Origin of the sequence: Veillonella ratti (assembly GCF_003992115.1) — a bacterium.
GTDB lineage: Bacteria > Bacillota > Negativicutes > Veillonellales > Veillonellaceae > Veillonella_A > Veillonella_A ratti.
Genome location: NZ_RQUX01000001.1, coordinates 1 through 115,343, shown reverse-complemented (window position 1 = coordinate 115,343; position 115,343 = coordinate 1). Strand labels below are relative to the sequence as shown.

The window sequence follows — 115,343 nt, the reverse complement described above, 5'->3', positions numbered from 1 at the left end:
TTTGATGATGCAAGAAGAAGGCCTTGATGATATTGTTGTTAAGAAATTACAATTACCAGACAAACCGGCTGATATGGTAGCTTGGAAAGAAATGGTAGATAAAATTCTTCATCCTAACAAAGAAATCACCGTGGCCTTGGTTGGTAAATATGTAGCCCTTCACGATGCGTACCTCAGCGTGGCTGAAGCCTTGACTCATGCCGGTATCGCAACGGATACAAAGGTTAATATTAAATGGATTGATGCGGAAGAATTGGAAGAAAACGCATGCAACGTTGCTAAGTTATATGAAGATGTTGACGGTATTGTTGTACCGGGCGGCTTCGGTTATCGCGGTGTAGAAGGTAAGATTCGCACTATCCAATATGCTCGTGAAAATAAAGTCCCTTATCTCGGCTTGTGCCTCGGCATGCAGTCTGCTGTAATGGAATTTGCTCGTAACGTAGCAGGTCTTGAAGCTGCTAACTCTACCGAATTCGACGAAGATTGCATGAACCCTGTAATCGACTTGATGCCGGATCAGGTAGATGTGGATCAAAAAGGCGGCACTATGCGTCTTGGTATCTACCCATGTAAGACTGTAGAAGGCACCAAAGTGCGTGAAGCTTATGGCGAAGACCTCATTTATGAACGTCATCGTCATCGTTATGAATTCAACAATGCATTCCGTCAGGAATTAACGGAAAAAGGCCTCGTAATCAGTGGTACATCCCCTGATAACCGTTTAGTTGAATGTGTGGAACTTAAAGATCATCCTTGGTTCGTAGGTGTTCAGTTCCATCCGGAATTGAAATCCCGTCCTACTAAAGCACATCCGTTATTCAAAGGCTTTGTTGATGCTATTTTGAAAATTAAAGGAATGTAATAGTGAGTAAAACTGTACGTACAGCTCGTTATCAACAAATTGCAGCCGATGTGGCCGGTAAAATTGTATCCGGCGGATATAAGGAAGGGGAGCGTATTTTTGCACGCTCCGCCCTATCGGTTCACTACGGTGTGTCTCCTGAAACTTCGCGCCGAGCCATTGCTTTGCTGGCAGATTTAGGCATTGTCGAAGTGACTAAAGGGAGTGGCTGTACAGTTTTATCTAAGGAGAAAGCCGAACAATTTCGAATGCAATTTAGCGACTTTGATTCGGTGGACTCTTTGCGACGCGAGCTGACTCAGCAAATTGAGAATCAAACAAAATCCCTGCAGGGATTAAAAGAAACGATACAAAAATTAACTGATTCTGTCGGTCATTACCAATATAAAAATCCATTGCAACCTATGAAAATGTCCATTACGGAGGATTGTCGTTATTTAGGGCAGTCCATAGGATCCATTCAATTATGGCAACATACCGGTGTCACCATTGTGGCGATTGAAAATCAAGATAAGACTATGATTATATCGCCGGGACCGTATGCTACTTTTACGGCGGGCGAGGAAATCTATTTTATCGGCCCCACTGACAGTTGGTTGCGATTGGAACGCTTTTTGTATAATACCGATGAAAACGAGGCTTAACAGCCTGTGGCAGATAATCGGTAACACTTTAAGGTTAACTAAAGGTTGACTATATAATTTAATAATTTTATTTACAATATAACGCAATAAGCGCCTGACATGAGTCGGGCGCTTTTTTGTATTATATAGGCCACTATGACATAAAGTAATGCATACTATAATATATTTATAAAAGTCGATATTTGACCAAAGTAACAACCTGATGTTAGAATAGAGTTGTTACTTTAGGGAGGTATTATATGATAGAAATAAAAAACGTTAAGAAACGATATGGAAAAAAAGAAGTATTACATGATATTAGTTTGAATATTCCCGATGGTGAAATTGTTTCACTCATTGGCGGTAGTGGCTGTGGTAAATCCACATTGCTTAAAATGATTAATCGCTTGATACCTATTACAGGTGGCGATATTTATGTAAATGGTGAAAATATTCATGATATGGAACCGGTAGCCTTGCGTCGTAAGATTGGTTACGTTATCCAGCAAACGGGTTTATTCCCTCATATGACAATTCGCAAAAATTTAGAATTGGTTATGGATCTTCATAAGATGCCGCAAGAAGGACGGACTGAGAAGATTAATGAAATGATGGACCTCGTTGATTTATCTCGTGATTTATTGAATCGTTATCCCATTGAATTATCCGGTGGTCAGCAGCAGCGTGTCGGTGTAGCGCGAGCGCTTATTGTCGATCCGGATGTTATTTTGATGGATGAACCTTTCTCCGCGATTGACCCTATTACGCGCGTGTCCTTGCAGGATGAGCTGCGCAGCTTACAAGAAACATTAAAGAAAACGATTGTTTTCGTAACTCATGATATGGATGAAGCCATTAAAATCTCGGACCGTATTTGTTTAATGCGTGAAGGTCATGTAGAACAATACGATACGCCGGAACAAATTTTACGAAATCCTGCTACGGAATATGTAGAATGCTTTATTGGTAAAAACCGTATTTGGAACTCACCGGAGTTCATCAAAGCGGAAGACATCATGATTGATGCCACCAATATTGCCTATCCGAGTGACAGCTTATTCCGTTGTATGAAAAAAATTAAAGATATCCCTCAAGATTTCCTTATTATTGTAGACCGCGGCACGCGTCGTTTTAGAGGCTTAGTTAATGCCCGTATGATTCGTGAGCAAATAAGTTTACAGGGGCCTGTCAGTGAGATTATGGCCCAGCCGAAGAAGTTGGCTCATGTGGGGGATTCCTTATTAGATGTGGTAGAAACAATTCAGACCTTGCACCGTCCGTATATGATCGTACTGGATGATTCTGAACGCCTGGCGGGGGTCATTACACAAAGTAGTTTAATTACCACCTTAGGAAGTCAGTATGTAGATGATGCGGAGGTAATATAATTGGGTATATTTAGTTATATGTTTGAAAATATAGATCAGATTATGCGTCTTTTGTTAGAGCATATCCAGCTAACTGCCATTGCGGTGGGGTTAGCTATTATAGTGGGCTTGCCGTTGGGGATTTTAATCAGCTACGTAAAGCCTTTAAATAAGCCGGTCATGGGGGCTACTAACTTAATTCAAGCGGTTCCCAGCATGGCCTTATTGGGTTTTGCCATTCCGCTTTTAGGGATTGGTACCTTACCATCGGTCATTGTGGTGTTTTTGTATTCCCTCTTACCGATTGTTAAAAATACCTATATCGGCATTAGTCAGATTTCACCGGGCACCATTGAAGCGGCTCGGGGGATTGGCTTAACACGTCAACAAATTTTGTGGAAGGTACAGTTACCGTTAACATTGCCTATGTTAATGGCGGGTGTGCGAATTTCAGCTGTTACGGCCGTAGGCCTTATGACCATCGCCGCCTTTATCGGAGCCGGTGGCTTGGGCTTTTTGGTCTTTAGTGGCATCAGTTCCGTTAATAACGGTATGATTTTGGCCGGGGCGATTCCTGCCTGTATATTGGCTTTGGCTATTGACTGGGTACTGTCTCAAGTGGAGTCATTGGTAACACCGGTCAGTTTGCAGCCTGAGTTGTTGAAAACTCGCTCGACCCTTACGGCTAAACGACGTCGCCAGAAATGGAGTGTCGGCATCGTAGTAGCCTTACTGGTATTTATGTTTGGACAGAATGTATATGCCAATTTAGTCAAAGATCCGAATACGATTCGTATCGGGAGTAAGCAGTTTACCGAACAATTGGTGTTGGGTAATATGCTGGGTGAAATGATTGAAAAAAATACAAATATTAAGGTAGAAAGTCACTTAGGTGCCGGCGGCACCCAGGTGCTGTTTAGTGCCATGGAAAAAGGCGATTTAGATGCGTATATTGATTATACCGGTACGGCCTATGTGGATATTTTAAAACATGATCCCATAAGCGATGAGCAGGAAGTATACGATACAACAAAAGAGGAATTGGCGAAGAAGTATGATGTTGCTTTATTGGCGGCGGCTCCTTTTAGCAATACCTATACGTTGGCGGTAGACCCTGCTGTGGCACAGGCGTATAATTTGCATACCATGAGTGATTTAAGTCAGGTTGCTTCTTCTTTGAAGGCCGGCACTACCCTTGAATTTTTGAATCGTCAGGATGGTTTGCGAGGCGTTCAAAATGAGTATGGTTTTACGTTTAAAGATGCTAAAGGCATTGACGGAGCTACGCGCTATGTGGCATTGTCAAGCGGTGATGTACAGGTAGTTGATGCCTTTTCTACAGATGGGTTATTAAAGAAATATAATCTGACTGTTTTGGCTGATGATAAAGGATTCTTCCCGCCGTATTACGGTGTACCGTTGGTTCGACAAGAGACTATAGAAGAACATCCTGAATTACAAGATGTTATTAATCGTATGATGGCAACCTTAGATACGGATACAATGCGTGAGTTAAATTATCAAGTAGACGTGGAGCATAAGAGCCCGAAAGAGGTGGCCCATAACTACTTAGTTGCTAAAGGTTTAGTAAAATAAATAACTGATATATGAGGCTTTATAAACCGATTTAATGATTGTGGGGATATAAGCTGTATAAAACTAAATAATGTAAGAGGTAAAGCGGTATAGTGGGATTACTATATCGCTTTATTTTTAGATTGCAAAAATGTATCGCCTTTTTTCATAAATTGCATAACTGAAACTCGATTTCATATTGATTTTTTTCGTTGTGTGGTGTATGATAATGATGTAATCAATATAGATTATCCGTTATTAATAACTATCAATTAGCGACATTATATATTCAAAATAGAGAGCACTGTATATTTGTTCTAATAGCAAGTTAGATTGCTTTTACTGTTTGGCAATAATGTAGCTTATGATAGTTTAGCGTATAGTAAAGTATGTATTTAAACACAAGGAGTGACTCACAAATGGCAATTATCGGCAAAGAATTACCTGATTTTTCCTTACAGGGTTTCCGTAATCCCGACGTAGTAACAGTAACTAAAGCAGATGTAGTTGGCAAATGGAGCGTATTCGTATTCTATCCGGCCGATTTCACATTTGTTTGCCCTACAGAATTGGAAGATTTACAGTCCCATTATGCAGAATTACAGGAAATGGGCGTAGAAGTATTCTCCGTATCCGTTGACTCCGAATTCGTACATAAAGCATGGGCTGATGCTTCGCCAAACATCGCTAAAATTCAGTACACCATGTTAGCTGACCAGAAACATGAACTCGCTGATTTCTTCGAAACGTTCTCCGAAGAAGAAGGCCGTGCTTACCGTGGTTCTTTCGTAGTAAATCCGGAAGGCAAAGTAGAAACTGCTGAAATCCACAACATGGGTATCGGTCGTTCTGCCGATGAATTGGTTCGTAAAGTACAGGCTGCTCAATTCGTAGCTAAACATGGCGACCAGGTTTGTCCTGCTAAATGGAAACCGGGTGCTGATACCTTAAAACCGGGTCTTGACCTTGTAGGTAAATTATAAGATTTCCCCAAGCTTTTCCTTAGTTTAACCAGTTAATAAATGAACAGCAAGTCCCTCCCTACAGAAGGCTGTTCATTGACATATTTAGGAGATCCCTTTTCTTAAAATCAGCGGCGCGAGTTTGTCTCGGCCGCTGATTTTTTTGTTTGAATACATTTGATTTTTTGTGAACGTTGAATGAAAAAATAACAATTCGAAATTGATTTGTTTTGAAAAATTTTGGGTATTTATTCACTTTTTTAGTGGCTATATTCAACTTTAGTCAATGAGTTTTACCGAAATTGTGTTCGGAGAAGCAGAAATCAAGATAGTTGCGGGGGATGTATAATGAAAGACTACTTTTGTATATTATTGCAAAGTTGTTTTTGTCAAGGCTAAAAGCAGTAAAGCCTTATAAAAATGAGGTGAAAATGATGGATTTTGGTGTGCTAACTTATTCAAAATAATTAATAATTATGAATTAACAAACCGTGAAAGCCTTTGTCGAATAAGTGTTTGTAAGTTAGTGCTTTTTTTCATATATTTATCGAAAACTTGAAACATTGAAATTATTAGATTTATCTTGCGTTTTAGTATATAATATATTACATAGAATAAGGCGAAAGGGTAATGGCTAAGGTTAAAAAAAGGAGTATTGGGCATGGAAGTATCATACGAAAGATTGGCAACGATTTTTAAAGCATTGAGTGATGAAACTAGATTGCATATCATTGACATGTTGTCATGTAATGAGTTATGTGCTTGTGACATTTTGGCAAGCTTCAATTTGTCGCAGTCTACGTTGAGCTATCACATGAAAATTTTGATTGATGCAGGTGTTGTTAACTCGCAGCGTAACGGGTTATGGACACGCTATTCAATCAATGAAGAAACTTTTGATGAGTTAGTTAAGATCTTACCTGACTTGTACAAAACCAAAGATGAATGTATTTGCGCTCAGATTAAATATTGTCGCTTAGAAGATAAACCTGAATAAGAAACTACAGGAGTTAATATGAGACGCTGGATTATGCACGTGGATATGGATGCCTTTTATGCATCAGTTGAACAACGCGATAATCCCGAGTATAGAGGCCGCCCGGTTATCGTTGGCGGCCTTTCTTCGCGTGGTGTGGTATCTACTGCGTCGTACGAAGCTCGTAAATTAGGAGTGCATTCGGCCATGAGTATGGCCAAGGCTCGTGAACTTTGTCCGGACGGTATTTATTTATGGCCTCGTTTCGAAGTGTACCATGCTATTTCAGAAAAGGTCCATGCTATTATGGAACGCTATTCACCCTATATTGAGCCTTTATCGTTAGATGAAGCCTTTTTGGATATAACGGGTCTCCATAATCGTTTTGACGGTCCTTATGCGGTCGGTAAGGCTATTAAAAAGGATATATTAGATGCGACCGGCCTTATAGCGTCGGTTGGCCTCGCACCGAATAAGTATTTGGCAAAACTGGCTTCGGATATTAGAAAGCCCGATGGCTTAGTGGTGATACCTTATGGCCAGGAAGCCAAATTTATTGCCAATCTGCCGGTTAAACGCTTGTGGGGCGTAGGGAAACAAACAGAAAAACGGCTACATGAAGCGGGTTTTTATAAAATCGGTCAAATTGCGGCGCTTGCGGAAGAGTCGAAATTGCGACCCGTAGCGGGCAATCAGGCCAAACGGCTCTACGATTTGGCTCGCGGCATTGATGATCGACCGGTAGAATATGATCGCATGATTCATTCCATCGGCAATGAATTGACGTATGAAACAGATTTGACCGATGAAGCTGTTATTGACCGCGAATGGCATTATTTTGCCCATAAAGTGGCGAAGCGCTTGCGGCAGCAAGGCTTGAAGGGCCATACTATTTCCATTAAGGTACGTTTTAACGATTTTAAGACTATAAGTCGTCAAAAACGCATAGATATGCCTACTGACAATGAAGAAACACTATACCGTATAGGATTGATGTTGTATAATAAACTAAACATTGATAAACCGATTCGCCTTTTAGGGCTTACGGTCAGCGATTTTGCCGATGAATGGGGGCAGACATCTTTATTTGAGAGTGAAGTGTCACAGGATGAATTGGCAAAGACTGTAGATGACTTGGAAGAAAAATTCGGTGAAGGTATTGTTATGAAAGGGGCCCTTTGGGAGCGCTTGGCCCAGCAAAAGAGAGAGGAAGAGAATAACGATGAAACATTTTAAATTGAAGTATGGCAACGGCGAGGTTGAATTTGATTTACCCACTCAAGAAGTAGTAGATGTTGTGGAAGGGGCGGACTATCCCGCTATTGAAGACATTCCGGCAGCGCTTCTTGAAGCTTTGGATAATCCAATCGGCACGGCGCCGTTAAAAGATATTGTGCAGCATGATGAAACGGTATGTATCGTTGTATCTGACATTACGCGTGCGTGGATTCGCTATGATGCTTACTTACCTACTTTGCTTAATTATTTGAACGAAGCGGGTGTGCCGGATGAAAAGATTTTCCTTTTAATCGCTTATGGCGCTCATCGTCTTCAATCGGAAGCGGAATCTCGTTCGGAGTTTGGCGACGAAGTAGTTAATCGCGTTCGCATTGAACACAGTAGCGGTATCAATCCGGACAGTCATTTCCGTCATATCGGTGAAACATCTCATGGTGTACCGATTGAAGTGAATGAACTCGCTTTAGATGCGGACCGTCTCATTTTGACGGGCGGTATCGTATACCACTTGATTGCCGGTTTTGGCGGCGGTCGTAAGGCGATTTTACCGGGCATTTCGTCCTATCAGACGATTCAAAAAAACCACAATCTTTGCTTGTCGGAAGAGATTGGTGGCGGTACGAAACCTGAAATCGTAAGCGGTAATATTACGAATAATATTATGCATGACGATCAGATGCAACATGGTCGTGCCGTAGAAGCCGATTTCCTCATTAATTCCGTTGCGAATACGGAAGGTAAATTAGCTAAGTTCGTGGCCGGTCATTGGGAAGATGCATGGCTGGAAGGCACGAAATTAGTTAAACAGATTTACGGGGTACCGGTTAATGAATTGGCTGACTGCGTTATCGCTTCGGCAGGCGGTTATCCGAAAGATATTAACTTGTATCAAGGTGTTAAAACCCAGGTTAATGCGGTGCTTGCATGTAAACCGGGCGGCGTGGTTATTCTGCTTATGGAATTGCCGGATATTCACGAACCGGAAGAATTCCTCGGTTGGTTTGATACCCGTGATTTGAAAGAACGGGAAATTAAATTGCGTAACGGCTTTACCGTACCGGGATTTATTGCTTTCCATTTAGGCGAAGATTTTCAGAAATATCGCCATATTTTGGTGACGAAACCGGAAAATAAAGAAATTTGTGATCGCGTGGGCATCGATGTAGTAACATCCATTGACGAAGCCATCGAGCTTGCGAACAAATTAATCGGTCGCGATGATTACACCGTAACTGTTATGCCTCTCGCCAGCAACACGGTGCCTTTATTGAATAAATAATTCCTGCATAGGATTACTTTAATAGAGAATTAGGTTATAGATTAACTGTTTAGATTGGTATTTTTAAGAAATTTGTTTTAAGATAGAGATAGATTCACCGAATCCGGGTGTGTAGGGATGGCTTAAAAAGCCAGCACTCGATGATATAGATTTGCTTTTTACTGTTTTTAGCTTAATATTTATTACCAAAGGTATAGGAAGATGGGAGCTGGAAGTATGCATAATCGTCATGGCATCATTGGTAAGTCTGTTATTGAATCGGTTCGTCGTTCGTTACAGAATAAGTATGCTGAGGATCGTCATATTCAGCAGTTAATAGAAGAGCTGGATAGTACTGAAGACTTGACATATGAAGAACTTCATATTACGCGTCAGGCCTATGAAGAAGTGAAAGCACGCTTATTTTATACGGCGTTATTGGACAGTTTATGGCAGGAAATCGATGAAACACAAGACTTGCTAGAGCAGCTTCATATATATGATTCCTTGGAAGATGAATTTCAGGCCCAAGGGGATGAACTAACCAGTGAAGAATTAAACATAGATCAAGTGGATTTGGCGGATGTAGATGTTTCGGAAAGACCGGTTGCATTACGCCAAGCCGGTACGGTAGCGGCACGTCGTGAAGGCGCTGTAGCTACGCGTCAAGATGGCACAGTAGTGACCCGCCAGGATGGTTCTGTTGTGAATCGCCAAGATGGGGCGCTGGTAAATCGCCGTGACGGCTCGGTAGTACCACGTCAAGATGGTACCCTTGTGGCTGAACCGACGGCAGCTAAAACACAGGCAGTGGCAGCTGATGCCATTACTGATAGAGATATTCCGCAATCGTCTTTAACACATAGTGTAAAAGCTGATGCGGATGACAATTTATTGGCAGGAACGAATGCTGTATTGAATGCGGGGGTGAGAACGGCCGATTCGGCGGCGTTTGCAGCTGAGGTGGATGATGACGAGGATGACGGTCATACCGTATTTCCGACATCGGAAATCTTTTTGCAAGATATTTTGGACATGTTGAGCCAAAACTTGCCGGATGGCAAAGAGGGAACAATGACGCTTGAAGATTTGATGCTCCATACGGAGTGGAAAGAATTTAAAAAACTCGCTAAGCAGGCTAAAAAATCTATTAAAAAAGCCCATAAAGCAGCGAAAAAAGAAGCTAAGAAAGTCGCGAAAGAAGCTGAAAAAGCAGCTAAAGCGGCTGAAAAAGAAACAAAAAAAGCATTGAAAAAAGCGAAACACGCCAAAAAAGGCGTGCAAGAGCGCAGCGAAGAATGGTATCAAAATTTGGAAGAGTTGACTGATGATGTAGCTAACACCGCAGCTGACAAAACAAAAGAGATTTCCAAAACAGCTGGCAGTGTAGCAACAGCAGTGCAGTCAAAAGTGAATGATGTCAAAGGAAAGGTGGTAGACGAAATGTCCACTAAAGAAGAATTAGCCAAGAATTTGAATCAAGCCACTGATGGCAAAGCAGAAGAAGTTGTTGAAAAAGTTTCCGACAAAGCTGAAGAATTGGCCGGTAAAGCTGAAGACTTAAAAGACCAAGCTGTTGATAAAGCTGAAGAATTAAAAGATCAAGCAACTGATAAAGCAGAAGAGTTAAAAGATAAAGCGTCGGACAAAGTTGATGAATTATCCGACAAAGCAGCTGATTTAAAAGATCAAGCAGCCGATAAAGCGGAAGAGCTTAAAGAGCAGGCTTCCGATAAAGTTGACGAATTGGCAGACAAAGCGGATGACTTAAAAGACCAAGCGTCGGAAAAAGTTGATGAACTCGCTGATAAAGCGCAAGACTTAAAGGAACAGGCTTCCGATAAAGTTGACGAATTAGCTGATAAAGCAGCTGATTTGAAAGACCAAGCAATTGATAAAGCGCAAGATTTAAAAGAACAAGCATCTGACAAAGTAGATGAATTAGCCGACAAAGCGGCTGACTTAAAGGGCCAAGCTGCCGATAAAGCCGATGAAGTAGCAGAACGAGCTCAAGAAGTAGCTGACAAAGTAGTCGATCATATTTCCGAAGTAGCGGATAATATGAAAGAAAGCGCTCGTGGTGCGGCTTTGGGCGTATTGGACTTCATCGATGATGCCCTGCAAAAATTACATAGCAATTCGGATGATAAAAATCAAAAAAAATAAAACGCCTTGGTAAGAAATTACCGGACCTACACGAGACGACCAAGGCGGAAAAGAAAGCCTTGCTGACCGACAGTAAAGGTCGTTGTCAAGTGTGCGGTAACCATTGCCGACCGGTGAAAGAAAAATGCAAAAAACGACAACGTGCATTGGAGAAACTATTAAAGTAATTGATTACCTGCATAGTTTCGCATAGTGAATGAAAATAGCCCCTTACAGCGATTGCTGCAAGGGGCTTGTTTTATGTGATTATTTAGAATCGCCGAAAATAGTAGGTGCAGGTCCCGGATCTTCGCCGTGAACCAGGCGTTCCTCCACTACGTGGGAGCGGAAGTAGTTAACCCACAGGCGAATGGCCGGTACAATCATGGATTGTTCGTTCCAAATCATGCCGAGCACCCAATTGATGCGGGGCTCGATAGGAATCGAAACTAACTGCTCCTTATTAAGACGTTCGCAGATTGTCTGCGGTAAAATGGCCGTGCCGAGACCGCTTTTTACAAGCTCCGTAATGAAGTCCCAGTTGTTGCTTTGCGCTACGATTTGCGGTACTACACCGATTTCCTGGAAACGACCGAGAATAATATCGTATAAGGAAAAAGACGGATGGAAGAATACGAGCGGCTCCTTACGAATTTCGTGGAGTGTAATGGACTCGTAATTGGCAAACGGCGAATCGGGCTGCATCACATAATATAATGGTTGATGATTAAAAATATAGGTCTGCGTATCCGGATTGGTAAAGTCTGATACGGGGAGTGTTACGAAACCTACCTGCAACTGATTGTCCTGTACAAGCTGGGCGATTTGCGGTGAACCGTGTTCGCTTACCTTTAAAGAAATTTGCGGATAGGCGGCCATGAAATCGCGAATAATCGGGGATAAGAAGGAAGAACCGATCATCGGAGGGATACCGAGGCTCAATTCGCCCGATTCCGTATCATTCGTGTGGTGCATCTGGTGTTCAAGCACTTCAAATTGCCTCACTAAGGCTTCAATCTGCGGCAATACGGCGCACGCTTCATTGGTGAGCTCGATGCGATGCCCGCGACGGCGGAATAATTGCTTGTTCCATTCTCCTTCCAACAGACGTACCGCTTTACTTAACGACGGCTGGCTTACATGTAAAGTTTGGGCTGCCTTCGTAAAACTCTTCTGGCGAGCTACTTCGACAAAATATTTTAAATGGGTAATGTCCATATAATCCTCCTGCAATATAATCTACATCTATTATAGCTAAAAAGAATACGGCCGTATAGGGAAAAAATATTATTTTTTTAAGAAAAAATGAGATACAATAAGTCATGACAGCGGGGATATCGAAAAATCCCTATGCGAGTACACAATAAATACAACATTCGTTTATTGAATGAAGACATAATATATTGCAAAATAAAAATTAGTCGATATGTAGGAGGCGTTTGAGGATGAAACGTGTGGCGATTGTAGTAGGTCAGATTCTATTGCTCGCCTTTATAGGAGTGTTAGGGGGCTACCTAAAAGAATGGTTGCACCTGCCATTACCGGGGACTTTGGTGGGCATGATTTTGTTATTTTTGTTGCTCTGCTCAGGCATTATCAAGCTTAACTGGGTGGAACAAGGGGCGGCCGTTTTAATCGGGGAACTCTTACTGTTCTTCATTCCGTCCGCTATAGGGGTTATTCAATATACACAATTATTCGGCAGTACGGGGGCTATGCTCTTGGGCGTTATCGTAACGAGTATTGTAACACTCTTGATTTCCGTTACGGTTATTACCTTGAGTGTTATGAAATTACGTAGAAAGGGGTACAAATTATGGTAAATTATTCACCGTTTCAGATGATTAGTATTCATATCATCGAATCGTTAGTGGGCACTGTAGTTTTGTATTTTCTTTTTAAAAAATTGTATGAACGTTCCGGCAAAAAACTCTATTTTACGCCTTTATTGGGCGTGCCGGTAGTTATCGGTTTATTTCTCGTAACTATGAACATTCCGTACGATGTATATCAGGAAGGCAGTCAGTACATCACGATGATGTTGCAACCGGCCACCGTGGCCTTTGCGGTGCCTTTGTATAAATTCCGTGGCGTAGTAAAAGAATATTTTATTCCGCTCTTGGTTGTTATCGGCATGGGTTGTTCGGTGGCGTTCTTGGGTTCTATGGGACTCGCCGAACTTATCGGACTTAGCCCTGAACTCGTTCACAGCATTGCACCGCGTTCCGTAACGACGCCGCTAGCCTTAGCTGCGTCTGATACAATGGGCGGCGATCCTACGATTACGGCCATTCTCGTAATTGCAACCGGCCTTATCGGCATGATTATGACCACCATGATGATTAAACGGGCTCATATTCATAACCGTTTGTTAAAAGGTATGCTTTACGGCATTTCGGCTCATGGTACCGGCACTGCCAAAGCGTATGAAGACGGTCCTAAAACGGGCGCCATTGCCTCTTTGGCTATGATTTTTATGGGAATTATGACGACCGTAATTGCACCTATCGTAACGGCCGTATCCGCCGTTTTATAGGCAAAAACAACTAAATATACCGATTTAAGGTAGTTCCTTGATTGACACGAACAATCAGTTAACTATATACGTATTTACACACACTTACACAAACTTACGTAAACAAAAACGCCATCATTTGCGGGATTGTAGCTGAATCACGAACAGCTATAACCAGGAAGTGATGGCGTTTCTGTTTATTTTGCGATATACTGAATAAAAATATGGATATAATCAAATACGTGGCGAGTTTGCAGTATTAAGAGCAGTTACGCTATTTTAAATCGGTGTTTTGAAAAAGAGAAATGAGGTTGAGTCGGCTATGGATGGGGCAACAGGATTAATATTAGGTATGTCGTGGGGTGTGCTTTTGGGATTTATTGTGCTTGGGATTGGCGTAGGAGCCTTCGGGACGCTCATAGGCGCCGGGGGTGGCTTAATCTTCGTGCCGGTATTCTTATACCTATTTACCGACTGGTCGCCGGCCATGGTAGTCGGTACATCGCTCACCATTGTTATGTTCAATGCTATGTCCGCTTCGACCGCGTTTATTAAGCAGAAAAAAATACTCTACAGTGCGGCAATCTGGTTTACGCTGGCTACGATTCCCGGATCCTACCTTGGCGCCGTCGCGTCGGAAGGCTTCGACATATCCATGCTGAAATTCTGGTTCGGTTTGTTCCTACTCTGCATGTCGACCTTTATCGGCTATAAAAACTGGACTAAAGGGCAACGTAAGGAAGAGTCTTTGCAGCTCCATGAGTTGACCTATAGTAAAACTATCGGTTGTTTAATCAGCGTGGTAGTCGGCTTTATTTCCAGTGTTTTCGGCATCGGCGGCGGCCTTATTCACGTGGCGGCGCTCGTGTATATCTTGGGTTTCCCGACACATGTGGCAACGGCAACGAGCCAGTTTATATTATTCTTATCCACGATTACAGGTGTAATCACCCATTATTCCTTGGGCCATATTCAATGGAATATCGCCATTGCCTGCGGTATCGGGGCTGTCATTGGAGCTCAGCTTGGTGCGGCCATTGCTAAACGTCTTAAAGCTACCAGTATACTTATGGTGTTCTCTATAGGAGTAGGGATTTTGGCACTGCGGTTGATTTGGTCGTCGGGCATGTTGTGGTAAGATGCTCGGCCATTAGTGAATTACAATTGAATATTGATGACATCTAAGATGGGAACCGTTACAAGGCAAGTTTAATTGCTTTGGACGGTTCTTTTTTTGTTGGAAAATAAGATACTTACTAAAATTTTATCAATGGATTATCATAAAAATTTGATGATTGTAGGGAGATAGTTATAGTATGAATTTGTTGAGCGTATAAGGGTTAAATGAACTGGCATAGCTTGTTTTATCAAAGAAAACTATGTTATATTGATTGCATTTTTGGTAAATGTGATAAATGTGAACTGATAGTCACATTGACCCTACATGATAAAAGTGCTAGCATTTAATTATAGTGAACATTTGATGAATTTAAAAGGGGTATAAATTGAGTTCATCACATGGTAAAAGTGTTATATGGTATAGGGTATGAGAGGAGTTTTAGGATGGAAACAAAACATCAAAATCGTCGACGTATGGTTAAGGCTTCTTTGAGCAGTGCCGTATTATTGAGTTTGTTATTAGGCGGGCAAGTTTTGGCGGCAGATAATATCGTTGTAGACAGTGGTATCGCTACGGGGACGACGAATACCGTAACTGATGACAAAACGGCTCGTGTCGTGGGGACGGAAAACAAGGTGACCGGCAGTGAAGATGCCAATGTTATTGGGGATACTAATACGGTTGAAGACACCAATGGCGTTAATATTGTAGGTAATGATAATAAGGTCACCAAGAGCTACCCATGGCAGGGTGGAACAAGATATGAAGCCAGCGTTGATACTCGTATTTTGGGTAATAACAACGAAGTACGAGGCAGTCGTAAACAAAATGTTATCGGTGATAATAATAAAATAATCGGTCGAGATGTTGGTACGGTTACCGACTATGGTCACCCTGAAGGTCGTGAACCTAATATTTCCGATTTAACCATTGGTCGCGGTAATGTCCTTACCGGTAATGATACATATCGTAATGAATGGGATGCTTTAACGGTTATCGGTAATAATAATGCGATTAGAGGTGCGAATGCAGGTATTATTATCGGTGATAATCAAAAAGGTAATAACATTAAAGATTCTGTTATTATCGGTTCTTTATCGCCGGAAGAAAAAAATACTATCGGTGAGGGAAATAGAAATGTAGTTGTCGTCGGTTATCATACCATAGCCGGCGATGGTAGTACGGCAGTAGGTCAAAGAACACAGAACTTGGGAATAACAAGTACAGCCGTGGGAGTTCGTTCAACTGTCAAAGATACAAATATCTATGGTTCTGTTTATGGTATCGATAATAAACTTAGTTATGAAAGCGAAAGTGAAAAGGGGCCCGGCGGCTCTATTGCAACAGGTGCTTATGGGATGCTCAATAAGGTTGATTCCTCACTGACTTCTATGGTTTTCGGTACCGGTAACCGTATAACAAATGCTTTCGGTAATGTAAACGAAGGAATTGAAGGTGGATTCCTTTCCGGTCGTTGGGGCGAAGTCTATTTCCATACGCCTGATGATTTCGGTTATACAGATCATCTATCTGAAATCATGGGTGATTTTGCTGTTCTTAACGGTGGCTCCGTGTTTGCCATGGGGAACGGTAACGTATCGGATTATGCAAGACGTTCAGCCATCTTTGGGACAGGTAACGTTTTGAATGGTACGGAAAGTGCAGTCAGTGACTATAATATGGTTACCGGCTATCTAAATAAGGCAACGAATGTCAATAACGTGTCTGTTATGGGGACCGGCAATAAGCTAAGTGATGCTACAAGAGATGTTGTTATTGGTGATTATCATATCTTGTCCGGAGGTAATAACAATGTTATTCTTGGGGCGATGAGAACTAAAGATGGCTACGAAGAACAGACTTATACTCCTCAGAGCTATGATCATACAACCCCTGATAAATATTGGGTAGGAGATACGTTGCACTATGCGGTAAAGGTGCAAAAACCGATACGTGAACATACGGAAAATATCAGCAACGCCGTTATGCTTGGCTATAATACAGACGTGCAGCATGATGGCGGCGTGGCTATCGGCAGTAATTCAGTAGCTTCAGTCGATAAAGGGGCTTTGGGGTATAGTCCGGTTACTGGCAAAGTTTTTGAAAATGAAGCGGCTATTGTTGCCTATGTTGGCAAGGCGGATAGATTAGCTGAGCTAAATAACAGTATACCTGATTTGGAAACAGCTCTTTCGACAGCAAAAGCTGATTATGAAACTAAGGTTTCCGATTATCTGGCTAAGAATGCTGATTATGTTCAAGCTGTACATGCTTATAACAGCATTGACCATGATTCGGATCAAGGACGAAAAATTAAAGAGCAGATGGATGCGGCTAAGACTGCAAATGATGGGGCGAGAGAGGCTATGAATACGTCCGAAACAGCCATGAATGATGCCAATAAAGCTTACGGCAGCTGTATCGGAAAAAACTCGGATTACGTCCGCTTGGCAGTCCGGTGCGGCGGCTGTTTCCGTCGGTGATAGTGAAACAGGTCTAACTCGTCAGATTACTAACGTAGCGGCTGGGACAGAAGATACAGACGCGGTTAACGTGGCTCAATTAAAGAGTATTGCGACGAAGGTTGATGAAAATTCCATTCACTATTTCTCAACGAAGAGCGCTCAAACTTCTGCCGGCACGAACTACGCAAATGATGGTGCTACCGGTAAAGACAGCATTGTTATCGGTATTTCTTCCAAGTCAGACGGTAATAACAGTGTTGTTTTAGGGAATAACACGACCGTTACGGGCGTTAAAAATGGCAGAAACAATAGCATCGTTGTCGGTCATAGTATCGAAGTGGACGGTACCCATAATGCTGTGTTTGCAACTGACTACAATAACGGTGACAATAAATTGACTAAAGTATACGGTGAGCAGAATACCGTTCTCGGTGTGGGCAACTTAGTCGGTTATACGGCAGTACGAAATGGCAATAGTTGGGATTATACAAAGAATAACTCCGGCAGTGATCAGAATGTGGCGGTCGGGTTAACGAATACCGTGAGTGGCGGCAGCGTTGTCATCGGTACCAATTCTGTGGTACAAGCGTTAGGCACGTCTATTGGTCATGGAAATAATATTTTAGGAGATCGGTATACCGGTGGAGACTGGCGCGTTGCTGTAGGTAACTATATAACGGCTAAAGGTGACAAAGCCGTGGCTATCGGTAATGGCGTCAATGTGAATGCCTGGGGTGGTATTGGTATTGGCGCTAACGATCCAATTGGATGGAACAGAACGATAGTTAGCGGGAAAAATGCGATAGCTATCGGCTCTCTAGCTCAAGCTACAGCTGAAAATGCCCTTGCCCTAGGGTATAAAAGTGTGGTAACAGGGGAGAATGCAACAGCTATCGGTACCAATACGAAGGCTTCCGAAGCAAAAGGCGTTGCCTTGGGAGCTGATTCGGTAGCTGATACTGCAGCCGGTATAGCCGGTTATGATCCAACCACGAAAGGTGGTTCAACGGACACGACAAGTACTTGGAAGGCCACTCGGGCAGCCGTATCCGTCGGTGGCGGTACGAGTAGTTATACTCGTCAAATTACTAACGTAGCTGCCGGTTTTGCTGATACGGATGCGGTCAATGTAGCTCAGTTGAAGAAAGTTCAGACACAGCTTGATGCTAATTCTGTTCATTATTTCTCGACGAAGAGTTCTCAAACAGGGGCCGGCACCAATTACTTAAACGACGGAGCTAGCGGTACAGATAGTATCGTTATCGGAATTTCTTCCAAGTCGAGTGGTAATAACAGTGTTGTTTTAGGCAATGGTGTTAGTGTTGTAGGAGATAAAAATATTTTTAATAGCAGTATTGTTGTAGGTCAGAATATTGATGTTGACGGCACACATAACGCTGTTTTTGCTACAGATTACGAAAATGGCGATTATAAAACGACTAAAGTATTTGGTGAGCAGAATACTGTTCTCGGGGTAGGCAACTTAGTTGGTTATACGGCAGTTCAAAATGGTAATAGTTGGACGTATACCAAGAATGACTATGGATCCGATCAGAACGTTGCGGTAGGTTTATTGAATACGGTAAGTGGTGGCAGTATTGCCGTTGGTACCAGCTCTGAAGTGCAGACACTAGGCACCTCCTTTGGTCATGGGAATAAGATTCAAGGCAGTATGCTGGAAGGCGGTCAGTTGCGCGTGGCTTTAGGCAACTATTTGACGGTAAAAGGTGAAATGGGCTTAGCGGTGGGTAATTCTGCTAAGGTTGATGGCGATTGGGCTATTGCGATTGGCAATAATAATCGTGATGAAGAAAAAACGACTACTGTTAAGGGTGAGAGTTCCATTGCTATGGGCACAGCTACAACTGTTGATGGCGGTTGGGCTACGGCTATAGGTAGTTATAGTGAAGTTACGGGTAAGAGTGCGACGGCAGTGGGCAGTTACAGTATTGCTACCGGCGAGCGTGCCACGGCATTTGGTAATGTTGCCCAAGCTAAGGCAGCCTATTCTTTGGCCGTAGGTGCTTTTGCAACGGCTGAGGCTTCTCAATCTGTGGCTATTGGTGGTTATGGTGCTACGGCAAAAGCTAATCACAGCGTTGCCTTAGGTTCATTTAGCGTAGCTGATAGAGTAGGTAGTGTCTTCGGTTATGATCCATTGACGAAAAAAGACTCTACAAGTAATGCAGCTGCTTGGAAATCTGTTCTTGGGGCTGTATCAATTGGTGGAACCATCGATTATGGTAATGGTATTACCGGACAAGCGACTCGTCAGATTACCAATGTAGCAGCCGGCTCTGCTGATACGGATGCCGTTAACGTGGCTCAACTTAAACAAGTTCAACAGTCTATTTCAGATGCTGTGAAGGAAGGTAAGACGATTATTGAAGCGGGCGACAATATTACTGTTGCAAAAGGATCTACTGAAAATAGTTACAAGATTACCGCTAAAGATACGACACTTAAGGATTCTGACCGCGCCCTCAGCCTTGACGGCAATAAGTTGAAACTAGAAATCGAAGATACAGCTGGTAATAAGGTATCCGGTAGTGTTGAGTTAGATCAAATCGGTTCTGCTATTGATACGAAGAATACCATTGCGAAAGCCGAAGGCGGGCATATTGACTTCACCACTAAAGCCAATGATGTTGGCGGTACAGAATACTCACTCAGCGTTGTAACCGATGGTAAGATTGAATCCGGTAATATGGGTATTGTTACTGGTGATACGGTATATAATGAAACACGGGTTGCTAAAGATGGTGCCTACATCAAACAGGCCAATTCTGCTGCTGAAAACTTATCCGTTTTAGATAGCCAGGTTAAAACAAACACGGATAGTATCGCCAATATTAATAGCAATGTTATTAACTTGAACAGCCAGGTTAACAAGTTGGATTCACGCATTAATCGTGTCGGTGCCGGTGCCGCCGCGTTAGCCGCTTTGCATCCGCAAGATTATGATCCGACTGCTAAATGGGATTTTGCTGCCAGTTACGGTAACTACAAATCGGCTAATGCCGTAGCTATCGGTGCGTTCTATCGTCCAACGAATGACTTGTTATTCTCCATCGGCACCAGTATGGGCGGTGGTGAAAACATGTTTAACGCCGGCGTCAGTGTTAAGTTCGGTAGCAGCAATGAGTATTCGAATTACTCGAAATCTGCCTTAGCTGAAGTTGTATCTGAACAGTCAAAGCAATTAGCAAACCAAAATTCTACGATTGAAGAATTACGAGCTCAGGTTCAACAACAGGCTCAGGAAAATGCGGAATTACGTACACAAGTACAGGAAATTATGCGCCAGTTGGCTAATAAATAGTTAAATCTAAACCGGCGTTATCAGTTTCTAATATGGCAGCTGTGTGAGATAGTTAAATTGGCGCCTCTTTAATTAAGTAAAAACGGGATTGTTCCCAGGTAATAACCTTGGAACAATCCCGTTTTACTTTATAAGTCTATATGTCTTACCGCCGATAAGGCCTTGTCCGTATATAGAATCTTTTATTCAATTGCATTTAGAATGCATGTTTACACCGTCATCCCTTTGGCGTAGTTTTCATACAATTCCGTATAATAACCACCCTTAGCCAGGAGTTCTTGGTGGGTACCCTGTTCAACGATTTGACCGTTATTCACAACGAGCAATAAATCGGCGTCACGGATGGTGGATAATCGATGGGCAATTACAATGCCGGTACGGCCTTTTAAGAGTTGATTCATCGCTTTTTGCACTTCCACTTCCGTACGCGTATCTACATTGGCAGTGGCTTCGTCGAGTACCAAAATACTTGGGTTGACTAAGAAGGCACGGGCAATCGTCAATAATTGGCGTTGCCCTTGCGAGAGGTCATCGGCGCCGTTTTTCAGCATCGTATCATAGCCGTGTGGCAAGGTACGAATGAAGTGGTCAGCCATGGCCAGCTTGGCCACTTTGATAATTTCTTCGCGCGTCGCTTCCGGCTTGCCATAAGCGATGTTTTCAGCAATCGTACCCGTAAAAATCCATGTATCCTGCAATACCATGCCGATTTGGCGATGTAAGGCTTCACGGCTCAGTTTGCGGATATCGGTACCGTGAATCGTAATGATACCGCCGGAGATTTCGTAAAAACGCATGAGCAGATTAATAATCGTGGTTTTGCCGGCGCCTGTAGGACCGACGATAGCTACAACGTGGCCGCTCGGAATTTCGAAACTTACGTCCTGTATGAGCGGTTTATCCGCACTATAGCCGAAGTCTACATGCTTGAATTCGATGGCATTTTCACCGGTAGCCAAGAGGTTTTGGTCGCTATTGGTATTCGTATTCATTATGCCGGCTGAATCAGTTTTCCCGCTTGATGCGGCCACATTAGGCGGAATCGTCAATGTGCCGGAATCATCTTCCATCGGATAGTCCAGAATCTCATAAATGCGGCCTAAAGCGGCGTGTGTTTCCTGGAATTTTGTCAAAATGTAAGAGCTTCGGGAAATCGGGTCGGATACCTGCGTTACATATAGGAAGAAGGCCTGAATATCACCGATGGTGATTTGGCCGCGCAATACGAGGAGACCACCCTGAATAGCGACTAACACATACCCGATTTGATTGATAAAGTTAACGAGCGGCATAATGAGTTGCCCCATGAAGCCCGATTGTCGTTCACGCGTGAAAAGCTGTGTATTCAAATTGGTAAGGTGGTCGGTAGTGACTTTTTCAAGACCGAACGCTTGCACAATTTGCTTGCCGGAGATTAACTCTTCGATGCCGCCGTTGACGGCACCGAGAGCCTGCTGATTACGAAGGTAGATGGTGCGGGCCTTCTTGGCGGTTAACGTTAAGCCGAAAACACCAACCAGGATAACGCCGAGAATAATTGCAGCCAGGAGCGGGCTAATCCAAATCATCATGGCGACGGCACCGACTATGCCGATGAACGATGAAATGAGGCCCGGAATGCCTTCACGGAGCGTTTCGCCGACGGAGTCTAAATCACTGGTGAGGCGACTCAACATATCGCCACGATTGTGTTGGTTGAAGTATGACATCGGCAAGTTGTGAATCTGATGACTTACGCGGCTGCGCAAAGCTAATACCATGTGTTGCGCCGCACCGGCGATGATAAATTCACTGGCGTAGGTAAATAAAGCATGGCAGCTGTAAAAAATAATCAGCCAGAGCACGGTATCGACCGTGCCATCCAAAAGGGCATTGATTTCTCGCTGTTCTTGAAGCCCTTGGACGATGGCGTCCACGATGGAACCTAAGAGTCGCGGTGCGATGATTTCAAAGCTGGCGGCCAGAATTAAAGCTATCGTAAGAAATGCGAGGAGCCACCATTGATCGCGTGAGTCATAGAGGAAGCGTTTGACCAGTTTCATAGTGCCACCTCCTGAGATGTTACGATTTGTTGGTAAATCGGGCAATGAGCCAGTAATTCGTCATGAGTTCCCACACCGACCGATTCGCCTTGATTAATGACGAGAATTTTATCCGCTTTTTGAGCTGCGCTGACTTTCTGCTCAATGGAGATAAAAGCACGACCGGTAGACTTGGAATCCGTATTACTGTTAACATTGGTATTGTCATTGCTGTTGTTGGTGCTATTGCTGTTAACGTTGCTATTGTGAGTGCTAATCTCGTTGGCTACGGCTTTACGAACTTGCTGTTCCGTGATGCCGTCCAAGGCGGAGAAGCTGTCATCAAAAATTAAGAGTCGCGGTTTACGAACTAAGGCGCGCGCCATGGCAAGGCGTTGGCGTTGACCGCCGGATAGGTTGGTACCGCCTTGGGCCAATTCATGTTCATAGCCGTCTTCAAAACGACTGATGAATTCGTGGGCACCCGCTAGTTTGGCGGCTGCTACGAGTTCTTCAAAAGCGACCGACGTTTGAGTTGTTTGGTCTGGATGACTCGTATTAATGGTTTGCGTTTTGCCAAATGCTAAATTCATGGCAATAGTACCGGTGAAAAGATACGCTTTTTGCGGCACATAGCCGATTTGCGAGCGAACGTGCTCAATCGGTTGGGTAAAAATCGACTGACCGTCGAAGAGGATATCGCCGGATTCGATAGGGTAAAGTCCTAAGATGAGTTTGGCTAAGGTACTCTTGCCGGAGCCGATGTCGCCCATGATAGCCAGCGTTTCGCCGGCGTTGAGGGTGAAGGAAATATCTTTTAACGCCGCTTCTTCCGCGTCGTCGTAGCGGAAGGTTACATGACGGAATTCCAATAAAGGAGCTTTCGAAGTATCCTCGGTTTTAACAACAGGATCTTCATCGGTATTAGCAGCGTGAGTTTCATCGGTTTTAGTAAGGCGAGATTCGCCGGTTTTAGCCATGCGAGTTTTATTGGTTTTAATAGCGTGCGTTTCATTAGTTTTTTCAGCATGCACCAATAACTCTTGAATACGGCGATAGCAAATAATCGCTTCCGGCACGTCGAGGAGCACGAATACAGCCATGATGAGATTCATCAAAATGAGGGTGGCGTATTCGATGATAGCCATAATATCACCGATTTGGAGATGGCCCGAATCAATCTGGTAACCGCCGAGCCAGAGGATAACCACGGTACTCATGTTGAAGATGATGAGGATACTTGGTAAACCGATGGCGTAAGTGCGGGCTAACTTTGTTTCCTTAGCCGATAAATCGGAGAACATGTTAATTTCGGCGGCTTTTTCATCATCACTGCGATTAAAAGCACGAATAACGGACATGCCGATAATATGGTCGCGCACCAAATCGGTGAGCTTATCCAGTTGCTGCTGAACCGCCATTACGATGGGAAGCGCTCGTTTTTGAATCATAATCATGAGCACCACCATGATGACCATGAGACTCAAAATGACAAGGCCCATTTCGAAGCTTTTGTAAAACGTGAGGCCCAGGCCGACTATAATCATGAGCGGCATGGGAAGAATCATGTTGATGCCTTCGGCGAGGACGGATTGGATTTTTTCAACGTCGCGGGTGGCCCGCATGAGCAAAGTGCCGGTGCCGTATTTTGAAAAATCCGACAGCGAAAAATCCTGCAGCGCCTGTACCAGTTGTTGACGCATGCTGAGGCTGACGCGCGACGCAATATGAGCGGCCAGATAGACCGCGCTGAGCGAACCGATGACTGTCACTAACGAGGCGGCCAGCATCGCAATGCTGAGGCGGCTGATGGCGTTCAAGTCACCCTGCAAAACACCTTCGTTGATGATGCCGGCCGTTAAGGTCGGCACAGTGAGAGCACTGACTACATGGATTAAGGATAGCAGGCAGGCGCTGAAAAAAGCCCATTTTACAGGGCTTAAATAAGTTGAGCTAAATTTCATATATATCGTTCCTTTTCAATATACTGTATAGCTCTATTGTATCATATTTAGTGATAAGGTGTTTATTTGTTTTGGCGGTTATATCGCTTTTGTGGCATGAAAAATCCCCTTAGCCGTAGACTTAAAATCTAACGGTAAGGGGATTTCCGGTGAGTTAGGCTACTGACCCGGAGTCTATGTTCTTACTTATGCGGTGACACAATGGCTGTGATATTTATTTTAGTATTTTAACGGTATGACCGTTAGTATGGATGTTGCTGTTCGTGGCGTCGTCATTGTTAAGTTCGGTCAGATAGGAATCGGCGGTTACATTCCAAACGGAGTCCTTGCTGAGACTTAACGATGCTTGTTTAGCCGTGTTATTTGGATTGATAGCACCGGTTAAGGTGGAGTTTTGCGAGAGCTTAAGCTCTACCTTGCTGCCGCGGTCCGCCAGGATATCGCCGTTAATAGTTTGCTGAGTAGCCTGCAAGCGTGCTTGGCTGCTGCTGTCGGATGTGCGGGCCATGCTGAAGGAATCGGCACCGGACACGACTTGTAAAAAGGCAGCATTCTTCGGTTGATTGATAGCAGTACCTTGTAATTTAATTTGCGCCTTCGTGCCGGCAATATTGAAAAGCGGGGCCGTGCCTGTTTCGGTGAGGCGGCTTTGGTTGATGTTGAGCTTGGTTGTGCCCTTATTAGCCGTACCTAAATCACTTTGATAGAGGTAAAAACCGTTGGCTCCCTTCAGCTGTGAGTTAGTGAGGGTTACTTCTGTGTCGCCTTCTAATAGACCAAGCGTCCCATTCGTTGCTTCACCGTTAATAGCAGTTAATTTCATCGTACCGGTTGAGCTGATGAGAGGACTGCTTTGGCCATAGGTACGCAAGGTTACGTCATTAGCCGTTAAAGAACTTTCAGTCTTGGTGGCCGTTGCGAGGGCAGGACTTTGGAAGCCGTAAGTGCTGATGTTGCTTTGTTTTACGGTGATGTCTGCGCCATAGGCCGCGCCTATGCCTTGGGACACGCGGTTATTTGTGCGAATCGTCAGATTGTCGGCTGTTATTTTAACTTTTTTGCCGCTCCCTACAACACCGGAAGCGCCATCACCGCTAGTGTTTATAGTGCTGTTTTCAATTTTAGCTTCGCTGTAAGGGGCCACGAGGAGCGCCGCATTTTGACCGCGCCAAAGGCTGAGACCTTCACTGTCGCTATTGCCGGTTTTGATGAGCTCCGCTTTCTTTAACTTTGCATGGCCTGTCTTTTGGACAAGAATTACATTTTGGTTATTCTGATTATTTGTAAGTGACTTTTTAAAAGTTTTTGATCCGTTGACCGTTTGCGTTGCTTTAAATTTGTAGTTTTTATCTACTTTCTTGCCCTTTTTCACGGCGTCATCGGAATCACTGACGAGACCTAAGAGCTTGCCGGCCGCTTTAATGGGGTTGAGTGACGGCAACGAGAACGTAGGAATAATTTTAGCGGCTACATAGGCGCTAATCGGATCGGCGGCATGGGCGGTGGTGAGCGGATACGCCGTGGCTGATACAGCTAAAGTAACTGTCATAATAGCGGTTAGGGCAGTACGCTTACCGCTACGTTTGTTGTTTGGCTTTAATGCTTCTGTTTTTATATTTGCATTTGTATCTGTATTTGCATTTGCATTTGAATAGTTCATGGTGCTCCTTTATATGTATCTTAATTGTACGCGCATTAATATCGCAAGTTAGTTACGGCCGCATTAGTTGCGACTATTATGTTTATTATAGCGTATTGAGTCAGGGGAGACAAAAGAAGCTTTGATGAAGAAGAGCAGGGATTACTAAGGCGTTTTATGGTGCTTTCGTCAAAAAATTAGCGTAAGGTCTTGATTTGTTGGGTGAAACAAGGTAATATATTAAAGTAATAGTTTAATTTGGAGAGGTGTCCGAGTGGTTTAAGGAGCTGGTCTTGAAAACCAGTGACTCCGCAAGGGGCCGTGGGTTCGAATCCCACCCTCTCCGCCATGTTAAAAAGCGACTTTTCGTTATGAAAAGTCGCTTTTTGTTTTGATGTTTTTTGCTTCTGGGGCTTATTTTTGGGGTTTATCTAAGCCGAGAAAAGACTCAAACCGATCTTTTAGGTAATTTTGGGATAAGGTTTCCGTCATTGTTTGTGCTGTAACTGGAAACGCATGAGATCCAAATTGACGAACCGGCATGATGCCCATGAGGGAATTCGTAATAAAACACTCGTCGAAACTGTTAATTTCATCGGGTGTAATGGCTTTTTCAATAACATCATAGCGATGACAGAGGTATGCGCGGACAATACCAGGTAAGAGTCCGGCCTCAACTGGTGGCGTATACAGCTGCCCTTTTTTTATAAAGAACAGATTGCTCACGGCGCCTTCGGCTAGCATACCACGGCTATTGCAGAAAATCGGCTCATCGATACCATCCTTAGCCGCCTGTCGTTTGGCTAAGATGGAATCGCCGTAATTAAAGGTCTTGTGGTAAACAAACGGGGATGATTCGTTACGGCGAATGTCGGCAAGCGCCAACACAAAGCCCGGACGAGACGGTAAAGTATCGTAGGGGTTAGGTCTTGATGTAAAACTTAGATTGTTGGCGGACACTAAGATTTTGACAACGCCCATACCGGTCCCATTTTGTTCCAGATAGGCTTGTAGTTGACTCTTCCAATCGTCAGGAAGCGTGATGCCGAGCCAGTCGAGGGTGTGGCGCAGGCGCGTTTCGTGGGCGTCCAGCCAAATAGGTTTGCCGTTTACGAGGGCTATGGTTTCAAAGGCACCAAGGCCAAACTGATAGCCGTCATCAAAGGTAAGGTTCATAATCAAAAGTTTCTCCTTTCAAAGCAGTGAGCAAGGCTTTTGCTTTTTGCCAAATCTCTTCATATTCAAAGTTCTTCTCCGATTCGGCAGTAATGCCACCACCGACGCCGATATAGTATGTATCGTTTTGATGTACAGCGGTGCGGATGACGATATTGAGGTCGCAGTTGCCGTCGAGGGATAAGTAACCGATAGTGCCGGTATAAAGTTGGCGCCGGCTCGATTCCAACTCGTCGATGATTTCCATGGCCCGTCTTTTTTGCGCGCCTGTAATGGAGCCGCCGGGGAAGAGTGCGGTCAGTGCGTCTATGGAAGTAAGTTCCGGTCTAAGGGTGCCGGTCACGTTGGCAACCAGATGGAAGACTGACGCGTAGTCTTCTACTGAAAAGAGGGTCGGTACGGAAACACTTCCGGGTTCACAGATTTTGTTAAGATCATTGCGTTCGAGGTCGACGATCATAAGTAATTCGCTGCGGTCTTTTTTGGATGCTCCTAATTCGGCGCGAAGGGCAGCATCTTCGGTAGGCGTTTTGCCGCGGCGGCGGGTGCCTTTGATAGGCCGTGTTTCAATATGACGGCCATCGATGCGGAGGAGTCGTTCCATGGACGCACTGATGATCTGATAGGAATCGTATTGCAGGTAAGCTCCGAAAGGCGACGGATTATCTCGGCGCAAACGGCTGAAGAAGGTGTAAGGCGGGCACTGACAATCGACGGTCAACGTACCGGTAAAATTAGTAACACAAACGTCACCAGCTATAAGGTAGTCTATCAATTTATGAAGGGACCGGGCATATTTATCCGGTGTGCTGTCCGGATGAATCGCCAGCGGATAGGATGCGGTCAATGGCAACACTGTAAGGTTGGCCATTTTCCGGGCTATAAGGTCCTCCATCTTTTTCAAAAGAACGGACGCCGGTTCAGTGTGGCCGTTAGCGATGAACCAAAGGGAGTGATCTTTTAAGTCTTCGATGATGAAAAAATCGTAAAAGACCCATTTCATATCGGCCATGGTGATCTTCGTTTTGTGACGTGAGGTAAGGTCCATTTTTTCCATGCCGTAATCATAGGTAACATAGCCGATGGCTCCGTCTGTCAAAGGTAGGTTGGTATTGTTTTTACGGTAATGATTTTGAAAGTAGGTGTTAAGATACTCTTCGGCGCTTCCCGGATGGGCTTTGCCGTCCACATAAAGACGCCCTTTTTCAACACTGACCTCGTGATAAGGTACGAGACCGATGATAGAATATTGGCCGAGGTTGTTTTCCAAAGAGGAGTCGAGAAAGGCTGCATTTTTTTCTTCCGCAAAGAGGGTGAAAATTTCACCGGTTCTATAGGGCAAAGTTGAACGGCGAATACAGGCTTCAGGCTTTGTTTTAATCATGGCGCCACTAATAGATTCCGTCATTGTTTCAGTGACGTTTTTTATCATGGCTTCAGGCATGGACACGACCTCCTTCTTCGGCACGACGGCAAAAGGCTTGAATTAACTCGGAGCCGTACTCGGACAATAAGGCTTCGGGGTGAAACTGAAGTCCGAAGAGTGGTAGTGTTTGGTGAGACATGGCCATAACGGCACCGTCATCGCTGACTGCATCTACGTGATAAACGGGCGGCAAGGTGATTTTTTGGACAACCAGTGAATGATAGCGGGTCACGTCAAATGTTGTTGGCAGACCTTTGAATAAGCCGGTTCCTTCATGATGAATGGCCGTAATCTTGCCGTGCATCGGCTTTTCACCGCGTATCACGGCAGCACCGGCGTTATGGGCCAGGATTTGCATGCCGAGACAGACGCCGAGAATAGGCATTGTATTTTTAAATTCACGCACAATAGCCAGTGATTCTGTGGCATCGGCAGGGCCCTTGGGACCGGGCGAGATGATGATGCTGGTAGGTTTCATAGTAGTAATTTCATCTACCGTAATGGCGTCGCAGGGGCGCACCTCGACTTTGCGTCCCGTTTCGGCCACCAAGTTGGCCAGGTTATAGGTAAATGAATCATGATTATCGACGATGAGATACATAATAGCTCCTTATATGAAAAAAAGGATAACGATGGCAGCAAAAAACTGCACAGTCGTTATTCTTAAAGGCCCGTAAACTGTAAGTGGAAAATTCCTTATATTAGTATATCATATTTAGCTCTTTGGCTAAAGTTTTTACTATGATTGTTTTAAATAAAAAAGCCCTACAAACCTAGGTTTGTAGGGGTGTAATCTAACTGGCGGAGGATTAGGGATTCGAACCCTAGCGACGGTAACCCGCCCTAACGATTTAGCAAACCGTCCTCTTCAGCCTCTTGAGTAATCCTCCATATCTAATTACTAAAATATCATATCATTAGTAGAAGGCACTTGTCAAGATTTTGTAAATAATAGTTGCAAATTTTATTAACTCTTTTAGGATTAAATTGCCTAGCAATTAAGCCATTGCTGTCTAAAATTTTTAGTTTTAAACGCCCTTAGCGTCGGGATCCCAAATGAACTTGTGGATTTGTAACTGTAAGCGAATCTGTTGCAGATTATTTTTTAGTAGGTAATCCACAATTTCTTGCGGATTGATTTTGCCGAAAACGGGGGATACGAAGATATGGCCTTTCGGCTTTTTAGTGAGCACGATTTCTTTCATGCGTTGTAAATCGGCGTAAGAGCTGACTACGAATTTAAGAACATCCTTGTCTGTTAAGGCTTCGCACAACTGCGGATGCATAGATTCTTCGGCACTTGAATCGGGACATTTGTAGTCGTAAGTGTAGAATACATTATCTCGCTGAAACGGAGCAATAATGCTGCCGTTCGTTTCGATGTTGAACTCATAGGGACCAAACGGCGTTGTTTCACGGCTCAATACATCGATGAGTTCTTCCACTTCTTTAGCTTGAAGCAAAGGTTTACCGCCGGTAATGGTAATGTAGCGGTTCCCCATTTGGCACAGAGCATCCGCTACGTCTTCAACGGATTGTACTTCGTAGTCTACTTCGTCGCCGTAACTGTATGTTGTATCGCAATAAACACAACGTAAGTTGCAGTCGTAGAGTCTTAGAAAGGAGCAAAGGGACCCTTGGCGGGTACCTTCACCTTCGATGGAGCTGAAACGCTCAATCACGTTCATAGATGGCTACATTCCCTTCCGATTCCTGAACAACGACTTTGAAGCATTTTTCGCCCAACTGATCGGCAATCCATTTCGCCATATTTTCGGCGGTAGGATTAATGTCGCCCATAACATCGTTCACGTGTTTGTGGTCGAGTTGGCCGTGAATAGCTTCTTTGATATGACCGAAGTCAATGACCATACCGTTCTCATCAAGCTCGGCGGCGCGTGCATGAATATGCACAATCCAGTTATGACCGTGTAGGTTTTGACACTTACTCTTGTAGGTCAATTTTAGCTGATGAGAGGCACTGATTTCTAGTTTTTTTACTACTGTAAACATGTATACCTCGCTTAAAATTGTAATGTTTTAATTCGCTCAATAGCACGCAATGTGTTTTCACGACTGCCGAAGGAGGTGAGACGTAAGTATCCTTCGCCGCAAGGGCCGAAACCGGCACCCGGGGTGCTTACGATATGTACTTTTTCCAATAAAAGGTCGAAAAATTCCCAGCTTGTCATGCCGGCCGGAACTTTAAGCCAAATGTAAGGCGCATCAACACCGCCGAATACGGTGAGTCCGATGGCAGTAAGGCCTTCGCGAATGATGCGGGCGTTTTCTTTGTAGTACGCGATGGCTTCGCGGGTTTGACGATGGCCTTCTTCCGAATAAACGGCTTCGGCGGCACGCTGAATAATATAAGGAACACCGTTGAATTTAGTGCATTGACGACGATTCCACATAGGATTTAAGGCCTGCTTTTGACCGTCTGCCGTATTGACCGTTAATTCCTTCGGAACCACTGTATAGGCACAGCGTGTGCCGGTGAAGCCAGCTGTTTTGGAGAAGGAACGGAATTCAATGGCTACTTCGCGAGCCCCTTCGATTTCGTAAATGCTGTGAACCGTGTCCTCACTGCTGATGAAGGCTTCGTAGGCGGAGTCAAACATGAGCACCGTATCATTGGCTTTACACCAGTCAACCCATTCTTTAAGGCGTTTGCGGCTCAAAACGGTACCGGTCGGATTATTCGGGCAGCAGAGGTAGACGATGTCTACATGGCGGTCCGGGAATTCCGGGGAAAAGTTATTTTCCGCATTGGTCGGCAGGTAAACGATGTTTTCAAAACGATCGCCTTTAAACTTACCGGAGCGGCCACCCATGACATTACTGTCGAGATACACCGGATACACCGGGTCGGTGATAGCCACAACATTGTTGGCACTGAAGAGTTCCTGGATGTTGCCCACATCGGATTTGGCACCGTCGGAGATGAAAACTTCGTCAATATCGAGGTTGATTCCGAGTGGTTTATAATCGTGATCGACAACGGCTTGACGCAAGAATTCGTAACCCTGTTCCGGACCGTAACCGCGGAATGTTTCTTCATGGCCCATTTCATCAACCGCTTTGTGCATAGCTTCGATAACTGCCGGAGCGAGCGGTCTGGTTACATCGCCGATGCCCAGACGAATGATGTCGGCATCAGGATTGTTTTTCTGAAATTCTGCCACCTTGCGAGCAATGTTAGCAAATAAATAGGAACTTTGTAGATTGGCATAATTTTCATTAATAAGGGCCATGGTGAACCTCCTTGAAGCTTGGTACAACTGATTAGAAAATTTATAAATCCTATACTATATAGAAATTTATAAATTTAATAGTAACATTTTACTATATTTACATCGCCTCTGGCAAATAAAGACCTGTAAAGACTTTGTCAATATTTATGCCGGATGCTGTGAACAATCCCCGGATAGGGAATAGAATAAACACTCGAAAATAAATGTCTAAAATCATTTAAATATAAAGAAAAACAGGAATCCGGGGAGGGATTCCTGTTTTTCTTGTAAGGGGAGTGTTAGTGTTAATCAAATGAAATCTTGATCACCTATATTGGCTGAACAGGGAGGGTTCAGTATCAATATAGTTCCCTGTAATCAATGATGGGGGTAATTCGAATGGGGTATCGAAATTACCATTCATTTGATGATATAACTATACGTCATCAATATGAACACAAAATGAACGTTTTTGTGTTTTAATGACTTTTTTTGATAAAATTTTCAGAATAAAATTAATTGTGATAATTAGTAGTAAAACACATGTACTATGTGACTTTAAATTATCCTAGAATCTTAGTGGACAATAGATTTTATAATATGTCCATTAACCCCGTCGATAATTAAATCATAGGTCAAACTAGAGCGTTTGGCTGTAATTTTATACAGCGGATGCTTTAATAATTCTTTAGGTGGGGTTCGCGTGAAATCATTAATTTGTACGCCTTTGGCTAATTCGTCAATTGGGGGATGCTCATGATCGGTATTACTCGCATTCGGTTTGATAAGCGGTCTTTCGCTTTCTAGTGGCGGTTTTGTCCCGGCTGCCGCTATTGGCGGCGGCACACGAAGAGGCGGTAATGAGGCCACGTTACTGTTTTCGGCTGTAGCCGGTAAGTTTAAATTCTCATGGCTATCAGACGAATCGGCGGCTTGCCCGTTCATTGGCTTATTTGTCGAAGAATCTGCATTTTTGTCGTTAGGCATCATTCCGTGTCCGATTGGCGGTCCCGGCGGAAATGGCAGATCATCAAAGGTGATTAAGGCAATTTCCTTAAATGTCAGCTCATTCAAGGGCACCCCGGTATTAATAGCCGTCAACTCTTTGATGGTATCTTTGCTCAAGAGGGTCAATTTATTGGCTTTGGCTTGAGCTTTAATCATTTCGGTGCGGGCTGCACTGATACGCATCGCTTCCTGTTGTGCCATATAATCATGGACTGCATAGATACCACCGCCGATTATAAAAGCGGCAACAAATAGCAGTATTATACGGTGTAAAGCTCGTCGAGGCGGCTCTGCATCGTTGGATTCTACTGTGAACTGTCGCAATAATGGTTTCATGGTGTATCCTCTCTAAAGGCCTCATCGGTCATGATAGGAAATTCTAAAATAAAACTTGTTGATACATGAGGCTCACTAATGGCATAGGCTTTGGCCTGGTGCAAATTAATGACATTTTTTACAAAATAAAGACCTAGTCCCAACCCTTGATTAGCTTTTTTGGTACGGGCCTGATCGACTTGATACATGCGATTCCAAATCTTATCGAGGTCGTCTTGATTAATTCCCTCCCCATTATCTTTAATGGTAATACGAATGGTATTGTTTAGTTTTACGACCTGAATAGATATAGCATCTTTGGTGAATTTTATGGCGTTGTCAATCAAGTTTCCTACCGCGCGTTTTAAAAACGGCAGATTACCTACCATAGATAAATCCGGTTGGATGGTTGCGGTTAAGGTGATATTTCTCTCTTTACAAATTCGTTGATAACTGTCGACTACTTCCTGCATCATTTGACTGATGCTGAGCGGGTCCTTCTTGATGCTGTCCATGTTGTCCAAGCGGGCAATATCCAATAATTGGGTAACCATGGCGGTCATGAAACGACTCTGTTGGAAAATATGTTCAAAGCTTTCTTTAGCTTCGTCGATATTGTCGATATAGGCACGACCGTAATCGCTTTCTGCCTGAATAACGGCAATCGGCGTGCGAAGCTCATGGGATACGTCGGAACTGAACTGCTTTTCACGCTGGGAAGAGCTCTCTAAACTGTCAAGCATTGTATTGAATGTTTTTGACAGTGCGGAAATTTCGTCGTGGCTGTCTACCAGTTGTTCGATACGTTGGGATAAGTCGCGTTTTTGACCAATGTCAGCGGCCGTTTGGGTCATGTTACGAATCGGTCCGAGACCACGCTTGATAATCCAATAACCGCCACTGGTGCCGATGACGAGGAATATAACACCGCCGAGAATCAAAGAAAGCAACATAATGTTGGCCGCACGACTGGCTGTGGTAGCAGGCATTACGCCACGAACCCAACCGTGGAAAGCCGGATCGGCTACAGGTGCGTCATAATAATAGAAGGTAGTGTTTTTGACAGTTACTTCTTGGATGTGATGGGGAGAAATCATGCTTTCCGGTGGGAACCCGTCAGGAATGGCCCCTTTGACAGCTACGCCGTTATCCGTATAGAGAACAGTAAAAACGCCTTCTTGGAACGAACGGAACCGCGTCAGATTGTCGGCTGTATTAATAACCCTTGATTGTAAGGTACTGCGCATTTCCGAGGCTTCCCACAGTTGCGTGAACTGCAGAATGAACACGGACAGCATGAGTAACATTAATAAGAGAAATATAGAATACCAACCGGTAATCTTAAGCGTAAGCGGTAAACGACTGAAAGGGTTAAGTGAACGACCACCGGAGCTTAGCTTATTCTTCCACTTTGAAAACATAGCCCACACCTCGAACTGTGTGAATTAATTTGGCTTCGTTGGCTACATCCAATTTTTTACGTAAATCCTTAATATATACATCTATTAAGTTGGAATAACTTTCGTAGTCGTATTCCCATACGTGGTCGAGAATCTGTTGACGGGATAATACGATGTTTACATTGCTGGCTAAATAATATAATAAGTCAAATTCTTTAGCGGTAAGTACTAATTCCTGACCGTGCAAGGTAGCGGTACGGCTTTGGCTGTTGATTGTCAAAGGACCGGCTTCCAAATCATTGTGCGCATGGTTGTAGCTGCGGCGGGATAAGGCGTAGATACGAGCAATCAACTCTTCAAATTCAAAAGGTTTGACGAGATAATCGTCGCCACCGTGGTTAAGGCCTTTTACTTTATCTTGCAAAGTATCTTTGGCGGTTAAAAACAATACCGGCGTTTTGTTGCCTTCCTGGCGCAAGTGTTGCACAACGGTAAAACCGTCCATTTTAGGAATCATTACGTCCATAACGACTACGTCGTAGCTGGATGTATTAATGTGATCCAAAGCGGTTTCGCCGTCAAAGCAGCAGTCAACCGTCATAGATTCGACACGCAAGCGTTTGGCGATAATATTATTTAGCATTTCTTCATCTTCAACAAGTAAAACTTTCATACAATCACTCCTGTCGTACAGAAATAAGCCTGTTTCACAACCTCCGCCGGTGTAACAGACTATAAAATAAAACTATAAATCAATTTAAAGAACGTCTAAAATTATTATAACACTTCATAGGCATAATAATAATAGCCTTAGGTTGAAGTCAGTATAGCGTAAGGGTATGAACCCATTGTGAAGGGATAACGTTAAGGCATTAAATTTATGATAACTAAATTGTGTACCTTTGTGTTTTATGCATAGATTGGACGTTTTTCGGACGTTTCTGAAAAAATCAAAAAAAATGTGTGAAAATGATTTTCGATTAAATATTCCGTTTTTCTATCCGGTCATATAAATAAACGGAATAATATTAGCGTTTCTCTAGAAAATACAATAGTTTATGATAAACGATGGTTTAAATACACCCTAAAAATAGGGGAATTTGGCAAATGATAAAAATTATCATTTATGAGGGCTGTTTTCAAGTATGCGTATTTGATTTTGGACAAAAGCCTTTGTAAACCGCTATAATTAAAGAACAAGCTATAGGAAAGGCATGCCCAGGTACGGCGTGCCGGATAAGTCTGTAGGAAGTAGGTACAAGTTTAGGAGGTTATTATGGAACAGTATGATGTTCTAGTAGTAGGTAGCGGCGGAGCCGGCCAACGAGCAGCTTTAGAAGCAGCTCATCAAGAAGGTTTGCGCGTAGCACTTATTACCAAGATTTTCCCAAGTCGTTCTGCAACGGCTATGGCTCAAGGCGGTATTAATGGCGTATTAAACAATGTGGCAAAAGAAGACACTATTGAAGACCACATCTTCGATACCGTTAAAGGTAGTGACTATCTTGCCGACCAGGATGCTGTTGAATTCTTTATCAACCGTTGTCCTGAATTAATCAAAGAACTTGATTATTTCGGTACCCCATTCTCCCGTACTAAAGAAAATAAAATTGCACAACGTAACTTCGGTGGCCAGGCATACCCTCGTACATGCTACAGTGCCGATAAAACCGGTCATGTAATTTTGCATACGTTGTATGAACAATGCTTAAAGGAAAACGTACATTTCCTTCAAGATTGGTACTTATTAGACATCGTTAAAGCTGACGACGGTTCCGTAGGCGGCGTTGTTGCTTGGAACATGAAAGAAGGCCGTGTTGAAAAAATCGCAACTACTGCATTAGTAATTGCAACCGGTGGTGCCGGTCGTATGTATTGGACTCGTACTTCCAATCCTTACCTTTCCACAGGTGACGGTATGGCCGCATGTTTCCGTGCAGGTTGTGCTTTGAAAGACCCTGAAATGGTTCAGTTCCATCCAACCGGTCTCGGTAAGAGCGGTATCTTGATGTCCGAAGCTGTTCGTGGTGAAGGTGGTTACCTCTTGAATAACAAAGGGGAACGTTTCATGAAGGATTATGCTCCTAGCAAAATGGAACTTGCACCTCGTGACGTTGTAGCTAAAGCTATCGAAACTGAAATCGCTGAAGGTCGTGGCTGGGGTACCGGTCTTGACGCATATGTAGTAGCTGACGTTCGTCACTTACCAAAAGAAGTTATTCTTGAAAAACTTCATGGTATCCGCGACCTTGCTATCACATTCGAACATGCCGATCCATTAGTTCAACCAATTCCAATTCGTCCAACTTGTCACTATTCCATGGGCGGTATTGATGTAAAAGATTTCAAAACTTGCGGTACTGTAGTCCCTGGCTTATTCGCAGCCGGCGAAGCTGCTTGCGTATCTATCCACGGTGCTAACCGTCTTGGCGGTAACTCCTTGGCTGACGCTGTTGTATTCGGTAAAGTAGCCGGTGAAGGTGCTGTTGCTTATGTTAAAGAAAACAGTGCTAAAGACGCTGCAAAAGCTCTTAACGAAGCAGCTAACGGTTGGGAACAACGCTTCCGTGAAGTAACCGGCCGTACAACCGGTCGTCCTATTTCTGAAATTCGTGACGAAATGGCTCTTACTATGTGGAACAACGTAGGTATTTTCCGCGAAGAAAAGAAAATGGAAGAAGAATTGGCAATCTTGAATCGTTTGCTTGAAGAATATAAAACTTGCTACGTTGGCGATACTAACCGTACGTTCAATATGGCTTTCGTAAACTACGTTGAAGTAGGCAGCCTCTTAACGATTGCTAAAGCTGTTACTTTGGGCGCTATGCGTCGTAAAGAAAGCCGCGGTAGTCACCTTCGCGAAGACTATGCAAAACGTGATGATGCTAACTTCTTGAATCACACAGTTATTACACTTAAAGAAGATGGCGAATACGAAGTAGGTCAGAGTGAAGTTGTAATTACTCGCTTCGAACCAAAAGAAAGGACGTACTAAGATGAGACAGATTACTTATAAGATTCATCGTTATAATGAAGGTCGCTCCTATGTACAGACCTATTCCTTTGATTATGAACCGGACCGTACAATTCTCTGGGGCCTTCAAAAAATTAAAGATACTATCGATCCAACCTTAACATTCATCGCTGCTTGCCGTAGTGCTGTTTGTGGCGCTTGCTCCATTAAAGTTAATGGTCAGGCTATGCTTGGTTGTGAAAGCAAAATCGACGATATTACCGAACGTTTCGGCAGCGACACTATCGAAATCGCACCAATCGGTAACTTCGACGTAATCCGCGACTTGGCAGTTGACTGGGAAGCTAAAGTTAACCGTCTTAAAACAGTTGCTCCATGGATTTTCATGAAACCTGAATTCAACCGCGACATGGGCTCTCGCCAAACTCCGGAAGATTTCAAAAAATTTGTTACTAACACAGAATGTATCCTTTGCGGTTGCTGTGCTTCCGAATGTAATAAATTGTCCGCTAATCGCGAAGACTTCTTGGATCCATATGTTTACACTAAAGCTAATCGCTTTGTTCAGGATTCCCGTGATGCAGCACCTATGGCTCACGTAAACCCTGCTTTTGAACATGGTCTTTGGAAATGCGTTCATTGCATGAACTGTATCTCCCGTTGTCCAAAACACTTAAAACCTGCAAAAGATATTTCCGAACTTCGTGCAGTAGCTACGAAAGCCGGCTTATCCAATAAAGGTACTCGCCATGCTATCGCCTTCAAACAAGACCTCATGCAGACCGGTCGCTTGAACGAAGTAACGATGAGTCTTAAAACTGACGGTCTTGTAGATTCCGCTAAACAAGGTCTCTACGCATTGCGTCTCTGGGCACATGGTAAGATTAATCCTCTTGAACTCGTAGTTCCACACAAACCTGTTCAAGGTATTAAGGATGTGCGCACCATTATTAAGGCAGCAGAGGAGGCAGAAAGATAATGAAATACGCATTTTTCCCTGGTTGTGTACTTGAAGGTGCAGCCAAAGAAGATTTTATCGCTACTGTTGCGGTTGCTAAAAAATTAGGCATTCAAATCGAAGAATTGGAAGGTTGGACTTGTTGCGGTGCGTCCCACGTTCAGGACGTTGATCCATTGGCAATTCTTTCTACCAATGCTCGTAACATTGCCTTAGCTGAAGCACAAGGCGTTCAGTTAATGACAGTTTGTAACACTTGTACTTTAATGCTTCGCGAAGCTAAAAATGAACTCGACCGCGATGAAACTCAACGCGCTCGCGTAAACAACATTTTGGGTCAAGCCGGCTTACGTTATAAAGGTACCAGCGATGTAACTCATTTCTTATGGGTATTGATTCGCGACTACGGTTTGAACAACCTTAAAGCTAAAGTTGTTAAACCTTTAAGCGGTCTTCGTGTTGCTGAATACTATGGTTGCCATCTTCTTCGTCCGCAAGAAGAAACAGGCTTTGAAGACTTCCAGATTCCAACCAGCTTGGCTGATGTAATCAAAGCTATCGGCGCTACGCCAATCGATTTCTCCCGTAAACTCGATTGCTGTGGTTTCCATGCTGTATACCCTGCACATGATTCCGTTATGCAGATGACTGGTTCCATCAATGCTGATGCTGCTAAAGAAGGCGCTGATTGTGTTGTTACACCTTGCCCACTTTGCCAGATGCAGCTTGATATGTTCCAAAAAGAAGCTAAACAATATGTTCCTAGCGACAAAGATATGCCTATTATCCATATGAGCCAGTTAATCGGCTTAGCATTGGGTATCAGCCCTGCTGAACTTGGCATGACTAAACGTCATATGACAAGCACAGCTGCTTTGAACCGTTTTGTAGGTGCATAATAAGCAAAATAAACTAATACAGGCATTTGATTGATAGCTTGTGCCTATGAAGAAAACCCCACCCGGCAACGGGTGGGGTTTTCGTTTGGTTATTGGAGGCCAAGTCAGGCTTATAGGACAAAACGGGCTTATAGGACAAAACGTGTTGGTTTTAAAAGCCAAGTTATTAGAATCCTAATTCTTCGTTTACAATAATGACTTCCATAATATCCATATTGCGCATTTTCTTGTAGTAAATGGTAAGGGCATTGCAGATGCGGTCCGGGGAGGCGCAATCATAACAATGATCCTGTTTGATGGCACATGGAGTCTTGGAGAGTTTTTTGTTTTTCACAACATTACGAGGGGCCGCAACGTTGCGGGCACGATAGATAGCCGATGCCAAATCAGGTGTAATTTTGTTAATGCCCAGGACGAAGAAGACTTCTTCCGAGCCGAACAAGGAGCAGGCTACGCGATTACCGGTACCGTCGATGTTAACGAGTTCGCCTGTTTGAGCCAAGGCATTTACGGACGTAAGGAAAACATCGCGTTGCATAGTACGAAGAGCTGTCTGACGGAAAGTTTCCCCTTCTAAGGGGCGGTGAATATCCGTTATTTCTTTATTGTTAGGCTCTAAGGCTTCATAAACTTTAAGGGCTTGTAAGGTGCGCGAATCCCCCAAGGCAACCCGTTTATTTCGAATACGCTCTTTTAAGTAAGCCGTGGCTTCGGCGCCAGTTTCAAAATAATGCACAACAAAGTTATTGTGTGTCAGATTTTTAATGGTTGCTTCTATGTTAATAGCTGTGTCATTCGGTTCAGGATTGGTAACGGCATTAATTGTGGTGTCGGTGTTGGCCATGGGACTTCCCTCCAAAATAAACTGCGAAATATAAGGATCCTAAAATAAATACACTATATGTATATTATACCACCAAGATTAATTGTGATGCGAGAATTCAAAAAAATATATGACGTTTTAAATTCTAATTGATGCTTGTTATTAGGGTATTGGTAAAGCTTAGTTTTAAATTTTATGAAAACCTTACAAAAAAATTCTTGACATTTGACGTCATTGTGTATATTATAAATACAACCTAAGTGGACAGAGTTTCTTGTTAAAAGAACAAATTGATGAAAATTGTACATCACGAAGTAACACGAAGGTAGCTTGAGGGAGCAGAGAGAAGGATTTGTTCGGCATAGGGATTGCCGGGCAATATGGAGTGAGAGACATTTGATTTTAACGGCCGCCGGGGTGGCGGCTCGTATATAACTTTATAGCGAACCTATAAACCGTTGAGACGGAGATAAAAATAAGACGTGCACTTACAGAGAGTGGAGTTAGCTGAGATTTTCACAGAACGCAGCTTATTAAATGGACCGTTGAGGGCGCTGGGAAAGAGTTATGTTAATAGCTTTAGTATACAGCGACGCGACATTGGCGTTAGCAATGAGGGGTATGTTAGTACCCTGCGAATGAGGGGGCGTTTTATTGCACATAGAACGTCAAACAAGGTGGTACCGCGAGTATAATTACCCGTCCTTGGCATATATTTGCCAAGGACTTTTTTGTTACCAAAAAAAGTTAGCGTAAAAAGCTTGGCATGGAAAGTATTATAGTTAACATAATGAAAAACATCAGAGTTAACCATAATTAAAAGTACCGGAGCTGACTATGATTACATGTTACAAAAGTTGGCCCAAATAATTGAGAAAAAGGAGCTGCCATTATGAATCAGTTACCATTGGAAACATTAAAAAAATACGCTGCAGATTATCCGATTGTGCCTGTATACAAGGAAATCTTTTCGGATACGCGAACCGTAGTCAGTGTGCTTAAAGCGTTAAAGCGAGTAAGCAAAACCGCCTTTTTATTGGAAAGTGCGGATAACAAAGAGAACTGGGGTCGTTATTCATTCCTGGGCTATAATCCTCTCCTGGAAATCACCTGCAAGGCCGGCACGATGACGATTAAGGGTGCTACGACGCAAACCTATCGGACAACCAAGCCGAATGAAGAAATTCGCCGGGTAATGAAAGAATATCGTAGTCCGCAATTCGATTTTTTACCCACATTTACAGGTGGTCTTGTAGGTTACTTCGGCTATGAATACATGACCTATCAAGAACCGCATTTGGATCACGGTTTTCAAGCACAACGGATGAAGTTGATGTCCACCGGGCCTTACGATATACCAATCTTCAATGATGTGGACCTTTTGTTGTTTGATAAAGTTATTGTGTTTGATCATTATAAGAAAAAGATTATTTTAATTACCAATATTCGCACCGATGAGTTGGAAACAAATTATAACAAGGCGCAATTGGAACTGGAAAGTTTAGCCAAATTGGTAGCAACAGGGGAAGAAGTGAATGAACCGGCCGGTAATCTCTTAACGGAATTTGAAGACGAGTTTACAAAAGAAGAATTCATGGCAAAGATTGAAACCTTACAGGATCATATTAGAAAAGGGGATATCTTCCAAGGCGTGTTATCCATCGGACGTCGCGCACGATTTAAAGGCAGTTTACTCAATGCTTATCGTATTTTGCGTACTACGAATCCATCGCCATATATGTTCTATCTCAGCAGCCCACATATGGAATTGACCGGAGCTTCACCGGAAACTTTGGTGAAGGTTCGTGATGGTCAGGTGGAAACCTTCCCAATCGCCGGGACGATGCCGCGAGGTAAGAATAAAGCGGAAGATATGGCGTATGAAGAGCGATTGAGAAATGACGAAAAGGAATTGGCTGAACATAATATGTTGGTCGATTTAGGCCGTAATGATTTAGGGCGTGTTTGTGAATTCGGTAGTGTGAAGGTAACGGCGCTTAGAGAAATTCAACGATTCTCTCATGTGATGCATATTTGCTCCGCCGTATCGGGAACACTTCAAAAAGATAAGGATGCATTGGATGCGTTAAGCGCTACGTTACCGGCCGGCACCTTATCGGGGGCACCGAAGATTCGGGCCGTAGAGATTTTGCAAACGCTTGAGAAAGCGCCGCGCGGCGTGTATGCCGGGGCTATCGGATATTTAGATTTTGCCGGCAATATGGATACTTGTATCGGCATTCGCATGGCGGTGGCCAGAGGCGGTTATGTAGCGGTTCGTTCCGGCGCCGGTATCGTACGGGACAGTGTACCGGCCAATGAATATGAAGAAACGCGCAATAAGGCGCAGGCTATAATCGAAGCGATTAAGAAAGGGGTAGAGGTGACCGGTTATGATATTGTTGATTGATCATTATGACAGTTTTTCCTTTAATTTATATCAATTTATCGGAACCTTGAATTCGGATATTAAAGTGGTTCGCAGCGATGAATTAACGGTGCTGGAAGTGCTTGAACTGAACCCGAGTCACATTGTATTATCGCCTGGGCCGGGTCGGCCGAATGAAGCGGGTATTTACGAAACATTGATTCCGGCCGTGGCCGGTAAAATTCCACTCTTAGGAGTTTGCCTCGGTCATCAGGCCTTGGCGGAAAGCTTCGGTGGCACCGTAGGTTTTGCCAAAACGGTAATGCATGGCAAGTCCAGTGAGGTCAATATAATTAAAGACTCCAAGTTGTTTGAAGGGCTGCCAAAGCACTTCGAAGCGGCTCGCTATCATTCTTTGGCGGTAGATAGAGCAAGCTTACCGGCAGAGTTGGTGGTAACGGCGGAAACAGCGGATGGCGAAATTATGGCTATGGAACATAAATCAGAACCGCTATACGGCGTTCAATTCCATCCGGAATCGATTTTAACACCCCGTGGCATTGAGATTTTAAAGAACTTTTTGAACATTAGTGTATAAGTAGATAACGATAAAATATTGAGAACTGAGAGTATTGAAAAATAAGAGAGGGCAAGGCCCGAGAGGAGCTAATCATGATAATTAAAACGGCGATTGAAACAGTGGTAGACGGTAAGGATTTGACCTACGATATGGCTTTGGGAGCCATGCGTGAGATTATGAACGGTGAAGCTAATGAGGCTCAAATCGGTGCTTTGTTGGGGGCTCTTCGCCTTAAGGGGGAAACCATCGATGAGATTACCGGTTTTGCCCAAGGCATGCGTGAAAAAGCCATGCCCGTAAAGCACGCGAAAGATGTATTTGAAATCGTCGGTACCGGTGGTGATAAGGCGAATACATTTAATATTTCCACTACCGCAGGCTTTGTAATCGCTGCCGGCGGTATTCCGGTCGCTAAACACGGCAATCGCAGTGTATCCAGTAAATGTGGCGCCGCTGATTGCTTGGAAGCCTTAGGGGTTAATTTAAATGTACCGGGACCGGCTAATCAGGATGTGCTTAATAAGGTGGGCATGTGTTTTATGTTTGCCCCACTCTATCATAGCTCCATGAAATATGCCATGCCGGTGCGCAAGGCTTTAGGAATTCGCACCGTGTTTAATGTGTTGGGACCGTTGACGAACCCTGCCGGTGCTACCATGCAGCTCATGGGTGTATACGCTAAGGAATTAGTGGAACCGATGGCTCAGGTATTAGCAAATCTGGGGGTTAAACGAGGCGCCGTAGTTCACGGTTTTGACGGCCTCGATGAAATTACCGCTTGTGATAAGACCTATGTTTGTGAAATTAATGATGGTAAGTTAACCAGCTATGTGCTGGATCCCGCTGAATTCGGTCTTGCTTACGCCCAGCCGGCTGAACTCGTAGGCGGTGACGGCCCGGTTAATGCGGAAATTACCCGCTCCGTGCTGAACGGTGAAAACGGCTCCCGTCGTAATGCGGTAATTTTAAATGCCGGCATGAGTTTCCATTTAGCGGAAGAAGATACTACTTTAGCTGAAGGTATCGCTAAGGCGGCGCGTCTTATCGATGAAGGCAAGGCTCTAGCGGTGTTGGAAGATTTAATCGCCGCTACCAATGAGGTGGTTTAATGATTCTTGATACGATTGTAGCAGCCACTAAAGCGCGGGTGGCCAAGTTAAAAGAAAGTGTGCCTTTGGAGCTGATTAAGGCCAAAGCAGAGGTTATGGCACGAGCCGAACTGGCAAAACAGGGTGGACAATTCCCTTTTGCTTTTGAAAAAGCGCTTCGAGCGGGCTCGATGAATTTTATCTGCGAGGTAAAAAAGGCATCGCCGTCGAAAGGCGTTATTGCGCAAGATTTCCCTTATTTGGCGATTGCCCAGGATTATGAAAAGGCCGGTGCCGCCGCTATATCGGTATTGACGGAACCGGATTTTTTCCAAGGGGCCGATACATACCTCACAGAGATTGCCAAGGCAGTACAGATTCCGGTGCTGCGCAAAGATTTTACCATCGACAGCTATCAGATATATGAGGCCAAAGTAATCGGTGCCTCCGCCATTTTATTGATTTGTGCGATTCTATCGGAAGAAGAATTAAAGAATTTTCATGGGTTAGCAAACAGTTTAGGCTTGGCCTGTTTGGTTGAGGCTCATTCGGAAGAAGAGATAGCTAAAGCTCTTAATATAGGGGCACGGGTTATCGGCGTAAATAATCGCGATTTGCGTGATTTTACGGTAGATATTAATCACAGTTTGAAGCTTAGAAAGCTAGTGCCTGATTCGGTTATATTTGTATCGGAAAGCGGTCTTAATACGGCCGATGATATAGAAGCTCTTCGTGAAAACGGCATCGGCGCCGCCCTTATCGGGGAGCGTTTTATGAGAGTGGCCGATAAGGGGACAGCGATTGCCGAACTCTACGGCAAAGTACCACCGGTGAAAGCAAAAATATGCGGCTTGAAACGACCGGAAGATATAGCCTTAATCAATGGGTTGCCCCATGAATTAAGACCGGAGTATATAGGTTTCGTATTTGCTCCCAGCAAACGGCAGGTGACTTGTATTGAAGCTAAAACCTTGGCGGCTCATTTGGTGCCGACAGTAAAAAAAGCAGGTATCTTTGTTAACGAATCATTAGAAGTTATGGCGAAGTTGGCCATAGCCGTGCCCCTTGATGTAATTCAGCTTTCCGGTGATGAAACGGAAGAGGACATTGAGGCATTACGTCAATTGACGAAGGCGGCCATTTGGAAAGCTGTTCCGGTGAAATCAGCCACCGATGTAGCGCGATGGCGTGACAGTTCAGCCGATTTGATTCTATTTGATACGTTTGTAAAGGGCGAACGGGGCGGATCCGGTCAAAGCTTTGACTGGTCGCTTTTAAGAGATTTTACGAAACCCTTTATGTTGGCCGGCGGTTTAAATATTACAAACGTAGCTCGCGCGATGCGCATTGCCAAGCCTTATAGTGTTGATGTGAGCAGTGGTGTAGAGACTGACGGCGTTAAAGATGAACAAAAAATAGAAGACTTTTTGAAAATAGTAAAACAATAAAAAGAGAAAGATTGGAGAGGTGAGTTTTGTGAGTGAAGTACAACGCAAAGGCCGCTATGGTGAGCATGGCGGGCAATATATTCCGGAGATTTTGATGAACGCCGTTCTTGAAGTAGAAGCTGCGTATGATAAATATAAAAATGACCCCGATTTCGTGGCCGAATTGGAAGAACTACAGGTGAATTACACGGGCCGGCCGTCGATTTTGTACTATGCCAAGCATATGTCGGAAGATTTGGGCGGTGCCAAAATTTATTTGAAACGTGAAGATTTAAATCATACCGGCTCCCATAAGATTAACAATGTATTGGGACAGGTTTTATTGGCCAAACGAATGGGTAAAAAACGTATCATCGCTGAGACCGGCGCCGGTCAACATGGTGTTGCGGCCGCTACGGCAGCGGCACTTCTCGGCATGGAATGCGAAATTTTCATGGGTAAAGAAGACACGGAACGTCAGGCCCTTAATGTGTATCGCATGGAATTATTAGGCGCGAAGGTACATCCCGTAACGTCAGGGACTATGACCTTAAAAGACGCAGTCAGTGAAACGCTTCGTGAATGGACTCGTCGGGTGGATGATACCTATTATGCCATGGGTTCAGCCGTAGGTCCGCATCCGTTCCCAATGATTGTCCGCGATTTCCAAAGCATTATCAGTAAGGAAGCGCGGGAACAAATTTTGGATGCTGAAGGTAAGTTGCCAAGTATGGTGCTCGCCTGTGTCGGTGGTGGCAGCAATGCTATCGGCATGTTCTATCATTTCATTCCTGACGAAGGAGTTAAGTTGGTCGGTTGTGAAGCGGCGGGCCTCGGCATCGAAACGAAAGAACATGCGGCTACGTTGGCAAAAGGAACACCGGGGATTTTCCACGGCATGCGTTCCTATTTCGTGCAAAACGAATACGGCCAAATTGCACCGGTATACTCCATCTCTGCCGGACTTGATTATCCGGGTATCGGACCGGAACATTCGTACTTACACGATACGGGTCGAGCTACTTATGTTCCGATTACCGATGAAGAAGCGGTAACGGCCTTTGAATATTTATCGCGCACCGAAGGCATTATTCCGGCTATTGAAAGTGCTCATGCCGTAGCCCATGCTATGAAGGTGGCGCCGACAATGGGCCGTGATGAATCGATTATTATTTGTATTTCCGGTCGCGGTGATAAGGATGTAGCGGCTATGGCGCGATACAGGGGGTATGACATCAATGAATAAGGTACAACAAGACAGTTATGCAATAGAACAAGCTTTTGCCAAGGGCAAAGCATTTATCGGATTTTTGACTGCCGGCGACCCTAATTTGGAAGCCACGGCGCGTTATATTAAGGTTATGGCTGATGCGGGGGCCGATTTAGTGGAAATCGGCATTCCCTTCTCCGATCCGGTGGCTGAAGGGGAAGTAATTCAGCGCGCCTCACAAAGAGCGCTAAAAAGCGGTGCTCTTACGGATGCCATTTTTGCCATGGTTGCAAAAGTCCGTGAAACCGTTACGATTCCGTTGGTGTTCATGACCTATTTGAACCCTGTTTATGTATATGGTGCGGAAAAATTCTTTGCCCGTTGTCAAGCGCTTAACATTCGTGGCATCATCGTACCGGACATGCCTTACGAAGAAAAAGGTGAAATTGAAGATGTGGCTGCTGCTGCGGGGGTTACCGTGATTTCCTTAATAGCCCCGACTTCAGAACAACGTATCGAACGCATTGCATCTGATGCGAAAGGTTTTGTTTACTGCGTATCTTCCTTAGGGGTAACGGGCGTGCGCAAGGAAATTACTACCGATATCGCAGGCTTAGTGCAAACGATAAAAAAATATACCGATGTGCCGGTGGCCATCGGCTTCGGTATTGCTGAACCGGAACAGGCGAAAGCTATGGCGGCCGTTTCGGATGGGGCTATCGTTGGCTCGGCTATTGTAAAAATCATTGAAGCTCATGGTGATGCGGCTGATGAAGCGTTAGGGGAGTACGTAAAAACTATGAAAGCGGCTGTTGTGAGTGCCGTGTAAGTTAAAAATTGTAAGGGCTAACAGTTGAATAGATAAAAAAGGCTTTTTACTTAAACATTAGTATGTTGGGTAAAAGCCTTTTTTCATGAAATTCCGAAATGAATTTTGTATAGTGCTGTTAGGACCATATTTGCTTGAAATGGGAGGATTTTTTTGAAAAAGATAGAGCTATGTTTGCCTGAAACAGGAGAATTTTTTGGAAAAGGCGAATAACTTTAACTAATTTTGATAATGACTTTCAATGATAGCAAAGTTCGTAAAAACATGGTATAATATTGATGAATTTAAGAAAATAAGGAGATTGACCATGAATTGGAAAAAAGCTTTATTAGTAGCCGGTTTATGTACCGTTTGTACTGTAGGTATCAGTCAGGCCGATAATCGCCTGGCCGATGTGAAGCCGTCGGATTGGGCGTATCAGGCGTTAATGACGCTCGAAAAGCATGGGGCACTTACTGATACTAAAGGTTTAAATTTGGGAACGCAAGTATATACGCGTTATGAATTGACACCACTGGTGGCTGATATTGTGGAACGTCGTGAGACAATGAATGATACGGATAAAAATATTGCTATTCGTTTGTACAGTGAATTCCGTGAGGATTTGATGCAATATAATCGGGATCAAGAAATTCGCGAAGGTAAACGCGGCGAAGATGCTATTTCGCAAGGACAACAGCCGGCATTAACCCGTGAAGAAATTGCGGAAAAAATGAAGCATTTTGAAGTGGACAGTAGCAAGGTGCAAACCGGTGGCGACGTGCGCCTTCGTTTTGACAATCGAGGCCGCAGTGATGCCAGGGCTCGTGTAGGTGTGGTCATTTCGAGCAGTGGTGTGGCAGCACCGGATGCTTTGTATGATAAAGTAGGCAAACAGGCGATTGCTCAGGCTGATGAAGAGGCGGCTAAATCGCGTGAAAAATTTCAGGAAAATCGTGCACGCATAGAAGCGGAAGAAAAAGCAGAACAGGCTAAACAGGATAAAGCGGCCGCTAAGGCTCAGGCTAAAGCCGATAAAGAAGCGGCTAAGGTCCAGGCTAAAGCTGATAAAGCAGCCGCGAAAGCACAGGCTAAAGCCGACAAAGAAGCTGCCCGGGAGCAAGGCAAATCCGGTAATAAAGAGACCGGCGCGCAGGCTCAGTCCGGTCCGGTAGTTCAGGGAGCAACTCAAGCTGATGCGGCTAATAATGGCGAGGCCAATGCTGATGCTAAACCGGTAAATCCAAATAGTGCTGCTGAAAGTGCATCTGCTGCACAATAGTGTTTGGACTGTGACAGGAAGGGGACCCTTGCTGAAATCCAAGCCGTAATTATGAGTGTATGTGAATCGGTGTCGTTGGATTATAAAAGATAGGAAATGGTGAAGGGTATGTTGTCACGTATTAAAGAAAAATTAAATACGGTCCACAAACAGGGAGTTTCGGAAGTTTTCCGCTACATTGGACCGGGGATTATCGTAACGGTCGGTTTTATCGACCCGGGGAACTGGGCGGCCAACTTAGCGGCCGGGGCCCAATTCGGTTACAGTTTGTTATGGGTTGTTACGCTTTCAACGATTATGCTCATCTTGTTGCAACATAATGTGGCCCATTTGGGTATTGTAACCGGTCGTTGTTTGTCGGAATGTGCCTATGAAACATTGCCCCGTTGGTTGTCGCGCACTTTATTGAGTACGGCAGGGCTGGCGGCTGCGGCCACAGCGTTGGCAGAGTTTATCGGGGCGGCCATAGCTTTAAAAATGCTGTTCGGCATTCCGCTTTTTATCGGATCTATTTTGACGGCCATTGTGTGTACCGTCATGCTGTTGACAAATTCGTACAGTAAGCTCGAAAAAGTTATTGCCGGCTTTGTATCGCTCATTGCTTTAGCCTATTTGGCAGAACTTTCCATGGTTAATGTAGATTGGGCGGCATCCGGACTCGGTTGGGTAAATCCGACGTTGCCGAATGAATCGATGCTCGTTATCTTAAGTATTTTAGGGGCCGTTATTATGCCTCATAATTTATTTCTTCATTCAGAAATTATTCAGAGCCGCGAGTTCAATAAAAAAGATCCGGAAATTATGAAGAAACGCTTGCGTTATGAGTTCTTGGATACTATTTTGTCCATGGGGATTGGCTGGGCGATTAATTCCGCTATGATTATTCTGGCAGCCGCTACGTTCTTTGCTCAAGGCGTAATGGTAGAAGAGTTAGAACAGGCTCAGGAGCTGTTGGTACCGTTAATCGGACCTTCGGCGGGAGTTATTTTTGCCATCGCCTTACTCTTTGCGGGGCTTGCTTCATCGGCTACGGCCGGTATGGCAGGGGCCAGTATTTTTGCGGGGATGTTTGGTGAATCCTATGATATGAAGGATTTACACAGTCGCATCGGGCTCGCACTTACTTATATTCCGGCGCTCGTACTCATTTTATTCATTCAAGACTCGTTTAAAGCACTCCTCGTTTCACAAATGTTCCTCAGTTTGCAACTGCCGTTTACCATTTTCTTGCAGCTCTACTTGACCGGTTCGGCCAAGGTTATGGGGGAATACAAAAACAAACCGTCTACGGCGGTTATGTTGTGGCTTATCGGCCTCGTGGTGACGGGGATGAATATTTATCTTTTGTTTGAAGCGTAATCGTTTACTACGGATTGACCGCGTGTATGCATGATGCGTCAATGTAACTGTCAATATTGGTTATACTAAGGACTTTCGCAAATTCAGCGGAAGTCCTTTTGATTTTTGGCAAAATATAATGAAAAACATATTATGTGGCATTGTCCATGGAGGATATAGAATATTTTAGGTAAAAATGCTATAATTATATGGTTAGAATTAGAAAGAAGCTTGACTGTTTCGATTTAGTGTATTGATGTAGGAGGATCGCGTAATGGCAGAAGTTAAACATTCCGATTATGAAGAAGTGGTAGAAGACGTAGCGGTTCAGTTGTCAGCACAGTTGAAAACGGCCGAATCAGGCTCCGTTATAGATATGTTTTTGAGTGATACGTTAGATCCGGCAGAACAATTCTTGTTCTACGGCGCTTTGGAACAGGCTCTTTTGGAGTACCGCAAAGGTCATAACCAAAAGACTGTATTTATTCGTTTGCAGCCGGAAGGCCTTGCTACTACGGAACCTGTTTCGACGCCGGCTAATGCTTTGTTAGATCGTATTATATTGCACCGTATGGACGAGTTTATGCACGATAAATTATTCGTTGAAGAGATTTTCTTCAATGGTGAGCATATGGTATATTCCGGCATGGATTTAAAGAATCGTCATGTTGTTATTTTGACTGACGGTATTGATGAAGGTTCGCCGTATATGAACGAAGCCATTCATATGTGTAAGGAAATGAAAGCCAAGTATGTTGTCGGCTTGCCGATGATGATTTGGAGCAAAGACTTGCAGGCGCAGTTAGTAGCCGAAGACGAAGCTATGCATGAAGATGCAGGTATGAGTAAACATGAAAATACTCCTGTCTCCTAGTAAAACGAAAACCTTACAGGGTAAGGCTACCGCACCGGTTTTTGATAAAGCCATGACTGAAGCCATCGTGGCGCATATGAAAACATTGAGCTCCGAAGCCATCGTTAAGGCTCTAAAGGTAAAGCCGGATATGGCAGAGGCGCTGGCCGCTTTTTATCAAAACTACGAAGCAGCTCCGGAAGGGGCAGCGGCGTTCAGTTATTCCGGCTTAGCTTTTAAAAATTTGGCTTGGCAGGATTTATCTGAAAAGGCACAGGCCTTCGGGAATGACCATGTGTGTATTTTATCCGGTTTGTATGGTATAGTAACGCCACAGAGTCCGATTACGGATTATCGGTTGGACTTGGTAGATCGGATTTTTGCCAAAAACGTGGTAACTGAGCCGGTAGCTGAAGAGCTCCTTAAAGAAGCCAAATCACTTTATGATTGCTGGACCGATAAGGTAACGACCTATTTTCAGCAGGAAGATTGGCTTTTGAACTTGGCATCCAAGGAATATTCAAAATTAGTGACTCATCCTCATATGGTGACGGTTGAGTTTTTAGAATTAAAACAGGGCGTGTGGAAACAGCTCAGCACATCGTCAAAACAGATGCGCGGCCGCCTCGCCCATTATATGATTGCTCATGAATTAACCGAATGGACTGATTTGCCCGCTGAATTGGATGGTTTTGTAAAAGATACTAATCTTCCGGCGGAGCTTACGGAGCCGCTTACCGTGGCGTATCGTCGTTCGGAATAAATGGAGGAATATGACAGTTCAAAAAATGACAGTACAAGATATACTTAAGAAAGATTTGGTCGGCAATGACACGTTGACCGTCGATGAATTACGCTTTTTAATGAGTGTCACCGACGAAGACGATTTGCAGGCTATTTATAAAAAGGCCTATGAAGTTAAGGCGAAATATGTTGATAAAATGGCGTATTACCGCGGCTTGATTGAGTTCTCTAATCGCTGTGTGAAAAACTGCGAATATTGCGGGATTCGTCGTGAGAACGATAAGACCGAACGTTTTGATATGAAGCGCGAAGATATTATCAAAATGGCGCAGTGGGCCTATGACCATGAGTACGGCTCCATTACCTTGCAGTCCGGTGAGCGTAGTGATGCGGCCTTTATAGACTATGTAGTAGACTTAATTCGTGAAATTAAATCTATCGGCGACGGCTCCTTGGGGATTACCATGTGCGTGGGTGAGCAGACGGAAGAAAGTTATCGCCGCATGGTGGAAGCGGGTGCCAGTCGCTACTTGCTCCGCATTGAAACAAGTAATCCGGAATTATATAAGAAAATCCATCCGAATGATGAATTGCATTCCTTTGAAACGCGTGTAAACTGCTTAAAGAGCCTCCGTAAAGTGGGCTTCCAGGTAGGCACCGGGGTTATGATCGGTCTGCCTCATCAGACGGAAGAAGATTTGGTAAACGATATTCTCTTCTACCGCGATATGGATATTGACATGATCGGTATGGGACCATATGTGGTACATCATGACACGCCGCTCGGTCAAGAAGCATTGGCCATGGGGATTGATGATGAAGCGGGCAAAAAACGCCGTATTCAGCTGGGGCTCAAGATGATTGCGTTGACCCGTTTATTCTTAAAAGACGTTAACATCGCGGCTACCACAGCCTTACAGGCCCTCGATAAACTGGGGCGTGAAAAAGGTCTTGCGGCCGGCGCCAATATTTTGATGCCGATTATTACGATTCCGGAACACCGTGCCAAGTACTTACTCTACGATAACAAACCTTGCGTAGACGATAATGCCGATAAATGTAAGGATTGTTTGACTCGCCGTGTTATGTCCATCGGTGATATGGTTGGCTGGAAACAAAACGGCGACTCCAAGCATTACGGTAAACGTACAGGCTTATTTTAAATTATTAATAAAAATTTTATAAAATCCCGATTGTCACAGAAAACATAAGGGAGAATTGTAAAATTGATAATTATATATTTAAAAAATAAATAAATAGTTAAAACAGGTAATAATGCGTGCATTATTACCTGTTTTTGTTTTTAGACTTATCAAGAACTATTACAAATTTATCAAGTACCATTACAAAATAATATAAGCCAAAATATGATTTATAGCGTATAATTGGAATGTGTAGTTTTTATGTGTATTTTTGTTTTCTTCTGGAGGACAAGGTTATGGGATTATTAAAAAACTGGAAGATTCATCTGCTGTGTTTGCTGATTACGTTGGTGGCGGAGGGGATAGGCATCCAAAAATTCGGCATTGTTGTATTTTTGCCACTGTTATATTCTTTGGTAATTGGTCTTGTTATTTCAATTCCTAAGCTTAAGATTGTTACGGAAGAGCAAATGGTAGCCGCTACTGACTACCTGAATATTTCAATTATGATTTTGATGACCAAAATTGGTCTTGGCATCGGGCCTAATTTGCATATTATAATGAATTCCGGTTGGGCTTTGATTTTACAAGAGTTGGGTCACTTCTTCGGAACCATTGTTCTCGGTCTGCCAATCGCCCTCTTAGTGGGTATGCGTCGTGAAGCGGTAGGGGCTTGTTACTCTATTGACCGTGAAGCTAATGTGGCGATTATTATTGACCGCTACGGATTCCATTCACCGGAAGGTCGCGGCGTTATGGGCATGTACATTTGCGGTACTTTATTTGGTGCTATGTGGATTTCCGTATTGGCCGGCATGATTGCTCAACTAGGCTGGTTTCATCCGATAGCACTCGCTATGGGTGCCGGTATCGGTAGTGCCAGTATGATGGCGGCTGCCACCGGATCCATCGTGGCAGTACATCCTGAATTTGAACGTGAAATTATGGCTATGGCAGGCGCTGCCAATTTATTAACCAGTGTTGTGGGCGTATACTTCAGTTTATTCGTTTCGTTGCCGATTATGGAACGCTTATACGGCTTCTGTGCCCGTGTATTACGTCATGATTCTGAGGAGGTGCGCTAATGAGTACGGAAAAAACTATGACCTTACAGGAAAAAATAATCCAATTCTTGGTAGTTGTTATTATAGCGGCTGTGATTACAGCGGCCGGTAATATTTTAGACGGCAAGCATGCCTTCGGGCCGAGTTTGGTAGGTTGCTTTGTATTGGCCGGTATCGCTTTTGCCGGTGCCGTGCTTTCGTATTTGCCGGGATTTAAAAAATTACCGATGGTATTCTGGGTTTCTATTTTAGGCGTTATTTTATCGATTCCGGGCGTACCGGGTAGTGACTGGATTACCAAACAAGCGGCTGAGGTTACCTTCTTAGCCACCACAACACCGGTATTGGCGTATGCCGGTTTGTCCTTGGGCAAGGATTTAGGCGCTTTTAAACAATTGTCATGGCGTATTGTTCCGGTTGCCTTAGCCGTTGCGGCAGGGACCTTCGTTTGTGCCGCTTTAGTAGCACAAGTAGTTTTACATTGGGAGGGCGTAATTTAACATGAGCGGATTAACTAAAATAGAAGTAAAAGAACGAGTCTGTGCAGCCATTGAGAAGGCGATGCCAAGATTAATGGAAATTGCCGAAACTATTATGGCCGCCCCTGAATTGGGCTATAAAGAAAATAAAACAACGGCCTTGGTACAGCAGTTGTTTACAGAGTTGAATATTCCATTTACGACCGGCCATGCTTTGACCGGGGTGAAGGGGCGTTTAAAAGGTAAAAGCGATGCGTATCGCGTTGCCATGATTGGTGAATTGGATGCCATCATTTGCCCTAAACATCCGCGTGCCGATGAAGTGACCGGTGCGGCTCATTGTTGCGGTCATAATGTGCAGATTGCCAATATGTTGGCTGTGGCCATCGGTTTACAGGCAGAAGGGGTTTTATCGGAATTAAACGGTGAAGTTGTTATTTTTGCCGTACCGGCTGAAGAATATGTAGAAATTGACTATCGCAATAAATTGCGTGAAGAAGGCAAAATTAAGTATTTAGGCGGCAAGCAGCAGCTTATCTATGAAGGCGCTTTTGACGATATTGATATGGCTATGCAAATGCATGTGGAAACAGCGCACACCGAAGGCGGTGAAATGGGCTTGGGCTCTACATCGAATGGCTTTATCGGTAAGTTGATCAATTATCACGGTAAAGCGGCTCATGCGGCCGGCGCCCCTCACGAAGGTGTCAATGCATTGCAAGCCGCTATGATGGGGGTTATGGGAGTCAATGCCATTCGTGATACTTTCAAAGAAAGCGACTATGTACGCTTCCATCCGATTATTAACAGTGGCGGCAGCTTAGTAAATGTAGTGCCTGATTATGTAGCTATGGAAAGCTATGTGCGGGCTGCCAATGTAGAGGCCATGATAGCGGCTAATAAACGCGTTAACCGCGCTCTTAAGGCCGGTGCCGATGCAGTTGGTGCAACTTGTGAAATCAATGATTTACCGGGCTATTTGCCGATGCGTAATGATGCCACTATGAATGAGTTTTTAAAAGAAAACTCAATTCCGTTATTTGGCGAGGCTAATGTAATTCAAGGGGAACACATGGCCGGTAGTACGGATATGGGCGATGTAGCGCATATTATACCGGTTATTCATCCGTGGGTCGGCTGTATTGAAGGTGTTCTTCACGGTGCCAATTACAAGATTTCCATTCCGGAAGTAGCCTATACCAAAACTGCACAAGCTTTGGCCATGACCATTGTTGACTTGCTATATGGCGACGGTGAAGGGGCTAAGAAAGTGCAGGATAATTACAAACCTGTATTCACTAAGGATGAGTACATTAAATTAATGGACAGCATTAGTGAAGGTGAAAAATAATTATTAATATTTAGAACGAGCGAGAGCGACGAACTGTTAAGTCCGTCGCTCTCTTTGTCCATTACGAGGCAAGCTCTTCGATAATGTGGGATTTTTTAGGATGGCCAATTAGCTGGCTTTAACTTCCGGTGCCAACTCAGAAGTACAATGCGGACAACGCGTTGCTTCTTCGTCTACGTCCTGTTTACAGAATGGGCAAGTACGCATTGGTTTAACCGGTGCTTCTTTTTTAGGATATAAATTGTTGATTTGTTTGATTACTAAGTAAATCGCAAATGCTACGATGAGGAATTGAACTACCGCATTCAAGAAGCTACCGTAAGCGATAACCGGAATACCGGCTGCTTTAGCTTCAGCCAAAGTAGCTGCTTGTTGGCCGTTTAAGCTGATGAAGAAATCGGAGAAATCGATACCGCCTAAAAGTAAGCCGATTGGCGGCATGATGATGTCACTAACTAAGGAAGATACAATCTTGCCGAAAGCAGCGCCGATAACAACACCGACTGCCAAGTCAATTACATTGCCGCGCAATGCAAAATCTTTAAAACCTCTTAAAAAATCGTTCATGGATATACGCCCCTGTCTAAAAACATATACACAGCCACTTTGGCTGTTTACTTATAGTTGTCGGTCATTATGATTTATGATAGTTTAATACCGACTTATTATTGCAAATTCAGTATAGCATAGAACGAGAGCAGTGTATATATAAAATATCGATTTTTTTAAAACTAATTATAGAAATTCGATATTTGGGTGAAATGTACCATTATTTAAGCAAGTGTAAAGTAAATTTGTGCCAAGAAAAATATAAATTTAGGCTAATATAAATAAGGTCTGCCGGAAATAAGGACTAAAAAAGAGCTCTGAATCAGTAATGACTCAAAGCTCTTTTTTATTAATCTTGAATTTTACCGGTAAAACGGCCGACGATGTATGTCAGAACTGCAATGACAATCATAACCGGGAATGTGGTTCCCAAAGGTGTTTCATAGGTCATCACATTTCTGTATAAGACAAACCCGACTAACCAAAGAATCAGGTTGGGAAGGTAAAATTTACGCCCAGATGCATCCTGCTTAAGGAGAAAGTATTGGGTAAAGAGAATCGCGATCATGGGCGTGAAAACCGAACCGATGAGGAACAAGAAGTTCTCATATTCTGTCATAGGTACTAAAATGGCTAATACAATGCCGAGTACCGTGAGGCTGATAGCCGTTGTTTTTTCAGACAATTTCGGGAAAATGCTGACAAAGCTGACACCGGCGGAAAACGCATCGAGGTACGTCGTCGTTACGGTGGCAAAGATAATAACTAATAAAGGCCAGAGGCCGAGCCCCGTTTTTAACATAACGGCGGCAATGTCTGTTTCACCGGCATAAATAGCGGAACCAAGACCGATAACATACATCCAAATGCTGACAATGGTATATGTTAAGGTACTCACTACAGTGGCCGCTACGGGGCGTTTGGCTGTACGTGTATAGTCAGATACGAGCGGTAACCACGATAACGGCATGGCAGCGGCCAATTCAACGGCGGCACCGAAGGAAAGGCCTTGGTCTTCCGTTAACTGTAAAGCACCGGCCACGGCTGAGGACGGATCAAAAATAATGAAACTGAGCCAAATGGTAAGGCAGAATAAGAGTGCTACGGCTACGAGGTTTAAACGGGTAAGATTACTGTAACCGAGGACGAGCCAAAGAATGATGAGACCGCCGATTACGAGAGACCAAACGGCAGTACCCCAAGGTAAAATCGCATTGGTAGCGGCGGCGCCGGTAATAATCATGACGGTAGTCCAACCGATTAATTGCAGTACGTTGGCCAAGGCAAAGCCTGACGCCCCTTGACGGCCAAAGCCGATACGAACGGTTTCCATCGCGTTGCGGCGCGTATTGGCACCGATGAGACCGGCTAAGAAAAATAGAAAACCGCCGATAATATGACCTAGCAAAATGGCGATAACACCTTGTTCAAACCCGAGGGGCGCGAACAGTGTGCCTGTAAAAATTTCGGCAATGGATAAGGCGGCGCCAAACCACAAAAGACCGTGAGATAATAATTTCGTTTCAGAAGTAGTTGTACTCATAGAATACCCTTTCTCCGGCATCAGGGTATCATAGGCGGCCAACCGACAATCGGCGCTCTCAGCAATGCTGAGGCGTCAACAGGGGCTTAGGCGTGGACTATAGATTAGACCTACTGATGCTGTTTTAATTGCGCTAAGGCTCCGGTGCTGCGTAATGTATAGAGCAAAATCCCTGCCAATAGGGAGCCACCTATGGTAGAAATCAAAAAAGGAACCACATAGGTATAAAACGCAATTTGACCGGCCGATTTACCCAAAACGATGATGGCCAGCGGGTAGGCAGAAAGACCGCCAAGAATGCCGGTACCAAATACTTCGGCTAAGAGCGTTAAGAATAGATTGCCGGTACGATTATAGACAATTCCGGCCAAGAGGGCACCCCACATACTGCCCGGAAAGGCGAGTACACTGCCGAGGCCCGTAACGAGACGCAAAGTGCTGGCGCAAAAGGCTACGCCCACCCCGTAATAGCGACCCAATAATACGGCGCAAAGAATGTTAATCATATGTTGTACGGGGGCACATTTACTGATGCCAACGGGAAACGAAAAGGTGCTGCCTACTACGGCTACGGCCACTAAAATACTGGCCATGGTTACTTTTTTTACATTACTGGTAGATTCGTTCATTACAAACTCCTGTAGCGGTCGAGACTTATTGGTCTCCTCTCACGCCGGAACACGGCTTTCCTTCGCTGTAATGACAACTGTCGGGCGCTCCCCCGCCAGTCGGTCTGTTTTGACAGACAGCATAAAAAAAACAGAGGCACCAATACGGTGCCTCCGTGAGAAAGTCGCTATAACATCTTCCTACGACGGCATTATCCGTACAGGTATAAGGGTCGAAGTTTGATGACTTCCTCTCAGCCTACGTTCATAAGCTCCCCTGAATTTTCTAACGTGATTATAGCACAGGCGGCGCATGCTTGCAATGTTTTATTGTTCGGTCGTTTGAAAATAGGGTGAGAATGTTTTATAATAAAGCGGATATATTATACATGAAAAAGGAGCGGGAGATGCTATGAATATTGAAGTTTTGCCGATTGGGACGGACGATGTGAAAATACTGCGTGACTTATCGATGAGAACATTTTCAGAAACATTTAGGGATGAGTACACTGACGAAGAATTCGACACCTATTTTAATACCTCATTGGCGGAAGCAACGTTACAAGCAGAGCTAAATGATTCCGAATCACAACACTTTTTTGCCGTAGTAGACGGCCAGCCGGTCGGTTTTTTGAAAGTGAATGTAGGCCGTGCGCAAACTGAGCAGGAATTGCCACATGGTTTTGAAGTACAGCGTATTTACGTTTTGGCTGATTGCCAAGGACTCGGCCTTGGCAAACTTCTTTTTGAAAAGGCGCTGCAATTAGCGACCCAAACGGACTGTGATTATGTTTGGCTCGGCGTGTGGGAACATAACTACAAAGCTCAGAAATTTTACGCTAAATTCGGTTTTGAAAAATTTGGTGAGCATACCTTTGTGGTAGGTGATTCGAACGATACTGATTGGCTCTTGCGTCGTTCAGTGGCAAGTATCCGTGAAGAATTGAACAAATAGAGTTTTCATAAAGCTTAAAATAGTTAAGTTTGACTAATGATCAAGTGAGATTGAAACTTAATACGCAATATGGCAATACCCCTGAATCCATAGGACTCAGGGGTATTTTTATAAGGGTTAGGCTTTGTGTGTAAAAATTTTATGCATAAAGTTATTGTCTATTGGCCGGATATTAGGCTTTCAACGGTTTTTTCAAAATAGCCAATAATAAAGCGGTTACAACAGAGCCCACTAAGATAGCCAATAAGTACATGAGCGGGTTGCCGATGGTAGGTACTACGAAAATACCGCCATGTGGGGCACGCAAGGTACATTCAAAGGCCATGGATAAAGCGCCGGCTACAGCGGCCCCAATGATACAGGATGGAATTACGCGAACCGGATCGGCTGCGGCGAATGGAATAGCCCCTTCGGTGATGAAGGAGAAGCCCATAACATAGTTGGTAATACCGGATTTACGTTCAGCCGGAGTGAAGCGATTAGGGAAGAACGTAGTGCAAAGGGCGATAGCCAATGGAGGCACCATACCGCCGGCCATAACGGCCGCCATAACACCGTATTCGCCGGTAGCGAGAAGACCGGTGCCGATTACATAAGCCGCTTTATTTACCGGACCACCCATATCAACGGCCATCATGCCGGCAAAGATGATGCCGATAACAATACGGCTGCTGGTATCCATGCTCTTCAAGGCATTCATCAAGCCTTCGTTGAGAGCACCAACAGGTGGGTTAATAACAAAGGTAATGATGATACCCATGAAGAGTACCCCCAATACCGGATAGAGTAAAACAGGTTTGATACCTTCCAAAGATTGTGGTAAACCGGAGAAAACTCGTTTTAATAAGAGCATGAGATAACCGGCCACAAAACCTGCCAAAAGGGCGCCAAGGAAACCGGAACCGCCTGCATTGGCGAGATAACCGCCGACAAAACCGACGGCCAGGCCCGGACGGTCGGCAATACTCATGCCGATGAAACCGGCTAAGACCGGTAACATGAAGCTGAAGGAGGCACCGCCGATTTTCATGAAGAAGGCAGCCAGTTCCGTACCGGAACCGAATTTACTTGGGTCAGCCGGATTGAAGTCGTCGAATAAGAAGGCGAGGGCAATAAGGATACCACCGCCGATAACGAACGGTAACATATGGGATACGCCGTTCATCAAATGTTTGTAAATCTGACGCCCAAAACTATCTTGGGCGGTAATGGCATTTTTGTCGGCTTTTTCTTCGCCTGCTTCAAAGATGGCGGCTTTGCCGGACGTGGCTTCTTCCAACAATTCTTTGGCTTTATTGATGCCGTCGGCTACTTTTACCTGAATGAGTGGTTTGCCGTTAAAACGCGCCATAGGAACACTCTTGTCGGCTGCCACAATGATACATTCCGCATTTTTGATGTCTTCGGCGGTGATGGCATCTTTTACGCCGGCCGCACCGTTTTGTTCTACTTTAATGGTGATGCCCATGTCAGCGGCTGTGCGGGTTAAGGCTTCAGCGGCCATGGCGGTATGAGCGATGCCGGTAGGACAAGCGGTTACTGCCAGTACGCGATAAGAGCCGTCGGCAGCTTTAGGCGGCATTGCTTTTGGTGCTTTTGTCGGTTCTTGAGCGGCTTGTTTAGCGTTAGGCGCAGCAGTAGCGGCTGTGGTTACGTTTTGTTCAACAATAGCTAATGCTTCCGTTTCTGTCATTTTCGGTTTGAATTGGTCCGCTTCTTTTACATCAATTAAAGCGAGGAATCCTTCAACGGTTTGCGCTTTGATGAGCGCTTCTTTGAATTCGGGATCCATGATGAGGGTTGCTAAGTTGGCAAGAACCTGCACATGGGTATCGGCTTGCCCTTCCGGGGCGGCAATCATGAAAAATAGGCGGGTTGGTTCGCCGTCCAGGCTTTCGAAGTCCATGCCTTTAGGCACCGTCATAGCGGACAGACCCGGTGCTTTTACGCCGATACTTTTAGCATGTGGGGTAGCAAGCCCCATGCCGAGACCGGTGGAGCCGGATTCTTCACGAATTAATACATCTTTGATGTACTGTTCTTTGTTTTTTAAATTACCGCTTGCATCCATCAATTCGGCCAGTTGGCGAATGGCGATATCTTTGTTGGTCGGATGGGCGTTCAATTGAATTGATTGCTTCTGTAGTAAATCCGTAATTTTCATGATATTACTCCTTCTCCAATAATGCTTCTACTTGTTCACGATTTGCGAGCCACTCTTCAAAGGCGGACGCTGAACCGGCGGCGACGCCCATAGCCAGGGCTTTGTCATATTGACCATCCGATTCGATATAGCCGGCCAAGAAACCGGCCACCATGGAATCACCGGAACCTACGGAATTGACGAGTTTGCCTTTCGGTACGGGGCTGGTTCGTACCTCGCCGTTAGCATCAACTAATACGGCTCCGTCAGCGGCTCTTGATACAAGGACGTTCTGGGCACCTTTGGCCTGTAATTGGCGGGCGGCTTCGATGATGTCTTTTTCCGTTGTAAATTTTGTATGGAATACACTTTCTAATTCGTGATGATTCGGCTTAATTAAAAACGGTTTTAAATCGAGTACATTCATGAGTAAATCCTGGGTGGCATCGACGATGATGCGAATATTGCGAGCGCTGAGGCGCTCCATGATATCACGATAGGTTGTTTCCGGAAGTCCCTTGGGAATGCTGCCGGAGAGAACTAAGGTATCACCGCTTTGCAAAGTATCAAGCTGTTGGTAGAGCTTAGCCATGGCTTCTTCGGTGATAACCGGACCTTGAGCATTGATTTCTGTTTCACCATTGCTCTTTAATTTTACATTGATTCGAGAATACCCTTTTTCAAGTCGAATAAAGGCTTCGTCACAACCTTCTTCACGCAGTTGACGAACGATTTCATCGCCCGTAAAACCGGCAATGAAGCCTAAGGCTGTGTTCTCGTGGCCTAAATGACGCAACATAATGGATACATTAATCCCTTTACCGCCGGCTACGATGAAGTCTTCATAGGTGCGATTAACGCCGTTTGCTTCAAAGCCGTTAACGCGCATGACATAGTCGAGGGACGGATTAAAAGTAACCGTGTAAATCATGGCTCTACCTCCTTAATTTCAGTATAGTTATGATAAGCACCTTTTACTTTAGTTGTAATAATCGTTGCACTTTCCAGTGGGGCAAACGTAACAGACGATATTTTATCAAATTTTGACGAATCACAAAGTACGTAAGCGCGATGACATTTATGAATAGCTTTGGTTTTGATAGCTGCTTCGGCCGGATCCGGTGTGCTGAAACCGCCTTTAATGCTGACGCCGTTGGTACCGAAGAAGCCTTTGGTAAAATTAAAAACATCCAATTGTTGTAAAGCTGTGTCGCCAATGATGGCACCGGTAACCGCTTTTACCTGCCCCCCAAGGAGAATGACACGACGATAACGGGCTGCCAGAGCCGCCGCATGAGATGTGCCGTTTGTGACAAAGGTTACATTTTTAGCATTTACAAAAGGTAACATCATTTCCGTTGTGGTGCCTGCATCGATAAAGACGAAGTCGTACTCTTCAATGAGAGCGGCTGCTGCTTGGGCAATCGCCGTTTTTTTATCAGTAAACAAATTGGCTTTCGTCGACATATCGGGTTCGGTGGTGAAATAGTCCACATCGCAACTCACAGCGCCACCGTGCACCTTTTGTAGTAAGCCCTTCTGATGGAGTTCGGTTAAATCGCGGCGAATCGTGGCCGCTGAGGAATCAAGGTCTTGCACCAACTCCTGTACGGTAACGGCCCGTTTAGTCCGTAACCGTTCGAGAATTAAGGATTGCCGTTCTTCTGATAGCATGGGAATCTCCTCTGTGTAACATCACATATATTTTATTAATTATATTAGTATTTTGCTTAATTATGGTTTATCTTAACTATAATATAATCATAATCGCTCATTTAGTCAATGACAAATGACGCTTTTTGAACAAATGTAATCAATAGTGCTAAAACTGATGATTGAATGCCTTTTTGGTATATTAAAAATGCAGTTTTTAAAATTAATCCGGCTGAATTATAAACCATACTAAAATAGTTCGAGTTGACAATAAACCCTTGGCGTGATTAAATTAAATCAAAATCAATTTGTTAACCACGTGTTAATGAATAGGGTAATAATAGAGGAAGGGATGTTATTATGGCACAACTCGGATCAAAGAGTAAGGGCTTATTTGTATTGGGAACGGGAACGGATATCGGCAAGACATTCATTACCGGTCTTTTGGTGAAAACATTGCGAGACGGTCAATATAAGGCCGGTTATTATAAAGCGGCGGTCAGTGGTGCGCCGTCAATTGCAGCCAGTGATGCGGGTTATGTGAAAAAAGTGGCCGGGATTGATGTACCGGACGAAGATTTATTATCTTATTTATATGATCATGCCGTATCACCTCATTTGGCAGCTCAATGGGAAGGTCATCCTCTTGAAAAAAACGTAGTAGAAGCGGCTTTTGCGAAAGCAAAAGAAAACTTCGAATACGTCACCATGGAAGGGAGCGGTGGAATTATGTGTCCATTGCGGTATGACGAAACGGCCCATATTTTTCTGGAAGATGTTATCCAATGGTTCAATTTGCCGACCTTGTTGGTAGCTCATGCCGGATTGGGTACGATTAATGCTACTGTCTTGACCATCGAATACTTACGGGCTCGTAATATTCCGGTTAAAGGGGTTATTTTAAACTTTTATACGGATAGCCCGATGGAACGGGATAATAAGCTGATGATTGAAGAAATAACGGGCGTACCGGTAATTGCTTGCGTACCGGAAGGGGCTAAGGACTTAGGTGTTTCCGCGGATACGCTAGCCGCCTTATATGAAGAAGTATAAGCAATGGTTTTTTCAAACAGCAGCATGTAAGGGTTATATATAAGTTTTTACATATTAAACTATGCTACGTATTAGTTAAGTTATGCACGTATTAGGTTGCGAATAAAGTTAATATACGTAATGATTAGGTATAGGTATTTAGAGGTAAAAGGAGTTCAACATGAGTTCACAGGTGTGGGTTGAAAGAGATTTAGCGCATATTTGGCATCCTTGTTCACAAATGAAGGATTATGAAACATTGCCGCCCATTGTCATTGACCATGGCAAAGGTTCGTATTTATATGATGTAGACGGCAACGAATATATCGATATCATCAGCTCTTGGTGGTGTAATTTATTGGGTCACTGCAATCCGAAAATTAATGCGTCTATCAAAAAACAGCTGGATACATTGGAACATGTTATTTTTGCTAATTTGAGCCATAAACCGGCCATTACCTTGGCGGAAGAGTTGACTAAATTATTGCCAAAAGGACTGAATAAATTACATTTTAACGATAATGGCTCCGGTGCCGTTGAATGCGCTCTTAAAGTGGCCTTCCAGTATCAATATCAAACGGGTCATCCGGAACGTCAGAAATTCATGTGCCTCACTGAAAGTTATCACGGGGAAACCATGGGCGCTTTGGCTGTTGGCAGTATGGATTTATTTGCTAAAATGTATCAGTCGATGCTGATGGAAACAATTCATACGGAAGCGCCGGATTGTTATCGTTGCCCATATAATAAGACGCGTGAAACCTGTGGCTGCGAATGTTTCGAGCATATGGAAGCAAACTTCGCCAAACATAATCATGAATTGGCGGCTGTTATTGTGGAACCAATCGTACAGGGCTGTGCGGGTATGCGTATGTATCCGCCAATGTATTTGAAAAAATTACGTGCTCTTTGCGATGAATACGGCGTTCTTCTCATTGCTGATGAAATTGCCACCGGTTTTGGTCGTACGGGCAAAATGTTTGCGTGTGATCATGCCGGCATTACACCGGATATTATGACCATTTCCAAAGCCTTGACCGCCGGTTATATGCCGATGTCCATCATGGCTGTTACCGATAAGATTTATGATGCCTTCTATGCCGATTATTTCGAGTACAAAGCATTCATGCACAGTCATACCTATGCGGGCAATCCATTGGGGTGTTCGGCTGCGCTGGCCACTTTGGATATTTTACAAAACGACGGTGTCTTAGCGGCGGCGCAAGATAAAGCAGTCTTCTTGCACAATGCCTTGGAAGATGCGTTGGGTAAACATCCGAATGTTGGTGAAATTCGTCATATCGGGCTCATTAATGCCATTGAATTGGTTAAAGATCCGGCAACGAAAGAACCGTTGCCAAGCAAAGCACGTACAGGCTATCAGATATATAAAAAAGCTTTGGACCACGGTTTATTGCTTCGTCCGTTGGGGGATGTGCTCTACTTTAATCCGCCCCTTAATACAGACAACAAGACATTGACTGATGCCATCGATCGTACGGTGGAATCCTTTGCCGATGTATTAGGAAAATGAGATGCCCACATACTAGGAAAATGAGATGAGCATATACTGGGCAAATGAGATTATATCTCAAGACAATATGCGTCTTAAAATAGGCTATTATTCGTAATTGGTATTTGTCACAGGAGCAAAATAAGAGTACTCTATATATAGAAAATATTAGAATTGATATAAATTATCAATAGGAGGACTTTTATGAGCAATGTGCGAGTAACGAATATTCACGAAAATGAAGTGGAATGGCGCTCAGAACAAGAGGCGTGGAATAACCGTTCCGAATTTTTTGTGGAATTACATGACAAACAAGAACGTGCTGCGCAGGTTACGAATTTTATAGATTTTTTGAAAAAACATGACTTATTACCGGCGCTGGGCGGTCGAACCCTCGATGTAGGCTGCGGTGTCGGTGACTACTCCTTGGGCCTTGCCAAATTGGGGTATCAGGCTACGGGTATCGATTTATCGAATGGTATGATTGCGGGTGCTCGTAAAATAGCGGAAAAAGAAGATCTTGATTTGGATCTTTACGTAGGTCCGTGGAGTGAAACCACTCGTGAAGAACTCGGCTGGGAGCGTCAATTTGATTTGAGTTACAGCTTTTTCTGTCCGGTTATGTTTGACATGAACAATATTGAAGCATTGACCAAGACAAGCCGCAATGCCTGCCTATTCGTGGGTTTTGCCGGTCGTCAGGATACTATCGTTGACGCTTTATATGAACACTTTTACGGTCAAAAAGACGACTTCAAATGGCAGGCTAATGTAGATGATGTTATTGCTACGGTTAAAAAAGTTGGCCAAGACGTGGCAGTGGAATATGTAAACGTGCCGGAAGTGGAATTTTTCACGGAAGAAGAAGCCCTTCGCTATTTTACTATGCGCCTTCATTCGGAAGAATGGGGTACGGAAGACGCTATGCGTGCTGAAATTTTGCCTTTATTGGCGCCGTATCGCACGGAAGACGGCCGCATTCGTAATACATCGGAAGATAAGGTTGCGTGGGTTTCCTGGCGCGTTAAATAGCCTTAATTTACAAATAAAATAAATAAAGCCACGGTGGCCGAAGATGATTACGGCTTACTGTGGCTTTTTGTAGTGGTCTGAATGATAGCGGTTCAGACCATTTTCACTTTTTTAGACTTGAAAACTCAGTCTAAGTGGGTATAATGTTGTGTATGCTAAACGAATCGATATAGTTTAGTATGGACATCTAAGCGTGTAATTTTTGATTCATTTAGATTTTAATTCATATAGAAAGAGGCTAATTATGAGACTACTGAATAGAACATTGGCCATGTTAGGCCTGGTAGGTACATTGAGCCTATCATTGTTAGCGCCTGTACAGGCAGCGGATTATTGGTATTATGTAGGTGCCGACATTCATGATAACACAACCTCCATCGATAACAGCAGCGTCGACAAAGAAGACGATGTAGCCCAACTTTGGATTCGTGTAATTCAACCGGGTGGAGACTATTATTTTGAAAAAATGGAAATCAAGAAGAATGAACGCACTATCCAAACCTTGGATATGCAGTATTTCCATCAAACTGGCATCGCTTACGATAAAAGTGAATACACTTATGATTCCAAACCGGCCGCCATTCAGGCAGGCACTATCGGCGAATCGCTGTATAATTTAGTGTGGGGTGCCAAGTAATAAATGATTTTGCATATTTTCCTGACGACGGTTCTGCCTATTTTATTATTGGTCCTCATCGGCTATTTTATGGATAAAAAATTCCACATGGACCTTGATACACTCAGTAAAATGAACTTCTATGTGGTGGCGCCGGCATTTTTGTTTACTAATACATACAGTTACAATGTGACCGCTGAAAGTGCCCAAGTAGTGTGGCTTACGGTGATTGGTTTTGCGGCCACCTGGTTGGCCAGTTTGATTTTTGAAAAAACGCTGGGCTTATCTCGTGAAAAAAGCGGTATCTTCCGCAATGCGGTGCTCTTTAATAACTGCGGTAACATCGGGGTACCACTTATTGTATTTATCTACTCCAATGAACCGTTTTTACAAGACGGTGCGCCTATATGGTTGCAGGCGGCCATAGCCATTCAAATCGTTGTCTTTGTTTGGCAAAATATCGTGACCAACAGCTTGGGTTTTTATTTTGCGGGACAGGGCAAAATGAGTAGCACTGATGCGGTAAAATTAGTTTTTAAAATGCCGATTATTTACGCCGTAGCCTTGGCTTTAATCTGTAATTTCGGTAAAATTCCCGTGGATCAAACATTCTTTTGGCCCGTCCTTACCAATGTGAGTAACGCGCTCGTCATGGTTGCCCTCTTTACTTTGGGCGTGCAGCTGGCCAGAACTCCGTTCAACTTCTTTAATCGGGACGTTTTGTGGGGCAGCGCGGTCCGTTTGATTGTGGGGCCATTAATGGCTTGGCTCGTTATTTGGCCGTATGAATTCATAGCCGGCCCCGTTTCGGAACTCGTTATGCAAGTACTCGTTATCTCCGCGGCCGTGCCGGCCGGCGTAACCACGGCACTCATTGCGGGCGTACTTCGAACCGAAACCGAATACGCCACCCAACTCGTCGTCGCCACCACCGTGCTGTCGGCCGTTACATTGCCAATCGTAATAATGCTGGTGAAGTAAAATCGTTTCGAAGTGTATTCGGCTTGAACCGTTTATATAAGAAGGAATGCCTTCTCTACAAGAAGAATTCGGATGCAAAGTGTACACGGCTTAAAGTGTATATATAAGAAGGAATACCTCCTCTACAAGGCTTAGTTTTTGCAAGCAAAAAAGACCCTTTTCGAGGAGGTATTCCTTCTTTTTTATATCATCTCAATAAAAGCAATCGTACACTTTTCTTCCAAATCAAAAAGCATGAGAGGAGGTATTCCTTCTTTTTATATAATCTCGGACTAAGCCGTCGTACACTTCGAATCCGATTTTTCAGGAGAGCGGGAGAAGAGGCATAAGGTTCTTTGCGCAAAGTCCCTGATGGGGTGCTCTGCGTCGCTAAGAACAGCGTAATGTTCTCTGAGAGAAAGAAACCCGATAGGTCCGTACCTAAGGGTCTTTTTACGTAGTAAAACCAAGCCTTAGGTGCGGAGCCTATCGGGTTCTTATAATAGAACTTTATGCTGTTTTTAGCTCTGATGTAGAGCCCCTCAGGGGCTTAAGAACGAACCTTATGCCGTTCTTACCAAGTCCCCATCCACGTAATAATAATAGCGTTGACGAAGTCGATCAAGAAGGCACCAACGAGTGATACGATGAGCCATGCTTTAGGGGACGGACCGTATTTTTCAGCCAAGGACTGCATGTTGGCAAGACCGTTAGCGGTAGCACCCATGGCAAAACCGATACCGCCTACGCCGAGCATAACGCCGTCGTAGTTTTTACCAAAGAGCAAGAAGTAACCGAGCCATGCAAAGACAATCATGAGAAGTGTCTGAGCAATCAAGATTACTACGAGCGGTAAAGCCAAGTGAATCAATTCGTAGAGTTTCAAGCTGTTGATAGCCATGGTAACATATACGGTTAAGGCCACTTCAGATACTACATTGAGGCCGCCGCCTTGTACACGATACATACCGGAGAAATCGCCGATGTTACGAATAACAGCTGCTACGAGCATGGCACCGATGTAAGCCGGTAAAGTAATGATAGTGTTGAGGTACGCACTGAGTACGGCCCCGAGACCTACGGCTACGAATACGAAGCCGGCTGCTTTTAATACACCGTTTACGTCGGTTGTTTCTTCTTCTTCAAGAATAGACATATCGAATACATGCGGTTCTAATTGAGCTGCTGCCGGATTATTAGCTTCTGATTCCGGAATATTTTTTGTTGCGTTTGGTGTAGTGGCCGGATCGATATGTTGCGTACCCGGTGTTTTAATTTTGTAGTGTTTGATTAAGAATTCGCCGAAAGGTCCACCGAGTACGAGGGCTACTACCATGCCGAAGGTTGCTGCTGTGATGGCAACGGTTGTGGCACCCGGAATACCGTAGGTGGTTTCAAAATATGGACCGAAGGCTGCCGAGGTACCGAGACCACCCATGAGGGAAACGGCGCCGGCCAAAATGCCATAGTGGAAGTCAATGCCCATGGCACCGGCAATGGACATACCCAAGAGGTTCTGAACAAAACCGAGAATGGAAGATACGATTAAGTATAAGATGAGAGCTAAGCCACCGTATTTGATGAGTTTTAGGCTGGCCATCATACCGATGGTGGTAAAGAATACTAAGAGGGCTACGGTGGATAAGGTGTTGTCAAAATCCACTTGTAGAATTCCGTATACACGCAAACCGGAAAGGATAAAAGCGAACGGTAGACCACCGATTACCGCAGCTGGTAAGCTGAGTTTTTGAAATACGGGAACTCGGTTTTTAATCCATAAACCGATGAAATACGTCACAAATGCGAGTGCGACCGCTTGTACGCTACTGATTTTGACTGTCAAGACTTCTGCGCCCATAAACAACGCCTCCTTTAAGCAAGCTGACTCCCTTATTAAAAGGGGCTTCATAATACAGGTGGGTAACCGTAGTAGTTGAATTAATTGGAATAATGATGGCATCCGGTATTATGAAACTGGAAAATGATGAGTACGGAAGGAGAGTTTTACGAGTGAAAAAGCCCTTCCTTTTAATAAATATTTCAACTTGATAATATTATACTATGTGATTGCGTAAAAATACAATAAAATTTCAGTAAATTTCTATGTATACAAAAATCATGAGAATGCATTTAGGCTGATGTATGGTAGAGTTTGTGCCTTCGTTCTTATAAAATATATTATCTTATAAATTCTATATGTTGTTTATTTGTGCATAAAATACAACTAATTATACACATAAAAACAAATGTAGTTACCTTAAAAACACAATGAAATAAACAAAAGTAGAGTATATAAGGACATTTTTATATACTCTACAAAATGTATAAATGTATAGAAAATTTTGTATATTACTGTTGGTCTAAATAGAGGATAAGGTCTTTCAAATATTTTGTACCGGTTACTAAATCCTGAATGTCGATGGCTTCGGCCGGGTTGTGGCTTACGCCGGCGCGACAAGGAATGAAAATCATGCCTACATCGGTGTAATCGCCCCAGTTCATGGCATCGTGGCCGGCACCGCTGGGGAGAGTCATATAATTGTACTGTTTAGCTTGAGCTACAGTTTCCATGGCTTTAATCATAGAGTCTTTGACCATGAGCGGCATTTCGTCGGCGATTAGCGTGGTGTCGATAGGAATCTCGCGTTGGTGACCGACTTCCGAAATGGCTTGCAGAATGTCTTGGGTAGCGCGCGTTTTGGCTTCGGCGGAAATGCTGCGAATGTCGAGACCTAAGGTGACTTCACCGGGAATTACGTTCATAGCGCCCGGTGCAGCTTCGATAACGCCGACGGTAGCTACGACCGGAATAGGTTTGCTGTTTTGAGCAATTCGTTCCGCAGCGAGGATGATTTCGGCGGCTGCACACAGACCATCGTGGCGATGATTCATCGGTGTGGCACCGCTATGGCCGGCGGTGCCGTGAATATGCACCTTATAGCGTGTGGGCGCAGCAATACCGGTTACGATACCTATGGTATGATTTGTTTTTTCGAGAACAATGCCTTGCTCGATATGGAGTTCTAAAAAGGCTTTTAGGGGCGTAGTAAATTTTGCATGAGGAATGGTATCCGGATTAAAGCCGCGTTCTTTTAGTACTTCATAGAGACTGAGTCCCTTTTTATCGCGCAATGTTTGCAAACGCTCGCGACTCAATTGACCGCGCATAGCCTGGCTTCCCAAGGTCGCACTGCCAAAGCGGCTTGATTCTTCGCACATGAAGAGGACAATATCAAGCGGATGCTCCGGCGTTTCTTTTGATTCTTTTAAATCGGAGATAACTTCCAGGGCTGCCACGATACCGGCAAGACCGTCGTAGTTACCGCCTTGGGGCACGCTGTCGGTATGCGACCCCATCATGATGGCCGGGGCGTTGGGATTATAACCTTCGTAACGGCCGATGACATTGCCGAAGTCATCGATGCGTAAGCTTAGACCAAGCTCTTTCAGCTGTTTTATGAGATAGTTCCGTCCCTGCCAATCTTCATCAGTAAAGGCAATACGATTGATCCCCGGTACACCTTCGATGGTGCTTATAGTTTGCATGGCGTTGAGATTTGCTAATAGGCGTTCTTTATTAATCATGGGTGCCTCCAGAAATTATAAATTGAATAATGGTTTATAGTTAGCAAAAAAGCAGTATTTAATTCAATTGTGAGTTAAATACTGCTTTCATATTTGCGGATATATTTTGCTGAGAATGTTTAGAAATTCTTGCAAAATCTTTTGGCTATAAAGCTATTTTTAAAATCTGTATTTACGACGATAGGAATGCGGTGTTTCCGCAGTAGCTTCTTTGAAAACCTTGCAGAAGTAGCTGGTTCGATTATAGCCCAGATTACGCGCAATGGATTCGATAGATGAGTCGGAACCGCGAAGCATCAATTTGGCCTGTTCCAATTTGCGTTCATTAATATATTGCACGAGGGACATGCCCGTTTCTTGTTTAAAGATTTTGGACAAATAAGATTCACTTAAGTAAACGTGAGAGGCAATATCCCGTAATGAAGGGTTGTTGTTTAAATGTTTGTCGATATAAACAAGAGCCCTTTTAATTTCAGGACGATACGACGTTTTCATATGATGCTGCACATCGGATTTACTGCTTTGTAATTCCGGTATGTCCAGGCTGGTGTTTAAAATATCCGGGAAGTAATGGCCGGCCATAAGGTTTAATACCTTAGAGGCACTATTTATTTCTTCCGTAGAATAAATAGGCAATTGACGGTAATACATTTTGGCCGTTGTGTCGTTTTGCCAATCACTGCGAGCTGCAATTTGCGGTAATTGCGGATCCGTTACGGCTGTTTGGCCGGCACAAATAAAGCCCAGTAAATGACCTTCATGAATTACGGGCACAGAAAAGTCTACAATACCTGCGTGACAGCGATAAGCAGACGGGCAATGTCCTTTGGATGCTTCGAGGCCGCCATAGGCGTCGCAATAGGCGCAAAGACGCGACAATGTAGGATGACTGCGAATATACTTGCAAAAATTACTAAAGTTGTATTTGCACGAAAGCACACGACCGCGCAAATCTACATATACGGCTGCTAGTTCCGTAATGTTTGTAAAATCACGCATGATCTCATTAATCATGGTTGTTTCTGTCTTAAAATTACCGGTTGGCATCGTTGCCACCCCTCTCTCTTTTCTGTTTGTATGGGCGTACAAAACAAAAGGATTAAAAAATAGTAATACAACAAATAACTAAAACTCATGATAAACACAGAACTTACTGAGGTTTTATGATTAATCGTTATACCAATTATAACAAAAAATTGTTAAAAGTAGAACAAAAAATTCAAATTTAGCAAAAATGTGTTAAAAAATGGAATACTGTTATTTTGTATAATAATCGTATACACAATACTGCAAAATGTGGTGAATATTTGAATTTTTATTTTTTTATTTTATGTGCGCCCAAGATAGGAGATGAATTGTATGTCGCAAGAAGCACTAGGTATGGTTGAAACTAAAGGCTTGGTCGGCGCTATTGAAGCTGCCGATGCCATGGTAAAGGCCGCCAATGTAGCCCTCGTGGGAACTGAAAAAATCGGTTCCGGTCTCGTAACCGTTATGGTACGAGGTGATGTAGGTGCCGTTAAAGCATCCGTTGATGCCGGTGCAGCAGCTGCCGAACGAGTAGGGCAAGTTGTCTCGACGCATGTAATTCCACGGCCTCACAAAGATGTGGAAAGCGTTATCTTAAAGGAAAAAGGTGAAGCTTAATGAGTAATACGGATCAAATGGTTGATGAGATTTTGAAACGCGTTTTACAAAAAGCCGATAATTTATCGGCAGCCACCCCGAATCAAAGTGAAAGCAAAGGAGCGGAACAAATTATGGCGAACAGTTGCAGTTTAACAGAATTCATTGGCACAGCAAAATTTGGTGATACTATCGGTTTAGTAATCGCTAACGTGGATCAACAAGTATTGGATGCCATGAAATTAACAAAAAAATATCGTTCAATCGGTGTTGTAGGTGCTCGTACCGGGGCAGGCCCTCACATTATGGCCGCTGATGAAGCAGTAAAAGCTACCAACACTGAAATCGTAAGCATCGAACTGGCGCGCGACACTAAAGGTGGCGCCGGTCACGGTTCCTTAATCGTATTCGGTGGTGACGACGTTTCCGACGTAAAACGTGCTGTTGAAGTAACGCTTAAAGAAGTTGAACGTACTTTCGGCGACGTATACGCTAATGAAGCAGGCCACATCGAATTACAATATACAGCTCGCGCAAGCCATGCTATTAACACAGCATTCGGCGCTCCTGAAGGCAAAGCATTCGGCCTTATCGTAGGTGCTCCGGCAGCTATCGGCGTGGTAATGGCTGATGTGGCTGTAAAAGCAGCTAATGTAGACGTTATCGGCTATGCATCTCCTGCAAACGGCACAAGCTTCTCCAACGAAGTAATTTTACAGATCTCCGGTGATTCCGGTGCAGTTCGTCAGGCTGTTATTACAGCTCGCGAAATCGGTAAAGAATTATTAGGCACTTTAGGTAGCGAACCTAAAAATGATGCTCCTTCTTACATTTAACTTCGATAGAAAGGAAGCTTGACATATGAGATCAAAACGTTTTGAAGTATTAAGCAAACGCCCTGTTAACCAGGATGGTTATGTAAAAGAATGGGTGGAAGAAGGCTTTATAGCCATGGAATCGCCACAGGATCCTAAACCTAGTATCCGCATTGAAAACGGTCGAATTGTAGAACTTGACGGCAAACGTCGTGAAGATTTCGACTTGATTGATACATTTATTGCTAATTATGCAATCCGCTTGGAACGTGCTGAAGAAGTTATGGCTATGGATTCCCGCAAAATCGCCAACATGATTTTGACACCAACCGTACCTCGCAGCGAAATTGCCAGCCTTGCAAAATCCATGACTCCGGCCAAAATGGTTGAAGTTGTAAGTAATTTCAACGTTGTTGAAATGATGCAATGTATGCAGAAAATGCGTGCTCGTCGCACCATGGCTAACCAGGCTCACGTAACAAACGTTAACGATAACCCGGTTCAAATCGCTGCTGATGCGGCTGAAGGCGCACTTCGCGGTTTTGCTGAAGAAGAAACAACCGTAGCGGTTGCTCGTTATGCGCCGCTTAACGCTATCAGTATTTTGGTAGGGTCCCAAGCCGGTCGTCCGGGCGTATTGACTCAATGCTCCTTGGAAGAAGCTACTGAATTGGAACTCGGTATGCGCGGTTTCACAGCTTATGCTGAAACAATTTCCGTATACGGTACTGAAGATGTATTCACCGATGGTGATGACACTCCATGGTCGAAAGCATTCTTAGCATCCGCTTATGCTTCCCGTGGTTTGAAAATGCGTTTTACTTCCGGTACAGGCTCTGAAGTTCAGATGGGTCAAGCGGAAGGTAAATCCATGTTATACCTCGAAACTCGCTGCCTCTATATCACTAAAGGCGCCGGCGTACAGGGTATCCAAAACGGTTCCGTAAGCTGTATCGGTATTCCGGCAGCTGTACCTTCCGGTATTCGTGCCGTTTTAGCTGAAAACTTGATCGCAGCTATGCTCGACCTCGAATGTGCATCCAGTAATGACCAGACATTCAGTCATTCCGACTTACGTCGTACGGCTCGTACACTCATGCAGTTCTGCCCTGGTACTGACTTCATCTGCTCCGGTTACAGCTCCACACCAAACTATGACAACATGTTTGCCGGCTCCAACTGGGATGCTGAAGACTATGATGACTGGACAATTATTCAGCGTGACCTCAAAGTTAACGGCGGTTTGAAACCGGCTACGGAAGACGCTGTTGTAGCTGTTCGTAATAAAGCAGCTCGTGCGCTTCAAGGCTTATTTGCTGAACTCGGCTTACCGGCTATTACTGATGAAGAAGTAGAAGCTGCTACTTATGCCAACGGTTCCAAAGATATGCCGCCACGCGATAAAGTAGCCGACATCAAAGCAGCTGCCGATCTTATGAATCGCGGCGTTACCGGTATTGACTTTGTAAAAGGTCTTGCTAAACGCGGCTTCAATGATTTAGCCCAAAGCGTTCTTAATTTGTTGAAACAGAAAATTGCCGGTGACTATTTGCAGACATCCGCTATTTTTGACGATAAATTCAATGTAATTTCAGCAATTAACAATCCTAACGACTATGCCGGCGTAGGCACAGGTTATCGTTTGGAAGGCGAAGATTGGGAAGTAATTAAAAATATTCCTAACGCAATCGATCCGCGTGATATTTAAGGAGGCATCAATATGGCTGAAGTTAATGAGCAAGTTTTACGCGCACTGATTATGGAAGTGCTTAAAGAAATGGGTAGCGCCAGCAAGCCTGTTACTTTTGCCGGTTCCTCCGAAACGGCGGCTCCGGCTCGTCCTAAAGAAGAGGACGTAGATGATACTTGGATTCAGACCGGTGGCCCGGCTGAAGCCCATACATCGCCTGATGAAGTGGTTATCGCTGTAGGTCCTGCATTTGGTCGCAGCCAACGCACTACTATCGTAGGCGTACCACATCGCAATGTAATCCGTCAACTCGTTGCCGGTATTGAAGAAGAAGGCTTAAAAGCTCGTGTAGTTCGTGTATATCGTTCATCCGACGTAGCAGCTGTAGCTGTTGAAGGCGACCGTTTATCCGGTTCCGGCGTTTGCATCGGTATTCAATCCAAGGGTACTACGGTAATTCACCAACGTGATTTACAACCATTATCCAACTTGGAATTATTCCCACAAGCACCATTGCTTACGGAAGAAGTATACCGCGCCATCGGCAAAAACGCAGCTAAATACGCTAAGGGAGAATCCCCTAATCCGGTAGCTACGCTTAACGATCAAATGGCACGCCCTAAATATCAAGCGTTGTCAGCCCTTTTACACATTAAGGAAACAAAACGAGTGGTTAAAGGTAAACCGGCTGATGAATGCCGCGTAAGCCTATAAGGAGGCCTTTATGAGTCAAGATATGGAAGCGATGATTCGCAAAATTTTAGAAGATATGCAAAAGGGAACCCCTTCTCCGGTAAGTGCAGTAGCTCAGTCAAGCACAACTGAACGCGTTGCTACGGTAGCGGATTACCCAATTGCTAAAAAACATCCTGAATGGATCAAAGTAGGCAATCGTTCCTTAGATGATATTACCTTGGATGCCGTTATGAGCGGTCAGGTTTCTATGGATGATATGCGTATCAGCCCTGAAATCTTAAAAGCACAAGGTCAAATCGCTAAAGCCGGCGGTCGCGATCAGATTGAATACAACTTCTCCCGCGCTGCTGAAATGACTAAAGTAGGCGATAAACGCTTATTGGAAATGTACAATGCCCTTCGTCCATACCGTTCCTCCAAACAGGAATTATTGGCTATGGCTGATGAACTTGAAAAAGAATACGGTGCTGTAATTTGCGCTGAATTCGTTCGTGAAGCGGCTGAAAACTATGAAAAACGTAAGAAATTGAAAGGTGATAACTAAGAGTTAGGAGTTTTGTGTATGAAGCGAGTCGTTGGTATTGATATAGGTAATTCCACAACAGAATCAGCGTTAGCGGAAATCCACGAGTCCGGTGAAGTTCGTTTTCTCGGATCGGCGATTGCCAATACGACCGGGATCAAAGGAACTAAGGATAATATTCAAGGACTCTTTGAATCGCTTCGTCAACTGGTTGCCAAAACGGGCCTGTCCCTTAAGGACATCGATTTAATTCGTATCAATGAAGCTACCCCGGTTATTGGCGATGTGGCGATGGAGACGATTACAGAAACGATTATTACCGAATCAACCATGATTGGGCATAATCCGAAAACTCCGGGCGGTCTTGGTATCGGTGTGGGCTATACGGCTCATATCCTACAATTGCTGGATAAGCCTATGTCGGATGACTATATCGTAGTCGTACCGAAAGAAATAGATTTTCAGCTTGTAGCCGAATTGATTAATGCGTATGTAACAAAAGGCTATCGCATCAAAGGAGCTATCTTGCAGGCCGATGACGGCGTGCTCGTAGCCAACCGTTTGCAACAGCCGATTCCGATTATTGATGAAGTAGCCTATGTCGATAAAGTACCGCTTGGTATGTTGGCTGCAGTGGAAGTAGTAGAACCGGGTAAAGTAATTTCCCAATTGTCTAATCCTTACGGTATTGCTACAGTTTTCAACTTGACAGCGGATGAGACCAAGAACATAGTACCTATCGCCAGAGCGCTTATCGGCAATCGTTCGGCGGTGGTTATTAAAACCCCTGCCGGGGATGTCAAAGAACGTGTAATCCCTGCCGGTTCCATTGTGGCATCCGGTGACGGACGTACCGTATCCATCGATATTTCAGCAGGTGCCGAACAGATTATGGCTACCCTTGGACAAGTGTCCCACATCGACAATGTATGCGGTGAAGCGGGCACGAATGTGGGCGGTATGCTGGAACGAGTTCGTCAGACTATGGCGGACTTAACCAATAAATCACCAAATGATGTTTTTATTGAAGATTTACTGGCAGTAGATACATCAGTACCGATTAATGTGAAAGGCGGCCTTGCCGGTGAGTTCTCTATGGAACAGGCCGTGGGCATTGCCTCTATGGTTAAATCGGACCATTTACAGATGGAAATTATTGCCAAAGAAGTAGAACGGGAGCTTAAAATCCCTGTAGAAATCGGCGGTCAGGAAGCTGAATCGGCTATTCTCGGGGCTTTGACTACACCGGGTACGGAAACGCCGTTGGCAATTCTGGACCTCGGGGCAGGCTCTACCGATGCTTCGATTATGTCACCTGACGGACGGGTTACGGCTATTCACTTAGCCGGAGCCGGCAATATGGTAACAATGTTGATTAACTCTGAATTGGGACTGGAAGATATCCATTTAGCTGAAAGCATTAAGAAATTCCCATTAGCCAAAGTAATCAGTGTGTATCATATCCGCCATGAAGACGGCAATGTGCAGTTTTTTAAAGATCCGTTACCGGCCGATTTATTCGCCAAGACGGTAATTGTAACCGACGAAGGACTCGTACCTATCGAAGGGGATCAATCAATGGAAAAAATCAAGATTGTTCGTCAAACTGCGAAGGAACGTGTTTTTGTAACCAATTCCCTGCGAGCCTTACGGGCTGTAAGCCCAACGCACAATGTGCGTGATATTCCTTTCGTAGTTATTGTAGGCGGTTCGGCTTTGGACTTTGAAGTGCCGCAGCTCGTAACGGATGCGTTGTCTCATTATAATTTGGTAGCCGGGCGCGGCAATGTGCGCGGCACCGAAGGGGCACGTAATGCGGTGGCCACCGGCTTGATTCTATCATATGCCAAAGAGCGGAGGGGATAAATTATGGAGGTTATCATTGCACCTAAACCGACCATTATGATTTATCACCACCCCAATGTATCAGTGGAAACTATTCAGGATCTCTTGTTCGGTATTGAAGAAGAAGGCATTCCGTATAGCTTAGAGGCACGTGCTGCAAGCGATGATATATTGCTTATGGCTGATGAAGCCTCTCATGCATCGGCCTTATCCGTAGGAGTAGGCTGCAGTGCTGATACTTTGGTGTTAAGTTATAAAAACTTACCGCCTCATCAATTTATATATCGTTTGCGTAATTATAAACAAGCAAAACAAACTATGCGAGCGTTAGGGGCCAATGCAGCTCGCCTGGTAAAAGGCAATCCTTTTAAAACCGACCCCGGATTGGAGGTGGCATTTTGAAAGAAGCATTAGGACTCTTGGAAGTAGCTGGCCTCGCAGCAGCCATCAAAGCGGCTGACGTGATGGTGAAAGCAGCTAATGTAACGATTTTGAACGTAGAAAAAGCACGTGGCGGCGGTTGGATGACCGTTAAAGTAACCGGTGATGTAGGCGCGGTTCAGGCAGCTGTACAAGCCGGGGTAGCCCAAGCTAAACAAGAACGTCATTACATTGCTCATAAAGTAATTCCAAGACCGGCTGAAGGCATTGACGCAATGCTATTAAGCGGTGGCGGTAAACCGGTATTGAACCCTCAGGCAACGGAAGTTGTGAAGGAAGACATACCGACTCCCGCTGAAAAAAACGAAGCAAAACCGGTAGCAGCTACTAAAGTAGCGGCACCTGCTAAGGCACCGGCCAAAACTGAGGCTAATACAACAGCTTCTACGGCTAAACCGGTGAAGCGTACACCGGCTAAAGCAACCGAAGCGGCTAAACCGGCTGAAACTGCTAAAGCAGAACCGGTAAAAGCAGCAACTTCGACGGCGACAAAAGCGTCGGCTAAAGCGGCCGAACCGGTTAAACCGGTTGAAACTGCCAAAACTGAGGCGTCTGACACAAAACCAACCGCAACAACCAAGGCGGCACCTTCCGTTGATACAACGAAAGAAGCCTTGCTGAAGGTTGTAAAACCAACGCCAAAGAAACGGCCGAGTCGAGCTAAAACAACTACAAAACCAAAAGAATAACCCAAAAGGTAAGCACTTTGGTTGAAACACAAGATTTACAGATAAGCAGGATCCATTAAAGGAGGATTTATAATGAATAATGCATTAGGCATGGTAGAAACAAAAGGTTTAGTAGGCGCTATTGAAGCAGCTGATGCTATGGTAAAAGCAGCTAACGTAACATTGACCGGTTATGAAAAAATCGGTTCCGGTTTGGTAACTGTAATGGTTCGTGGTGATGTAGGCGCTGTTAAAGCCGCTGTAGATGCAGGCTGTGCAGCAGCTGCTAAAGTGGGCGAAGTTGTATCCACTCATGTAATTCCACGCCCTCATAGCGATGTAGAAAGCATCTTGGTTAAATAATAAGATCATTGCTTTTTATAAAATACTTGAATTAGTAACACTGATTACAGATTAACTAATTAGCAAAGGATAACCTATGATGGATAAAGATGCTTTAAAAGAGCTGATTCGCCAGATTATCCAAGATGTGCAGACGCCGGAAATCCCAATTGGGATTTCCAATCGTCACATTCATCTCAGTCAAGCCGATTATGACCGTTTATTCCCTCATGTGACCTTACAGTCCAAGAAACAATTGAAACAACCCGGTGAATTTGCGGCTGAACAAGTGGTAACTATTGTGGGGCCAAAGAATGAAATTGGTAAAGTTCGTTTATTAGGACCGCTTCGCAAAGCATCGCAAGTGGAAATTTCACAAACTGATGCTCGTATGCTGGGCGTAAAACCACTGATTGTGTTATCCGGTCAGCTTGATAAAGCGGTGCCGATTACCTTAAAAACGGAATTCGCTCAAATTACGATTCCTTGCTGTATCATCGCCAAGCGTCACATCCATGTGAATGCCGATGATGCGCCAAAATTGGGTGTAAATAATGGCGATACCGTAAAGGTACGAGTTGCGACACCGGAACGAACGACTGTTTTCGAAGATGTTATCATTCGCGTTTCCCCTGATTATGTGACGGAAATGCATTTAGATACGGACGAGGCGAATGCGGCACAAGTGGATGCTCATACGATGGCGAAAATAGTACGGTAGGAGGCAAGTATGCGCAGTATTGAAGAAGTAAATCAACTATTGGCCGCTTTTAATCAATGCGTTGAGGAAGGAGCGACACGCACAATTTCAGAAAAGGAAGCTGATACCTTACGGGTCGGCGTCGATCTTGGCACATCGTCCATCGTCCTTGCCGTAGTTGATGCAGGCGGTCAACCGGTATACGGTGCTTTTGAATACGCGCAGGCCGTTAGAGACGGCTTAGTGGTAGATTATGTGGGGGCAGTTACCATAACTCGGCGTTTAAAAGCAAAAGCCGAAGCGGAACTGGGTTGCTCCTTAACGAAGGCCGCAGCGGCCGTACCGCCCGGTACTTTAGGCAAAAACAAAGACGTAGTAAGTCATGTCCTTGAAGGCGCTGATTTTGAAGTAACCGCCATATATGATGAACCGACGGCAGCCGCCTTGGTTCTTGATATGGTAAATGGTGCTGTAGTCGATGTGGGCGGCGGCACGACGGGAATTACCGTGATTAAACGGCGCAAAGTGAGTTACACCGCCGATGAACCGACCGGTGGCTCGCATATGACGCTTGTGCTGAGCGGTAACTATGGAATTTCCCAAGCGGATGCGGAACTTCTCAAGCGAGATCATTCAAGAGAACGGGAAGTGTATCCGGTAATTCGTCCGGTAGTCGAAAAAATGGCCACCATAACCAATAAAGCCTTGACGGACGGGGCCTATCGTAAGAACGGTCCGGTATATGTCGTAGGCGGTGCCACTAATTTTACCGATTTTGCTGATACCTTTGAGAAAGTCATCGGACGGGAGGTTATAAAGCCTCTATATCCGGAATTTGTAACCCCTTTAGGAATTGCTCTTGGCAGTGTATAACTCAAATGTGGATTTCATGGCTAAGGTGAAGTGCTGATAGAGTTAAAAAAACATTGCTACAGGCAATTTTACAGGGAATGAGGTAGTTATGGACGAAATTATTGCAGCAGTACTCAAACGCTTGCAGGCGCGAATGGAAAGCCGAGGACAGGTGGATTTGGCTCACGACGGCAAGCTTGAGGAACGTACCTTGCTGCATCATCAACGGGTAACGGTTACGGGCGTAACCCAAACGCAACTGAATGAACTGACGGAGCGAGCCGAAGGACCTTTGGTAAACTGGTTTGATCAGGCAGTCGCCTACGGTTGTGACATGACAGTGGTTACCGCCATGTGCGCCAACCAACAGTGGGATCCGGCGATGATACTAAAATGGCCCTTTACCTTTACGGATAAACAGGGCCGCAGGGTATACAGTTTCAAAGAGCGCATCATTAGTGCGTCGGCGATTCGTACCTGCAACAAAGAGTCCGTTATACTAATATTTCGTGGTCAGCGATTTACCACTCTCGGGCTTGATGAATTGCGCGACCGCCACCTTGTATGTGTAGAAGGGACGAAACGATATGCAGACTGGTAGAGTAATAGGCAGTATTGTATCGACACAAAAACACGAGTCCTTAGTGGGCTTGAAGTTGATGATTATACAATACGTTGACGGCAATCAGGAACCGTTACCTTCGTATGAAGTGGCGGCGGACACTGTGAGTGCCGGGATTGGTGAATACGTATTATTGACCCGCGGTTCTTCTGCTCGCCATGTATTCGGCGACGGACAGGACATCAATAGCGCTGTTGATTGCGCTATCGTAGGTATTATAGACAGTTTTGATAAATAGGAGGCCCACCATGGCTATTTACACAAAAACGGGCGATAAGGGCACGACGGGACTGTTTGACGGTACTCGCGTTGCTAAAAACTCGGAACGGGTCAACACCTATGGCACCCTTGATGAGTTGAATGCGCACTTAAGTGTGTGTGAAAAATTGGTGCGGTATCCGGAAACAAAACAAATTTTACATAATTTACAAGGCCTGTTATTTAGACTTTGCGCGGAAGTAGCGACGATGGACCAAGCTAAACTAACACAGTACAGCACCCTCATTAGTGAGGCGGATATAAAAGAGCTGGAATCAATCATCGACCGCTATACGCAATTGTTGCCACCGCTCACAAGTTTTATATATCAAGGCAATAACTTAGCAGCTGCTGAGCTTCACGTGGCCCGTACCGTTTGCAGACGGGCAGAACGAAAACTCAACGGTTTGCGGCAGGGCGAACCGGTTAGACCGACAGCGTTGGCGTTTGTAAACCGGTTGTCTGACTGCATCTATACGCTGGCGCGTATGGAAGATTTCATGTTCTATGTGGACGAAGTATCATCAAAGGTTATGGCAAAATTGGGAGAAGCCGCAGAAGCGTCTTCGCCGGCTAAGAGCCATACCGAGAATGCCGCTAAGTCCATGAATGAAGAAGAACGACTGCGTCGTATGGCCATGTGTTTGCTCGAAGGGGCGACAGCTAAAAGCGAAGCTATGGGCGTACCGGTTGTCATTACCGTAGTGGATGTACACGGTAACCCGGTCCTCACGTATCGTATGGCGGACGCTTTGCTCGTAAGTACTGACATTTCGGCCGGCAAAGCCTATACGGCAGTGGCTCTTAAATGTAAGACCGAAGCTTTGAAAGAAATCACTCAGCCCGGGGCTGATTTATATCAAATTGAATCCATGGTATCCAGGCCTTTAGTTACATTTGGCGGCGGCTTTCCGCTGACGCAAAACGGTAAGCTCATAGGTGGCTTAGGTATTAGTGGGGGGACAGTCGCTGAAGATGTGACTATCGGAGAATATGCAATGGATTATATGGAGGCAAAGTATGGAAAATAAACAAGAGTTAGAACGCATGATTCGCTCTATGGTTATGAATATTATGAACGGTACCGATACCGGCGCTGCGGCTACGGAAGGTGCCTTACCTGATGAACCGGGCGTATTCAGCACTGTAAATGCAGCCGTAGCAGCCGCTAAACAGGCACAAATTCAATTCGAAGAATGCACCTTGGCTACACGCGGTAAGGCTATTGAAGCGATTCGTCAGAGCATGCGTCCGTTGGTTAATAAATTAGCGCAGATGACCTATGACGAAACCGGTATGGGTCGCGTAGCGGATAAGATCATTAAATTGAATCTTACTCTCGACAAAACACCGGGGGTAGAAGACTTGGTAACGGAATGTGAAACCGGTGATAACGGGATGACTTTATACGAATTATCCCCTTACGGCGTTATCGGGGCAGTTACACCAAGTACTAACCCAAGTGAAACTTTGATTTGTAATGCTATCGGCATGTTAGCGGCAGGCAACGCGATTTTCTTCAGCGTTCATCCGGGTGCTAAAAAATTATCCCGTTGGCTCGTAAGCGAACTTAATAAAATTGTAGCTGATGCTATCGGTATTAATAACTTAATCGTTACCATCGCAGAACCGTCCATTGAAGCGGCTCAGGAAATGATGGTACATCCGGATATTCCTTTATTGGTTGTAACCGGTGGCCCGGGCGTTGTACATCAGGCATTGTGCAGCGGTAAAAAAGTAATCGGCGCCGGTGCCGGCAATCCGCCTGCATTCGTTGATGAAACAGCCAATATTCGTCAGGCTGCTCAGGATATCGTAATGGGGGCCAGCTTTGATAATAATATCCTCTGCATTGCAGAAAAAAGCGTGGTAGCCGTTCGTTCTATCGCCGACGAATTGATTGAAGAAATGAAAAAGGCCGGTGCGGTTCTTATCGAAAGAGAAGATCAAATCCAAAAATTATTGGATATTACCTTGCAGAAAAACTGCACACCAAGCCGGAAATATGTAGGCCGCAATGCTGCCGTAATCTTGCGTGATGCAGGTATTGAAGTAGACGGCGATCCTCGCCTCATCATCATGAAAACCGACAAACATCATCCGTTTGCTACGATTGAAATGTTGATGCCGATTTTACCGATTGTAACAGTAGAAAACTTCGAAGACGGTTTGGCAACTTGCTTATTCTTAGAAGCCGGTTTACATCATACGGCAACTATGCATTCGCTTAACTTGGAACGCCTTAACAAAATGGCACGCGCTATGAAAACGTCCATTTTTGTTAAAAACGGTCCGTCCTATGCCGGTCTCGGTTACAACGGTGAAGGGACTACAACTTTTACGATTGCTACACCAACCGGCGAAGCAACTACATCGGCCCGTCACTTCGCACGTCGCCGTCGTTGTTGCTTAACTACAGGCTTCCAAATTCGTTAGGAGGCAGCTATGAATCAATGGACATTTCCTACTAAAATCTTTGCCGGCCATGATTCCCTCTTACGATTGAAGCAATTTCGGCAAGAGCGGATCTTGGTCGTGTGTGATCCGTTTTTAGAAGGAACAGAAAACTTAAACTATATTTTGAATGAGCTCCGCCCACAGAACGAGGTGAGCATTTATACGGACGTTGTGCCGGATCCGCCTATCAGCCATGTGGTTAAAGGGGTGGAATTCATTCAGAAAATACAACCTACAGTAGTAATTGCCATTGGTGGCGGATCGGCCATCGATTTAACCAAAGCCGTATTGTACTTTGCACGTCATATGGGGTATGGCGGGGTGCGTTATTTTACGGTAATTCCGACCACCAGCGGCACCGGTTCCGAAGTAACGTCATTTGCCGTTATTACGGATCCTACTTCGCAGACGAAATATCCTATATTAGATGAAAGCTTATTGCCGCAAGAAGCGATTTTAACGCCGCTTTTTGTCAAAACGGCACCACCTAAAGTAACGGCCTACAGCGGTATGGACGTATTGGTTCATGCTATTGAAGCCATCGTTTCAACGGGGGCTAATCATTTTACGGATGCGCTCGCCGAAAAAGCCTTGGAGTTGGTATTTGAATACCTGCCTAAGTGTTTTGCGCCGGGAGCGACGGAAGAAGACCGCATGGGGATGCATGAAGCATCCTGTATGGCGGGGCTCGCTTTTAACCGAGCCGGACTCGGTATTACCCACGCCTTAGCTCATCAGCTAGGCGGTCAGTTCCACATCCCTCATGGTTTGGCCAATGCGATGCTTATCGCCAGAGTCGTTATGTTTAACGCCTTCCATTCTGAAAAGGCGTATGAGAAATATGTACAACTTGCAAAGAAGCTCGGCTTTGCAGATAGAGGTACAGATAAGAGAGATGCTTTAGTCGCGTTAGTTAAAGCTATCTTACAACTTGCCCGAACCGTTGAATGTCCGCTCAATATCAGTGCGGCAGCCAACGTTTCGGCACAGGAGGCAAGACAGAAAGTTTCTATTATGGCGGATAAAGCATTGCAAGATATGACCTATCAGACAAATCCATATGCCGCCTCGAAGGACGATCTGGAAAATCTATTATTAATGATCATGTAAGGAGTCGCGTATGGATACACAGATCCTGATTAGTGAGTTTGTTGGCACGGCTGTTTTAATGGCTTTTGGTAGTGGGGTTAACTCTTCGGTTTTATTAAAAAATACGTTGGCGAAAGCGTTTGCGCCGAATTGGATGAGTTTGATTTTTGGGTGGGCCATGGCCGTAACCTTTGCCGTATATATCGGCATAGCGCTCGGTGGCCCGGCTCATTTGAATCCGGCTATTACGATTTCCCTCGCTGCCGGCGGCATTTTCCCGTGGGACCAGGTCTTACCTGTTGTGGCAGCCCAAATGGTGGGCGGCTTCGTTGGTTCCGCGATTACTATGATTCACTATTTCCCTCACTTCAAACAAACCGGCCCGGATGAAGGCAATGTAGTTGGTATTTTTGCCACCGGCCCGATGAGTGATAACCGTTTTATGAACTTATTATCCGAAGTTATTGCTACGTTTATGTTTATGTTGGCAATCCTTTGCCTCGGCAAAATGAGTGACGGTTTATTCCCATTCATCGTTGGTATGTTAGTTGCGTCCATTGGTTTTTCCTTCGGTTCTACCACCGGTTTTGCGCTCAATCCTGCGCGCGATTTTGGCCCTCGCTTGGCTTATGCAATCTTACCGGTACCTAACCGCGGGACTGCCAACTGGGGTTACGCTTGGGTTCCTGTTCTGGGACCTATCATCGGGGCAACCATAGCCGTATTATTTTTCTTGGCTGTTGCGCCTAAATAAGGGTGAGTAATGTTAGGTAATTGCCGCTCGTAAACGAGCAGAGGAGGCTCAGGGTGGTAATTACCTAATGAATCATGAATCATAGCCATTAAATCAAATCAGGAGTCTGAATTATACAGTCGTTTTGAAATGTATTAAGAGACCACGGGAAAACCGTAGTGTCTAAATGAAGCAAGGGACTGAAACTATACGCAGAAAGGACAATATCATGGATTTTTTAGATGCTGTAGAAAATAAACAACGTATTATTCAGGAATTCGTTCCCGGCAAACAGGTTACAATTGCTCATATTATTGCCAATCCAAAACCTGAGTTGTTCCGTAAAATGGGACTCGATGAAAAACAACGCGGTGCTATCGGTATTTTGACGATTACACCGGGTGAAGGTACGATTATTGCCGCTGATATTGCTTCGAAAGCAGCCGGCATTGAACTCGGTTTTGTGGATCGTTTTTCCGGCGCTTTACTGATTACCGGGGATATATCCGGTGTAGAATCAGCTTTAAAAGCGGTAATGGAAGGGTTAGAAAAGATTTTAGGGTTCTTCCCGACTAAAGTTACGCGCACCTGATGAAGAAATTCGTCAGTCATTCATACTAGTGTCAGTTATTTTTAATAGGTATTTGCAGGGAATCTGTAGTATAATAGATGAGGATTCAATGGTATTATAAAGCCTGCAGATTGTGAGGTGAGCAGATGGAACAGGCAGAAAAAGCGTTAAAAACGGTAATTATGGTAGGCCGCACGGAAGTGGGGAAAACCACTCTTGCAAATACGCTGATGTATGGCAGTCCGGAAGCTCGTAAGACACAATCTATAGGTCGTATTGGGTCGATTATCGATACACCCGGTGAATTTGTTGAAAATTCCATATACTATCGGGCTATTTTATTGAATGCCTATGATGCGGACATCGTATTGTTTTTAAATGAAGCTAATGAGAAGGAAAGTATTTTTCCGCCGAATTTTGCCGCTTCGTTTAACAGGGAAGTTATTGGGGTTATTACTAAGACGGATTTAGGGGGCGACGCAGCGAGAGCTCGCAAAAATCTCAAGGAGGCCGGAGTCAGCCGAATTTTTGAAATATCGGTACATGATGCCGAATCCGTAAAGGAATTGCGTGATTATATTTCTCAGGAGCCGTAGCCGTATATTACGGAAACCGGTATAAGACATTAGTAGTGAATATGATGGTGGTAAATTATGAATTTTAAGCAGAATTTAGCAAGTGTATTAGCTGGTGCCTATAAGCTGGATTATCGTTGGCTCCAGATCAAAGACAATGAAATTTTTATCTATAAAGATGTAAAGGACGCAGCCGAAACGCCGTTGGCTTTACATTTTGATCCTGCCTTTAACGAGCAGGTTATCGCCTTGTGCGAGCAAACAGTAGGTTCGATTACCGAACCTATCTTGATTGATACGATTTTACAAGCTCATTGTGCGGCAGAAGCCCATGAAATTTATTACGATGAGAAACTCTATGCCGAAAAAGCGGTGGCTATTCGCCATAAACCGAATGAGTTGACGGCTATTTTAGAAACAGGCGAACGCTATTTATTGACATTAAACGGCGTTGTTAAAACGAATCCGGGCGACTGGGTAATTCGTGGCGTTAACGGGGAAGAATATCCTTGTGATCCGGAAATTTTTAAAATGTTATATGATGTAATGGACGAATCCAAAAAATAATATATTGAATAGGATTCTTAATTATCGAATGCTCAGGCATCGGTCTATTGACCGATGCCTTTTTGTTACATAGATTTATGTATAGGCTTATTTAGTTGTATTTTTTAAGTGCATATATAGCAATGGATATGGATTGCCTTGCTCATCAAGTTCGGTGCGTTTATACACGCTAAACCCCATGTGTTCATAGAACCCTTTAGCTTCCGGATTTTGCTCATTAACGGCGACATGATTGAGTCCGAAGGTATCTATGCAGTATTGAATCAATTGTTTGCCAATGCCTTGGCCACGCATGGTCGGTGCGATAAACAGCATCTCCAAGGTTTGGTCGGCGATACCCATAAAGGCGATAGGCTGTTGATCATCTTCGGCTACAATTAAGTGGGGAATGCCGGTCAAGGCTTCAGGTACATATTAATATTGGATGTATTAATATTTAAACAGAGATACAAAAAAGCCCATAATACAAATGCTTTTGAGCAACGTATTATGGGCTTTGAACTACTTGTTGGTTTATTTTTCCGGATGATGCACGAGTACTTTATCCGTATCGATTTCGTGGATTTTGTGGAAGTATTCTTGGGCGTATTCCAAATCTTCCGGTGTATTGATGTCGATGAAAATATCCGCTTCTAAGGTGTTTTCCTTCAATGGTAATTGTAATAGCGGTACTTCTTTGTAGAAGGAATGAAGTAATTTTTCACCGGCTGCGATTTTTTCTTTCATAATCGGTAAGAGTTTGCGATTATAAATGGCGTGCAAGCAAATATCTTTGCCGTTTAGGATAGGTACTACGACCTGAGCAACGCCTTGGGCTTCTACCATGCGGTCCAATACTACGAGGGAGAGGAACGGCATGTCAACGCCGATGACGAAGAGGTTTTCCGCATCGGTAGCTTCAAAAGCTGTGGCTACGCCGCCTAAGGTATGATGCCCCGGATATTTGTCTTCCACAACAGTGGCGTCTTTTAACGGTTCAAATTTATCGAAAAGGGTCTTATTATCGGTTACAATAATAGGGTCTTTTTCGAAGGAAAAAGCTAACATAGTATAAATAGTTTCAATTAATGTTTGGTCGCCGAATTTGGCAAAAACTTTGTTATAACCCATGCGGGAACTGTTGTGACCCGCTAAGATAACCGGTTGTAAAGTTGCTAAATTTTCATACATAATAATGACCCCCTTTAAAATGTTCCTCTGTATAATAATGATACCATATACGCATAAATGAAATAAAGAAAAATCATGTGAAATTGAAATTCTATAGTATTAATTTTGCATAATACATCTTGATTTAGAGGAGTATATGAGCATAACGTATACTCGAAAAATGAAGTTGAAAATCACTTCCAATTAAGCCTAATAAAACCACAAGGCGTTGACTTTAAATTGCTTTAATTTAAAGTTAACGCCTTAATTGGTTACATAATATTTAGTTGTCGTTGTTTTTGAACCGAAGAATGAAGGTTGTTCCTTCACCCGGTTCACTCTTAACAGCTACGGAACCACTGTGGATTTCCATAATATGTTTTACAAGGGCAAGACCAAGGCCGCTGCCTTCGCGTTTGCTGTTGCGGCTCGGATCGGCCTGATAGAAACGTTCAAAGATACGGGCTTGTTTATCTTTAGGAATGCCGATACCTTCGTCGGTGACGCTGACAACGGTAAAGCTTTCTTTGGAGCAAATATTAACAATAATATGATTATCCAGATTTTTGCTGAATTTAATCGCATTGTCAAAGAGATTGATAAATACTTCTTCAATCAACTTAGGGGAGAGAAGTAAGGATGGGCTTTCACCGGTCATGGCCAAGGTGATATTTTTGCCTTGTCGCTTAGTGGCTAATTGCTGCCAAGCCGAATTAATGACAGAGCGTATTGAGGTTTGTTCAAATAGTACCTCAGATCCTTCGTCTTCAATGCGGGAGAGTTTTAAAATAGTGTCGATTAGTTCCTGCATGTGAAGGGCAGCGGTATGAATATGACCGCCCAGTAGGGTTGCTTCTTCTTTGTTGGGATACATACCCTTAGCAAGAATTTCCGCATAGCCGCTGATGGTAGTAAGCGGTGTTTTTAGTTCGTGTGATACATTTGAGGTAAACTCATGACGGCGCTGTTGCTCTAAATAGCTCTGCGTAATATCAGAGATGATAACGAGCAAGCGACCTTTGTAGCGATCGTCTTCCGTAATGTGGAAGATAATATGAAAATGTTGATTATCTTTGTGAAGCAGGTATTCGCCACCTTGATGCTTACGCATGGCATTAATAACCTGTTTACGCCACTCCACATCATCGGAGAGCAATAATAAGGATTCGCCGTGCAATTCGCTCTTGGCGTTTAAAAACTCTTTTAAGTGTTCATTATATGTAATGATTGTGCCGTCTAATTCAGCCAATAAGAGCCCTTCGTCCATTTCTTCCATAATAGACCGGAGGGTATTTTTTTCGGCTTGTAAACGCAAAATCATAGCTTCCAGTTCGTTTTTTTGAAAAGACAGACGCGATAAGAGCGGTGTAATTTCATTGTACGCCTCGTCAATAACCGGTTTTGTATCGCCGTGCGAGGTCCAGGCTTTTACAATTTCTTCAATCGGATAGATGGCATCAGCCGTCCAACGCCGAGCTAAGAGATAACAACCGCCCGACATGGCCGCAAAGAGCAGGAAGAGCCCCGGTGCGGCGTCTAAGATAACTTTGTAAACGGTAGAACCGTTACGGGATACGCGCAGAATCGAGTTATCCGGTAGACGAATGGCCTCGTAGTAACTGATGGCATGGATGGTGGAGGAGTCACGAATATCACTGCCTTCGCCGTGGAGGATGGCCTGTGATATTTCGGGCCGCTGCAGATGATTATCCATTGAATCCGCATCGTGGACGGAATCGAATAATACTTTTCCTTCGTAGGAAATCCAGGTAATACGTAAGGTATTATTGGTGGATTGGGCAATGGCTTGTAATCGGTCCGGTGTTAATGTGCCTGTAGACGCAATAATTCGACCTTCCGTATAGAGTACGGTGCGAAAATCATGTTTCCAGTTATTGTAGAATAAATAACTGAGAATTACGGTGCTGACTACGAGACTCAACATGCCTAAACCGAACAGGGCACGGAAAAACTTCTGTCTCATATGGTGGCCTCCCAACGATATCCGATGCCGCGGACAGTCTTAAGATGACGGCCGGCATGGCCTAAATGCTGTCTTAAGGTAACAACATGCATGTCAACGGTACGGGATTCGCCTTCATAGGAGAAGCCCCAAACAACTTCCATAATGCGTTCACGGGAAAGGGCAATGCCCGTGTTTTCCATGAAGTAGAGTAAGAGTTCGTATTCTTTGAGGGTTAACGCAATAGGTTGGCCGTCAAGGGTGACGATGCGACTGTCTTTGTCGAGTACTAAATCATCACATGTGAGCACGGATTTCTTAGGTGGCGTTGTCGGACGGGTACGACGCAATAATGCCTTTATACGGGAAACAAGTTCAACGACGCCGAAAGGCTTGGTAATGTAATCATCGGCACCGCCGTCGAGACCTTGCACGACATCAATTTCGGAAGTTTTGGCGGTAATCATAATATCGGCAAATCCTGGGTAGCAGGTTTTTCACGAAGTTTATTTAAGATGGATAAACCGTCTTCACCTTCCAGCATAATGTCGAGCAAGACAAGTTGAGGCCGGCGTTCTTCCAGGGCGTCCCAAAAGGGTCCGCTTGACTCGAAGGTGCCGACCTCAAAGCCCTGCCCGTTTAACACATAGGAGATAAGTCCGCGAATGCTGTCTTCATCTTCTACACAATAAATTAAAGGGTGGGTCTGTTTCATAGCTATCTCCTTATTCTGATAGAAAAAAAGGAACGAACTGCATTGAGTTCGTTCCGGGGAGTTTCCTGTTATCAACCGAAGCGACCGTTAATGTAGTCAGCCGTTTTTGGCTGTGTTGGTTCGGTAAATATAGTCTTTGTTTTATTATATTCTACCAAATCTCCCATTAAGAAGAAAGCGGTTTTATCAGAAATACGAGCAGCTTGTTGCATATTGTGTGTAACAATAACAATTGTGTAGTCTTCTTTTAATTCTAACGCTAATTCTTCGATTTTAGCAGTGGAAATAGGATCGAGCGCACTGGTAGGTTCGTCCATGAGGATTACGTCAGGGCGAGTTGCCAAGGTACGAGCGATGCAAAGACGCTGTTGTTGACCACCGGATAAGCTGATGGCACTTTTGTGTAAGCGGTCTTTTACTTCATTCCACAAGGAAGCTTGGGTCAAGCTTTTTTCAACGATTTCGTCGAGTTCGCTTGCTTTTTTGATGCCTTGTAAACGCGGGCCGAAGGCTACGTTGTCATAAAGGCTTTGTGGGAATGGGTTAGGTTGTTGGAAAACCATGCCTACGCGGTGACGAAGAACGATTGGTTCCATGTCGGCGTAAATATCTTCGCCTTCTAAAAGGATTTTACCTTTAACGGTAACATCACCTTCAAGGTCATTCATGCGGTTTAAGATACGTAAGAAGGTGGATTTACCGCAACCGGAAGGCCCGATTAATGCAGTAATTTCGTTCTTCTTAATGTTCATGTTGATATTTTTTAAGGCATGGAAGGTGCCGTAGTAGAAATCGAGGTTTTCTACTGTAAACGCGTTGCCTACCGCTTGATCGGCTACAGCTTTAGCACCGGCATTTACCAACACTTGCTGATTGGGCATTGCTACTTCAGAAATTTCCATTATTTATTGTCTCCTAGGTTTTTACGATTAAGGTGACGGCTCAAGGCACGAGCACCGATACTGAATGTGAAAACGAGCGCTAAAAGTACGAGAGCACTTAAGTTGGCCATGGCACTTGCATTTGGATCTAAAGATTCACTGCGGGACGCCCAAATTTGAAGGGATAATGTTTCACCGGAACGGAATGGGTTGAACGCATTGGTAGGGGACGTAATGTCCGTGCTGGCCCAATTGATGTCGGTACTCATACCGGCGGTAAACATAAGAGCAGCGGCTTCACCGAATACACGGCCGGCTGCCAAGATAATGCCTGTAATAATAGCCGGGAATGCGGCCGGAATTAATACGCGGCTGATAGTTTGCCATTTGGTAGCACCTAATCCGTAACTACCTTTGGCATAGGATGCCGGTAAGGCGCGTAAGGCGTCTTCTGTAATGGTTGCGATAAGCGGTAAGGTTAAGATGGATACCGTTAATGCACCGGCAAATAAGTTCCATTGGGAGTTGGTCATGATGATGAACACCAAGTAACCGAACAAACCGAGAACGATGGAAGGTAAAGAAGATAAGGTTTCAATAGAGATACGCATAATCTTTTGTGCTTTACCTTTAGTTGCGTATTCCGCCATGTAGATACCGGCACCGATGCCGAGAGGAATACTGATGAGTAAGGCTAAGAACACGAGATAAATCGTATTGAAGAATTGGTTACCGATACCGGTTGGTGAGAATGCTAAGAGCTCAGGTTTGAACTCACTCAAGGCACTCCAGGCAATATGGCCGACAAAACCAACTAACAGTAATAAGGTAGCGCCTGCAAGGATATGCAAACCCAGTGTAACCAAGCGGTCGGTAGATAAAGCCCGTCGACGAGGGCCCGGAATGGCTTTACTTGCTTTCACTTAGGTTGCCTCCTTTAGATGTAATGTAGCGAATGAGTAAAATGAACAATAAGGAAATTACGAATAGGAATAATGCCATGGTCCATAATGCCATATTGTATTCACTGCCTTCCATAGTACCGCCCATATCCGCTGCAATCGCACTGGTTAAGTTAACGGTAGGATCCAATAAGGATTTAGGGAAGGCTTTCATTTTACCGATTACCATGGCTACCGCCAAGGCTTCACCGAAGGCACGAGCTAAGCCGAGTACAACACCGGCCAAGATACCGTGTTTAGCTACCGGTAAAACGATTTTGTAAATTACTTCCCAGCGGGTAGCACCTAAGCCGTAAGCGCCTTGACGGTATGTTTTAGGCACACTGTTAATGGCGTTCATGGTTACAGATGTAATCGTTGGGAAAATCATGATTGCGAGTACAATGGATGCTGCCAATACGGAGAAACCGCTGTCAGCTGTAGTGTACTTCTGAAGGAAAGGTACCAAGATGGTAAGACCTAGCCAACCGTAGATGATTGAAGGAATTCCTACAAAAATTTCAATCACCGGTTGCCAGAAACGACGTCCGACGCTAGGTGTAATTTCCGCCATGTAGATGGCTAACGCAATACTTACAGGCGTTGCCATTAACAAGGCGAGAGCACAGGTAATAAGAGAGCCGACAATATAAATGCCGGCTCCAACGTGGCCGCCGCCGGCAAGCGTGTCGGCGGGCTGCCACTGGGTTGAGAATAGGAATTCTGAAAGACTGTGCCCGTAGATAGTGAAGGTACCGGTACCACGATAGAGGAGGAAGATCCCAATCGCTGCTGTAATAATCAGTAGGAAGAGACCTGCGCCTCTGATAACGTTACGCCATATTCTATCGGCGCGTAAAGTGCTTTCAATGTTCATCTATTATTACCCCTATTTTTACTGTTTAACTTTAGAGGCTACACCGTAACCTTGAGCTTCCAATTTTTTACCATATTCATCAGACATGATGAAGTCTAAGTATGCTTTTTGAAGAGCATCAGGTTGGCCTTTAGTGTACATGTGTTCGAAGCCCCATACTTTGTAAGAACCATTGTAGCTGTTTTCGAGGGTAGGAGCCACGCCGTCGATGGAGATAGCAGTTACGCTGGAGTTATTTAACAAGTAAGGAAGAGCTACATAACCGATAGCGCCAGGAGTGTTGGCGATACTCTGAATTAAAGCACCGGAGTCGTCAGTTTCTAACGATTTGTTGGAAGCTTCTTGGTTTTTGTCAAGAGCAAATTCAGAGAAGAGAGCACGAGTACCGGAAGTAGTAGGACGAGTTACCAATACTACGTTCTGGTCAGGACCGCCAACATCTTTCCAGTTAGTTACTTTACCGGTGAAGATGTCGATCAATTGTTGTTTAGTCAAGTTTGGAACTGCTTTAGCAACGTCTTTGTTCGCTACAGTTGCTACAGTTACGATTGCTACTTTGTGGTCAACGAGTTCAGCTGCTTTTTCTTTGGATAATTTTGTTTCAGCAGGAACGTCGGAGTTACCGATGTTTACAGTGCCGTCGGAAACTTGTTTCAAGCCGGTACCGGAACCGCCACCGTTCAATACGATGGATACATCAGGATGTTTCTTTTTGAATTCAGCCGCAGCATCTTTTGCTAATGGAAGTAAAGCGGAAGAACCGGAAGAAGTGATGGTTCCTTTTAATGCTTGAGAGTTTGCAGGGGCAGAGCTGTCATTGCCACAACCAAGTAAACCGAGTGTTAACACGCTTGCTACTGCCATTGCTGTAAATGCCTTACGTTTGAAGTTCATGATTCAATTGCCTCCTAATTAGAAATGGACGTATTTACCAATTTAGTTTGTACACACAGTATAACTAAGCTGTGTAAAGTTTTTCATGTCCCTCTGTAAAAGTTTTGTAAAATTAATAATAAATGAGAATAAGTTCGATATAGTTTGTCGCAAGGTGGTTCTTATAGGCTTATATAAATAGTTTTTTATTAGATAGGAAATTTGAATGGATTTTGTATGTTTTATTTATGAAGCAAATGTCTTTTATGGACGGAACTCATAAATCCTTTGATTTAAAATGACGATTTTGGGACGTTGAAAGTAGATAATTTCGGTAGATTTGAATTGCACATTCATGATTTAGTGCTATAATTTATTTAAACTATATTCTATAGAAGATTAAAACGACATCTGATGGGGTTATAGAAGCTATGGTTGCAGAAAAAAGAGAAAGGTGTTTAGAAAGGAGCGATTATGATGCGCGTGGATATGAACAGTGATTTAGGTGAAAGTTTCGGTGCGTATACGTTGGGGATGGATGAAGCGGTGCTTACGCATGTAACCAGTGCTAATGTGGCTTGTGGTTGGCATGCCGGGGATCCGTTGATTATGGCGAAGACGGTAGAACTCTGTAAAGCCAAAGGCGTGGCTGTCGGTGCTCATCCGGGTTATCCCGATTTAATGGGATTCGGACGGCGCAACATGACCATTACACCGGCGGAAGCTAGAGCATATATGCTCTATCAGGTAGGGGCTTTGCAGGCTTTTTGTAAAACCGCAGGCGTGCCGCTGCAGCATGTAAAACTTCATGGTGCTTTTTACAATACGGCTTGCGTGGATTCGAAATTAGCGTCCGCTGTATTGGACGGTATAGAAGCGCTGGGTGATGGCATTGCCATTATGGCACTCAGTGGCAGTGTTATGGTTGAGTTGGCCAAAGAACGCAACATTCCGGTTATTCAGGAAGTGTTTGCCGATCGCGGCTATACAGCTAAAGGGACTTTAGTACCGCGCAGTGAACCGGGCGCATTTGTCAAAGATCCGCAAGAAGCGTTGGCCCGTATTTTGCAAATGGTAAAAGAAGGCACCGTAGTGGCTAATACGGGTGAAACCATTCCGATTGTAGCCGATTCCATTTGTGTTCACGGTGATAATCCGGAGGCGGTAGCCTTTACGAAGGAACTTCGGGAAGGGCTCGAAAAAGCGGGTTTAACGGTGGCTAATTTTGTCGGCTAGTGATAAAGAGGTATTAAGGGAGGTTTTCTATGAAGCGAGTTGATGACAATAAAAAAAGTTTGTCCGTTTTAATCGGGGCGGCCTTTTTGATGGCTACATCGGCCATTGGCCCGGGGTTTATGACGCAGACGGCGGCTTTTACGGATCAGTTTAGAGCGGACTTTGCCTTTGTTATTGTGGCATCCGTTGTTTTATCGTATATAGCGCAGCTCAATGTGTGGACCATTATTGCCGTTTCCAAGTTGCGCGGTCAGGATATTGCGAATCGCGTATTGCCGGGACTCGGTTATTTTGTAGCCTTTCTGGTTGCTTTGGGCGGTTTAGCTTTTAACATCGGTAATATCGGTGGGGCCGCTCTTGGGATTAATGTAATGATTGGGCTTGATACAAACATCGCGGCTGTTTTGTCGGCCGTTTTAGGCGTCATTGTCTTTATTTCTCACAAGGCGACCAAAGCTATGGATGCGGTGACCAAATACTTAGGGATTTTAATGCTCTTATTAATTGCCTATGTTACCGTGGTAGCAGCACCGCCGGTTGGGACAGCCATAAAGCATAGTGTGCTGCCGCTAAAATATGAATGGCTTGCTACCATCACTTTACTTGGTGGTACGGTTGGCGGCTACATTACTTTCTCCGGCGGTCATCGTTTGATTGATGCCGGCATAGTAGGTGAGGAAAATTTATCGCAAGTACGTCGTTCCGCCACCCTTGGCATGGGCGTAACAACCTTGGTGCGAGTGCTTTTCTTCTTGGCCGTATTGGGCGTGGTAATGCAGGGCTATACTTTGGATGCAGGCAATCCGGCTGCTGATGCGTTCCGTTTTGCCGCCGGTGAAATCGGCTATCGTATTTTCGGCTTAGTATTCTTCTGTGCCGCCATCACTTCCGTAGTAGGCGCGGCTTACACATCGGTGTCATTTTTAAAAACTTTGTTTAAAACGGTGGGACGCCATGAAAATCTTTGGATTATCGGTTTCATCATTGCGTCGGCGGTTATCTTGGTACTCATCGGCAAGCCGGCTATGCTCCTTATCGTAGCAGGCTCGTTGAACGGCCTTATTTTGCCGGTTACTTTAGCCGTTATGTTGATTGCGGCCAAACGTAAAGACATTATGGGAGAATATAAGCATTCCCCAATATTACTGTGGAGCGGTTGGGCCGTAGTCGCTATTTCCGCGTACATCGGTTATATTTCGTTACAAGGTATTTTGAAATTAATTCAGTAGCTTAAAAATAAACTGGCTACTCATTGATTAGGAGGTGGCGGCATTGATACCTATACAGGAAACATTGCGCTTTGCACCGGTGGGAGATAAAGCGGTGACGGCCGTATTCGGAGATACAATCGATCCGGCCATTAATCGCAGAATTCGTCATACGGTGCAGGCTTTGCAAGTTGAAGTAGGCCATACCATTGAAGAAATGGTACCTACGTATAGTTCGATTTTAGTGATTTATGATCCCCTGAAAAAAGATTATGACGCCATTTGCGATATGATAAGCGCAGCGTCGCAAACAGAGAATGAAACAGCTGCAGCCGACAAGGTAAGGGTCGTAGAGATTCCCACCGTGTATGGCGGCGAGTATGGCATGGATATGGACTTTGTAGCCGAACATGCAGGGCTTACGACGGCAGAAGTCATCAATATTCACAGCGGTACCGATTATTTGGTGTACATGTTGGGATTCATTCCGGGCTTTACCTATCTTGGCGGTATGGATGAACGCATTGCCACACCGCGTCTTACTACGCCGCGCACCCTGATTCCGGCCGGCTCTGTAGGTATTGCGGGGGCACAAACGGGTATGTACCCATCCGATTCGCCGGGCGGCTGGCAAATTATCGGACGCACACCGGTTCGTCTATATGATGGGAACAGTGAAAAACCTACCCTTTTGGAAGCCGGTGATTATGTGCGCTATGTGCCGGTTTCGGAAGAAGAGTTTTTAGATATTAAGGCCCATTTGGCGACCTATGAAGTGAAGACATTTTATTGTAAGGAGAGTGAGCTCCATGGGCGATAATACTTTTACAAAAAACGGGGCCGCTCATGCCTTTCATTTGATTGGCAATCCTCATAGCGGCGTGTCGCCTATGGCGTATTGGCAAATAGAACAGCCGGGCTTTTTTACAACCGTTCAAGACGGCGGTCGGGCGGGCTATCAGCAGTATGGTATGCCGGTAGCCGGGGCCATGGATCAAGAGAGTTATGAGCTGGGGCAACGTTTGGTGGGTAATCCCTTTAATCTGGGCGCTTTGGAATGTACCGTTATGGGGCCTACCTTTACGGTTGTTGAACCCTGTGTAGTAGCCTTTACAGGTGCTTTGATGGGACCTATGGTTAACGATGTGCCGGTGGCGATGAATGAGGCGATTCGCTTACAAACGGGTGATGTAGTATCATCCACATTCAGTACGAATGGCGTACGTATGTATATTGCGGTGCGCGGCGGTTTTAATGTACCTGTAATAAACGACAGTGTGGCTACGCATGTAAAATCAAAGTTGGGCGGCTATGGTGGCAGTCGTTTGCAAAAAGGGCATGTGCTCATACTCGGCGATGAACGAATCGCCACGATCGGGCTTAATCGAGCAGTTTTACCTGATTATACCGTGCCTGTTCAGTATGAAACACCTATGGCACGACGACCTAAGCAGGCAATTCGTATCGTGTTAGGACCTCAGGCGGATAGATTTACGGAAGAAAGCTATGTCATTATGACGAGCGAGCCTTATGAGATTACCGCGGCTTCCGACCGGATGGGTTATCGCTTGGCCGGGGCTAAATTGAATCACATAGACGGTGCGGATATTATTTCCGACGGTGCCGTATTTGGATCGATTCAAGTGCCTGCCGATGGTCAGCCGATTATTTTAATGGCCGACCGCCAGACTACCGGCGGTTATACTAAAATTGCTACGGTTATCACCCCTGATTTGCCGATTTTGGCACAAATGGGACCGGGTGAAACTGTAAAATTTGAAATTGTAACGGTTGCAGAGGCTCAGGCTATTTATAAGAAGTATTGTACCATGTGGCGTTAAACAAGAGACAATATTACGGTCAGCACAGCTGTATTTAACCGTTATATAACGGACCGGAATTCTGCTACAGCTACCCGAAGCCAGATAATTCAGCTAAGCTGTTTTATCTGATTTCGGGTATTTTTGCTATGGTAATCGGTGCGTTGTATAATAAAGGTAGATTTTATAGAATTTTAGCGTATAATAAAAACGTGACTAAAATATATTTTTTTACCTTACTACTTAACATACATGTTATAGACCTGTAATATGTATTGTCTTATGCAACAGCTGACATACAGGCTGTCGCTTAGGAGGAATTTAACTTATGAGACCGACCCACATAGAAATCGATACGGCCATTATTCGTGAGAATTTGCGTCGCATCAAAGATAGTTTACCGGAATGGAGTACCAGCACGGCGGTAATTAAAGCTAACGGCTATGGCCATGGCAGTGTCATGGTAGGCCGTATTGCTGTAGAAGAAGGCTATGAATCGCTGGCCGTAGCTTTTCCGGAAGAAGCCTTACCACTTCGTGCGGCCGGGATTATGGTGCCGATTTATTTATTGGGCATTACCTTGCCCCAATCGTTTGATTTAATTGTGGAAGGTAATTCTCGACCGGCTATCTGTGAGTCCACTGAATTGGCGGCTTTGGAAGCTTGTGCCGCCCGTCATGATACGATTATTGAATGTTGTATTGCCGTTGATACGGGGATGCATCGTATCGGTATTCATCCGGATCACGCCTTGGATTTTATGCAAAAAGTGGAAGCGTATCCGCATTTACATGTGGATGGGTTCTTTTCTCATATGGCCAGTGCTGATGCGGCCGATAAAACCAGTGCGCACCAACAAACGGCCTTGTTCCGCAATATGGTGGAAATGATTCGCGCCCATCGCTCCGAACCGTTCCGTTTTTCCTTGGCTAACAGTGCCGGTTTGTTGTCGGTTAAAGATAGCTTATTTACCGATGCGCGTCCCGGTATTATTCAGTATGGCATCATGCCATCCTTAGACGTGCCGAATCGCTTAGGCTTGCGCCCGGCGTTAAGTATGTACAGCAAAGTTGTACATGTGCAACATTTAAAAGCCGGTGAACGCATCGGTTATGGTGGTACCTATACGACGGACCGTTTGACCACGGTCGCTACCGTGCCGGTAGGGTATGCCGATGGCTATCCGCGCAGCCTGTCGAATCGCGGCAGTGTGCTCATTCATGGTCGTCGCTGTCCTATTGTAGGCCGTGTATGCATGGACCAGTTAATGGTGGCTATGCCGGAGGGCGTACCGGTTCATCCCGGCGATGAGGTCGTCTTAATCGGCACACAAGGTGATGAAAGCATAACTGTACTTGAAATTGCCACCTTGGTTGGCACCATCCCGTATGAAATCTTCTGTGATTTCTCGGAACGGGTACCGCGTATTTATATATAGGTATATTTTGGGCAGGTGCTTGCCGCGTTTTAATTAAACGTAAAAAGGTCCTTTAACTCGTAAAAATATTATAGTTTTAATAGCAGGGCATATAAAAAAAGTTCCCTATTACGACTGAACTCATGATTGAGTACGGTTGTGATAGGGAACTTTTTGTGTATTGATACCTATATTGAATTAGTATTGGAAGTTTTTAGTTTCCATAAGTTTGGCAATGACGGTACCGAAACGTCTTAAAATATATTTTATGTTCGTAATGTGTTCCGGTGTAGCGTCAAAGACAATGAAACTAATGCTGAGGGCGGCCACGATTTGGTTGTTTACGCGCAGCGGCATGGCAATACAGCGGGCGTATTTTGTGATTTCCTCCTCTTCGTAAGTAAATTCATCATTAGAGTCTTTATGGATATCCTGATAGAGTGCATCTACCGTAGGAATGGTATTCTCGGTTAACTGCGGTAATGAATTCGGGAACAGTTGGCGTAAGTCCTCCAAGGAGTGGTCGTATAATAAGGCTTTGCCTAAGGCGGTGGCATAAGCCGGTAAGCGTTTGCCGATGGAGGAAATCAGCTGCAATGGTTTCGGACTGTTTACCTTTTGCAGGTACATAATTTCATTGCCTTCCAAGACACCCAGGTGGATGGTTTCTTTACACAAGGAAGACATAGTCTCCATTTGGTCCTTAATGAGTGTCAAAATATCTCCGTTATGCTGGTACGTATTGCCGATGATGAAGGCCTGTTTACCAATAGTATATATTAGAGATTCGTCTTCGCAGAGTAAGAAGTTATTATCTACTAATGTTTTTAAAATAGGGGTGAGCGTACTTTTTGGACAATCGAGCTGTGTAGCAATTTGCGACAAGGTTAATCCGTTACTGCCGGCCACTGTTTCAAGAATCTTAATAACTCGCAAAGTCGGTTTATGTTGTGTGGGCGAAGGTGTGCAATCGGATGGCAAGGCATCATGTTTAATTAATTTTTTGGAAGGCATATTAAAAACCTCCTTTCTCAAGATTGTTTTATTTAAAGGTAGTTTATTATGCCAAAATCTTTAACGTATATAATTTGCATATATATTGTATCACGTTTGTTCGTATATGCATACCATAATATGATTTTCGCAATTTAGTGCTTTTGATTATTGCTATTATGACAAATAGTTATTGCGTATATACGAATGTTATTGACTTTTACGTATGATAAGTATATGATAAGAACATAAATAGTACGTAAATGATATTTGTGTTTGTATATGCGAAACACAAAAACAATTCTTATATGCGAACAGGTTGAATTTAGACTGTAATTAAAAGTATGTATATCAGTACAAGTTTGTGAAAATATACAAAATGCGTGTGAAGAAGTTACTCTTTTTAGAAGCTTGGCAATGACCGGCTTAAACCTGTAAACAAGTGCATTGTGGAGGTGTAACAGATGAAAGGTATTCATGTAGGCTCAATTGATAATGTAGCAACAGCTATTGAGCCCTTACAAGTTGGCGAAGAGGTTCTTGGCGTAGTGATTAAAGAACCGATTCCAAAAGGTCACAAATTTGCGACGGAACGAATCGCCAAAGGCAGTCCCGTTATTAAATATGATTCCCATATCGGTGTAGCTGAAGTAGATATTGAACCGGGCCAATGGGTTCATGTTCACAATATCGAAGGCGAACGCGGTCGCGGCGACTTGGATTCGGAAGTTCGCGATATTGATCAAGATGTAGAACGTAAGACAAATATTGAAAAAGGTAAAGACAGCTATAAATTGACCGGGTATCGCCGCAGTGATGGCAGCTTCGGTTTCCGCAATCATATCTTGGTAATCCCAAGCGTTCACTGCGCCAACAAAGTAGTAGAACGTATTGCCAACGGTGTTATGTACAGTGATGTGGAACGTCGTGATGACACCAAAGTTGTATATGTAAATCATCAACACGGTTGTAGCGAACTTTCCTATGATGCGGATCAGACGAAAGATGTTATTGTAGGCACCGCAGCTAATCCAAACGTATATGGCGTTTTGGTAGTCGGCCTCGGTTGTGAAGTAGTGCAGGCTCACACCGTAGCTGAAGAAATTAAAGCTCGCGCACCGTATAAGAAAGTAGAATTTTTCACAATTCAGGCCACCGGCGGTACGGAAAAGAGTATTCGTCGTGGCACAGAAATTGTTAAAAATATGTTGGCCGAAGCTTTAAAAGAAGAACGCAGTGAAGGTACCTTGGCGGATGTAGTACTCGGTACTGAATGCGGCGGCAGCGACAGCTTCTCCGGTTTAAGTGCCAATCCGGCGCTCGGCGTAGCTTCCGATATCGTAGTCAGTCACGGCGGGGCCGTAATCTTAGCGGAAACAACCGAACTTATCGGGGCGGAACATATCTTGGCAAAACGCGGTATCAATGGTGTTGTCAGTGAACAAATCATGAGTACCATCAAAGGGTTTGAACAAGAAGTTATCGACTCCAATGCGGATATTCGCGGTGCTAACCCGAGTCCGGGCAATATTGAAGGCGGCCTCAGCAGTATTGAAGAAAAATCTTTAGGTTGTATTTATAAAGCCGGTAACAGTCCGGTAGTAGCCGTAAAAGATTATGCAAAACCGATTGTGGATAAAGGCTTAACCTTTATGAATACACCGGGCAATGATATTGAACAATTGAGCGGCATGGTAGCCGGCGGATGTAATATTGCAGTATTCACAACCGGTCGCGGCACACCGACAGGCAGCCCGATTGCACCGACAATCAAAGTATCGTCCAACACCTTTACATATAACAATATGAATGATGCTATCGACTTAAATGCGGGCACCGTAGTGGACGGTACACAGACAATTAAAGAAGTAGGCTATGAAATTGTAGATGCTATCGTTGAAGTAGCTGACGGCAAACTAACGAAAGCAGAACATAATGAACAGAATGACTTTTCAATTTGGCGCTTGGCCACAACCGTATAGTACGGCAGGCCTGACGCATGGCAGATGAGATTGTGTGTGAATCGAGTCGGCCGTGTTTCCAAGGAATATAAACAGTAAGTCCGGTAAGAGGTACGCGACTTAGTTGGTTTATAGGTGTATAGAGTGTTAATTTAAATTGGAGGTATGTATCATGGATTTGCAATTAAAAGACAAGGTTGTATTTGTAACCGGTGGCGGTAAAGGCATCGGCAGTGGTATTTCCCTTTCGTTGGCCCGTGAAGGTGCGATTCCTATTATTCTTTCCCGTTCGCCAATTACTGACGAATTCAAAAAAGATATGGAAGCTATCACGACTAACTATGAATTCATTCAAATTGACTTAAACGACACTGACAAAATCAAAGGCATCGTTGATGATGTAGCAGCTCGTCGCGGTGGCATCTACGGTATTGTAAATAATGCCGGTGCCAATGACAACAAAGACCTCGACACTACATCTTGGCAGGAATTTGAAAAGAGCATTCATGGCAACTTGACTCACTACTATGAATTGGTACACGCATCGGTAGACTACTTGCGTAAATCCAAAGGTTCTATCTTGAACATCACATCCAAAACGGCGTTAACCGGTCAAGGTAAAACCAGTGCTTATGCAGCTGCTAAAGGTGCTATCTTGGGTCTTACCCGTGAATGGGCAGCCGCTTTATTGGATGACGGCGTACGCAGCAACTGCGTAGTAGTCAGCGAATGCTGGACACCTTTATACGCTAATTGGATTAAAACATTTGACGATCCGGAAGCTCGTAAAAAAGTTATTACCGACAAAATTCCGTTGGAACGTCGTTTCACAACAATTGAAGAAATCGCTGACACAGCAGTTTTCGTATTATCGCCTAAATCCTCGCATACTACCGGTCAATGGGTATTCGTAGATGGCGGCTATGTTCATCTCGATCGTGCGTTGAGCTAATAGGAGGTACTGTACATGAATCAACAAGGTGCCGCAGGTAAACTCGTTACCAGCAGAAACATTAAAATCGCGTTTTGGTTAGTAACTTCTTTATTCTTCCTCTGGGGTTTCAGTTATGGCCTCTTGGATGTTATGAATAAAAACTTCCAAAATCACTTAGGTATTACTAAAGCCGTATCCGGCTTATTGCAAGCAGCTTACTTCGGCGGTTACTTCGTAATCGCAATTCCGGCCTCCATGGTAGCTACTAAATTCGGCTACAAAGGCGGTATCATTATGGGTCTGGCCTTATATGCATTAGGCGCTTTACTTATTATCCCGGCCAGTAACGAACAAAGCTTTAACTTATTCTTATTAGCCTTCTTTATTATCGCCTGCGGTCTCGGCAGCTTGGAAACAAATGCCAACCCGTACATTACCAAATTAGGTAGTGATGAAGATGCGGCGTTCCGTATCAACATGGCACAGAGCTTCAACGGTGTTGGTCAGTTCTTAGGACCAATCGTTGGCGGCGTATTGTTCTTGTCCTTATCCCACGGCAACATTGACCAAAACATGGCCAACGTTCAGATGGTATATGTAGGGATTGCCGTAGTAGTACTTGCTGTATTGGCACTCTTCGTGTTTACACGCATGCCGGAAGGTGCTGAAGTTAGCGAAGCAGCCGGTGATGTTGTAGAAGAAGATACTGACAGCTCTTATGGTAAATTATTCTCCTTCCGTCATTTCCGTTTAGGCGTTATTGCTCAGTTCTTGTATATTGCTGCACAAGTAGGTGCCGGCGCATTCTTCATTAACTACTCCGTAGAACACTGGCATGGTTTGGCTGACCATGAAGCGGCTTACTTCTTCAGTATCGCCTTGGTAGCCTTCTTACTTGGTCGTATCGTAACAACGCCTATCATGAAAAAGGTTAAAAGTAACGTAATCTTGGCTACATACTCTTTGATCAATGCAGGGATTATGGTTGTGTTACAGTTCGTACATGACTTACCGGCCGTTATCGTGCTTTGGTTATCCTTCTTCTTCATGTCCATCAGTTTCCCAACAATCTTCGCTTTGTCTGTTGTGAAAATTCCTAACAGCTTAGTTAAAAAAGCAGCCAGCTTGTTAATTATGAGTATCGTAGGTGGTGCGTTCATGCCGTTCTTCATGGGTTATGTAGCCGACCACTGGGGTACCGGTGCCAGCTTCTTACTCTTATTACCTTGCTTCTTATATGTAGCTTGGTACGGTTTGAATGGTGTATCTAAAGACTAATACGTACTGACAAGGATTGCCGGCTGAAATGTCGGCAATCCACTTATATGGCTAAAATTCAACGATAGCCTGTTATAAGAATGTCTTACATTAAAGGAGACGGTAACATGTTGGAAATTGTAGACTCCCATTTACATATATGGGACTTGGATGTATTACATTTACCTTGGTTGAATTCCTGCAAAGGGGTAATTCAGCAGAGCTTTTCCATGGATGACCTGGTTAGAGAATACGCCAAAGCCGGCGTAGACTTTAAAGGGGGCATTTATATCGAAGTGGACTGCGACGACGCGATTAAAGAAGATGAATTTATCTTCAAGTTGAACAGCCCTAAGATTTTGGCAAAAATTATGCGCGCTCGTAATTTGAGCGGTCATGTTCGTTTGCCGGCCGGCATCGTAGGTGTACGTGAACCGCTTCACATCGACAGCTCCCCACGGGGCCGTTGTTTGGAACGCAGCTTCATTGAAGGCCTTGAAGTATTGGCTGACACAGGCTTAATTTTTGAAAGCTGTAACCGTGTAGACGAATTGATTGATATTTATCAGGCAGCAGCACAAGTTCCGGACTTAAAATTAGTTATTAACCATTGCGGTAACGTAACGGAATTGACGCCGGACTACAAAGAAGCGATGACCAAATTGGCATCCTTGCCGAATGTATATTGTAAAGTATCCGGTTATGCTACGGAAGATAAGGTATTTGTTAAGAACTTATTAGACTTTATTTCCGGTACTTTTGACCATAGTCGCTTAATTTATGCATCAAACTTCCCGGTTGTGGAATTGTATTCTAACTTTAAGGATCATTTGAACTCCGTACGTGAATACTTCCATGATGATCCTGATATTTTCTCTAAAAATGCCAAAAAATTATATAAATTAAATAAACCTCAAGTATTTGCCAGCGTAATTAAACTTCGCCCTGAAAAAGCGGAATATTACAAGGCATTACATGCCGACCCATTCGCCAGTGTAAATAAAATGATTCGTGAATGCGGTATTACACACTATCAGATTTTCAATCGTGACGATTTGCTGTTTTCAATTATGGTCTATGAAGGCGATGATTTTGAATACGATATGGCAAAAATGGCCAATGATCCGGAAACACAGCGTTGGTGGCGTGAAACCGATCCGTGTCAAACTCGTATCGAAGGCGCTCAGAAAAATGAATGGTGGGCCGACATGGAAATGGTATACGATTTGAATAAGAAGTAGGGGGTAAGGCTTGTGAAAGCAAAATATATATGTCCGATTTTGACATCGATGAATGCGGACGAAACAGTTAACTACGATCAGATGCATGCATTTTACGATCAGTTGATTGAAGCCGGTATTGACGGCGTATTGGCCGGGGGCAGCGCCGGTGAATTCTATGCATTTTCATATGATGAAATCAAGGAATTTATCTTGGATGCCATTGAATACGGTAAAGGCCGTTGGGAAGTTATCGCCGGTACCGGTCGTATGGTAAAAGCGGAAACTATTCAGCTTTCCAATGAAGTACTTAAAGCCGGTGCCGATGCGGTTATTATTGTAGGTCCATATTACAGCGCTTGTAACGGCGATGATGTATTTGCTTACTTTGATGAAGTATTGAGTGCCATTGATGGTCCGGTATATATCTATAATTATGGTGATCGTACCGGTTTTGATATTCCGGCTGAAACATTGCTTCGCCTTCGTGAAAAACACGATAACTTGGTAGGTGTTAAAGATACACATCCGGTATTGCGTCATACGCAACGCTATATTCAGTTCTTAAAACCTAAATATCCTGAATTCAAAGTGTACACGGGCTATGATAACAACTGTATCCCATCGGTAATCTCCGGTGGTGACGGCTGTATCGGCGCTCAATCCAATGTGGATCCGAAAATGTGTGCTGATGTAATCAAAGCATTAGATGCTGAAGATTTAGGTGCTTTAAAAGAATTACAACGCAAGATTGATGCTTACTTTGCATTCTATGAAGTGCATGTACCATTCAATCCGGTTATGAAATGGGCTCTTAAAGAATTAGGTGCACCTATGCAGGAAAACTGCCGTGTACCTATCAAACCGCTGACAGATGCTCAGAAAGAAGCATTAGCACCGGTAGCCGATGTTTTATGGCGTAATAAAAAATAAAATCAGTTATGTAACCTTTGTAAGGGTTTCATATAGGTGCCATGACGTTGCATCGGCACGTTGTGGCACCAAATAAAAATGACTCCGGCAGGAATTCCGGGTTCATATACAGAAATGTATAAGCAAGGAAATTTTTTCAAAAAGTAAATTCTAATTTCTCTCGATTAGGAGGCAACACAAATGGTTAATCGCATGATTCTTAACGAAACATCCTACTTTGGCTTTGGTGCAATCAATAACATTGTAGGCGAATTAAAAGCCAACAATTTGAAAAAAGTATTGGTTACCACCGGTAAAGACTTGATTAAATTCGGCGTAGCTACTAAAGTTACTGCTTTATTGGATGAAGCCGGCGTAGACTATGAAATTTTTGACGATTTAAAACCAAACCCTACGATTAAGAACGTGCAAGACGGCGTAGAAGCTTGTAAAAAAGCAAATGCTGATTGTATCGTAGCTATCGGCGGCGGCAGCACTATCGACACCAGTAAAGCTATTGCTATTATCATGACAAACCCTGAGTTTGCTGATGTTCGCAGCCTTGAAGGTGTTGCTGATACTAAGAACAAATGCTTACCTATTATCGCGGTAACAACTACTTCCGGTACAGCCGCTGAAGTTACTATTAACTACGTAATTACTGACGAAGAAAAACGTCGTAAATTCGTATGTGCCGACCCTCATGATATTCCAATCGTAGCTATCGTTGACCCTGATTTATCCATGGGTATGCCTAAAGGCTTATGTGCTTCCACCGGTATGGATGCTTTAGTTCATGCCGTTGAAGGTTTCATCACTAAAGGTGCTTGGGAAATGACTGATATGCTTCACTTGAAAGCTATCGAAATCATCGGCCGCTCCCTTCGTGACGCAGTAGCCGGCGACCCTAAAGGCCGTGAAGCTATGGCTCTTGGTCAGTACATTGCCGGTATGGGCTTCTCCAACGTAGGCCTCGGTATCGTTCACTCCATGGCACATCCTTTGAGCGCTTTGTATGACATTCCACATGGCAAAGCTTGTGCTATGATGCTTACAGCTGTATTGAAATTCAACGCACCTGCAACCGGTGAAAAATACCGTGATCTTGCTAAAGCTATGGGCGTTCAGAACGTTGACGGCATGAGCAAAGAAGAATACCAGAAAGCTGCAATCGACGCTATCCAGAAATTAGCTGACGATGTAGAAATTCCTAAGAGCTTGCTCGAAGCCGGTGTTAAAGAAGAAGACATTCCGTTCTTGGCTGAATCCGCTAAAAACGATGCTTGTACACCAGGTAACCCTCGCGACGTATCTCAAGCTGAAATCGAAGAAATCTATCGTTCTATTTTATAAGAGAAACGTAGTTTCTTAAGATTATATAATTTTTGCTCGGTAATTAGATAATCTAAAATAAAAAGTAGTATCTGTGGTTAACCACGGATACTGCTTTTTTGCGTAAAAAAATCTAATATAGATAATTGAAGATACCGCAATCCTTAATTGTCCAAAAGTAATGATTGCGGTATCTTTGCGTTTTTTGATGAGTTATTAATAAAATTTATTTCTGAGTTTTTCTTTTATAATTTTACATAAATTGTTTAAACGAATATAATTAGCCTCTGTAGTACGTACAATTTCATGTCAATGTTTTTTCAAGGAGATGCTTTAGGTATGGAGGCTCACAAAGAGAGACTGTGGACATTGCCGTTTGTGCTGGACACAGTGATTAATTTATTGGTATTTTTGATTTATTATTTATTAATCGTAATTATTGCGGTAGTGGCAAAAGATACATTACATGCTACTTCAAGTCAAGCTGGTTTGGCTGTAGGGATTTATATTATCGGTACCGTCGTGGCCCGCGTTTTTGCCGGTCGCTTTGTAAGTACTTTGGGAAGTCGCAAAGTACTTTATGCCGGTTTAGGAATTTATTTGATTTCGACGGCGTTGTACTTTTACATTCCAAACTTAATTGTGCTTGACACAATCAGATTCATCAATGGCTTTGCTTACGGTATTACTTCAACCGCCACCAGCACTATCGTGGCCAGCGTTATTCCGAAAGCTCGCCGTGGCGAAGGCATCAACTATTATGGTTTGAGTACCAGTTTGGCTGCCGCTATCGGCCCGTTCTTGGGGATTTTTCTTTTGTCACTCACCGGCTTCCGCACTATCGTGGCAATCTGTGTTGGTCTTGTAATCCTTTGCGTGATTGCTGCGTTAAGTATGAAATACGAAGAACCTCAGTTCAGTGAAGCTATTAAAAAAGAAGAATCGGGGCGCCGTATTTCCGATTATTTGGAACCGCGGGTTAATTCCATCACGTTGATTTCGGTTCTTGTTGGTTTTGCATATTCCGGGATTTTAGGCTTTATGGCGTCCTATACCCGTGATATTAATATGGTACAGGCCGGTACCTGGTTCTTCGTTGTCTATGCGGTAGTCATTACCTTGACGCGTCCGTCTTTGGGTTTGATTTTTGACCGTAAAGGTGAAAACTATGTATTGTATCCCTGCTTTATTTCGTTGGCCATCGGGATTTTGTTGTTAGCTTTTGCCGATGCATCGTGGATGATTTTATTATCCGCTGTTTTTGTAGGTCTCGGATATGGCACGTACATGTCCAACGGACAGGCCGTAGTAGTCAAAATGGTACCGTTCCATCGCATCGGGATTGCTACATCCACTTACTTTATTGCCCTTGATATCGGCCTCGGTTTTGGTCCTTATGTGTTGGGTGGCGTTAAAGAAATCGTAGGTTTTACCAACATGTTCTTACTAACCGTTGTTGTGGCACTCGTTGCATTCGTATGCTATCACTTCTTATATGGTCGTTTATTGGGAACGCCTAATGACCCAGCTTTGAAAGCACAAAAAGAAGAGTTGGAAATTCGCAATCAGGATGGTAGTTTTACTCTGGAAACGGGTAAAGTCTCATTAAATTAATAGGTTTTAAGCATAAGAATTTAGCTTGTTTTTATTTTTCAGATGATATACACTAGGATAAAAGAGTAGCTAATGTGTATTGAGCGTGAACAAATTCTGTTAGGTTTGTAGCGCTAATATTGTGCTTTGTAATTACGATTTGTTGCACTGTTGTGTGGGCAAATCGTTTTTGCAATATGTAGTTATAATTTGAGTGTGTGTTATATGATGAATTGAGGAGATTGGAAATGTCCGTAAAGCAAGCTGAGCTAATGATGCTGTTTGTTACGTTTTCATGGAGTTCATCCTATTTATTGATGAAAATTGCGCTGACCGGGGTGGATCCGTTTACGCTCATGTGTTTACGATTCACAATCGCTTTTGTATGTGTATTACCGTTACTTTTAAAAACAATAAAAATTTGTTCCAAACGAACGGTCGCTAAAGGATTATTTCTCGGATTTATGGTGTATGCTTCGTTAATCGGCACGATTGTGGGCTTAAAACATACCACCGCGTCAACAGCGGCTTTTTTAGGTACCACCGCGGTTGTATTAGTGCCGATTATAGAAGGTGTCTGGCAGCGTAAGATGCCGCCCATGCTAACTATCTTAAGTATTGCCTTGGCCTTTGTGGGCTTAGTGCTCTTTACTGTCAAAGACGGTTTATCCCTCGATATAGGGGCTCTTTATTGTTTGTGGGGCGCCTTCGGTTACGCTGTTTACATTGTAGTCGTCGGTCGGATAGCCAATGAGAAGGATATGTTTCCGGCCACGTTGATGCAGTTTGGTGCTATTGCTATCTTTAGCGGGCTTAGTGCGTATATTTTTGAAACGCCTCATTTACCACAAACGGGTATGCAGTGGGGGGCTATTTTAGGCTTAGCCGTTATATGCAGTGCTTTTTGCTTCGTTATGCAAAGCATCGTACAGCGTTACTTATCACCGTCCCGCACGGGTTTAATCTTCTCCATGGAACCGGTCTTTGCGGCCATTTTGGCATACTTCTTCCTTAATGAGGTTATGGATGGTCAAGGCCTAATCGGGGCATTGCTTATTATGATTGCCAATGTTTTGAAAAATATCGTGTATCGGATTAGATATGTAAATGCACAACGGAAACGTAAAGTATGGAACCGTAAGCGGATGGTATAGGGGAAGGATAAACAATGAAAGCTATTGAAGAAGTTATGACAACTAAAGAGGCAGCTCAAATTTGGGGCAAAGTACAAGCCGTTATTCAGCAAAATTGCTTGGGTCAGAAGGGCAAGCCGCCACGTTTTACTGAAGATGAATGCCGTAAAAGTGGTGGAACATGGTTAGTAACCAGAACAGGTATGGTAAGATTGTATGGTGAACCGGAAATAGAAGAATAAAAAAGGACTTCGTATGAAGTCCTTTTTTATTCTCTGATGGTCACGGTTGCTTACGGTTCGACTTTCGTGTAAGTTCGAATGTTGCCGAATCGTTTATCATCGTTGAGTTTTTATTGATTGGAGCGGACAATGAGTACAGGGGCAACGGTGCAAGTAAAATCAATGGCCGGCTATTGCCTATGTACTCATGGGGGCACTCATGGGGGCACACTTTTTATATTATTTACTGGATATTTTTTTGCCTATATCATTGATAGCAAGTTTTACTTCTTCAGCCATTGCATTTGTTACGTGAGTATATACGGCTAAAGTAGTTCGTGGTTCATTGTGGCCTACACGTTCCATTATAGCTTTCAAAGGAACGTTAGCTTCAGCCAATAGAGAAATATGGGTATGTCTAAAAGTATGCGTGCTAACAGGCTTATGAAAGTTGGTTTTCTTTAGAACCTTATTGATATAACGTAAATCAAAAGGTAAGCCACCATCAGTTACAAAAATGTAGTTATAATCTTTGAACTTATAATTGGCAAATTTACGCTGCTTATTCAAAGAGATGAAAAACTTAATAATTTGATTGGCTCTTTCATCAAGTGAGACGGTACGAATAGAATAAACATTTTTAGGCGAAAGCCTATTTTCTACATTCTTCAAACTACCGACAGAACAAAGCGTACCGTTTACATCAATAGTCATTGTCTTTTTATCGTAATCCTGTGGCCGTAGTGCTAAGAGTTCGCCAATACGTAATCCGGTTAATGACTGAAATTCACATATAAGAGATACATGTGGATTGATAGCTTTAATTTTTTGCAGCAAATCTACAAGCTCTTCTTTGGTTAAAAATTTAGTACGCTCTTTCTTTACTTCATCTACTGTTTTAGGTGGCTTTTGAAGTTCTATGTTATCTAAAAATTTAAGAGAACGGATATATTCCATACGCCTTGCATATTTTAATGATTGACGTATAAGGCTGAAAAAATCTTTAATGTAAGAATAGGAATAGTCTTCTAATAATTTATTGATTGTCTTTTGAATGAGTGCAGATGATAGCTTACATAGTAATATATCATCCGGAAAACTTTCTGTTACTAATTTTTGTAGACGTTCATATTCATGATATGTTGTAGGTTTAATGAAAGACTTTTTATATTGTAAGTATTCTTTAATTAACTCATCCAATGTTTTATCATCGGTTAAAACAACACTGATAGCCTTTTGGATTTTAGCTTGGAGTTCAGTAAATGCTGCTTTTTCTGCTGCTCTTGTATTCTTTGAATAGGTTACACAGACTTTTTTTAGTTTGTTACTGAATGGGCATCTATAGCGTTCACTATACCTATAAGATATTTTGGCCTATAGGACATTTTGAGTTGGTTTTTAGACCGATGAGACTAGTATTTATCTAGTCTTATCGGTCTTTTAAAA

Annotated in this window: 105 protein-coding genes, 2 tRNA genes and 1 riboswitch (1 of these 108 running past the window's edge); of the genes, 72 read left to right on the top strand and 35 right to left on the bottom strand. The window is 44.0% G+C overall.

Features of this window, described 5'->3' with window-relative positions; genetic code table 11:
• The 9 genes from pyrG to EO124_RS00490 all read left to right on the top strand — a co-directional run.
• Window positions 1-865, top strand: the 3' portion of a protein-coding gene (pyrG, locus tag EO124_RS00530; protein WP_127057858.1) for a CTP synthase. The gene continues 749 nt to the left of window position 1, outside the view; only the last 865 of its 1,614 coding nucleotides appear in the window; its start codon lies off the left edge, out of view; it ends in the stop codon at window positions 863-865.
• 2 nt (window positions 866-867) lie between these two features.
• Window positions 868-1,509, top strand: coding sequence for a GntR family transcriptional regulator (locus EO124_RS00525; RefSeq protein WP_127057857.1), 642 nt, complete (start codon window positions 868-870; stop codon window positions 1,507-1,509).
• A 239-nt stretch (window positions 1,510-1,748) separates the two neighbouring features.
• Window positions 1,749-2,876, top strand: coding sequence for an ABC transporter ATP-binding protein (locus tag EO124_RS00520; protein ID WP_127057856.1), 1,128 nt, complete (start codon window positions 1,749-1,751; stop codon window positions 2,874-2,876).
• An 18-nt stretch (window positions 2,877-2,894) separates the two neighbouring features.
• Window positions 2,895-4,451 (top strand): ABC transporter permease/substrate-binding protein, encoded by a 1,557-nt coding sequence (locus EO124_RS00515; protein WP_127057855.1) that lies wholly within the window; start codon window positions 2,895-2,897, stop codon window positions 4,449-4,451.
• Window positions 4,452-4,849: 398 nt separating this feature from the next.
• Window positions 4,850-5,413, top strand: coding sequence for an alkyl hydroperoxide reductase subunit C (ahpC, locus tag EO124_RS00510; protein WP_021842257.1), 564 nt, complete (start codon window positions 4,850-4,852; stop codon window positions 5,411-5,413).
• Between the two features lie 640 nt (window positions 5,414-6,053).
• Window positions 6,054-6,389: an ArsR/SmtB family transcription factor gene (locus EO124_RS00505; protein ID WP_021842258.1), complete on the top strand. Its 336-nt coding sequence runs from the start codon at window positions 6,054-6,056 to the stop codon at window positions 6,387-6,389.
• An 18-nt stretch (window positions 6,390-6,407) separates the two neighbouring features.
• Entirely contained in the window at window positions 6,408-7,604 is a 1,197-nt protein-coding gene (locus EO124_RS00500; RefSeq protein WP_127057854.1) for a DNA polymerase IV, read from the top strand.
• Complete coding sequence (larAH10, locus tag EO124_RS00495) at window positions 7,591-8,886, top strand: NPN-dependent 2-hydroxyacid racemase, LarAH10 family (RefSeq protein WP_127057853.1); 1,296 nt, start codon at window positions 7,591-7,593, stop codon at window positions 8,884-8,886. Before EO124_RS00500 ends, larAH10 begins: the two co-directional genes overlap by 14 nt.
• Window positions 8,887-9,102: 216 nt before the next feature.
• The gene (locus EO124_RS00490) at window positions 9,103-11,031 is read left to right on the top strand and encodes a hypothetical protein (RefSeq protein ID WP_127057852.1); all 1,929 of its coding nucleotides are present in this window, start codon (window positions 9,103-9,105) and stop codon (window positions 11,029-11,031) included.
• Between the two features lie 246 nt (window positions 11,032-11,277).
• On the opposite strand, the gene EO124_RS00485 is transcribed toward EO124_RS00490, so the two are convergent.
• Window positions 11,278-12,228 carry a LysR family transcriptional regulator gene (locus EO124_RS00485; RefSeq protein ID WP_127057851.1) on the bottom strand — a complete coding sequence of 317 codons (951 nt, stop codon included), beginning with the start codon at window positions 12,226-12,228 and terminating at the stop codon, window positions 11,278-11,280.
• A 227-nt stretch (window positions 12,229-12,455) separates the two neighbouring features.
• On the opposite strand from EO124_RS00485, the gene EO124_RS00480 reads away from it, so the two are divergent.
• From EO124_RS00480 to EO124_RS00460, 5 genes are all read left to right on the top strand, one after another.
• A complete protein-coding gene (locus tag EO124_RS00480) occupies window positions 12,456-12,833 on the top strand; it encodes a CidA/LrgA family protein (protein ID WP_206512511.1) in 378 nt (125 codons plus the stop codon).
• Window positions 12,827-13,546: an LrgB family protein gene (locus EO124_RS00475; protein WP_021842264.1), complete on the top strand. Its 720-nt coding sequence runs from the start codon at window positions 12,827-12,829 to the stop codon at window positions 13,544-13,546. The genes EO124_RS00480 and EO124_RS00475 overlap by 7 nt, the downstream gene beginning before the upstream one ends.
• Before the next feature lie 301 nt (window positions 13,547-13,847).
• Window positions 13,848-14,663 (top strand): sulfite exporter TauE/SafE family protein, encoded by an 816-nt coding sequence (locus tag EO124_RS00470; protein WP_127057849.1) that lies wholly within the window; start codon window positions 13,848-13,850, stop codon window positions 14,661-14,663.
• Between the two features lie 425 nt (window positions 14,664-15,088).
• The gene (locus EO124_RS00465) at window positions 15,089-17,128 is read left to right on the top strand and encodes a hypothetical protein (RefSeq protein WP_127057848.1); all 2,040 of its coding nucleotides are present in this window, start codon (window positions 15,089-15,091) and stop codon (window positions 17,126-17,128) included.
• Window positions 17,037-20,432 (top strand): YadA-like family protein, encoded by a 3,396-nt coding sequence (locus tag EO124_RS00460; protein WP_127057847.1) that lies wholly within the window; start codon window positions 17,037-17,039, stop codon window positions 20,430-20,432. The genes EO124_RS00465 and EO124_RS00460 overlap by 92 nt, the downstream gene beginning before the upstream one ends.
• A gap of 209 nt (window positions 20,433-20,641) precedes the next feature.
• Here EO124_RS00460 and EO124_RS00455 read toward each other — a convergent pair whose 3' ends face one another.
• The 3 genes from EO124_RS00455 to EO124_RS00445 form a co-directional block, all read right to left on the bottom strand.
• The gene (locus EO124_RS00455) at window positions 20,642-22,474 is read right to left on the bottom strand and encodes an ABC transporter ATP-binding protein (RefSeq protein WP_127057846.1); all 1,833 of its coding nucleotides are present in this window, start codon (window positions 22,472-22,474) and stop codon (window positions 20,642-20,644) included.
• On the bottom strand, window positions 22,471-24,417 hold the full coding sequence (locus tag EO124_RS00450) for an ABC transporter ATP-binding protein (RefSeq protein ID WP_127057845.1): 1,947 nt from the start codon (window positions 24,415-24,417) through the stop codon (window positions 22,471-22,473). Before EO124_RS00450 ends, EO124_RS00455 begins: the two co-directional genes overlap by 4 nt.
• A gap of 214 nt (window positions 24,418-24,631) precedes the next feature.
• Window positions 24,632-26,077 (bottom strand): hypothetical protein, encoded by a 1,446-nt coding sequence (locus EO124_RS00445; protein WP_127057844.1) that lies wholly within the window; start codon window positions 26,075-26,077, stop codon window positions 24,632-24,634.
• Window positions 26,078-26,316: 239 nt separating this feature from the next.
• Here EO124_RS00445 and EO124_RS00440 point away from each other — a divergent pair.
• Window positions 26,317-26,405 (top strand) — tRNA-Ser (locus EO124_RS00440).
• Window positions 26,406-26,470: 65 nt separating this feature from the next.
• Here the strand turns inward: EO124_RS00440 and EO124_RS00435 are convergent.
• The 10 genes from EO124_RS00435 to EO124_RS00390 form a co-directional block, all read right to left on the bottom strand.
• Complete coding sequence (locus tag EO124_RS00435; protein ID WP_206512510.1) at window positions 26,471-27,232, bottom strand: aminotransferase class IV; 762 nt, start codon at window positions 27,230-27,232, stop codon at window positions 26,471-26,473.
• Window positions 27,216-28,664 (bottom strand): anthranilate synthase component I family protein, encoded by a 1,449-nt coding sequence (locus tag EO124_RS00430; protein ID WP_127057843.1) that lies wholly within the window; start codon window positions 28,662-28,664, stop codon window positions 27,216-27,218. The genes EO124_RS00435 and EO124_RS00430 overlap by 17 nt, the downstream gene beginning before the upstream one ends.
• Window positions 28,665-28,668: 4 nt before the next feature.
• On the bottom strand, window positions 28,669-29,259 hold the full coding sequence (locus tag EO124_RS00425) for an anthranilate synthase component II (RefSeq protein ID WP_127057842.1): 591 nt from the start codon (window positions 29,257-29,259) through the stop codon (window positions 28,669-28,671).
• A 198-nt stretch (window positions 29,260-29,457) separates the two neighbouring features.
• A tRNA-Ser gene (locus EO124_RS00420) sits at window positions 29,458-29,548 on the bottom strand.
• 138 nt (window positions 29,549-29,686) lie between these two features.
• Complete coding sequence (locus tag EO124_RS00415; protein WP_127057841.1) at window positions 29,687-30,346, bottom strand: radical SAM protein; 660 nt, start codon at window positions 30,344-30,346, stop codon at window positions 29,687-29,689.
• Window positions 30,333-30,671, bottom strand: coding sequence for a 6-carboxytetrahydropterin synthase QueD (gene queD / locus EO124_RS00410; protein WP_127057840.1), 339 nt, complete (start codon window positions 30,669-30,671; stop codon window positions 30,333-30,335). The genes EO124_RS00415 and queD overlap by 14 nt, the downstream gene beginning before the upstream one ends.
• An 11-nt stretch (window positions 30,672-30,682) precedes the next feature.
• Entirely contained in the window at window positions 30,683-31,912 is a 1,230-nt protein-coding gene (locus EO124_RS00405; protein ID WP_127057839.1) for an LL-diaminopimelate aminotransferase, read from the bottom strand.
• Between the two features lie 555 nt (window positions 31,913-32,467).
• The gene (locus EO124_RS00400) at window positions 32,468-33,235 is read right to left on the bottom strand and encodes a hypothetical protein (RefSeq protein ID WP_127057838.1); all 768 of its coding nucleotides are present in this window, start codon (window positions 33,233-33,235) and stop codon (window positions 32,468-32,470) included.
• A complete protein-coding gene (locus EO124_RS00395) occupies window positions 33,232-34,635 on the bottom strand; it encodes a sensor histidine kinase (RefSeq protein ID WP_127057837.1) in 1,404 nt (467 codons plus the stop codon). Before EO124_RS00395 ends, EO124_RS00400 begins: the two co-directional genes overlap by 4 nt.
• Entirely contained in the window at window positions 34,613-35,287 is a 675-nt protein-coding gene (locus EO124_RS00390; protein WP_006555394.1) for a response regulator transcription factor, read from the bottom strand. Before EO124_RS00390 ends, EO124_RS00395 begins: the two co-directional genes overlap by 23 nt.
• 603 nt (window positions 35,288-35,890) lie before the next feature.
• Here EO124_RS00390 and EO124_RS00385 point away from each other — a divergent pair.
• From EO124_RS00385 to EO124_RS00375, 3 genes are read left to right on the top strand one after another with little or no spacing between them, the layout of a single operon-like run.
• Window positions 35,891-37,609, top strand: a complete 1,719-nt coding sequence (locus tag EO124_RS00385; protein ID WP_127057836.1) for an FAD-binding protein — start codon at window positions 35,891-35,893, stop codon at window positions 37,607-37,609.
• A gap of 1 nt (window position 37,610) precedes the next feature.
• Window positions 37,611-38,567, top strand: coding sequence for a succinate dehydrogenase/fumarate reductase iron-sulfur subunit (locus tag EO124_RS00380; RefSeq protein WP_021842280.1), 957 nt, complete (start codon window positions 37,611-37,613; stop codon window positions 38,565-38,567).
• Window positions 38,567-39,445 carry a CoB--CoM heterodisulfide reductase iron-sulfur subunit B family protein gene (locus tag EO124_RS00375; RefSeq protein ID WP_021842281.1) on the top strand — a complete coding sequence of 293 codons (879 nt, stop codon included), beginning with the start codon at window positions 38,567-38,569 and terminating at the stop codon, window positions 39,443-39,445. Before EO124_RS00380 ends, EO124_RS00375 begins: the two co-directional genes overlap by 1 nt.
• 166 nt (window positions 39,446-39,611) lie before the next feature.
• Here the strand turns inward: EO124_RS00375 and EO124_RS00370 are convergent, their stop codons facing one another.
• Complete coding sequence (locus EO124_RS00370) at window positions 39,612-40,289, bottom strand: lactate utilization protein (RefSeq protein WP_127057835.1); 678 nt, start codon at window positions 40,287-40,289, stop codon at window positions 39,612-39,614.
• 871 nt (window positions 40,290-41,160) lie between these two features.
• Between EO124_RS00370 and EO124_RS00365 the strand changes: the two genes are divergently transcribed.
• The 14 genes from EO124_RS00365 (at window position 41,161) to EO124_RS00300 (ending at window position 56,002) form a co-directional block, all read left to right on the top strand.
• Window positions 41,161-42,678 (top strand): anthranilate synthase component I family protein, encoded by a 1,518-nt coding sequence (locus EO124_RS00365; protein ID WP_127057834.1) that lies wholly within the window; start codon window positions 41,161-41,163, stop codon window positions 42,676-42,678.
• Window positions 42,662-43,234: an anthranilate synthase component II gene (locus tag EO124_RS00360; RefSeq protein WP_127057833.1), complete on the top strand. Its 573-nt coding sequence runs from the start codon at window positions 42,662-42,664 to the stop codon at window positions 43,232-43,234. The genes EO124_RS00365 and EO124_RS00360 overlap by 17 nt, the downstream gene beginning before the upstream one ends.
• Window positions 43,235-43,311: 77 nt before the next feature.
• Window positions 43,312-44,325 carry an anthranilate phosphoribosyltransferase gene (gene trpD / locus EO124_RS00355; protein ID WP_127057930.1) on the top strand — a complete coding sequence of 338 codons (1,014 nt, stop codon included), beginning with the start codon at window positions 43,312-43,314 and terminating at the stop codon, window positions 44,323-44,325.
• Window positions 44,325-45,752: a bifunctional indole-3-glycerol-phosphate synthase TrpC/phosphoribosylanthranilate isomerase TrpF gene (gene trpCF, locus EO124_RS00350; protein ID WP_127057832.1), complete on the top strand. Its 1,428-nt coding sequence runs from the start codon at window positions 44,325-44,327 to the stop codon at window positions 45,750-45,752. Before trpD ends, trpCF begins: the two co-directional genes overlap by 1 nt.
• 28 nt (window positions 45,753-45,780) lie before the next feature.
• Window positions 45,781-46,977, top strand: a complete 1,197-nt coding sequence (gene trpB, locus EO124_RS00345) for a tryptophan synthase subunit beta (protein ID WP_127057831.1) — start codon at window positions 45,781-45,783, stop codon at window positions 46,975-46,977.
• Window positions 46,970-47,770, top strand: coding sequence for a tryptophan synthase subunit alpha (gene trpA / locus EO124_RS00340; protein ID WP_127057830.1), 801 nt, complete (start codon window positions 46,970-46,972; stop codon window positions 47,768-47,770). The genes trpB and trpA overlap by 8 nt, the downstream gene beginning before the upstream one ends.
• Before the next feature lie 307 nt (window positions 47,771-48,077).
• A complete protein-coding gene (locus EO124_RS00335) occupies window positions 48,078-49,031 on the top strand; it encodes a hypothetical protein (RefSeq protein WP_127057829.1) in 954 nt (317 codons plus the stop codon).
• Window positions 49,032-49,139: 108 nt separating this feature from the next.
• The gene (locus tag EO124_RS00330) at window positions 49,140-50,390 is read left to right on the top strand and encodes an Nramp family divalent metal transporter (protein ID WP_127057828.1); all 1,251 of its coding nucleotides are present in this window, start codon (window positions 49,140-49,142) and stop codon (window positions 50,388-50,390) included.
• Between the two features lie 253 nt (window positions 50,391-50,643).
• Complete coding sequence (locus tag EO124_RS00325; RefSeq protein WP_127057827.1) at window positions 50,644-51,243, top strand: hypothetical protein; 600 nt, start codon at window positions 50,644-50,646, stop codon at window positions 51,241-51,243.
• The gene (locus EO124_RS00320) at window positions 51,221-51,985 is read left to right on the top strand and encodes a YaaA family protein (RefSeq protein ID WP_127057826.1); all 765 of its coding nucleotides are present in this window, start codon (window positions 51,221-51,223) and stop codon (window positions 51,983-51,985) included. Before EO124_RS00325 ends, EO124_RS00320 begins: the two co-directional genes overlap by 23 nt.
• 25 nt (window positions 51,986-52,010) lie before the next feature.
• Window positions 52,011-53,129, top strand: a complete 1,119-nt coding sequence (hydE, locus tag EO124_RS00315; RefSeq protein ID WP_127057929.1) for a [FeFe] hydrogenase H-cluster radical SAM maturase HydE — start codon at window positions 52,011-52,013, stop codon at window positions 53,127-53,129.
• A gap of 275 nt (window positions 53,130-53,404) precedes the next feature.
• Window positions 53,405-54,193, top strand: a complete 789-nt coding sequence (locus EO124_RS00310; protein WP_021842322.1) for a DUF3100 domain-containing protein — start codon at window positions 53,405-53,407, stop codon at window positions 54,191-54,193.
• Entirely contained in the window at window positions 54,193-54,672 is a 480-nt protein-coding gene (locus EO124_RS00305) for a hypothetical protein (RefSeq protein WP_241230629.1), read from the top strand. The genes EO124_RS00310 and EO124_RS00305 overlap by 1 nt, the downstream gene beginning before the upstream one ends.
• Before the next feature lies 1 nt (window position 54,673).
• Window positions 54,674-56,002 (top strand): amidohydrolase, encoded by a 1,329-nt coding sequence (locus EO124_RS00300; RefSeq protein ID WP_127057825.1) that lies wholly within the window; start codon window positions 54,674-54,676, stop codon window positions 56,000-56,002.
• 108 nt (window positions 56,003-56,110) lie between these two features.
• Here the strand turns inward: EO124_RS00300 and mscL are convergent, their stop codons facing one another.
• The 3 genes from mscL to thiW all read right to left on the bottom strand — a co-directional run bounded on the left by mscL (window position 56,111) and on the right by thiW (window position 58,723).
• The gene (mscL, locus tag EO124_RS00295; protein ID WP_127057824.1) at window positions 56,111-56,569 is read right to left on the bottom strand and encodes a large-conductance mechanosensitive channel protein MscL; all 459 of its coding nucleotides are present in this window, start codon (window positions 56,567-56,569) and stop codon (window positions 56,111-56,113) included.
• Between the two features lie 331 nt (window positions 56,570-56,900).
• The gene (gene cytX, locus EO124_RS00290; protein ID WP_127057823.1) at window positions 56,901-58,094 is read right to left on the bottom strand and encodes a putative hydroxymethylpyrimidine transporter CytX; all 1,194 of its coding nucleotides are present in this window, start codon (window positions 58,092-58,094) and stop codon (window positions 56,901-56,903) included.
• Between the two features lie 110 nt (window positions 58,095-58,204).
• Window positions 58,205-58,723, bottom strand: a complete 519-nt coding sequence (gene thiW, locus EO124_RS00285) for an energy coupling factor transporter S component ThiW (RefSeq protein WP_127057822.1) — start codon at window positions 58,721-58,723, stop codon at window positions 58,205-58,207.
• A 160-nt stretch (window positions 58,724-58,883) separates the two neighbouring features.
• Window positions 58,884-58,991: riboswitch (TPP riboswitch) on the bottom strand.
• Window positions 58,992-59,114: 123 nt separating this feature from the next.
• Between thiW and EO124_RS00280 the strand changes: the two genes are divergently transcribed.
• Window positions 59,115-59,657: a GNAT family N-acetyltransferase gene (locus EO124_RS00280; protein ID WP_127057821.1), complete on the top strand. Its 543-nt coding sequence runs from the start codon at window positions 59,115-59,117 to the stop codon at window positions 59,655-59,657.
• A 172-nt stretch (window positions 59,658-59,829) separates the two neighbouring features.
• Here the strand turns inward: EO124_RS00280 and EO124_RS00275 are convergent, their stop codons facing one another.
• From EO124_RS00275 to EO124_RS00265, 3 genes are read right to left on the bottom strand one after another with little or no spacing between them, the layout of a single operon-like run.
• A complete protein-coding gene (locus EO124_RS00275) occupies window positions 59,830-61,821 on the bottom strand; it encodes a PTS fructose transporter subunit IIABC (RefSeq protein ID WP_127057820.1) in 1,992 nt (663 codons plus the stop codon).
• A 4-nt stretch (window positions 61,822-61,825) separates the two neighbouring features.
• Window positions 61,826-62,731, bottom strand: coding sequence for a 1-phosphofructokinase (pfkB, locus tag EO124_RS00270; protein ID WP_127057819.1), 906 nt, complete (start codon window positions 62,729-62,731; stop codon window positions 61,826-61,828).
• A complete protein-coding gene (locus EO124_RS00265) occupies window positions 62,728-63,474 on the bottom strand; it encodes a DeoR/GlpR family DNA-binding transcription regulator (RefSeq protein WP_127057818.1) in 747 nt (248 codons plus the stop codon). The genes pfkB and EO124_RS00265 overlap by 4 nt, the downstream gene beginning before the upstream one ends.
• 339 nt (window positions 63,475-63,813) lie before the next feature.
• Between EO124_RS00265 and bioD the strand changes: the two genes are divergently transcribed.
• The 5 genes from bioD to EO124_RS00240 all read left to right on the top strand — a co-directional run bounded on the left by bioD (window position 63,814) and on the right by EO124_RS00240 (window position 68,627).
• Entirely contained in the window at window positions 63,814-64,506 is a 693-nt protein-coding gene (bioD, locus tag EO124_RS00260; RefSeq protein ID WP_127057817.1) for a dethiobiotin synthase, read from the top strand.
• Window positions 64,507-64,666: 160 nt separating this feature from the next.
• Window positions 64,667-66,019, top strand: coding sequence for an adenosylmethionine--8-amino-7-oxononanoate transaminase (gene bioA / locus EO124_RS00255; RefSeq protein WP_127057816.1), 1,353 nt, complete (start codon window positions 64,667-64,669; stop codon window positions 66,017-66,019).
• 183 nt (window positions 66,020-66,202) lie between these two features.
• Complete coding sequence (locus tag EO124_RS00250; RefSeq protein WP_127057815.1) at window positions 66,203-67,030, top strand: class I SAM-dependent methyltransferase; 828 nt, start codon at window positions 66,203-66,205, stop codon at window positions 67,028-67,030.
• A gap of 244 nt (window positions 67,031-67,274) precedes the next feature.
• Window positions 67,275-67,667 carry a hypothetical protein gene (locus EO124_RS00245; protein ID WP_021842309.1) on the top strand — a complete coding sequence of 131 codons (393 nt, stop codon included), beginning with the start codon at window positions 67,275-67,277 and terminating at the stop codon, window positions 67,665-67,667.
• Window positions 67,668-67,670: 3 nt separating this feature from the next.
• Window positions 67,671-68,627, top strand: a complete 957-nt coding sequence (locus EO124_RS00240) for an AEC family transporter (protein WP_127057814.1) — start codon at window positions 67,671-67,673, stop codon at window positions 68,625-68,627.
• Between the two features lie 553 nt (window positions 68,628-69,180).
• On the opposite strand, the gene EO124_RS00235 is transcribed toward EO124_RS00240, so the two are convergent.
• The 3 genes from EO124_RS00235 to EO124_RS00225 form a co-directional block, all read right to left on the bottom strand.
• Complete coding sequence (locus EO124_RS00235; protein WP_127057813.1) at window positions 69,181-70,464, bottom strand: sodium/glutamate symporter; 1,284 nt, start codon at window positions 70,462-70,464, stop codon at window positions 69,181-69,183.
• A 491-nt stretch (window positions 70,465-70,955) separates the two neighbouring features.
• Entirely contained in the window at window positions 70,956-72,191 is a 1,236-nt protein-coding gene (locus EO124_RS00230; protein WP_127057812.1) for a M20 family metallo-hydrolase, read from the bottom strand.
• Between the two features lie 159 nt (window positions 72,192-72,350).
• Window positions 72,351-73,238, bottom strand: a complete 888-nt coding sequence (locus tag EO124_RS00225) for a PocR ligand-binding domain-containing protein (RefSeq protein ID WP_127057811.1) — start codon at window positions 73,236-73,238, stop codon at window positions 72,351-72,353.
• Between the two features lie 312 nt (window positions 73,239-73,550).
• On the opposite strand from EO124_RS00225, the gene EO124_RS00220 reads away from it, so the two are divergent.
• The 20 genes from EO124_RS00220 to EO124_RS10250 all read left to right on the top strand — a co-directional run bounded on the left by EO124_RS00220 (window position 73,551) and on the right by EO124_RS10250 (window position 89,261).
• A complete protein-coding gene (locus tag EO124_RS00220; RefSeq protein ID WP_021842304.1) occupies window positions 73,551-73,838 on the top strand; it encodes a BMC domain-containing protein in 288 nt (95 codons plus the stop codon).
• Complete coding sequence (gene pduB, locus EO124_RS00215; RefSeq protein ID WP_021842303.1) at window positions 73,838-74,653, top strand: propanediol utilization microcompartment protein PduB; 816 nt, start codon at window positions 73,838-73,840, stop codon at window positions 74,651-74,653. The genes EO124_RS00220 and pduB overlap by 1 nt, the downstream gene beginning before the upstream one ends.
• A 25-nt stretch (window positions 74,654-74,678) precedes the next feature.
• Entirely contained in the window at window positions 74,679-76,340 is a 1,662-nt protein-coding gene (locus EO124_RS00210) for a propanediol/glycerol family dehydratase large subunit (RefSeq protein WP_021842302.1), read from the top strand.
• Between the two features lie 12 nt (window positions 76,341-76,352).
• On the top strand, window positions 76,353-77,036 hold the full coding sequence (locus EO124_RS00205; protein ID WP_021842301.1) for a propanediol/glycerol family dehydratase medium subunit: 684 nt from the start codon (window positions 76,353-76,355) through the stop codon (window positions 77,034-77,036).
• A gap of 10 nt (window positions 77,037-77,046) precedes the next feature.
• Window positions 77,047-77,562, top strand: a complete 516-nt coding sequence (locus EO124_RS00200; protein WP_127057810.1) for a diol dehydratase small subunit — start codon at window positions 77,047-77,049, stop codon at window positions 77,560-77,562.
• Between the two features lie 18 nt (window positions 77,563-77,580).
• The gene (locus EO124_RS00195) at window positions 77,581-79,407 is read left to right on the top strand and encodes a diol dehydratase reactivase subunit alpha (RefSeq protein WP_021842299.1); all 1,827 of its coding nucleotides are present in this window, start codon (window positions 77,581-77,583) and stop codon (window positions 79,405-79,407) included.
• Window positions 79,408-79,410: 3 nt separating this feature from the next.
• Entirely contained in the window at window positions 79,411-79,788 is a 378-nt protein-coding gene (locus EO124_RS00190) for a glycerol dehydratase reactivase beta/small subunit family protein (RefSeq protein ID WP_021842298.1), read from the top strand.
• A complete protein-coding gene (locus tag EO124_RS10360; protein ID WP_127057808.1) occupies window positions 79,785-80,516 on the top strand; it encodes a BMC domain-containing protein in 732 nt (243 codons plus the stop codon). The genes EO124_RS00190 and EO124_RS10360 overlap by 4 nt, the downstream gene beginning before the upstream one ends.
• 72 nt (window positions 80,517-80,588) lie before the next feature.
• Complete coding sequence (gene pduA / locus EO124_RS00180) at window positions 80,589-80,858, top strand: propanediol utilization microcompartment protein PduA (RefSeq protein WP_006555510.1); 270 nt, start codon at window positions 80,589-80,591, stop codon at window positions 80,856-80,858.
• A gap of 76 nt (window positions 80,859-80,934) precedes the next feature.
• Window positions 80,935-81,558 carry a phosphate propanoyltransferase gene (gene pduL, locus EO124_RS00175; RefSeq protein ID WP_241230628.1) on the top strand — a complete coding sequence of 208 codons (624 nt, stop codon included), beginning with the start codon at window positions 80,935-80,937 and terminating at the stop codon, window positions 81,556-81,558.
• Between the two features lie 9 nt (window positions 81,559-81,567).
• Window positions 81,568-82,410, top strand: a complete 843-nt coding sequence (gene eutJ / locus EO124_RS00170; RefSeq protein ID WP_127057807.1) for an ethanolamine utilization protein EutJ — start codon at window positions 81,568-81,570, stop codon at window positions 82,408-82,410.
• An 88-nt stretch (window positions 82,411-82,498) separates the two neighbouring features.
• Entirely contained in the window at window positions 82,499-82,990 is a 492-nt protein-coding gene (gene pduM, locus EO124_RS00165) for a PduM family microcompartment protein (RefSeq protein WP_127057806.1), read from the top strand.
• The gene (locus tag EO124_RS00160) at window positions 82,977-83,249 is read left to right on the top strand and encodes a EutN/CcmL family microcompartment protein (RefSeq protein WP_006555514.1); all 273 of its coding nucleotides are present in this window, start codon (window positions 82,977-82,979) and stop codon (window positions 83,247-83,249) included. The genes pduM and EO124_RS00160 overlap by 14 nt, the downstream gene beginning before the upstream one ends.
• 10 nt (window positions 83,250-83,259) lie before the next feature.
• The gene (locus EO124_RS00155) at window positions 83,260-84,300 is read left to right on the top strand and encodes a cob(I)yrinic acid a,c-diamide adenosyltransferase (protein ID WP_127057805.1); all 1,041 of its coding nucleotides are present in this window, start codon (window positions 83,260-83,262) and stop codon (window positions 84,298-84,300) included.
• Window positions 84,290-85,705: an aldehyde dehydrogenase family protein gene (locus tag EO124_RS00150; RefSeq protein ID WP_127057804.1), complete on the top strand. Its 1,416-nt coding sequence runs from the start codon at window positions 84,290-84,292 to the stop codon at window positions 85,703-85,705. Before EO124_RS00155 ends, EO124_RS00150 begins: the two co-directional genes overlap by 11 nt.
• Before the next feature lie 9 nt (window positions 85,706-85,714).
• Window positions 85,715-86,836: a 1-propanol dehydrogenase PduQ gene (locus EO124_RS00145; RefSeq protein WP_127057803.1), complete on the top strand. Its 1,122-nt coding sequence runs from the start codon at window positions 85,715-85,717 to the stop codon at window positions 86,834-86,836.
• Between the two features lie 10 nt (window positions 86,837-86,846).
• Window positions 86,847-87,569 carry an MIP/aquaporin family protein gene (locus EO124_RS00140; protein ID WP_127057802.1) on the top strand — a complete coding sequence of 241 codons (723 nt, stop codon included), beginning with the start codon at window positions 86,847-86,849 and terminating at the stop codon, window positions 87,567-87,569.
• A 208-nt stretch (window positions 87,570-87,777) separates the two neighbouring features.
• Window positions 87,778-88,140: an ethanolamine utilization microcompartment protein EutS gene (gene eutS / locus EO124_RS00135; RefSeq protein ID WP_127057801.1), complete on the top strand. Its 363-nt coding sequence runs from the start codon at window positions 87,778-87,780 to the stop codon at window positions 88,138-88,140.
• A gap of 125 nt (window positions 88,141-88,265) precedes the next feature.
• Window positions 88,266-88,715, top strand: a complete 450-nt coding sequence (locus EO124_RS00130) for a EutP/PduV family microcompartment system protein (RefSeq protein ID WP_127057800.1) — start codon at window positions 88,266-88,268, stop codon at window positions 88,713-88,715.
• A gap of 57 nt (window positions 88,716-88,772) precedes the next feature.
• Complete coding sequence (locus tag EO124_RS10250; protein WP_206512509.1) at window positions 88,773-89,261, top strand: hypothetical protein; 489 nt, start codon at window positions 88,773-88,775, stop codon at window positions 89,259-89,261.
• 87 nt (window positions 89,262-89,348) lie between these two features.
• Here the strand turns inward: EO124_RS10250 and EO124_RS00120 are convergent, their stop codons facing one another.
• The 9 genes from EO124_RS00120 to EO124_RS00085 form a co-directional block, all read right to left on the bottom strand.
• Window positions 89,349-89,660, bottom strand: a complete 312-nt coding sequence (locus tag EO124_RS00120) for a GNAT family N-acetyltransferase (RefSeq protein ID WP_127057799.1) — start codon at window positions 89,658-89,660, stop codon at window positions 89,349-89,351.
• Between the two features lie 114 nt (window positions 89,661-89,774).
• The gene (gene mobA, locus EO124_RS00115; RefSeq protein WP_021842283.1) at window positions 89,775-90,431 is read right to left on the bottom strand and encodes a molybdenum cofactor guanylyltransferase; all 657 of its coding nucleotides are present in this window, start codon (window positions 90,429-90,431) and stop codon (window positions 89,775-89,777) included.
• Window positions 90,432-90,693: 262 nt separating this feature from the next.
• Window positions 90,694-92,394 (bottom strand): sensor histidine kinase, encoded by a 1,701-nt coding sequence (locus EO124_RS00110; protein ID WP_127057798.1) that lies wholly within the window; start codon window positions 92,392-92,394, stop codon window positions 90,694-90,696.
• Complete coding sequence (locus EO124_RS10300) at window positions 92,391-92,840, bottom strand: winged helix-turn-helix domain-containing protein (protein ID WP_241230626.1); 450 nt, start codon at window positions 92,838-92,840, stop codon at window positions 92,391-92,393. Before EO124_RS10300 ends, EO124_RS00110 begins: the two co-directional genes overlap by 4 nt.
• A complete protein-coding gene (locus EO124_RS10295; RefSeq protein ID WP_241230625.1) occupies window positions 92,837-93,088 on the bottom strand; it encodes a response regulator in 252 nt (83 codons plus the stop codon). The genes EO124_RS10300 and EO124_RS10295 overlap by 4 nt, the downstream gene beginning before the upstream one ends.
• 71 nt (window positions 93,089-93,159) lie before the next feature.
• Window positions 93,160-93,990 (bottom strand): phosphate ABC transporter ATP-binding protein PstB, encoded by an 831-nt coding sequence (gene pstB / locus EO124_RS00100; protein WP_021841204.1) that lies wholly within the window; start codon window positions 93,988-93,990, stop codon window positions 93,160-93,162.
• Window positions 93,990-94,892: a phosphate ABC transporter permease PstA gene (gene pstA, locus EO124_RS00095; protein ID WP_127057797.1), complete on the bottom strand. Its 903-nt coding sequence runs from the start codon at window positions 94,890-94,892 to the stop codon at window positions 93,990-93,992. Before pstA ends, pstB begins: the two co-directional genes overlap by 1 nt.
• Window positions 94,879-95,787, bottom strand: a complete 909-nt coding sequence (gene pstC, locus EO124_RS00090; protein ID WP_127057796.1) for a phosphate ABC transporter permease subunit PstC — start codon at window positions 95,785-95,787, stop codon at window positions 94,879-94,881. Before pstC ends, pstA begins: the two co-directional genes overlap by 14 nt.
• Window positions 95,788-95,805: 18 nt before the next feature.
• Window positions 95,806-96,681, bottom strand: a complete 876-nt coding sequence (locus EO124_RS00085) for a phosphate ABC transporter substrate-binding protein (RefSeq protein ID WP_127057795.1) — start codon at window positions 96,679-96,681, stop codon at window positions 95,806-95,808.
• Between the two features lie 456 nt (window positions 96,682-97,137).
• Between EO124_RS00085 and EO124_RS00080 the strand changes: the two genes are divergently transcribed.
• The 5 genes from EO124_RS00080 (at window position 97,138) to alr (ending at window position 102,362) form a co-directional block, all read left to right on the top strand.
• The gene (locus EO124_RS00080) at window positions 97,138-97,896 is read left to right on the top strand and encodes a LamB/YcsF family protein (RefSeq protein WP_127057925.1); all 759 of its coding nucleotides are present in this window, start codon (window positions 97,138-97,140) and stop codon (window positions 97,894-97,896) included.
• A 29-nt stretch (window positions 97,897-97,925) separates the two neighbouring features.
• A complete protein-coding gene (locus EO124_RS00075) occupies window positions 97,926-99,125 on the top strand; it encodes an NRAMP family divalent metal transporter (protein ID WP_127057794.1) in 1,200 nt (399 codons plus the stop codon).
• A 43-nt stretch (window positions 99,126-99,168) separates the two neighbouring features.
• Window positions 99,169-99,924 carry a 5-oxoprolinase subunit PxpB gene (gene pxpB, locus EO124_RS00070; protein WP_241230623.1) on the top strand — a complete coding sequence of 252 codons (756 nt, stop codon included), beginning with the start codon at window positions 99,169-99,171 and terminating at the stop codon, window positions 99,922-99,924.
• Window positions 99,914-100,945, top strand: a complete 1,032-nt coding sequence (locus tag EO124_RS00065; RefSeq protein WP_127057793.1) for a 5-oxoprolinase subunit C family protein — start codon at window positions 99,914-99,916, stop codon at window positions 100,943-100,945. Before pxpB ends, EO124_RS00065 begins: the two co-directional genes overlap by 11 nt.
• Window positions 100,946-101,252: 307 nt before the next feature.
• A complete protein-coding gene (alr, locus tag EO124_RS00060; RefSeq protein WP_127057792.1) occupies window positions 101,253-102,362 on the top strand; it encodes an alanine racemase in 1,110 nt (369 codons plus the stop codon).
• A 177-nt stretch (window positions 102,363-102,539) separates the two neighbouring features.
• Here the strand turns inward: alr and EO124_RS00055 are convergent, their stop codons facing one another.
• Window positions 102,540-103,355, bottom strand: a complete 816-nt coding sequence (locus EO124_RS00055) for an IclR family transcriptional regulator (protein ID WP_127057791.1) — start codon at window positions 103,353-103,355, stop codon at window positions 102,540-102,542.
• Window positions 103,356-103,798: 443 nt separating this feature from the next.
• Between EO124_RS00055 and EO124_RS00050 the strand changes: the two genes are divergently transcribed.
• The 9 genes from EO124_RS00050 to EO124_RS00010 all read left to right on the top strand — a co-directional run bounded on the left by EO124_RS00050 (window position 103,799) and on the right by EO124_RS00010 (window position 113,918).
• Window positions 103,799-105,316, top strand: a complete 1,518-nt coding sequence (locus EO124_RS00050; protein WP_127057790.1) for a UxaA family hydrolase — start codon at window positions 103,799-103,801, stop codon at window positions 105,314-105,316.
• Between the two features lie 151 nt (window positions 105,317-105,467).
• On the top strand, window positions 105,468-106,247 hold the full coding sequence (locus EO124_RS00045; protein WP_021841215.1) for an SDR family oxidoreductase: 780 nt from the start codon (window positions 105,468-105,470) through the stop codon (window positions 106,245-106,247).
• Window positions 106,248-106,262: 15 nt separating this feature from the next.
• Window positions 106,263-107,507: an L-fucose:H+ symporter permease gene (gene fucP / locus EO124_RS00040; RefSeq protein ID WP_021841216.1), complete on the top strand. Its 1,245-nt coding sequence runs from the start codon at window positions 106,263-106,265 to the stop codon at window positions 107,505-107,507.
• A gap of 107 nt (window positions 107,508-107,614) precedes the next feature.
• Window positions 107,615-108,727, top strand: a complete 1,113-nt coding sequence (locus tag EO124_RS00035; RefSeq protein ID WP_127057789.1) for an L-rhamnose mutarotase — start codon at window positions 107,615-107,617, stop codon at window positions 108,725-108,727.
• A 12-nt stretch (window positions 108,728-108,739) separates the two neighbouring features.
• Window positions 108,740-109,639, top strand: a complete 900-nt coding sequence (locus EO124_RS00030) for a dihydrodipicolinate synthase family protein (RefSeq protein WP_127057788.1) — start codon at window positions 108,740-108,742, stop codon at window positions 109,637-109,639.
• A 180-nt stretch (window positions 109,640-109,819) separates the two neighbouring features.
• Window positions 109,820-110,971, top strand: coding sequence for a lactaldehyde reductase (fucO, locus tag EO124_RS00025; protein ID WP_127057787.1), 1,152 nt, complete (start codon window positions 109,820-109,822; stop codon window positions 110,969-110,971).
• A 318-nt stretch (window positions 110,972-111,289) separates the two neighbouring features.
• Window positions 111,290-112,564, top strand: coding sequence for an MFS transporter (locus EO124_RS00020; protein WP_127057923.1), 1,275 nt, complete (start codon window positions 111,290-111,292; stop codon window positions 112,562-112,564).
• Window positions 112,565-112,791: 227 nt separating this feature from the next.
• Entirely contained in the window at window positions 112,792-113,697 is a 906-nt protein-coding gene (locus EO124_RS00015; protein WP_127057786.1) for a DMT family transporter, read from the top strand.
• Window positions 113,698-113,711: 14 nt separating this feature from the next.
• A complete protein-coding gene (locus EO124_RS00010) occupies window positions 113,712-113,918 on the top strand; it encodes a helix-turn-helix domain-containing protein (RefSeq protein WP_127057785.1) in 207 nt (68 codons plus the stop codon).
• Window positions 113,919-114,137: 219 nt separating this feature from the next.
• Here EO124_RS00010 and EO124_RS00005 read toward each other — a convergent pair whose 3' ends face one another.
• Complete coding sequence (locus tag EO124_RS00005) at window positions 114,138-115,097, bottom strand: tyrosine-type recombinase/integrase (protein WP_127057784.1); 960 nt, start codon at window positions 115,095-115,097, stop codon at window positions 114,138-114,140.
• Between the last annotated feature and the right edge of the window lie 246 nt (window positions 115,098-115,343).

What these genes read in the sequence shown, in the direction of transcription:
- EO124_RS00405 (WP_127057839.1), bottom strand. Translation starts at nt 31,912, where the DNA reads ATGGCCCTTATTAATGAAAATTATGCCAATCTACAAAGTTCCTATTTA.
- EO124_RS00190 (WP_021842298.1), top strand. Translation starts at nt 79,411, where the DNA reads ATGGAGGTTATCATTGCACCTAAACCGACCATTATGATTTATCACCAC.
- EO124_RS00360 (WP_127057833.1), top strand. Translation starts at nt 42,662, where the DNA reads ATGATATTGTTGATTGATCATTATGACAGTTTTTCCTTTAATTTATAT.
- fucO (WP_127057787.1), top strand. Translation starts at nt 109,820, where the DNA reads ATGGTTAATCGCATGATTCTTAACGAAACATCCTACTTTGGCTTTGGT.
- EO124_RS00240 (WP_127057814.1), top strand. Translation starts at nt 67,671, where the DNA reads ATGATTTTGCATATTTTCCTGACGACGGTTCTGCCTATTTTATTATTG.
- EO124_RS10300 (WP_241230626.1), bottom strand. Translation starts at nt 92,840, where the DNA reads ATGATTACCGCCAAAACTTCCGAAATTGATGTCGTGCAAGGTCTCGAC.
- pduA (WP_006555510.1), top strand. Translation starts at nt 80,589, where the DNA reads ATGAATAATGCATTAGGCATGGTAGAAACAAAAGGTTTAGTAGGCGCT.
- EO124_RS00225 (WP_127057811.1), bottom strand. Translation starts at nt 73,238, where the DNA reads ATGCCAACCGGTAATTTTAAGACAGAAACAACCATGATTAATGAGATC.
- EO124_RS00245 (WP_021842309.1), top strand. Translation starts at nt 67,275, where the DNA reads ATGAGACTACTGAATAGAACATTGGCCATGTTAGGCCTGGTAGGTACA.
- EO124_RS00385 (WP_127057836.1), top strand. Translation starts at nt 35,891, where the DNA reads ATGGAACAGTATGATGTTCTAGTAGTAGGTAGCGGCGGAGCCGGCCAA.
- EO124_RS00445 (WP_127057844.1), bottom strand. Translation starts at nt 26,077, where the DNA reads ATGAACTATTCAAATGCAAATGCAAATACAGATACAAATGCAAATATA.
- EO124_RS00325 (WP_127057827.1), top strand. Translation starts at nt 50,644, where the DNA reads ATGGCAGAAGTTAAACATTCCGATTATGAAGAAGTGGTAGAAGACGTA.
- EO124_RS00110 (WP_127057798.1), bottom strand. Translation starts at nt 92,394, where the DNA reads ATGAGACAGAAGTTTTTCCGTGCCCTGTTCGGTTTAGGCATGTTGAGT.
- pfkB (WP_127057819.1), bottom strand. Translation starts at nt 62,731, where the DNA reads ATGATTTACACGGTTACTTTTAATCCGTCCCTCGACTATGTCATGCGC.
- pduM (WP_127057806.1), top strand. Translation starts at nt 82,499, where the DNA reads ATGGACGAAATTATTGCAGCAGTACTCAAACGCTTGCAGGCGCGAATG.
- EO124_RS00305 (WP_241230629.1), top strand. Translation starts at nt 54,193, where the DNA reads ATGAGTACGGAAAAAACTATGACCTTACAGGAAAAAATAATCCAATTC.
- EO124_RS10295 (WP_241230625.1), bottom strand. Translation starts at nt 93,088, where the DNA reads ATGAAACAGACCCACCCTTTAATTTATTGTGTAGAAGATGAAGACAGC.
- trpCF (WP_127057832.1), top strand. Translation starts at nt 44,325, where the DNA reads ATGATTCTTGATACGATTGTAGCAGCCACTAAAGCGCGGGTGGCCAAG.
- EO124_RS00195 (WP_021842299.1), top strand. Translation starts at nt 77,581, where the DNA reads ATGAAGCGAGTCGTTGGTATTGATATAGGTAATTCCACAACAGAATCA.
- EO124_RS00465 (WP_127057848.1), top strand. Translation starts at nt 15,089, where the DNA reads ATGGAAACAAAACATCAAAATCGTCGACGTATGGTTAAGGCTTCTTTG.
- hydE (WP_127057929.1), top strand. Translation starts at nt 52,011, where the DNA reads ATGACAGTACAAGATATACTTAAGAAAGATTTGGTCGGCAATGACACG.
- EO124_RS00500 (WP_127057854.1), top strand. Translation starts at nt 6,408, where the DNA reads ATGAGACGCTGGATTATGCACGTGGATATGGATGCCTTTTATGCATCA.
- EO124_RS00280 (WP_127057821.1), top strand. Translation starts at nt 59,115, where the DNA reads ATGAATATTGAAGTTTTGCCGATTGGGACGGACGATGTGAAAATACTG.
- fucP (WP_021841216.1), top strand. Translation starts at nt 106,263, where the DNA reads ATGAATCAACAAGGTGCCGCAGGTAAACTCGTTACCAGCAGAAACATT.
- EO124_RS00485 (WP_127057851.1), bottom strand. Translation starts at nt 12,228, where the DNA reads ATGGACATTACCCATTTAAAATATTTTGTCGAAGTAGCTCGCCAGAAG.
- mscL (WP_127057824.1), bottom strand. Translation starts at nt 56,569, where the DNA reads ATGAACGATTTTTTAAGAGGTTTTAAAGATTTTGCATTGCGCGGCAAT.
- EO124_RS00055 (WP_127057791.1), bottom strand. Translation starts at nt 103,355, where the DNA reads ATGCCTTCCAAAAAATTAATTAAACATGATGCCTTGCCATCCGATTGC.
- EO124_RS00145 (WP_127057803.1), top strand. Translation starts at nt 85,715, where the DNA reads ATGAATCAATGGACATTTCCTACTAAAATCTTTGCCGGCCATGATTCC.
- EO124_RS00150 (WP_127057804.1), top strand. Translation starts at nt 84,290, where the DNA reads ATGGAAAATAAACAAGAGTTAGAACGCATGATTCGCTCTATGGTTATG.
- trpA (WP_127057830.1), top strand. Translation starts at nt 46,970, where the DNA reads ATGAATAAGGTACAACAAGACAGTTATGCAATAGAACAAGCTTTTGCC.
- cytX (WP_127057823.1), bottom strand. Translation starts at nt 58,094, where the DNA reads ATGAGTACAACTACTTCTGAAACGAAATTATTATCTCACGGTCTTTTG.
- EO124_RS00475 (WP_021842264.1), top strand. Translation starts at nt 12,827, where the DNA reads ATGGTAAATTATTCACCGTTTCAGATGATTAGTATTCATATCATCGAA.
- EO124_RS00460 (WP_127057847.1), top strand. Translation starts at nt 17,037, where the DNA reads ATGATGCCAATAAAGCTTACGGCAGCTGTATCGGAAAAAACTCGGATT.
- EO124_RS00310 (WP_021842322.1), top strand. Translation starts at nt 53,405, where the DNA reads ATGGGATTATTAAAAAACTGGAAGATTCATCTGCTGTGTTTGCTGATT.
- EO124_RS00230 (WP_127057812.1), bottom strand. Translation starts at nt 72,191, where the DNA reads ATGATTAATAAAGAACGCCTATTAGCAAATCTCAACGCCATGCAAACT.
- EO124_RS00400 (WP_127057838.1), bottom strand. Translation starts at nt 33,235, where the DNA reads ATGAAACCATTATTGCGACAGTTCACAGTAGAATCCAACGATGCAGAG.
- EO124_RS10250 (WP_206512509.1), top strand. Translation starts at nt 88,773, where the DNA reads ATGAATTTTAAGCAGAATTTAGCAAGTGTATTAGCTGGTGCCTATAAG.
- EO124_RS00220 (WP_021842304.1), top strand. Translation starts at nt 73,551, where the DNA reads ATGTCGCAAGAAGCACTAGGTATGGTTGAAACTAAAGGCTTGGTCGGC.
- EO124_RS00050 (WP_127057790.1), top strand. Translation starts at nt 103,799, where the DNA reads ATGAAAGGTATTCATGTAGGCTCAATTGATAATGTAGCAACAGCTATT.
- EO124_RS00330 (WP_127057828.1), top strand. Translation starts at nt 49,140, where the DNA reads ATGTTGTCACGTATTAAAGAAAAATTAAATACGGTCCACAAACAGGGA.
- EO124_RS00160 (WP_006555514.1), top strand. Translation starts at nt 82,977, where the DNA reads ATGCAGACTGGTAGAGTAATAGGCAGTATTGTATCGACACAAAAACAC.
- EO124_RS00390 (WP_006555394.1), bottom strand. Translation starts at nt 35,287, where the DNA reads ATGAAAGTTTTACTTGTTGAAGATGAAGAAATGCTAAATAATATTATC.
- pduB (WP_021842303.1), top strand. Translation starts at nt 73,838, where the DNA reads ATGAGTAATACGGATCAAATGGTTGATGAGATTTTGAAACGCGTTTTA.
- pstC (WP_127057796.1), bottom strand. Translation starts at nt 95,787, where the DNA reads ATGAACATTGAAAGCACTTTACGCGCCGATAGAATATGGCGTAACGTT.
- thiW (WP_127057822.1), bottom strand. Translation starts at nt 58,723, where the DNA reads ATGAACGAATCTACCAGTAATGTAAAAAAAGTAACCATGGCCAGTATT.
- eutJ (WP_127057807.1), top strand. Translation starts at nt 81,568, where the DNA reads ATGCGCAGTATTGAAGAAGTAAATCAACTATTGGCCGCTTTTAATCAA.
- EO124_RS00455 (WP_127057846.1), bottom strand. Translation starts at nt 22,474, where the DNA reads ATGAAACTGGTCAAACGCTTCCTCTATGACTCACGCGATCAATGGTGG.
- EO124_RS00520 (WP_127057856.1), top strand. Translation starts at nt 1,749, where the DNA reads ATGATAGAAATAAAAAACGTTAAGAAACGATATGGAAAAAAAGAAGTA.
- EO124_RS00075 (WP_127057794.1), top strand. Translation starts at nt 97,926, where the DNA reads ATGAAGCGAGTTGATGACAATAAAAAAAGTTTGTCCGTTTTAATCGGG.
- EO124_RS00250 (WP_127057815.1), top strand. Translation starts at nt 66,203, where the DNA reads ATGAGCAATGTGCGAGTAACGAATATTCACGAAAATGAAGTGGAATGG.
- mobA (WP_021842283.1), bottom strand. Translation starts at nt 90,431, where the DNA reads ATGTATGAAAATTTAGCAACTTTACAACCGGTTATCTTAGCGGGTCAC.
- queD (WP_127057840.1), bottom strand. Translation starts at nt 30,671, where the DNA reads ATGTTTACAGTAGTAAAAAAACTAGAAATCAGTGCCTCTCATCAGCTA.
- EO124_RS00235 (WP_127057813.1), bottom strand. Translation starts at nt 70,464, where the DNA reads ATGGGCGCAGAAGTCTTGACAGTCAAAATCAGTAGCGTACAAGCGGTC.
- EO124_RS00035 (WP_127057789.1), top strand. Translation starts at nt 107,615, where the DNA reads ATGTTGGAAATTGTAGACTCCCATTTACATATATGGGACTTGGATGTA.
- pduL (WP_241230628.1), top strand. Translation starts at nt 80,935, where the DNA reads ATGATGGATAAAGATGCTTTAAAAGAGCTGATTCGCCAGATTATCCAA.
- EO124_RS00450 (WP_127057845.1), bottom strand. Translation starts at nt 24,417, where the DNA reads ATGAAATTTAGCTCAACTTATTTAAGCCCTGTAAAATGGGCTTTTTTC.
- alr (WP_127057792.1), top strand. Translation starts at nt 101,253, where the DNA reads ATGAGACCGACCCACATAGAAATCGATACGGCCATTATTCGTGAGAAT.
- EO124_RS00155 (WP_127057805.1), top strand. Translation starts at nt 83,260, where the DNA reads ATGGCTATTTACACAAAAACGGGCGATAAGGGCACGACGGGACTGTTT.
- bioA (WP_127057816.1), top strand. Translation starts at nt 64,667, where the DNA reads ATGAGTTCACAGGTGTGGGTTGAAAGAGATTTAGCGCATATTTGGCAT.
- EO124_RS00380 (WP_021842280.1), top strand. Translation starts at nt 37,611, where the DNA reads ATGAGACAGATTACTTATAAGATTCATCGTTATAATGAAGGTCGCTCC.
- EO124_RS00010 (WP_127057785.1), top strand. Translation starts at nt 113,712, where the DNA reads ATGAAAGCTATTGAAGAAGTTATGACAACTAAAGAGGCAGCTCAAATT.
- larAH10 (WP_127057853.1), top strand. Translation starts at nt 7,591, where the DNA reads ATGAAACATTTTAAATTGAAGTATGGCAACGGCGAGGTTGAATTTGAT.
- EO124_RS00430 (WP_127057843.1), bottom strand. Translation starts at nt 28,664, where the DNA reads ATGATAAAAAACGTCACTGAAACAATGACGGAATCTATTAGTGGCGCC.
- pstB (WP_021841204.1), bottom strand. Translation starts at nt 93,990, where the DNA reads ATGGAAATTTCTGAAGTAGCAATGCCCAATCAGCAAGTGTTGGTAAAT.
- EO124_RS00015 (WP_127057786.1), top strand. Translation starts at nt 112,792, where the DNA reads ATGTCCGTAAAGCAAGCTGAGCTAATGATGCTGTTTGTTACGTTTTCA.
- EO124_RS00515 (WP_127057855.1), top strand. Translation starts at nt 2,895, where the DNA reads ATGTTTGAAAATATAGATCAGATTATGCGTCTTTTGTTAGAGCATATC.
- EO124_RS00395 (WP_127057837.1), bottom strand. Translation starts at nt 34,635, where the DNA reads ATGTTTTCAAAGTGGAAGAATAAGCTAAGCTCCGGTGGTCGTTCACTT.
- EO124_RS00275 (WP_127057820.1), bottom strand. Translation starts at nt 61,821, where the DNA reads ATGAAAATTACGGATTTACTACAGAAGCAATCAATTCAATTGAACGCC.
- EO124_RS00300 (WP_127057825.1), top strand. Translation starts at nt 54,674, where the DNA reads ATGAGCGGATTAACTAAAATAGAAGTAAAAGAACGAGTCTGTGCAGCC.
- bioD (WP_127057817.1), top strand. Translation starts at nt 63,814, where the DNA reads ATGGCACAACTCGGATCAAAGAGTAAGGGCTTATTTGTATTGGGAACG.
- EO124_RS00335 (WP_127057829.1), top strand. Translation starts at nt 48,078, where the DNA reads ATGAATTGGAAAAAAGCTTTATTAGTAGCCGGTTTATGTACCGTTTGT.
- EO124_RS00200 (WP_127057810.1), top strand. Translation starts at nt 77,047, where the DNA reads ATGAGTCAAGATATGGAAGCGATGATTCGCAAAATTTTAGAAGATATG.
- EO124_RS00470 (WP_127057849.1), top strand. Translation starts at nt 13,848, where the DNA reads ATGGATGGGGCAACAGGATTAATATTAGGTATGTCGTGGGGTGTGCTT.
- EO124_RS00490 (WP_127057852.1), top strand. Translation starts at nt 9,103, where the DNA reads ATGCATAATCGTCATGGCATCATTGGTAAGTCTGTTATTGAATCGGTT.
- EO124_RS00425 (WP_127057842.1), bottom strand. Translation starts at nt 29,259, where the DNA reads ATGTATCTCATCGTCGATAATCATGATTCATTTACCTATAACCTGGCC.
- EO124_RS00370 (WP_127057835.1), bottom strand. Translation starts at nt 40,289, where the DNA reads ATGGCCAACACCGACACCACAATTAATGCCGTTACCAATCCTGAACCG.
- EO124_RS00020 (WP_127057923.1), top strand. Translation starts at nt 111,290, where the DNA reads ATGGAGGCTCACAAAGAGAGACTGTGGACATTGCCGTTTGTGCTGGAC.
- EO124_RS00045 (WP_021841215.1), top strand. Translation starts at nt 105,468, where the DNA reads ATGGATTTGCAATTAAAAGACAAGGTTGTATTTGTAACCGGTGGCGGT.
- EO124_RS00375 (WP_021842281.1), top strand. Translation starts at nt 38,567, where the DNA reads ATGAAATACGCATTTTTCCCTGGTTGTGTACTTGAAGGTGCAGCCAAA.
- EO124_RS00065 (WP_127057793.1), top strand. Translation starts at nt 99,914, where the DNA reads ATGGGCGATAATACTTTTACAAAAAACGGGGCCGCTCATGCCTTTCAT.
- EO124_RS00130 (WP_127057800.1), top strand. Translation starts at nt 88,266, where the DNA reads ATGGAACAGGCAGAAAAAGCGTTAAAAACGGTAATTATGGTAGGCCGC.
- EO124_RS00320 (WP_127057826.1), top strand. Translation starts at nt 51,221, where the DNA reads ATGAAAATACTCCTGTCTCCTAGTAAAACGAAAACCTTACAGGGTAAG.
- EO124_RS00080 (WP_127057925.1), top strand. Translation starts at nt 97,138, where the DNA reads ATGCGCGTGGATATGAACAGTGATTTAGGTGAAAGTTTCGGTGCGTAT.
- eutS (WP_127057801.1), top strand. Translation starts at nt 87,778, where the DNA reads ATGGATTTTTTAGATGCTGTAGAAAATAAACAACGTATTATTCAGGAA.
- ahpC (WP_021842257.1), top strand. Translation starts at nt 4,850, where the DNA reads ATGGCAATTATCGGCAAAGAATTACCTGATTTTTCCTTACAGGGTTTC.
- EO124_RS00210 (WP_021842302.1), top strand. Translation starts at nt 74,679, where the DNA reads ATGAGATCAAAACGTTTTGAAGTATTAAGCAAACGCCCTGTTAACCAG.
- EO124_RS00205 (WP_021842301.1), top strand. Translation starts at nt 76,353, where the DNA reads ATGGCTGAAGTTAATGAGCAAGTTTTACGCGCACTGATTATGGAAGTG.
- EO124_RS00480 (WP_206512511.1), top strand. Translation starts at nt 12,456, where the DNA reads ATGAAACGTGTGGCGATTGTAGTAGGTCAGATTCTATTGCTCGCCTTT.
- EO124_RS00140 (WP_127057802.1), top strand. Translation starts at nt 86,847, where the DNA reads ATGGATACACAGATCCTGATTAGTGAGTTTGTTGGCACGGCTGTTTTA.
- EO124_RS00435 (WP_206512510.1), bottom strand. Translation starts at nt 27,232, where the DNA reads ATGAACCTTACCTTTGATGACGGCTATCAGTTTGGCCTTGGTGCCTTT.
- EO124_RS00365 (WP_127057834.1), top strand. Translation starts at nt 41,161, where the DNA reads ATGAATCAGTTACCATTGGAAACATTAAAAAAATACGCTGCAGATTAT.
- EO124_RS00085 (WP_127057795.1), bottom strand. Translation starts at nt 96,681, where the DNA reads ATGAACTTCAAACGTAAGGCATTTACAGCAATGGCAGTAGCAAGCGTG.
- EO124_RS00265 (WP_127057818.1), bottom strand. Translation starts at nt 63,474, where the DNA reads ATGCTATCAGAAGAACGGCAATCCTTAATTCTCGAACGGTTACGGACT.
- EO124_RS00415 (WP_127057841.1), bottom strand. Translation starts at nt 30,346, where the DNA reads ATGAACGTGATTGAGCGTTTCAGCTCCATCGAAGGTGAAGGTACCCGC.
- EO124_RS00505 (WP_021842258.1), top strand. Translation starts at nt 6,054, where the DNA reads ATGGAAGTATCATACGAAAGATTGGCAACGATTTTTAAAGCATTGAGT.